Below are 114199 nucleotides of genomic sequence, written 5' to 3' on the forward strand. Positions count from 1 at the left end.
GGAGCCGGATCAGACACCGTCACCGTCTGAGCCGACGCCGACGAACTGACAAACCCAGCGCCAGCAGTGAAATCAGCGGTAACGCTCTGAGCGCCAGCAGCATCGAAGGAATGTGACAGCGTCGCGGTCCCACCGGAAACCGTCACCGGAGAACCGATCGCCGCACCGTTCGACTTGAACTGCACAGTGCCGACAGCATTCGAGGGAGCAACCGTCGCCGTCAAATCAACCGCAGTACCCGTAATCGCCGTCGCCGGAACCGACAACGACGTCGTCGTCTCCACATCCACCGGAGCCGGATCAGACACCGTCACCGTCTGAGCCGACGCCGACGAACTGACAAACCCAGCGCCAGCAGTGAAATCAGCCGTAACACTCTGAGCACCAGCAACATCGAAGGAATGCGACAGCGTCGCGGTCCCACCGGAAACCGTCACCGGGGAACCGATCGCCGTGCCGTTCGACTTGAACTGCACAGTGCCGACAGCATTCGAGGGAGCAACCGTCGCCGTCAAATCAACAGCAGTACCCGTAATCGCCGTAGCCGGAACCGACAACGACGTCGTCGTCTCCACATCCACCGGAGCCGGATCCGACACCGTCACCGTCTGCGCCGACGCCGACGAACTCACAAACCCAGCACCAGCAGTGAAATCAGCTGTAACACTCTGAGCACCAGCAACATCGAAGGAATGCGACAGAGTCGCGGTCCCACCGGAAACCGTCACCGGCGAGCCGATCGCCGCACCGTTCGACTTGAACTGCACAGTGCCCACAGCGTCGTTCGGAGCCACAGTAGCGGTCAAGTCAACAGCAGTACCCGTAATCGCCGTAGCCGGAACCGACAACGACGTCGTCGTCTCCACATCCACCGGAGCCGAAGCAATGCTGATTGTCGCGAGTGGACCTGCACCAGCGTTGAGAGCGCTACCCTTCGCATCTCGAGGCGTGCATCTGGTCGGGGCCCATTGCGTGCCGAAGAGACTCGCTTTTGCAAGCTGAGTACTGAAATTTTTGTCGTTGCCGTATGTAGCAGCGTCACCGGCAGTTCTGACCTTCGGCTGAATCACACCGGATGCGCCGGCGATCATCGTAATATCGATTGCAGGCATCCTGAACCAACTGTCACCGTTGGTGTTGGTGCTCCCGTCGAGGTTCTTTTTCGTCTTGGGTGCGCGGATACCACCCTCACTGTTCGTGCTGGTACTGGGACTGTTTCCGATCACCTCGTTGTTACCCGAGATTCGGAGATATGGACCCGCCGCGTCAGGGCTTCCGGCCTCGTTGATGCGGATGACACTGGGGGCAACGTTCTCCAAGTTGAACGAGGTTCCGGGCACGATCGCCGCGCTGACGAAGGTGGCATTTGCCGGGACATCGAAATCGTTCTTCAAGCGCGACAAATTGGTTGTTGTGGCGCCCGAATCCGAGTTCGGAAACGACTGGCCATTGGATTGCATTCGGATGGTGAAGGTTTCACCCGGAGCAACTGAGGTGGGGGCATCCACGGTGACAGAACTCGTAGTCACTTTGTCGACAGTGATGAGTGCTTTCGCCTGGCATGAGGTGGAGAAGTTGAATTGGCTTTGAACTGCCGAGGCTGGGGACCCGATCAGCAGCATTCCGGCGACCATGGCGGTTCCGGTTATGGGCACGGCGAATCGCCGCAACTGAGAGATTTGGGGCATGGGCACTTCCTTCGGAAGGGCAAACATGAGCAGTGGATTCGGACAAAACGTGTGCGCGCCGTCACAACATAGCGAAAAAACTAGTACGTGTACTACTTTTGGCAAGACACTTGTCCAATTCACCCCGGACTCACCCTCGCCCCGGCGGACACCGATTGGAAAAGCAGGGCATAGAGGCCCGATTGAACGCAAAACTATCGCCAAAGCGGTCTATCGACAACGCTTTTGGTGGTCAACTCGTCGATCGGCGGGAAAAAGTTGATATTCCGTCAGTTCGGAAAAAGTTCCAAACCTACCAGTCCGAAAGTACGAATCAGGGCCGCGACGAAGTACGTCGCGGCCCTGATTGTGTTGGTTCAGCGTGTCAGCGAAGCACATCCGTGCCGACAAACGGCACCAATGCCTCGGGCACTCGCACCGAGCCGTCGGCCTGCTGATGGTTCTCGAGAATCGACACGATCCAGCGCGTCGTAGCCAAGGTGCCGTTGAGAGTGGCAGCCGTCTGCGGCTTGCCGTTCTCGTCGCGGTACCGAACTCCGAGGCGACGAGCCTGGAAGGTCGTACAGTTGGACGTCGATGTCAGCTCGCGGTAGGTGCCCTGTGTCGGAACCCACGCTTCGCAGTCGAACTTACGCGCGGCCGAGGAACCGAGATCTCCGCCGGCGACGTCGATCACGCGGTACGGAACGTCGATGGCGGCCAACATGTCTCGCTCCCAGCCGAGGAGACGCTGGTGTTCGGCGTCGGCATCCTCGGGACGGCAGTACGTGAACATCTCGACCTTGTCGAACTGATGGACACGGATGATGCCGCGGGTGTCCTTGCCGTAGCTGCCGGCCTCGCGGCGGAAGCACGAGGACCAACCGGCGTAGCGCTTCGGGCCTTCGTTCAGTTCCAGGATCTCGCCCGAGTGGTAGCCGGCCATCGGCACCTCGGAAGTTCCGACGAGGTACAGGTCGTCATCCTGCAGGTGATAGATCTCGTCCGAGTGAGCGCCGAGGAAGCCGGTACCCGCCATGATTTCCGGGCGTACGAGTACAGGCGGAATCATCATCGTGAAGCCGTTGGCGATCGCCTTCTGCGCGGCCAACTGCAGCAGTCCGAGCTGGAGCATGGCTCCGTAGCCGGTCATGAAGTAGAAGCGCGAACCCGAAACCTTGGCGCCGCGTTCCATATCGATCAGGCCGAGCGACTCACCCAGTTCGAGGTGATCCTTCGGCTCGAAGTCGAACTTCGGAATCTCACCGACGTGTTCGAGCACGATGTAATCGTCCTCGCCACCGGCCGGCGCACCTTCTTGTACGACGTTGGAAATCGCGCGGTGTGCGGCGTCGAGCGCAGCCTGCGCCTCGTGCTGCGCGGCCTCGGCTTCCTTGACCTTTGCCGCAAGTTCCTTGGAACCCTCGAGCAGCGCGGGGCGCTCCTCCGGAGATGCCTGTCCGACCTTCTTGCCGAAGGCCTTCTGCTCTGCGCGGAGGTTGTCTCCGGTCAGGACGGCAGCGCGTCGGGACGCGTCGGCTTCGAGCAGAGCGTCGACCAGTCCTGGATCTTCTCCACGGGTGCGCTGCGACTCGCGGACGATTTCGGGGTTCTCACGGAGAAACTTGAGGTCAATCACGACTTCGAACTTTACCCACTCACCGCAGCTCGCCGACGGTCACGTCCACGTCGGAGAGGGGGAGATCACGATTCGAGCAGACTCAGGTAATCCTCGCGTCCGAACATCCGAGCCGCGTCGACGGCAGTCGGGTGTCCACCTTTCGGGTCGGCTCCCCCGTTCACCAGCGCTTTCACCACCGCATCCTCGCCCTTGAAGACGGCTCCGGCGAGTGGTGTCTGATTCTTGTCGTTGGGTCGGTTGACGTCGGCGCCGCGATCGATCAAGGCAACGACGGCGTCAGCGTGACCGTGATACGCAGCCAACATGACGAGCGTGTCGCCACTCTCGTTGGTCAGATTGACGGGAACTCCGGCATCGACGTACGACGCCAGCCCGGCTGCGTCGCCGGTTCGTGCCATGCCGAAGAGCCGGCCCGCCAGCTCGACAGCTTCGGGATCGAGTGGGGTGTTTTCGCTCATGACTACAAAATACTCACAGACGCGATTGTGAGTTTTGTAGTGAAGGTTCGATATCGCCACGGCAACAGGCATGATGGAATCGATGTCCGAAGACAAGATCGAGAAGTCGCCAGATCCGGCAGATCCCCAGGGGGCGCCGGCGAAGAAAACTGTCTCCGCGAGCCGCACCCGTCGGGTTCTGGCTGCTGTCGCGGTGGGTGCGGTGGTCGCCGCGATCGCAACGATCGCGATTTCCGGTGGATTGAACAAGGACGACTCGTCCTCGGTCAGTGTCAGTGGCGGGGGTCCAGCAGCGACGGGCTCTGCTCGCGACGACGCTTTCACCGCGGCTGCGGCCGGCGACTGCCTCAACTGGACACCCGCGACCGAGTCGGGCGGGGACCGCACGGACATGTCGAAGGTTCAGTGCGGAAGTGAGCATCGCTTCGAGGTCGCCGGTCCACTCGACCTGTCGGTGTTCCCCGGCGCCGAGTTCGGCCCCGGCTCCAGGTACCCGGGTGCCCTTCGATTCGCCGAACTCCGCGACGAGCACTGCACACCCATCGTCATGTCCTACCTCGGTTCGAAATTCGATCCCAAGGGCAAGTTCAGCGTCGGCCTGATGTTCCCGAGCGAATCTGGTTGGGCCTCGGGCGAGCGCGCACTGCGTTGCGGCTTGCAGTTCTCGACGACGACCGGCGAACTACAACCGTTCGCGGGCCGCGTGGCGGATCAGGACCAGTCGAACGTGTGGGACGTCGGCACGTGCATCGGCATCAACCAGAACCTCCCGACCGATCCGGTCGACTGTGCGAAACCGCATGCATACGAAGTTATTTCGGTGATCGACCTCGGCACTCAGTTCCCCGGCGCGATGCCGTCGGTGGAAGATCAGGACCGCTATCTCGAAGGCGTCTGCACTCAGGCATCCAACGAGTACCTGGGTTCCGCAGACGCACTTCGCGACAAGACGCTGACGCTGTTCTGGGACAACATTTCACTGGAAAGCTGGTTGGCCGGTAGTCGCCGAGTCAATTGTTCGATCGGCAAAGAGGTCGAAACCGGCGGGTTTGCCGCGATCACCGGAAGCGCCAAGGGCGAGATCCTGATCAACGGCGCCGCTCCGGTTCCGCCACCCGCTGCACCGGAAGGTCGGTCGTTGCCGACGCCGTTGCCCGGCGCAGCTCCGCCGTCGTAAGCCATGACGGTAACTATGACGCCCGACCGGTTCGAGGAACTGGTCGGCGAGGCGCTCGATCTGATTCCGCCCGAACTTGCCAAGGCAATCGACAATGTCGTGGTGCTGGTCGAAGCACGCGACGAGGAAGAACCGGGGCTGCTCGGTTTGTATCAGGGCGTCGCTCTGACCGAGCGGGATTCTCATTACGGTGGGTACCTGCCGGACACGGTCACTATTTTCCGCGATTCGATACTCGACATCTGCGCATCCGAGGACGAGGTTGTTCACGAGGTTGCCGTGACCGTCATCCACGAGATCGCGCACTACTTCGGCATCGAAGAAGACAGATTGCACGAACTCGGCTGGGGCTGAGGGCAAAGTCGTCCGATTTCGGGGGGAACCAAAAGCGGGCGGCACGCATCAAACTAGGTGCGGGGGGATTTCGACGGCTGTGCGCACGACCTCCCGACCACTTATCCGCACTGGTCAGGAAGGAGTTCGGCACTATGCACGTCGACCCTCAAGCCCTAGTTGCCGCCGCAATGGAACTCGAGTCTGCGGCGACGCGATTGCGCGGAATCGTCTCTACTGCGCAGCCGACGCTACGCGTTCTCCCAGCGGGATCCGAAGAAGTGTCCGGCAGCGCGGCAAACTATTTCAACACCATCTCTGACAGCCTTGCCTCGTCCACCGATCGGGCAATCGAGGAGCTCACCTCGGCCGCGGCAGCTCTGCGCAAGAATGCAGCTGCCTACGAGCTCGAAGACCAGCTCACAAAGACCAGTCTGGCCGCCGCACCGATCTGATCGACAGAAATCGAACGCGACAACTTCGAGCGCGACAACACAGTCACACTTCCTGGGGGGAAGAACAATGGTCGGCATCACCGGCGTCATCTGGTATCCACGGGGCGCAGCACCCAACTCCGCAGCACTGGTCGCCGGAGCCGGGCCGGTCCCTCTCGGCGTGGCGGCCGGGGCCTGGTCCACCGTGTCGTCCGGACTGACCGACACCGCTGCGTCCATCTCTCGCGTGATGGCGGATCTTCGCACCGGGTGGTCCGGAGAAGCAGCGGATGCCGCATTGAGCAAGTTCGCACCGTTCCAGGAATGGGCTGCTGCGGCCGCGTTGCTCGCGGGAGAAACCGCAGGTAAGGCCCAGGTGCAGTCCGGCTCGTACACGGTTGCCACCCTCGCCATGCCGTCCCTGGCCGAGATTGCAGCAATTCAAGCGGCCAAGGTCGCCGCGTACTCCATCGGCGGTGCCCTGGTCGGCGGTGCCGCTGCCGCCGAGGCTGCCGAAGAAGCTCTCAAAATTAGAGCGGCGGTAACGATGGAAACGTACGACGCCGCAACGGCTCATCTGGCCGTGCAGCAGAACTTCGACTCACCACCGTCCATCGCGGAACCCACAGCTGGGGCATCCGCTTCGGCCCCAGGCAGCGCCTCACGACAGTCCGTCGTGCAAGCGGCATCAACGCTCGCTGACGCAATCGCGGATCCCGTGCGCACCGCAACCGCTGCTGTCGCATCCGTAGTTTCCAACCCGGTATTTGCCGCCGCTGCCTCACAGGCCGGTGCCATCTCCGGTGGAGCTGCCACCGCAGCCGGTGCCACCACCACCGCAGTCACGAGCGCCACCAGTGCCGCATCAGCTCTCGCGACGGCAGGAGCAGGACTCGGCGGCGCAAGACTCGGCGCTTCCACACCATCAATGTTCGGCACTCCGTCGGCAAGTCGGGCACCGGCACAGGTCAGCGCAGCATCCGTGACCACCGGAGCCGGAACAAGTGCAGGCTCGTCGTCGAGCGGCCACACCGGCTGGCACGCTCTTCCTGATCCCTCCACCGGCCAGAGCACCGCACGCCAGAATCACGTGACCTCGCCGGTTCAGGGCACCGCAGATACCGTCAAAGTGGATCCGGCCCGAACCGCAGGCGGATCTGCGCCGATCGCCGGCGGCCGTCATGCCGCCCAATCTGAAGACGAGACCGAGCACGACACACCCGATTATCTGAAGCACTTCGAGCATTTCGCCGACGGTCGCACAGTCATCCCGTCCGTGATCGGTGGCGCACTCGAAACTGCAGAGCGTTGATGGTGGACCTCGGCACCTCGCCAGATGGGAGGAATTCGCCTGTCGTCGCCCTGCCACAGGACGAAATCGACTATGTACGTGAGCGACTCGGGCTCGATGCGCTTCCCGTGGTTCTCGGTGGCGCGACGGTTCACGGCAGTGCGAGCGCTCAACATACGGCGATGCAGTCCGCGGCAGATTCACTCTCCGAGCGCGATCTCCTCCCCGGCGGGGAGATCCATCACGAACTCAGTGCCCGCCTGCGCGTCCTGACTCACCCCAAGTGGGAGTTGGCGCTGCGTCGGCATGTCGGCGGAAGCATTTCACGCCTCTGCATCGCGCAGGGCGAATTCCTTTGTGTCGAAGCAACTTCAACCGAATCTTCATTCGCACTACGCAGTGTCACGTCCGAACCGGCCGTACCCGTTGTCACCGCGCTCGGCAGCGCCGAAGCAATGCCGATCGCCGTGATCAACGCACCGACAGAAATTCTGAGCCTGGCATTCGGCGCCGGCCCGGATGCAGAAAGCGTGACCTCGGCAATGATCAACGCCGGGATACCCGAAGACGGCGCGCGCCAACTGGGTAGGGCAATCGTCACCTGTACCGCCTTCGCCGAATTGGTCGGAATACCACACAGTTTGGGAGCGACGACGCTCATGGCCGGCGCAGTGACTGTGTACGACACCTTGGCGGGTCGGCTCGTGGGTTCGACCACTCGGGCTGCCGACGGCACGGAATGGACGTCCATCGGTTCCGGAACACTCCATCGCCTGCGACAAGCCGTGAACGCGCTGGTAACCGAACTCGAGGAATCGACGCCGGAGACTTCCGGGTAACCTCGGGGCGTCCCTTCAACGCCCGGAGCCTTACTTCAGCATGCAGTTCTCGCGTCAACCGTCGTCACCGGGCGAACAAGGCTCGGTCGCCACGATCGACCGGCCGAACGAAGAACGGGCAACAACACCGCACCGACAAGACCTGAACGGACTGCGTGGCCTCGCCATCGGTTTGGTGGTCGTATTCCACGTGTGGTTCGGACGGGTATCGGGCGGGGTGGACGTCTTCCTGGTTCTGTCCGGATACTTCTTCGTCGGCTCACTGGTTCGACGCGCCGAAGCCGGGGGTTCACTCAACCCGGTCCCGGCACTGCGGCGGGTGTTTCTGCGGCTGTTCCCCCTGATCGCGGTGGTCAGCATTTTGACCGCACTGGGGACCGCGTTGCTGCTGCCACGCACACGCTGGGCCGATCTGGGTGATCAACTGATCGCGGTGCTCGGGTTCTTCCAGAACTGGCAGCTCGCCAGCACCGCAAGCGACTACCTGGCCGCCGACGGCTCGGTCACTCCCCTGCAGCACCTGTGGTCGATGGCCGTGCAAGGTCAGTTCTATCTCCTGGCCATCGCACTCGTCTCCGTGATCGCTTATGTGGCTTCACGCGTGAATCCCAACTATTTCCGCCCGGCACTCGCGGTCACCCTTCTGGTTCTGACCGCAGGATCTTTTCTCTACGCACTCGCCAAATCTTCGCGTCACCAAGCCTGGGCGTACTACGACTCCGGCGCCAGGTTGTGGGAATTGGCCCTCGGTGGTCTGCTGGCCGTTCTGATGACCAGCACGCGCAGTCGGCAGATCGCATCCCTGCCGTTCTCGGTCAGAGCGACGATCGGCTGGGCGGGTCTTTCGTCGATCCTGTTGTGCGGCATAGTGCTCGACGGCGCCCAGCAGTTCCCCGGCCCGTGGGCGCTGGTACCGGTGCTGGCCACTCTTGCGTTGATACTGTCCGGAGTCGGCGACGACACACCTTGGACGTCGAAGACGCTCGCCCATCCGGCACTGACGTGGCTCGGCTCGTTCGCATTCGCGCTGTACCTGATTCACTGGCCGATTCTGGTGTTTGCACTCGTGATCTCCGGACGCCCCGAAGCCGGCCTGCTCGGCGGGGCACTGATCATCGCCCTCTCCGTCGCGGGGGCGCTCGCACTCCGACGCCTGGTCGAGGTTCCGGTGGAGCGCGGAGGCCGCTCGCGTCGATACACCGTTCTGGCTTGCGTCATCACCGCTGCCGTGGTCCTCGCTGCTTCGGTCGCGTGGCAGTCGTACGCGAGCAGCCAAACGACGGGCCAACGGGCGGTCGACTCCCTCGACCTCCCTACCCATCCCGGCGCACTCGCGCTCACGGACGGTGCCGATGTACTCAAGGCGTCGATGGTTCCCTCGATCTTCGATGCGCCGCTGGACCTTCCGGCCAGCACGCTCGACGGTTGTATCGGCGATTTTCTCGAGCGGGACGTCGTCCACTGCACCTACGGCGACGCCGATGCCGACAGAACCATCGCTCTCGCGGGCGGTTCGCACTCCGAACACTGGCTCACTGCGCTCGACGAACTCGGCAAGAGCCACGGGTTCCGCGTCGACACGTATCTGAAGATGGGCTGCCCGCTCACCATCGACTCCATGCAGACGTTGTCGGACAACGACTATCCGGATTGCGTCGACTGGTCGCGTGGAGTGCTGACCGAGTTGGCCGTCGCCTCACCCGATTTCGTGTTCACGACGGCAACCAGGCCGAGTTCCGACGGCCCTGGCGACGTGACGCCCGAGTCGTACGTGCACGTGTGGGAGGAGCTGGGACGCGACGGTATCGACGTACTCGCCATTCGCGATACCCCGTGGTTGCACCACGACGGCGTCGCCTACCGCGCGATCGACTGTCTGGCGACCACCACCTCACCCGATCACTGCGCGATGCCACGGTCGGAAATGCTCAGCGACGTCAATCCGGCGCCGTCGGCAATTGCCGATCTGACCAACGTCCGGCTACTCGACCTCAGCGACGGCGTGTGCGGACCGGAGTTGTGCCGGGTCGTGGAAGGAAATGTGTTGGTGTATCACGATTCCCACCACCTGACCGCCAGTTACGTGAGCACCCTCTCCACCGAACTCGGGCGCCAACTGAGCGTCCAGACCGGTTGGTGGTGAAGCAGGTGGTCAGCCCATCACGTCGTCGGCACCGGGGATGAGCCGATGCTCGAACGGTGGGTTCACCGTTCCCCACCGCAGGCACTCCCAGCCTCCGTCGACCGAGGGCAACAGTTCGACGGTCTCGGTGTTGGCCAGGTGGTTGTTGGCGGCGAACAGGCCGGGGACACCGGCAAGTTGAGCGGCGACAAGACGGATCGCCGCACCATGACTGACCACGACGATGTCGCCGCCGTCTCGTGAGCCTTCGAGAAATTCTTCGCGCAACGAATTGACCACGGGAACGTACCGTTCCAGGACGTCGTATCCCGTTTCACCGCCCGGGATGCGAGCGCCGAGGTTGCCGGTGTGCCAGTGATGGAACGTCTCCATGAACAGTCGGTGCGCGGCTTCGTCGGTGCGATCCTCGAGATCCCCGGCCTGCACTTCGTGCAGTCCGTCCCGCACATCCAGGGAGACGCCCGCTGCCTGCTCCACGAAACCTGCTGTCTGCCGGGCACGCAACGCCAACGACGATACGAGTGCCAGCGGCGGCGCCGAAGCCAGGCCGACGCCCAACGTTTCGGCCTGCGCCAACCCTGCCGGCGTGAGTTTTGCTCCAGGCAAGGCGGTGTCGAGACGCTTGGCGACATTCGCCTCCGTCTGACCGTGCCGAACGAGGATGAGCCTTCCGGTCATCGTTCTCCCTCTCCCCGCTTGAGCTCGTCGATCCAGTTGATTGCTTGTTCGTCCGAAGGTGGTTGCGGCCCGGTTGAATTCGCTGTTGCCCACGATCCGAGGAAGCGGACTCCGGATGTGCGATGCAGTGCACGCATCGCTTCGGCCACCAACGAGTCCTCGATGTGCCCGACGCAGTCCACGAAGAAGCGATAAGTACCCAATTCCGTTCGCATCGGCCGCGATTCGATCCGAGTCAGATCGATGCCGCGAGCTGCGAATTCGGAGAGTGCACGTACCAGGGAGCCCGGAGCGTTGTCGAGGTGAAGCACCAACGCGGTGCGATCGGCGCCGGTCCGCGGCGGAACCGGGGCCGGTTTGGTGACCAGCACGAAGCGTGTGCGGGCGCCGCCCACGTCGGCGACGTTGTCCGCCAGGCTGTCGAGTTCGAGCATCTTACCGGCCAGCGCCGTGGACACACCGGCGTCGACGGTTCCCGCCTGCACATCCAGGGCCGCACCGGCATTGGACGAGGCCAGCACCACCTCGGCCCGTGGAAGGTTCTCGGCGATCCATCCGCGGACCTGTGCGCCCGCATGTGGGTAGGCTCCGATCGTGCGGACCTGATCTGCGGTAGTCCCGGCCCGAACCAGGATGGAGAAGCTCACGTCCAGATCGGTTTCGGCCACGATCTGCAGCGGCGAACCGAGGGCCAGTGAATCGAGCGTCGGAGCTACGCCGCCTTCCACCGAGTTCTCGAAGGGAACCACGGCTCCGTCGACTGAACCGTCGCGAACCATGTCGAGCGTCGCCGGCGGACTGCCTGCCGGTACTCGCTCGACGGTTTCGCCGAACGCGCCCTCAGCCTCCAACTGAGCGAGAGCTATCTCCGTGAAGGTTCCCGACGGACCGAAATACGCGATTCTTGGCACGCCTACGAGATTACGCACCGACTCGCGCCGGTCACTGCAAACCCGCGGCACGCAGAGCGGTTTCCACCGCCTGCGGATCCGCGACCTCGATCGTGAGCAGCACCTCGCGCATCGCGGACGCGGCTTCCGGGATCAGAGCAGTGAGTTTTTCCGGCTTCGGATCGACTATCGCGGCGCGCACGTCATCGCCGCGCAGTGCGGCGACGGTGCCACACAGCAGGGCGATCACTTCGTCGGCGTCGGCTGCGCGGGCTACGAAACCGACGGACTCGTGCGCGAGTACCGCCAGGAAATCGGCCACTTCGATGGGAGTACGACCGGCGGCGAGTCCGGGGATCCGGCCACCTTCGCACAGTCGCATTGCCGTTTCAGCAGGCGTCAGATCCTCTTCACCGCCGTCGACGTACACCGCGAGCGGAGCGGGCAGACGCAGGGCGATCGCGTCGTCGATCTGGTCGGTGGTGACGTCGAGGTCGAAACGCACGGCCTCGTACGACGCACCGGTGTCCGCACGTAGTTTCTCGGGATCGATGTCGAGAAGGACGACAACCCGGCCCGCGGCTTCGGCGCCGATCAGGGCAGACGCCGGAACGACCGGGGGAAAGAGTGCTTCGAGGAGTCCGCGCGAGTTTCTCGGGGCGGGCAGCCCGAGTGAGAGAGGAATGGCCACGGACAAACCGTAACCCCGGCGAACTCGACGGATTCCACGCGAGTTGCGTAAAAGTCTTGCGATTCACACCGCAGCACCTTAGGTTAGGGTTACCTCATCATCCGATGAAGTTCGAGAGAACACCCGCCAAGGGGGCAGCATGGCAACGAAGACCAGCACCGGCCCGTCCACCGCCGAACGCGTCCGCAGCGCCTGTGTGCGCGCGCAGGATGCAGTGCTCGCCATCGAAGGCAGCGATCCCACCGTCACGTCGGTGCATCACCTGCGTTCGAACGGTGACGTCGTCGTTGCAGTCCCACATGCCTCCGCAGCTGCGGCTTTGGCCTGGAACTCCGGCAGCGGCGGCTTGCCCGCCGTCCTCGAGATCACCGATCACGCACCACTGCGACTGCGCGAGCCCGTACGTTCCCTCGTGTGGCTTCGCGGCACGTTGCACGCGGTGCCCGACTACGAGGCACGCGTCCTCGCCGACGACGTCGCATCCGAACATCCCCACCCGGGACTTCTCGACATCGGCCACACCTCGGTCCTTCTTCGCTTGAGCCTGGCCTCGGCTGTAGTCGCTGATTCGACGGGAGCAGAACCCGTCGCCGTGGACGAACTGCTGAACGCCAGCCCTGATCCCTTCTGGGAAATGGAAACGGCGTGGCTGCAGCATCTCGACGAAGACCACCGCGACCTCGTGGACCTGCTCGTGCGCAAGCTTCCCCCGTACATGCGCACCGGACGCGTTCGGCCACTCGGCATCGATCGCTACGGCCTGCGCCTGCGGGTCGAGGATCACACCGGTGACCGCGACGTGTGGATGCCGTTCGCCAACCCGGTCGACGACGCTCCCGCATTGAGCCGCGCCATCCGCATGCTGGTCGGGTGCCCTTTCCTCAACGGCCTCCGATCAGGCGGCGCCTCCAACGGCTAGCGTTGCGCGGGTGAATGCCCGCGAGACCGTCCGCACGTGGTTACGACCGCCGTCTCCCGTCCCGGCCGGCCCGGCGCTCGATCCGGCCGCCAGACGCGGAGTCTGGATCGAGATCACGATCGTCCTGCTGGTCACCTTCGGACTCAGCGGATTGTCCGGGATCCTCTCGCTCGCCGAATCCTTGGCGACGCCGGTTGCGCTCTCGGATCAGACGGTCGCACTCAATCCGTCGCGGGCCGCCATCGACTGGATCGACCTGGCGCGCCAATTACTGGGCGTCGCAAAGCTTCTCGCATGGGCAGCACTGGGGCTCTATCTACTGTGGCGTTCGGGGATCGGTCCGCGTGCTGCGGGACTGACTCCCAAACCTCGATTCCGGCGCGACATAGCCCCGGGATTCGGCTTGGCCACCGTGATCGGTCTCCCCGGCCTGCTGTTCTACCTCGTGGCTCAGGCGCTCAGCGTCAACCTCACCGTCCAGGCCAGCGCGCTCGACGACCACTGGTGGCGGGTACCGATCCTCGTACTGTCCGCAATCGCGAACTCCGGCGCCGAAGAGGTGCTGGTCGTCGCCTACCTGATCACTCGCCTGCGAACGCTGGGCTGGAGCGAGAACAAGTCACTGCTCGCATCGTCACTTCTGCGCGGCAGTTACCACCTCTATCAGGGGTTCGGCGGCGGCGTCGGAAACGTGATCATGGGGCTCGTGTTCGGCCGATACTGGCAGCGCACCGGGAAACTCTGGCCACTGGTCATCGCCCACGCTCTCATCGACATGGTGGCGTTCATCGGTTACGCCCTCCTGCGCGATCACGTCTCCTGGCTGCCGTGACCGGTACCGTGAACTGGTGACCGGCGACTCCGAATATCCTCAGCGCCCTCCGCGGCGCCAGCCGCCAGGGCCACCTCCGCGTGGACCGATGCCTCCGAGGCAGAACCCTCCACGCCAGAATCCACCCCGTCAGGGCCCACCCCCGCAGCGGCGTCCACCGATGCCGCCGGAAGGTCCGACAGTCATCCGCCGCGACGGACGCCCGCCGCAGCAGAATCCAGCCAATCAGGCCTGGTCACAGGCCCCACAACAAGCGCCGCAACAACCCAGGCGCGAGGACTGGGCACCGACCCAGCGCCCGCAGCCGTTCCAGGACGATCCCCGCCGTCAGGGTGGGCAGCGTCAGGATGCGCAGCGTCAGGCCAAGTACGCACCCGCTCCGCCGCGCCGAACCCCGCCGCGCCCTCCAGAACCTCCGAAGCAGCGACGCCCACGTAAGCGTCGTAGCTGGGGTAAACGTATCGGCATCACGTTGTTGGTGTTGCTGCTCGCATTGGCCGGTGCGGTTTATTACGTCGACAGTTCGCTCAATCGAATCGACGCGCTGCCCGACTACGCGGGACGCGTCGCCGATACGCCGGGCACGAACTGGTTGATCGTCGGCTCCGACAGTCGTGAGGGGCTCACCCCCGAGCAGGAGCAAGCTCTCGCGACGGGCGGTGACACCGGCCCTAAACGCACTGACACGGTCATCTTGGTCCACGTCCCCAAGAGCGGGAAGACGACGATGGTCAGCATCCCGCGCGATTCGTACGTTCCGATCCCCGGCTACGGCTCGGACAAGATCAACGCCGCCTTCGCCTTCGGGGGTGCTCCCTTGTTGGTGCAGACCGTCGAGGAGGCAACGGGGCTTCGCATCGACCACTACGCCGAGATCGGATTCAGCGGGTTCGCCGGCATCGTCGACGCCGTCGGTGGCGTCAACGTATGCCTCGCACAGCCGATCGACGACCCGCTGGCCGGGATCAACCTCCCAGCCGGATGTCAGGACTTGAAGGGTTCGGACGCACTCGGGTTCGTGCGAACTCGCGCGACGGCGCTCGCCGACCTCGACCGCATGAACAACCAGCGCCAGTTCATGTCGGCGTTGCTGTCGAAGGCGACCAGTCCGACCACGTTCCTCAATCCGTTCCGGTTGTGGCCACTCGTCTCCGATACCGCCAAGTCTCTACAGGTCGACGAAGGCGATCACATCTGGAATCTGGCCTCACTCGCCTGGGCGCTTCGCGGCGGGATGACCACCACGACGGTTCCGGTCGCCGGTTTCGAGGACGTGGACGGTTCGGGCAACGTGTTGTTGTGGGACAAGGCGCGCGCTTCGCAGTTCTTCGACGCCCTGGCCAACGATCAGCAGATTCCACAGGATCTGATCACCACGGGGTAATCGCCCTGAGTTCCGGTAGTACCGCGGGAGGACAGGCCCGGCGAACAAATCGCTTTCCGGCAGGACGCGGAATCGGCGGCCGAAAAATACCGTGAAGGTATGAACAAAACACACCACAGGTACCGAACTCTCGCCGTCGTTGCCGCAGCCGTCGGAGCTGCTGCACTCGTGACGTCCTGCTCCGGGACCTTCGACAAGTTCGACGACTCCAAGGCGTACAAGAAGACCGAAACCTTCTCTTTTGCACGAACATCCAACGGAATCGACACGCTGCCGAGTTGGGTACCGGCCGGCGCGACGGATATCGACGAGATCATCCGCACCACCGGCAACGAACGAATCCTGCGAATGAAAGCGAACGTCTCGGAGATCGATCACAACATCTGCACAGCACTTCCCACAGTCGAAACACGCCCGGCGTCTCTGTCCGCTCAGTGGTGGCCGGCGGGAATCGAAAAGAGCAGCTCGTTCCAGTGCGGCGACTGGTACGTCGGCGAAAAGGACTCGTTCGTCTACGGGTACCGACCGGAATCTCTCGGCTTCATCATCGATCAGCTCGACAAGAAGTAGCTCCCTCTCAGCGGCGACGACCCAGTAACCTGTTGGGATGACACAGGCGAAGAACTCGAGCGAATTCACCACTCTGCTGCGTCAGCAGATCCGTAACGAGTTCACTGCATCGCAGCAGTACATCGCGGTAGCGGTGTACTTCGATGCACACGATCTTCCGCAGATGGCCGCGCGCTTCTACAGCCAGGCCACCGAGGAACGCGGTCACGCGATGATGATGATCCAGTACCTGCTCGACAACGACCTCGACGTGGACGTACCCGGCATCGACGACGTCGTGACGAAGTTCGACAGTGTCCGGGCTCCGGTCGAATTGGCACTCGAGCAGGAGAAGACGGTCACCGAGCAGGTGACACAGCTGGCACGCACCGCGCGCGATACCGGCGACTACCTGGGCGAGCAGTTCATGCAGTGGTTCCTCAAGGAGCAGGTCGAGGAAGTAGCAAGCATGACAACACTTCTCACCATCGTCGACCGCGCCGGCGACAACCTGTTCCACCTCGAAACGTTTGTCGCACGCGAGATGAACGCCCCGGCCGCTGCCGACGCAATGGCGCCGACGCCCGCCGGCGGCGGCGTCTGAGGGCCACCGGCCTACCGAGTCTCAGGCCGCTCGGCGGCGCTCAGTGATCTGAGGAAGTTGTTGTACGCCTTCAGATCACTGTCGCCGTCGATCTCGGCGCGGCGATCCTGGGCGGCATTCATCCGTTTGTCGTCCCGGTTCCAGCGCATCGCGAAGATCACGACCACCACCAGCGCAACGGGCTCTCCGTACGACCACGCGAGGGCACCCGCCAGCTGCTGATCCTGCATCACGTCCACGCCCCACTCCGGAGGCGGATCCACGAACGTGGCCAGCAGCGGTTTTGTCGCCATCATGAGTACGACGCCGATGAACACGTGCAGCGGCATCTCCACGAACAGGTCGAAACACCGGCCGAGGTAGCTCTGTCGCACCGGCAGTGGGCCGGTGGCGAGCACCGGCATGATGAAGAGCAGACCGCTGGCGAGAAAGAAGATCTCGAGCGAGACGTGTCCAGCCGGTAACGCCGAGACGGTGTCGAAGATCGGCGACAGGTAGATCCCGTAGTAACTGAACAGAAATACCGGGATCGCGAACCCGGGGTGCAGCATCCACCGCGCCGGCAGGCTACGCAATGCCGAGAGGGCAAGCGCGAGAATGCCTTTTCCTATCCCTCGGTGCGGCGTCGAACGTAGTAGCAGCAGTCCCGGCGAGCCCAGTACCCAGAGCGGCGGGATCGCCATCGAGAGCGTCAGGTGTTGGAACATCCAGACGCTGAAGAGTTCGTAGCCGTAGCTCTCGACCTTCAGTCCGGTTACCGCGATCAGTAGCAGGCACCCACCCAGGAAGCACGCTGTCCGATGGCACGGCCATGGTCGCCCACTCGCGCGAACTCGCTGAGCGCCAGTCCAATACCAGAGTGCAAGAACAACTCCCAGCGCAGGAAGAAGCGGGAGGGATGAGGTATCCCACTCCAGCATCTGCCCGATCGACGGCGGCGGCGTGTCATTCACGAACGCTTCACCGGCGGGCCCTCCTTCGTCTCCATGCGGGTACCGTCGACTCTACACCTAACTACTATGTTGGATAGTATTTAGGAATTCGACGGAAGGTCCAGGTGCACAGCAGTGTCCAGAAGCATGAAGATATCCGCCGCCCTGATCGCGGTGTTCGCGGTAGCACTGATCACGTTCATCACCATCGATCCGATCAGGGCGGACAACGAGAGCACCGATCGGGCAGCACAATCCAGCGCCGTCCTCACCGACGACGCGTACCGATTGACCTCGGCCGCCGACGGCAAGGTGAACCTGGTCGAGTTCCTCGACTTCGAATGCGAGGCTTGCCGCGCGCTGCACCCGACGATGGAGCGAATCAGAGCCGAGTACGAGGATCGGATCACGTTCGGCATCAGATACTTTCCGATTCCGAGTCACACCAACAGCACTCTCGCGGCGCAAGTCGTCGAATCCGCATCTCGCCAGGGCAAGTTCGTCGAGATGTATCAACGGATGTACGAGACTCAGTCGCAGTGGGGTGAATCTGCCGAATCGCAGGAGGCGCTGTTCCGCTCCTACGCACAAGATCTCGGCCTGGACATGACCCGATTCGAAACCGACCTCGGCAGCCGCGGCGTCCGTGAGCGGGTCGAGCGCGACTTCGAAGAAGGTCGACGCCTCGGCGTCCAGGGCACGCCGACCCTCTTTCTGAACGATGTGAAACTGGCCCCGATGCCGACCTACGAAGATCTGAAAGCCCAGATCGACTCGGCTTTGCGAGAATGATCAGGTCAGAACAGCGCAGATACCCGCGGAGACGGCTACCGTCACGGCTGCGGCAACGGCCGTCGTGACAGCCGCCGGAACACAAGCCGCCACCGCGCAGGTCAGTCGCCGGGGCGACGCCACGTCGCCGTCGACCAGGGAACGCAATCGCACTGCGGTCGCGCCGCCGCGATCGCCCAAGCTCCAGTCCGGCTGAGGAAGCGTCGATTTCGACACCACGGCAAGAGCGGAACGCACCGCAGCCGGGCTGGTGACGCGAGCGGCGTGCCGGTCCGCCGACAGTTCCACGATCGCGCCGACGGCAGCAGGTGCCGCCGCGAACAACGGCACTCGCGGCAGAACAGCGGCCAAGACTTCGCACGCACCGACGATTCGGTGATGACCGCCGCTCAGGTGCGCACGCTCGTGCGCGAGGACCGCGTCACGCTCGCCTCCGGTAAGAGCGGATGACAAGCCTTGCGTCGCAACAACAAATCCAGGCTTTCCGGCGACGCTGTACGCCATCGGCAGCGGATGATCCACACAACACGTCGGACTCCGAGTTGTCGCGGCGCGCGACGATCGAGAGAACATCACGATGGAAATCTCGGACTCTCGCGTGCTCACGTGCCTGCTTGCGCCCAGCCAGCACGATCCGAACGGCGATCAAACCCACCGCAGCAACGGCTGTGCCGGTGATCAGTTCACCCACCCACGAACTCGTACCGTGCGCGAAGGCGCTGAAACACCGAGCGATACCGTCGACCAGCCCCTCGACCGGCGCGTGGCTCGGCCAGACCAGAACCAAGACCGCGGAGAGAGCGAGATACAGAGCCGACGCCATACTGCCGAGCCACGCCGCGAGCAGCACCGTCGGAGACAACGCCGAGGAAACAACTCGCAACACTCTCGGAACCAAGAATCCCACGAGTACCGCACCGAGAAGCATCGGCAACGCCAATGTCATTGCGCACCTTCCCCGGAAAGACCTCGGCGCAGGGCCTCGTTCTCGGCGTCCGTCATGGTCCTGGCGAAGTGCAACAGCACGGCAGCGGAATCAGAACTGCTGTCCAACAATTCGCGCAGAGCCCTGGAGGTGGCTTCTTCACGGCTGCGGCTCGGCCGATAGAAGTAGGCGCGACTCTTCTTCTCACGACTCACCCAACCCTTGTCGTAGAGATGCGTCACGACGGTCAGGATGGTGGTGTACGCGAGCTGTCGACGCTCGCCCAAGATCTCGACCAGATCCTTGACCGAGAGCGCGTCGTCGGACTGCCAGAGCACATCCATGACCTCGGCTTCGAGTCCGCCCAGCCCCTGCATTGCTCCTCCATCGCGTCGTGTCAGAACTTCAGTCGCCCGTGGTCTTCTCCCCGAACGACACGCCCCGGGCATTCAGATACGCGAGCGGATCGGTCTTCTGTCCGTCAGATTGCCACACCTCGTAGTGCAGGTGTGGTCCTGTCGATTGTCCACGATTGCCGACGGTCGCGATCAGCTCACCCGCCCGCACCTTCTGACCCGCAACCACGAGCGCCTCGTTGATGTGTCCGTAGACGCCGACGGTCCCGTCATCCTGCTGGATGCGGACCCAGAGCCCGAATCCCGCGGCGGGACCGGATTCGAGCACCACACCGTCGGTCGCCGACACAATGGGCGTACCGATCGCGTTCGCGATGTCGAGACCGTAGTGGGTGGTTCCCCACCGTGGACCGAAGTTGGACGTCATCGTCCCGCTGACAGGGGCCATCACCTGTGACTTCTCTGCCTCGTACGCCAGCGCCGCTCGTTCGGATTCGAGTTGTCGCGTCTTGCCGAGTTGTTCGGCTATTCCGGCAAGATCCGTCGTTCGAACACGGTCGAGGATCTCCGGCACCGACACCGTATTTCCCACCGCAACCGGCGGCGGCGATGCGTGCCCGATGGAAGTGCCGGACGCCAGGATTGCGCCCGTCGCCACGGAAACCGCGGCTATGCGCCCGCCGGGTCTGATCGGCTCGGCTTTTCGATGTCGTCCCACTTCTCGGTCCTCGCGTCGATGACAAATAAAGGTCTACGCCGCAACCCTACAACTATGTTGCATAGTTTTTAAGACATGCACTATTGCGCATATATGCATATCTGTCTAAGCTGACGTCGACGAAAGGATCTTCGATGTCACACGGACACGGGCACGGAATCTCCCCCGCCGAGGCTGCGACCAGCAACAGCGGCAAGCATGTCAATAAACTGTGGATCGCCGCCGGCCTCGGGTTGGTGACGTTCGTACTGCAGGTGACAGTCGGACTTTTCACCTCGTCGCTGGCACTGCTTTCGGACTCGGCACACGTGTTCACCGACATCTTCGGCATCTTCATGGCGCTCGCCGCGATCCTCGTCGCACAGCGTGCCGCCCGGCGCCCCGACCGTACTTTCGGCATGTACCGCACGGAAGTGTTTGCAGCACTGGCCAATGCGATCCTGCTCTTCGCGGTGGCCGGATGGGTGCTCTACGAGGCTGCCAGCCGATTCTCGGATCCGCCCGAGGTTCCCGGCCTCCCCGTCGCGATAGTCGCCGTCGTCGGATTGGCGATGAACGTCATCGCCTTCCTGATGCTGCGCAGCGGCGCGAAGGAAAGTATCAACATCCGCGGCGCCTACCTCGAAGTCATGGCGGACATGGTCGGGTCCATCGGCGTCCTCGTCAGCGGCTTGGTCACGCTCGCGTTCGGTTGGCGCTACGCCGACCCCGTCATCGGCGTAGCCATCGGCCTTTTCGTCTTGCCGCGCGCCTTCAACCTGGGCCGCCATGCCGTCCGCATCCTGCTCCAGCAGGCTCCCGATCGCATCGACGTCACCTCGATCATCGAGAAGATCAATACCCTCCCGGGCGTCGTCGACGCGCATGATCTACACGTCTGGACGCTCACCTCGGGGATGGAAGTTGCTTCCGTTCACGTCACCGCGGCAAGTGACGCCGATCCCACAACGGTGCTTGCGGCCACCCAAACCTTGCTTTCCGAGGCCTTCGAACTCGAGCACGCCACCGTACAGGTGGAACTACAGGGAAGTGACGGTAAATGCGCGGAACTCGCCTGGTGAAATGGACATTCCTAAATGAAACATTCGATTTCACCGGGCTCGATAACCTCACCGAATTCGAAGAAAAATTAGGTCTTCTTTAGTTTGGGAACGCTTACCACAATAAGGTCAGACTGGGATGACAGTGCCTCTGACCTGCACTATCTTGGAATTCATGACTTCTGGGGAGACTCACATGACCAAATTCCACGCACTACTCCGAGACCAGATTCGCAACGAGTTCAACGCTTCGCATCAGTACATCGCGACAGCGGTTTACTTCGACAATGCGGATCTGCCGCAGCTGGCAAAGCATTTCTACAAGCAGGCTGTGGAAGAGCGTAACCACGCCATGATGATCGTTCAGTATTTCCTCGATCGCGACATCAACGTCGAACTGACCGGCGTCGACGCTGCGAAGGCCGACTTCAAGGATGCCCGCGAGCCCATCGCTCTCGCGCTGACTCAGGAGAAGACGGTCACCGAGCAGATCGTCCAACTCGCGAGCACTGCCCGCGAAGAAGGCGACTACCTCGGCGAGCAGTTCATGCAGTGGTTCCTCAAGGAGCAGGTCGAGGAAGTGGCAAGCATGACAACACTTCTCACCATCGCGGATCGCGCGGGCGCCAACCTGTTCGACCTCGAAGACTTCGTGTCCCGCGAGATGAGCACCGTCGGTGACACCACCGGTGCACCGAACGCAGCGGGCGGAACCATCTAGCCTGCAGCACTCACAGATTTTGCCCTCGAGCCGAGCGGTTCGCTTCCTGCCAGCAGGATCGAACTGATCAGCTCGGGGGCATCTGTCATCGGTACGTGCCCCAGGCCGGGCAGAACCATCAACTTTGCCTGCGGGAACGGCTTTTTCACGCGCTGCGCCTGATACACGGGCAGGATGAGATCGCGTCGACCCCACGCAACCGTCACCGGCACAGTGGGATCCACGATGGGCGGCAGCACGAAGTCCATCTCTAGACCCAGGTCGACGAGCTCGTTGGACACGAGCGAACGGCAGTCGGCCAAGGCCGCCGCATACCCGACATGACTCGGATGAGCGAAGAACGCGGCGAGCGCCGGATAGCGAATCAGCTTGTACCGCAATGCGCGTGGCAATCCGTCGCCCATGAGCTTGGCCGTGCCGCGCAGTGCACGGAACGTATTGATCGCTCGCACCTGATCGAGGTGATTGACAAAGAACCCGGCCGGCGAAAGAGCTGTCGCCGACGCGACATCTCCGCGCGCCGCCAGCGAGAGTGCAATCCAGCCGCCGAGGGAGTTTCCGGCGACGTGGGCGCGCTCCCCTGCCGGAGTCACTTCCTTGACGAACTCGCTGACATCGTCGATCAGCTGTCCCATGACGTCCGGACCGAGTTCGGGCAACAGTGACTCTCCGTGACCCGGCAGGTCGACGGTGACGACGCGGCGGTACGGCGTCAGCTGGTCCAAAAGCGAATCCCACGCCTGCCGTCGATGGACGATGCCATGGACGAGCACAAGCGTGGGACCGCTACCGGAGATGTCATGCGACAAGGTCATGTCGCCAACATTAACCGTAACTTTGCGTAACGCCTATAGTTCGGGCGAAAAAATCAGCGCAGCGTGACCTGACGACCACGAAGTCCGTCGCGCGAGCGCAGCTCGGCCGAGGTCAGCGGAGCATCGACGGTCAGAGCCTCGGCAAGACGCTCACCGAGCTCGACGGTGGCCGCTACCCACTCGTTTGCATGCTTTTCGCGGTCGAGGTCGAAGACGGGAACCAACAGGCCGTGGGTGCGGAACGAGCCTGCGTAACGCGAGCCCTCACCCAGGTGCAGTCCACCGGTCGCGTGCACGCGCGCCAGCGCGAGCATCAGGTCGTCTTCGCTCTCGGGACGAACCCAACGCAGGTGCGCCTTCTCGCCTGCGTCGACCCACCACGCGGCAACGAGGCCGTCGCCTTCGAGGCGTGCAGAGGGCATGATCGCCGAGTTGGCGTGCTGCACGGTGGCGGCAACCTCGGGGTCGGTTTCGACGCCTTCCGGAATCCACCAGTTGAAGTCCTGGTGCACGGTGATGTCGAGCAGCGCCGACGGATCGACGACAGCGGTGACTGCGGGAGTCTCGGAATCGGGGTTCGCGGCAGAAAGCGCGTCGCCGGGGGCCGCATCCTTGATCCAGTTCACCGAAGCGGCGAGGTCTGCGCCGAGGTCGGCCGAGTGCGCCTGAACCTGGACACCGACAAATCCAGTGGCCGTCTCGCCCTCGTCGCGGACGAGTGCGGCAACAGCGCCGGGGAGGACCGTCGCCAACGTGACGGGACGGTCGGAGCCGATGACCGGCAACGGAGCCGTGGCGGACGGAACGAATTCACGCAGCGCGACCAGATCGCACTCGGCGGCAAGGCCCTCGAACGGGCGGTTCACTACGCCGGCAGCGGCTTCACGCTCTGCTTGGCGTGCCGCCAGCTTCTCTGCGCGTGCGCTGCCCTGCTTCGGTCCACTGTTTCTTTTGCTCTTCTTGGCCACGAGGGCAAAATCTACACGCTGCCCAGCCATTGCTTCGTGCGCCCGGGATGGTTGGTGGCAACCCAACTGACCCCGAGCTCACGACACAGGTCCACATCCGCCTTGTCGTCGACGGTCCAGCAGTACGTCGCGCGACCCGCCGCAGCAGCCCGATCGACCAGATCGGCATGTTCGCGCAGCGCCTTGATCGACGGCCCGATCGCCGTGGCGCCCACAGCCGTCGACGCACCACCGCCGAGGTACCGCGACGCGTCACCGAGCAGGACAGTCGGCAGCAGCGGTGCCGAACGACGCACTCTCCACACCGCACTCGCCGAGAAAGACATGACCACTGCACGCGAGTGGTCGGCCGACGGCGGCGACGCGATCCCGAAGCGGTGCAGTTCCGCCAGAAGTTTGGCCTCGACCAATCCGCCGAACCGCACGGGGTGCTTGGTCTCGATGAACAGCTTCACGGGGCGCGCAAAATCCAGGGCGAGGGTGATGAGATCGGAGAGAGTCAGAAGTTCGGCCGGTTCGCTCGTCGACCCGTAGTCCAGAGCGTTCAGCGAATCGAGAGTCATCTCGCTGACGATCCCCGTCCCGCTGGAAGTGCGGTCGACCTTGCGGTCGTGAACGCAGACCAGGTGTCCGTCGCGGGTGAGCCGAACGTCGCATTCGAGCCCGTCCGCACCCTCCTCGAGAGCTAGTTCGTAGGCGGCGAGGGTGTGCTCCGGCCGCGCAGCCGACGCACCTCGGTGCGCAACGACGAGTGGACCTCGGCGATCTGGGCTCACAGGGCTGCGGTTTCCTTCTCTTCCGACACCGAGCGCGGCACCGGCACCCACCGGGTTTCCGATTCGGGCTCGCCGCGCCAACTCTTGCGCTCGATCCGTCGGATCACGATGAGCGTCAACGCGGCGGTGACGGCAGCGATCAGCGCTATGAATGCGTTCAGCAGAACCCCGTCGGCCATTGCCTGAATCCCCGGGCGTGATCGCCAGTACGCGTTGACCACCAGTAGCAGAGCGCTGAATCCCCAGAAGCCCCACCAGATCTTGACCAGCAGGATTCCGCGCGGATCACGGCGAACCAGCTCGAAGAGATAAACAGGCGGCATCACGAGGTTGAGGATCGGCACAGCGCAGCCGACGACCACTTCCGAGGCGGTACGCGGATCGGATTCCCGGGCACGTGCGAAGTGTTCACGACGCCGACGAAGCAGCCAGCACACAGCGGCGACGGCAGCGAGGACGGAGACCAGCAGTCCACCCAACTGAGTGAAGTACACGGCGGCGTCGGAGACCGTGAGCAGCCACTGCGGGATCAGCGTGGTGCGGTTACGCACCAGGATCGCGTATCTGCCCAGTTCGGCGAACACAGCGAGTCCGTAGAGGATCGTCGCGAGTGTCAGCAACGGTCCGACTCGGTCAGCCATCCGGTCCGCTCGCGAGGGCGGCACCGGTGAGGTGTCGACGATGTCCTGGAGCCCCCACTGCGGGACGGCGTCGTAGCGCGGGGTGGCCAGGCTACGACGCACTGGTGCGTCCCCCACGCCGCGTGGGTCGGACGGTGAGCGCGCGATCCAGCGGAAGCCACGACGGCTGGGCGCTTGGTAGATCTCGGTGCGGGTGGGGATGAGGAGGACGCCGCTGCAGCGCGGGCACCACTGAGTCGGGCCGCCGACTCCGTTGCGCTGCGTTGGGCCGCCGACGACAGGCCATCGTGCGGCGCACCGGGCGCAGACCTGAACGACACTCACAACTTCGATTCTGTCACGCCGTATCGGTAACGGCAGCAAATGGATTCACTCCCGATTTGTGATCGAACCTCCACCGCGTTCACCTGCATTGTTCGAATAATGTGACCTCCGCCACTTAAAAACTCGAGTTATCCACAGTTTCCACAGGTTCATCCACAGTTCTGGATGAATGAATCGGGCTTTATCCACAGGTCACGGGCAAGACCCTGAGAATTTGCTGACAGGTGTTAGCGAACGATGCACAGGCTCGAGGATGAATTTGACACCGCAGGTCAGTGAACTTTTGGGCGTCGGCGTCATTTATCCCGGCAAAGTTCACAATCCATTCAGAAATTGCTCCCGAAAAGACAGAAAAGACCGTTATCCCCTTTTTGTGGGAAGTCGGTTTTTGACACACCTGGAAGCATGACCGTCGATGACTTCTCCACAGCCCGAGACAACTCTGACGTTCACCCCGAAACGGGTCACGCAGCTAGCGTTCGTGTTGATCGGATGTCAGCTCGTCATTCGCGCCTGGGTCGCCGCGAGCAATTACTTCTACTGGGACGACCTCATCCTGATGGGCCGCGGAGGACGCTTCCCTCTCTTCTCGAGCGAACTCCTGCTCTACGACCACGACGGTCACTTCATGCCCGCGGCTTTCTTCGTCACCGGGCTGATCACCCGCATCGCGCCGTACAACTGGGCGCTGTCGGCAACGCTGCTCGTCATCGGCCAGGCCGCTGCGTCGTTGGCGCTTCTGCGCACTCTTCGGTTGGTCCTCGGCTGGCGACCGGCGCTGTTGATTCCGCTGATCCTGTATCTCTTCGTCCCGCTGACGCTTCCGGCGTTCTCGTGGTGGGCGGCCGCGCTCAACGCCTTGCCGCTCCAGATCGCGCTGGCCTGGGCATGCGGCGACGCAATCAAGCTGTACCGCACCGGGCATGTGCGCTACGTGTTCTCGGGCACCGCGGTTTTTGTCGTCTCCTTGCTGTTCTTCGAGAAGGCGGTCCTCGTTCCGTTCGCGGCACTCGCTTTTCTGGTGCTGTACTTGCGCACACAAGGTGAGGGAACGCCGATACGAAGTGCGGTCACGAAGTGCCGACCCCTGTGGACGGCCTGCGCCGCCGTGCTCGCGATCTGGATTCCGGTGTATCTGACAACTGTCGAATCTCCGATCACCGGCTACGGCCGTTCGATGTCCACCGAACTGCTGCATCACGGCACCTCTTTGGGGATGCTTCCCACTCTTCTCGGCGGTCCCTGGCAATGGGAGCGGTGGATCCCCAGCCCCGCATGGGCCGATCCGCCGACGGTATTGGTGGTCGCGGCCTGGGCCGCACTGCTGACGACGGTCGTGATGACAGTGCGTGCCAGACGCGGCGCCGCCTGGATCTGGGCCGCCGCGGCGCTGTACTTCCTGGCCTCCGTCGTGGCGATGACCGCGACCCGATCCGACGCCGACACCACCTACGAATTGGCGCAGACCTTGCGCTACTTCACGGATTCAGCGACGGTGTTCGCCCTCGCCGCCGCCCTGATTCTCGCCTCGCCTCGGCGACGTCCGGCCCGCATGCCCGTCGCAGTCGCCGCCGGGCTGTCGATGCTCTTCGTTGTCAGTTCGCTCGTCTCGACTGTCACGTTCGTCGACATCTGGCGCGAGAACCCGACTCGCGACTACCTCGCCAACGCACGAATGTCGTTGTCCCAGAATCAGGACGCTCCACTGCTCGAGCAACCCGTCGCGATCCAGGTACTTCTTCCCGTCGCCTTTCCGAACAATTTGGCAAGCAATGTTCTCGCGCCGCTGTCTGATCGACCCGAATTCTCTTCCAGCACTCCGATTCTGCGCACGATCGATGACAGCGGACAGATTGTCGATGCCGAAGTGACCTGGACGAGAAGGATTCCCGAAGGGTCGACACCGAACTGCGGCACCCGCGCCGAAGGCCCTACCGAACTCCCACTCGACGGCCCCCTGGCCGGCTGGGAATGGACGGTTCAGCTCAATTACCTCGCGAGCACCGACGGAACGATCGACGTCGCGTTGGAGTCCGGCGACGCCGTATCAGTACCCGTGACGCAGGGTTTGCACTCGGCATTCGTGCGCCTGGTCGGCCACGGAAACAGCGTGAAGATCACGCCGACAACGCCGGGACTGACCCTGTGTTTCGGCGGTGGACAAGTCGGTGCCGTCGTCCCGACCTCCGCAAAATAGTGGCAGAGTAGAAGTCATGGAGCTGCGTATATTCACCGAACCCCAGCAGGGCGCTACCTACGAAAAACTACTGACTGTTGCCCAGACCGCCGAAAAACTCGGCTACGGCGCATTTTTCCGCTCGGACCACTATCTCGCCATGAATTCCGACGGCCTTCCCGGGCCCACCGACGCGTGGATCACGCTCGCCGGAATCGCCCGCGAAACATCCACCATCCGCCTCGGCACTCTGGTGACGTCGGCTACGTTCCGTCACGCCGGACCGCTGGCCATCTCGGTCGCACAGGTCGATCAGATGAGTGGTGGCCGCGTAGACCTCGGCATCGGCGCCGGCTGGTACGAGGAAGAGCACCAGGCGTACGGCATCCCGTTCCCGGCGCTCAAGGATCGCTTCGAACTGCTCGAGGAAACTCTCGACGTAGTGACCGGCCTGTGGCGTACGCCGGTCGGCGACACGTTCGACTACGACGGTAAGCACGTGCAGATCAAGAACTCTCCCGCGCTTCCCAAACCGCACCAGGTCGACGGTCCGCCGATCCTGATCGGTGGCACGGGCAAGAAGAAGACTCCGGCACTCGCCGCTCGGTTCGCGAACGAGTTCAACATCCCGTTCAAGTCCCTCGCGGAAACGAAGGACATCTTTGCGCGGGTTCGTCAGGCTTGCGTCGAGCACGAGCGCGATCCGAACGAATTGGTGTACTCCAACGCTCTCGTCCTGTGCTGCGGCCGCGACGAGGCGGAGATCAAGAAGCGCGCCGAAGCGATCGGACGCGACGTGGACGAGCTACGTGAGAACGGTCTGGCCGGAACACCTTCGGAGCTGGTCGACAAGATCGGCACTTTCGCCGAGGCCGGTTCACAGCGCGTGTATCTGCAGACTCTCGATCTGGCCGATCTGGATCATCTCGAACTCGTCGCAAGCGAGGTCATGCCCCAACTGCAGTGAGGAAAGGTCCGGGATCTACAGCGCGTTCGCGTCGAGGAACGCGCGTAGGTCTCGGTCCCACTGGGCCGAGCGGGAACGATCGAGAAAGACCCGCACCAGCATGAACGCGATGACCAATAGGGACATCACGCTGAACCAGGTGAAAACCCCGGTCACCACGGCTGCGACGTCGGCAGCACTCTGAGTGATCGGAGCTACGGTCTTGTCGCCGTGATCGTTGACGTAGATGGGGACCTCGGTGCCGACGGGCGTCGCCGAGTCGACAGTGACATCACCCGTGTGAACCTCACCGTTCCAGTTCCATTGCGCGCTGGCCATTTCGGTGGTCGGCGCAATGTAATCGGCTGTCGAGGCGGTGGTCTGCGTCGAGTCTGCAGTCGTCGTCGCCGAAATGCTGTGTAGTTCGGCGGATTGTTTGGCGATCAGTGCGTTCTGGCTCGAAGCCGTCGCAGCCCCTGCCCATACCGCGAGAGGCAGCAGAAGAATCGCGAAAATGATCAGACCGAAGGACATGAATCCTTCGATCCGATCACTGCGGCGAACCATCGGATCGTGGCCTACATGAATGGTGCGTCGGAGCAGCGACGCAGTTCCTCGCGTACTACCTGACATTATTAGCTCAGTTCTCTCGACGACACACTCTTACATCGAGATTCCCTTTGTTTCGATCTAGTTGCAAGTGTTAACGAGCTGAATCACATGTGTCCTCCAACACCTGTCCAGTTATTCGCTCGGCGGAAGGATGTCCGTCTGCGCCGGAACCTGATCCTGACGGAGCAATCCGACCGGGCAACTGACGCCGGTGGCATGCACCGGGCAGTAGCCGCCGGGGTTCTTCGCCAAATACTGCTGGTGGTAATCCTCCGCATAGAAGAAGTCGCGCAGCGGACCGATTTCGGTGGTGATCGCGCCGTATCCCGCTTCGGCAAGCCTTTCACCGAATGCGACGGCCGACGCATGAGCGATTTCTTCCTGCTGCGCGGACGTCGTGAAGATCGCCGAACGGTACTGCGAGCCCTGGTCGTTGCCCTGACGCATTCCCTGCGTTGGATCGTGGTTCTCCCAGAAGTGCGCCAGGACCTGCTCGTAGGAGATCACTGCGGGATCGAAGACCACCAGCACCACTTCGGTGTGACCGGTACGTCCGGAGCACGTCTCTTCGTACGTCGGGTTGGGAGTGAAGCCTCCCGCATAACCCGCAGCGGTTGTGTACACACCGGGAAGCTGCCAGAACTCCTTCTCGGCGCCCCAGAAACAACCCATCCCGACGACGACGGTCTGCAGTTCGGCCGGAAACGGCGGCGTCAACGGATGTCCGTTGACGTAGTGCGCGGTAGGTACCGGCATTTTCTGCTCTCGCCCGGGCAGGGCGTCCTCAGGCGCGATCAGCGTGGATTTTGCGGACGCTCGTCCCAGAATGTCGTCGTACCAGCTCATGCTTCGATGCTACGCGCGAGCGGCTGTTTCGCCACGCCGTGACCGCACGGGCACCCGGCAGCTCCACCCAGCGGTAGCCGATTTCTGCTACCGCGGCCGTGACCAGAAGGAACAGTGCGAAAGCCAGCGTCGGTCCGACGTACAAAACGGTGTTCTCGACAACGCGGTAGAGGATCAGGGTGTGCACGAGATAGATGATGTAACTGCGCGTCGAGAGCCATTTCACGACCGACCAGCGCGTCGGGACGCCGTCGTAGCGCCCGATGATGACAACCGCTGCGGCGACTACCGAAATGGTCCACAGGTAGTGCTCGCCGGCCCAGTACACGCGGAACTGGGTAGCCACGATGATGACGTGCATCTGGACGAGGACGGCCGCGATCAGCCAGCGGCCGGGAGCGAGCTTCGCCCACGCGAGGTACATGATCTGGCCGAGGAAGACCGCCGGCAGCGTCGCGGCGATCTTGGACAGCATCGGCACGGTGTACGGCAGCGGCGCGTAGACGTTGTAGAGCAGAACCAGTGAGCACAGCGCACCACCGGCGAGCGGCATGACGATCGGTCGAAGCCGCAGTATCGGGCGAGCCGCGACGCACGCGAGATAGAAGAGGAATTGGACGGTGAGTGTCCAGGTCACTCCGAGAACTGCCACCTCGGGCTTGAGAAAGAATCCGCCGAGAAAAAAGCTCATCAACGCTTCGGTATCGGAAATACCTTCCTGACCGCTGAACATTCCGTTGATTCCGAGGCGGACCAGAAGAATGGCGATCGCGGTCGCCACCCAGAATGCGGGCAGCAGGCGACTGAATCGGTTGGTCAAGAACTTTCCGGGGCCGTCGCGAATCGCGGACCGCGTCACCAGAGCGCCGGTAAGCATCATGAATACGGCGACACCGACAAAAGAGAGGTGCTGGTTGAGTTCGGCCGGCTCGATCAAAACGCCGTAGACGATGTCGATCACCCACCAACCCGAGCCGAGATCGTCGATGACGTAAAAAGAGATGTGGGAGTAGATCACGGCGGCAACCGCCAGGGCTCGCAGCAGGTCAGCGCCCGGAAGATTCACCCGAGGCGCGGCCGCCTCTGGTGATTCCGGGAGGAAAACTGGTGCGGGCATCGCGCAAGTTTAAGGTTCCGTTCACCTTTACGACGAATTTGCGCATATTAGCTTACCCTTAGGCCGGAGCAAGTTCGGTTTCCCAAACTTTATTCTTTGGTGATTACTACCTGAGCCGGACTGTTGCGGACGGTGTACGAATGTTATTGGGTGGAAACCCGAAGAATGATTTGCACATACGCGAGTGACGTCACGCCGTGACCGGTGATCGACGCACTCTAAAGCACCAGGGCTCACCAGCCCGCAAAGAAGGGACCCTCGTGTCTGTTTACACGCTGCCGGAACTCCCCTACGACTACGCAGCCCTCGAGCCGCACATCTCGGGCAAGATCATGGAGCTGCATCACGACAAGCACCACGCGGCTTATGTTGCCGGTGCCAACGCTGCACTCGAGAAGCTGGCCGAGGCTCGTGAGAACGACACCATCGCAGCGCAGGCCAACCTGCTCGAGAAGAACCTGGCGTTCCACCTCGGTGGCCACACCAACCACACCGTTTTCTGGAACAACCTCAGCGCTGACGGTGGCGACAAGCCCGAAGGCGAACTCGCCGCAGCGATCGACGACAACTTCGGTTCGTTCGATCTCTTCCGCGCTCACTTCTCCGCGAACGCCAACGCCATCCAGGGCTCCGGCTGGTCCATCCTCGCGTGGGACTCGATCGGACAGCGTCTGATCATCGTCCAGCTCTACGATCAGCAGGGCAACATCTCCATCGGCCTCACGCCGCTGCTGCTCCTCGACATGTGGGAGCACGCCTTCTACCTCGACTACCAGAACGTCAAGGGCGACTACGTCAAGGCATTCTGGAACATCGTCAACTGGAACGACGTTTCGGCTCGCTTCGACCGTGCACGTACCCAGACCGCAGGTCTGATCGTCTAGTCACGCTCTTCTCGCGAACGGCGGCGCCTCACCAGGGGTGCCGCCGTTCGTGTCAGCAGAGCACCACCGAGCAGGACCGTCGTAGCTCCGAAGACCAATGCCAGTGTGCGAGTTCCGGAGTCACCGCTGCTCACGGTGGTCTGATTGACGGCCACCGGATCCGACAGCACCGAGGTCAGCTGAACCTGCTGCGGAGTGGTCATCGCGGGAATACCGGATTTTGCGCCGTCGAGGCCCGTGACCAATGACTTGGCGATCCCTTGCAGCGTCGTGAATCCCTGAGTGATCTGGTCGGTCACGTCACCGAGCATCTGCGGCGCTTGATCGGCGATGGGGATGAGTCCGTCGTTCAATTGTCCGGCAGCACTGCTCAGTTGATCGCTCGCCCCTTGCAGCTGCCCGACGGCGGTGCGGACTAGATCACCGAGCTCCGTATCGGGTCCGACCGAGCCACCCAACAGCGCCGGAACGGTGCCCAATTGCGCATTCAGCGCACCGAGATCCGAACTCACACCGGCCAGTTGCGCTGTCACGTCGGGCGGGATCGGAAGGCCGTTCAACGCAGTTTGCAACGTGTCGATCCGTGTCTTCAATTCTGCGGTCGACGACGACGCCTCCCCCAGCGTCAGGCCCAGTGAGTCAGCGCGCGTGGCCAGCTCTTCCGCCGACCCCGACGCCTGATCGACCACGCCGGATACCTGGTCCGCCACGCTCATCAACTCCAACGCTCCCGAGCGTGCGGTCTCGAGATACGGCAGCAGAGTGCCTGCGCCTGCCTTCACCTGATCGATGGACTTTCCGGCCTCATTGGTGCCGGCGACCAGAATCTGTGCGGTGGTGAGGTTTTGATCGATCGAGCGCCTGGCGGCCGAAGTCTGAGCCAGCAAACCCTTGATTCCGTCCGCGCCGACCTGCGCCGATACGGCCCGAGTCAACTCGGCGGACTTCTCCGAGTCCGAGCCATTCACCGCCAGTACGACACTGGCTTGGCGGGGATCAGTGCCGAACATCGACGCGACGGTTTCGCTGAAGTCTTCCGGCACCGTCAACATCGCGAAGTAGTTCCCGCCGGGGTTGTCGACCACCTGGAAGTCGAAGTCTTCGTTCTTGCCCAACGTGTCCACCAGGGTGTCGCCGGCCCGAAGTTCCTTGCCGTCGAGCGTGGTTCCCGCGTCGGCGTTCACGATCGCGACGGTGTTCGAGGAATCGGCACCGCCCGCGAAGATCACGAACCCGATCCCCGCCACTGCAGCCGCGACAATCGCGGCCACACCACCCACTGCCAGCCGTCGACCGAGGCGTGACGGCTGGCGGTGGGAGTTCTCGGTGGTGTTCTCGGCGCTCATGGGCGAGACGATAAAGCAACAACTTGTAGAAACACTGAGAAGTTCTAGGTGGGCGCCGGGGTCGGTTTCGCTTCTTCTTTCGGGTCTTCATCCGGTTCGGTTCGAGGACCACTGATCAGGATGTCCGCCCAGCGTGTGGCCGGGTCGATGTCGAGCAGGACGGCCTTCACCAGCAACGAGAGCGGAATCGCCAGCAATGCTCCGAGTGCTCCGAGAACCCACGCCCAGAAGACAAGCGAGAGGAAGGTCATCGTCACCGACAGCCCCACGGCGTCGCCGACGAACTTGGGTTGGATGATGGACTGGATCACGAAGTTGATGACGGAGTAGACGACGATCACCCACAGCATCAGCCACGGCCCGCCCTGCAGGAGTCCCAGGAGCGCCGGTGGGATGACGCCGATGACAAACCCGATGTTGGGGATGTAGTTGGTGATGAAGGACAGCAACGCCCACAGGACGGGCAGCTGAATGCCCATCAGCCACAGCGCGCCACCGTCGAGTACCGCCACGATGAGGCCGAAGACCGTCGAGACGACCAGGTATTTGCGAGTGCCGGCGGCAAAGGTGGAGAGCGCGTAGGAGATTTCGGGACGTTGCTCCGACAGCACATTCAACCGTGAGCGGATACTCATGCCGTCGAAAGCCATGAACAGCAACAGCGCGAGGATGAACACCAGATCCGACAGAATGCCGAGCAGACCCTCCAGCCCACTTTCGAGTACGCCCACGACCTTCGTGAGATCGATACTGCTGAGTGTGCTTTGGATCTGTTCGGTGCTGACTCCGAAGTCGGCCAACTTGTCGCGGCCCTCGTTGAGGAGGTTGGTCATCTCCTCGGAGTATTGAGGCAGGATTGTCGCCAACTGGGCCGTCGACACGATCAACGACGCCGCCAACCCGAGCAGAATCAGGTACACGGTGACCAGTGAGCCGAGCATCCCGACCCACTTGGGCCACCCTCGGCGCTGTGACCAATCCTGAATGGGCTGAACGGCAATCGTCAGCACGAGGGCCAGGAATACCGGTCCGAGGATGCCGCCGAACACCTTCATTCCGCCGACGGCAACCACGGTGGCCGCAAGACCCAGCAGGACGATCAAACCGCGAGGGATCGACCAGTTCTCGCTACCGGACACCGTGGGGATCGGAGCGGGAGCCGCGACGGCCGCCTTTCCCTTCTTAGAGAACACCGACTTCCTTTGCCCGGCTCCTGATCTGGAATGCTCCCACAATCATGAAGAGGCCGAACAAGATTGCGTACCAACCCAACAACCAGATGAGGCTGATGATGCCTTCGCCGGGCGCGACGAGAAGAATGATGCCGAAGATGACAGCAAGCACCGAGGCTGCGAGCAACCATCCCCAACTGGATCCGGGCAGCGTCTTCATCTTGAAGGCGCCGACGATTCCGAAGATTCCGAACATGATGGCGTAGAAGGCAATTATGTACAGCAGCACCAGCGCCGTGATGCCTGGCCAGACCAGAGCGACCACACCGGCTCCCACCGAAACGACGCCTGTGAACACCCACCATCCCCAAGAACTCAGGTGTTCGCGGTCCCGGATGGCTCGAACGATCGTGATCAAGCCGTCGGCAATGGAGTAGACACCGAACAGGAAAACCAAGGCCACCACGGTAATTCCCGGCCACACCAGTGCGATGATTCCGAAGATCACGCCGAAGATTCCGCGGATCAGGATCATCCACCAGATCTCTTTGCCGTACTGCACGAACGGGTTCTGCGTGACCATCAGTAGCCTCCGAAGCAAGCGGGTGTCTCTGACCGATTCAACAGCTCTTCAAACAGGGCAATACCGACAGATCGTATGGCTATCGTGGCCTTTCCGCCCATCGAAACGCGCGGCTGATACCGAGTTGTGCTCTACGGGTGCGGAGCGAGGGGACCTTCAGCTTGCTTCCCGAATACTTGCTTCCCGAATACCGGGCGCGGTCCACGATCCCGAAAGCACCGCAGCCTTCGGCCAGTACAGGCGCAGAAAAACGTTGAAGTCTCCGGACGGAGTCGGCAGCCAGTTCCGCTCCTTCTCACCACCAGGGGATTCGTGCTGGAGATAGATGTCGAGGGAACCGTCGTCGGCAAACGCCAGATCGCTTCGATCGCCGATCGCGTATCGGTCGATCGGGTTGTCCACGAAGAACTGCCGCTCGTTCATCATCGTGAGCGACCAGAAGCCTTCGACCGGCGGTAGCTCGTCCTTCTCGAAGTGCAGAACGTACTTCTTCGCCCCGGTCAGCGGCTTCCCGTCGACATCCGTGGTGGCGTGCGGGTACACGGCATCGGCGTCAAGGTTCGCCCCGAAACCGAGCCAGACGATCAAAGCCCGCTGAGCGTAATGAGTTCCGTAATGCCCCAAGCCGCGGTGCATCGTCCAGCCGTTCTTCGGACTACCCTCGGCCTCTTTGGCGATCTCGCTCAGCACGTCCATTCCGGTCCGCGCAGCTCGGTCGAGGGCATCACGCACCTCTTGCGGACGCGACTTCCAGGGCAACGAGGAGCCGATTCCGATGTCGGACAGCTGTTTCATCATCTCGGTATCCTCCGGGCGGGGAGGATTGTCGTCGAGAAGTGCGTCGAGGGTGGTGAAGAAGGCCTCGCCGTCCATGGCGGCCACCTGGTCCACCGGCGGCGTCCGGGTGTCGACGGCAGCGTTCACCGGAACTTCACCGGGCGTGTAGTCCTGCGGGTCACCCGTCCACTCCGACAGTGGTGTCAGTCGCGTCCGGTCCTGCAGGGTGTGCACTTCAGCCAGGTCCGTTCCCCCCGACGTCGCATAACGCGCGACTATCCAATTCATTGCCGTCGGAGAACGCAGCAGCGTCAAACCTTTGGGTACGTTGCCTTTCCAATTCGGCCCGGCCACCAGATACGGCCCCCCGGTGCGCCCCACCGTCCGAGATCCCGGCACCGTGAAGACGTCGCTCCACGCGTCGAGGATGGGGACCAGCCAGTACCGCGTACCGAAGTCCGGCAATGAGAGCACCTGTGGTTCCGTCGACACGTCCAGCCACCCCGACGAGTAGAGAGTGTCCGCGTTGGGTGAGACGACATCGGTGAAGGTCGCGTCGGGCGTTGTACGCGCATAAGCGAACTGGTTGAGCGGGGCTTTCATCGCCACCGGGGTCGGCACCGCCGTCATGACGTCACGCGATACCGCCGCAATCAACAGTGGATATCCGAAGATCCACGCCTGCGTTGCCAGGTCTTCCAGCCGAGAACGGTTCTTCGACAGAGTCATGCCTGCGCATACCACCGCCCTCACCAGCGCAAACCTGGCTGGCACTCTCCCCGTCTTGTGTGCCAGTACCGAATGGGTGCATATTTCGATTACCCAACGAGGTGTGCCGGACCGACGCATGTGCGTCTGCCCGAGATTTGCCCCAGCACCGAGGGAGGAACAGAAATGAACAGAAACGAAGCTATAGGCATTTCTCCGTTCCAAGCCGCCGGGTCTTTGCAGGGGTTCGTCATCTCCGGGCGTTGGCCGGACACCACCCAGGAGTGGGCGCAGCTTCTCGCCCTGGCTGTCCGAGTGGCCTCGATGCCGGGTTTGTTGCCGACGACGACGGTCTTCGGGGTTCGTGAGGACGTTCCCGAGGATCCGCAGCCGGGCACTGTCGGTCTGGTGGTTGCCGAAGGTCCAGTGCTGGGCGATTTCGCCCTGACACCCGGTCGTTTCTCCGATCACCAGCCACCAGCCCTGATCATGCTGCACCCGCCGTCGGAAACCACGTCCAGCCTGCCGGAATGCGAGGGCAGCGCGTCGGGGTGCGTACTACTGCCCGGCCTTCCCTACTTGGGTTTGGAGCATCGTGCGGCTTGGGTCGAGGCAGAGCCGGACGGCACAGTCGTCTCCATGATCAGCCGTGTCGGCATCGATCCGATCAGCGATCCCGACACCGCTGTTTTGGCCATGCTCCTCGCCTCGTGACGGCCCCGGTAAGCGATAAGTTCGGACTCCCAAACTTGCTGTGCGCTTTGCCAATTCGTTTCGACCGCGCTAACGTGGGTAGCAACGAAGGGGAGTAGCCCCCAATCGCCTGTGTCGACATACTGGTTCGACGCGCCCCGTCATGTGCGGATCGCGAAGCACCCGGCCTGGCGAACCGAAGGTCCTGTGGCCTCGGTGGGCGAGACCTTCGGCCGGACATGCGCACCCGCTGCGCCTGCCCAGGCCGGAGGCTCGCATTTTTCCTCCGACCTACACCGACCGGAGGAGTAAATCTTGCTTGCCGCAATACTTTTGAGTTTCGGCGTCATCTTTGTCGCAGAACTCGGCGACAAGTCGCAACTGATGGCAATGACGTTTGCCTTGCGCTATCGCTGGTGGGTCGTTCTCGGCGGAATCACCGTCGCCACCACCCTTGTTCACCTCGTCTCTGTCGCCGTCGGCCACTACCTGGGCGTCGCACTCCCCACCGCGGCAATTTCCATCGTCGGCGGTATCGCGTTCCTGATCTTCGGCCTCTGGACCCTGCGCGGTGACGATCTCACCGACGACGAGCAGAACAAGGCCGGTCGCGTCACGCGATCCGCCTTCATCGCCGTCGCGTCGGCCTTCTTCCTGGCAGAACTCGGCGACAAGACCATGCTCGCCACCATCACCCTTGCGACAGACAACGACTGGATCGGCGTCTGGATCGGATCGACGGTAGGCATGGTGGCGGCCGACGCTCTCGCCATCATCGTCGGCTCGGTACTGGGCAAGCACCTCCCGGATGGATTCATCAAGATCGGCGCCGCGGTGCTGTTCTTCGTCTTCGGTGTCTGGCTTCTGCTCGAGGGCATCTTCCCGGACTCGTCGGCCGGCATCATCGGCGGTGGCGTTGTCCTGGCCGTGTCCGTGCTGGGCGCACTGGCTCGGATGATCTGGAAGCGCTCCCGTGCGACCGACTCCGCTACGCACCTCGTCGATGACAATCGGACGCCGATCGACTGACTTTCAGCGAACAAGGTTATCGGCGCCCCAAATCGCGACCGGCACATGACCTTCTGCCACTCCGCTTGGTCCGAGCAGCTGTCCGAATCGCTTCATCGGGTACAACGAGACACGTCGATCGAGGATCCGCACACTACCGATTCGACGTAACCGATCCTCGACGGCAAGACTCTGGGTGAGGCTACTCAGCCACACGCTGATCAACATGTTCGCCGTTCCGGTGGTCGCCACCGACAATCGGGTCTCCGGCCAACCCGACACGAGTTGGCCGAGTTCGTCGGTGGAACCGTCCACAGCGACGTCGAAGATCACTTCGAAGGGTGAACCGACAGCCTGTTGCGAAACGTCACAGCGAAAGATCAATTGCTGCGACGCAGTCAGCTGCGCCAAGCGTCGTCGAATCGCCGTCTCGTTCGTTCCACAAATCGCGGCGAGGCGCGCATAGCTGGCACGTCCGTCGCGGCCGAGCGCTTCCAACAGGGCGCTATCGGACTCGCGGAACTCTGTCGGGTCTGCCGGCGCCGCAGCGGTTGCCAGCTGAGCGCGACCTGCTTGCCCTAGAGCGCCCGGCTCCCAACTGAAGCCGTCTCGGTACACCTTCACCCCGACCCGGCTTCTGATCGACAGAATTCCAGGATCGGCGGCCAGGTGCTCACACACCAAAGCGTCCAAACTCTTCTGGTCGGCGGCCACTACACCGACGAAGTACTCGAACTCACCTTCCGTCCTGGCCAACAGATAGGTGCAGGACAGGTGACGCAGCAGTTCCCCCACGTCGGCAACCGCATCCTGTGCGGTCCTGATCATGAGATAACCGAATATGTGGGTTCGACCGATTGCGACCGCGTTGACCCACGAATGACCGTTCGAGACGAGTCGACGCCACCGGCGGGCGATCGTCGTCGAATCCATGTCGAGCACCGACGACAACTGTGTCCACGACGCGCGGGGGTTGAGTTGGAGTGCATTGATGATCTCCAGATCAGATTCCGCAATGACAAATGCGTCGGATTCCGGCTTCATCAGTCAATTATTGCCGGATTGCTGCATTCTGGCTGGCGATCACTGCAAATTTGCCAAAGATGTGTGAATCACTTCACAGTTTCACCACTTGGAGGCCCAGTGCTTCGCTCCACCAAAGTCACGGTCGCGCTGCTGTTCGTCGCCTACGCGATCGACTACATCGATCGGCTGGCGATCAACCTCGCCCTCCCCCTGCTCGGTGAGGAGTTCGATCTCGACTACTCCCAGCGTGGGTTGATCATTTCCACGTTCTTCATCGCCTACACGCTGGCCCAACTGCCTGGTGGACTGCTGGCCGATCGATACGGCGCAGTCCGGATGGCCCTCATCGGGCTGGTGGCGTGGAGTGTCTTCACCGGCCTCACTGCGCTTGCGTGGTCGTTCGGGACGCTTCTCGTTGTTCGCTTTCTCTTCGGTCTCGCGCAGGGCGTGTTTCCGGCAGCCGCAGTAAAGCTCGTCGCCGAGCGCAGCATCCCGGAGCAACGTGCCACTGCCACGGGCTGGATGAACAGCTCCAATGCCGTAGGCACGCTTCTCGCCATTGTTGTTGCGGCAGCTCTTCTCCCGTTGATCGGCTGGCGTGGGATGTTTCTGGCCGTCGCTGCGCTCGGAGTACTCTCGCTCGTCAGCATCAAGTTGTGGCTCCCTCCCGCACTTCCGGCGGAGATCGACCACGGTCCGGATTCTTCCTGGGACAACATGCGCACCGTACTTCGCTCCCGCGCAATGTGGCTCTTCGCCTTGATGTTCTTCGGATACGACTTCGTGATCTGGGGGATGTCGTCCTGGGTTCCGTCCTACCTGCATGACGAACGTGGAATCGCCCTTTCGAGTGCAAGCCTGCTTCTCATCCCGGCAACCGTGGCGGCGGCGGTGACCACCGTCATCGGCGGGCGAATCTCGGATCGACTGGCAGGCAACAGCCGTATCGTCGTGGTGCCGTCCATGCTCGCGTGCATCGTGATGCTCGTTTCCATTCCTTTCGTCTCCAACACGGCCTTGTTCGTCGTTCTCGTCACCCTCGGATCTGCCGCTGCCTCTTTCGCTTTCATGCCGTGTTTTGCACTGCCCCTGCGAGCTCTGCCTTCTTCGGTGGTCGGGGCCGCCTCGTCGATGATCATTTTCGGCGGCATGGTCGCCGGAATAGTCGCACCGCTTGTGTTCGGATTCATCGTGGACCATCTCTCCTGGTCAGCGGCGTTCGTGTCGCTCGCGCTCGGGCCCGTCGTGGCGATCGTCGCGGTAATGGCAGCACCACAAACCCGAGAAAAGATGCTGAACCTGGTGCAACTGAAAACCGCCAACTGAACGCCACCAACCGAAAGAAGATCGACCATGAACCAACTGCTTTCGAATCTTGAATTCGGAGACCCGTCACGGTTGCGAACCGTCGAGCCGCACTGGTTCGATCTGTACCGGGACCTGCACGCACACCCCGAGTTGTCCGGCGACGAAACTCGCACTGCCGCACTTGTTGCCGAAGAACTTCGGCGGATCGGCGGCTGGGACGTCACGGTCGGAGTCGGCGGTACGGGTGTCGTCGGTGTTCTCCAAGGGAGCAGCGGTCCGGTGGTCCTGCTGCGCGCCGACATGGACGCGTTGCCGGTGGCAGAAGACACCGGCCTGTCCTACGCCTCCAAAAATGACGGAGTCATGCATGCGTGTGGCCACGACGTCCACGTCACAACGCTACTTGCCACGTGCGCAGCACTTTCCGCGGATCCGACATCGATCACCGGCACTGTTGTCGCGGTCTTCCAACCTGCCGAGGAGACCGGCTCCGGCGCGCGCGCGATGGTCGACGACGGAATCCTCGACCGCTTCCCCCGACCGGACCTCTGCCTGGGACAACACGTAGGCCCGACTCCTGCTGGGATGCTGGTCAGCAAACCCGACATCTTGATGGCAGCATCCGACACGATCCGAGTGGTCTTTCACGGCCGTGGTGGACATGCGTCATCACCGTACGCATGCATCGACCCCTTGTTGATGGCAGCATCTTTCGCGCTGCGCATTCAAAGTCTGGTCGCTCACGAAGCGGCAACCCCGACAGCACCTGTGCTCACGGTGGGAGCCTTGCACGCCGGCACAGCTGCGAACATCATTGCCGACGACGCCGAACTACTACTCAGTCTGCGAACTTTCAGTGCATCGTCGCGAGAACACATGCTCGAATCTGTAGGCCGGATCGCTCGCGCAGAAGCTGATGGAGCAGGCGCCACCGACGCGCCGGACGTTCATGCGTACAACGGCTTTCCGGCCACGGTCAACACTCCGGACGCCACGTCCACGGTGATGGCCGACCTACGCCGGGCAGGATTGGGAATGCACACCCTGCCGCAACCACTTTCAGGCAGCGAGGACTTCGGCATCTTCGGCACTGCCGCCCAATGCCCCTCCGTATTCTGGCATTTCGGCGGGACCGCGCTGCAGAGTTTCGACGAAAGAGCTCTCGCCGCACTCGCCGAGGGACGGATTCCTCCCGGCACACCCTCGAATCATTCACCGCGCTTCGCCCCGGATCCGGCCGCGGCCCTACCCGAAGGTGTCACGGCCATGACCGCGGCCGCACTGGGCGCCCTTGCGCGAAGCGCGTGATTCCGAGATGTTCGAGGAGGCACTCACCGGCGCTCGGGAAGCTGAGAGCCGATATTTCGGCCACGGACCCGATCCGCGGCCGCTCGAGGGAATTCCGGTAGCTGCCAAGGAAAAACACGCTATTGCCGGAAAGTCTCTGACCGAAGGTTCGCTGGCGGCGCGCGGAAACATCGCCCGCGAGAACGCACCGGTGATCGATCGAGTTCTGGCAGCAGGCGGCCTGATTCACGCACGCACCACGACGCCGGAGTTCTGCGTTGCGGCGTTCACCCACTCTCCACTGTGGGGCGTGACTCGCAATCCCTGAACCTCGAGTACAGTCCCGGCGGCTCCTCCGGAGGAGCGGGCGCGGCACTCGCTGCCGGAGCTACCACTCTGGCAACAGCATCCGACATCGGTGGGTCGACTCGAGGCCCGGCCGGCTTTACCGGCACCGTCGGCCTCAAAGCATCGTACGGGCGTATCGCCGGGGTTACCCCGCTCTCCATGGATTCCTACCGCGGCGACGGCTCCATGGCCAGAACTGTCGACGACGCAATTCTTTTGGCCAACGTTCTGATCGGGCCGGACCCACGTGACCATGCTTCCCTGAGGCCGGCGATCACACTGCCGCACGACTACCCGTCGGTCGAGGGAATGCGCATTGCCCTGTGCCTGCGACTCGGCGACTTCCCCATCGAACCTGACATCGAGGCGAACACACGGGCGCTCGCACAGTCGTTGGTCGACGCCGGGGCAATAGTCGAGGAGATCGAACTACCGTGGACTCGTGACTCGATGGCAGCAGGGGTGAAAGTCCATTTCAGAACGATCATGGGGGCATCCGTCGCGGAAGTTGCTCGCGCCCACGGCGATCTTCTTGCCGACTACACGCTCGACAACGTCGCGATCACGTCGAAGGGCGCTGCGGAAATGTCATTTCTGGACGGCCTTCGCAAAGAAACCCAGATGCAACGAGAGCTCGCCGAGACAATGGCTCCGTTCGATGCGCTGATCTGCCCGACTTCGGGCACCATCGCCTTCCCGGCAGGCGAGTCTTTGCTCGACGGCCTCACAGTTGCGGGCCAGCACGTGAACACCACCGCCGAAGCACTTCTCACGTTGCCGTTCAACGTCGCCAATCGATGCCCCGTACTAGCGGTGCCCAGTGGACACGCACACAACGGCGTTCCCACGGGCGTCCAGATCGTCGGCCATACCTACGACGAACCGACCGTGTTCCGGATCGGCAAAGCACTGGAGAAGATCCGCCCGTGGGCATACACCGACCAGCATCAACCGAGGCTGGATGTGGTGACGCCGGCTTCCTCTTGATCGCTGAGGAGATCAGAGCTTGGTTCCGATCTCCTCAGCAATCGGCTGGAACTGCTCGAGGAACGTCAAGGCCCAACCGAACGACGCGACGCCCTCGTAGTCGAACGAGTACACCTGATCGTTCTTGACGGCGCGCAGACGCTGGAAGATGGTGTCGTTCGCCAACTTCTCGTTGATGGGACCCTTGCCACTGTTGGTGATGATGACGTCGGCCTCGTCGAGCAGCTCCAACTGCTCCTTCGGGAACCACTCGTTGCTGCCGGCGGGAATTGCGAGTGAGCGGTCGTTGAACTGGAACCCGGCCTCGCTGATGACCGTCGTCTGATACTTGGTCGGCGAGTACAGCGAGAAACCACTCTCCTCGAAGTACGTGGTGTAGACGACCTTCACCTTGCTCAACACATCAGCGTTGTCGCTGCGGAACTTCGCGATCCGCGCCTCGTATCGGTCTGCCAACTCCTGAACCTTCGCGCTCTGGTTGAGCGCGTCCGCGACTCCGAGGGCGCGCGCCTTCCACGCGTACTGCCCGTCTTCGGCAAAAACCGCGGTCGGGGCGATCGACCGGATCTGCTCGTAAAGATCCGGGTTGTTCTCCGACAGCAGGTTGGTCATCACGATCAAGTCGGGAGACAAAGCCGCAATCGCCTCGGCGTTCGGCTCGTACCAACGCCCCACCTTCGGGAGGGACCGCAGCGCAGACGCATACGGTTCCGGGACACCGTCGGCGTTCTCGTAGTCGACCGGCAGTCCGACGGGCGTGAATCCGGCGTCGAACATCGCGGGGCCCGTGTAGTAATCGGCGCTGACCACTCGCTGCGGGTTGGTGGGAACCTCCACCTGCCCCAGGGCCGTGTTGATGGTGCGCATCGAGCCCTCGGCCGATTCACTGGAGCTGGTTCCACAGGCCGTGAGCAATCCGATCCCCGCCAAGGCACCGGCCCCGAGGAAACCGCGTCGGGTCAGTGCTGCGGTGATGCGAGCGAACTCGGCATCGGTATCAGCGGTAGGCAAGAGAAGTGATGTCATGAAAGTGCCTCCAAGGCGCCGGATTCGAGTTCATTGAGCCAGTTGATTGCCGTGCCGTAGTCGGTGACCTGAGTGCTGATTCCGAACGAGCGCCCGGACGCGACCGCGGGAATGCGGCTCCACAGCGGGCTGGCGAAGACGGATTTCATTCCTGCAGAATCAGTTCCGTTCGGCTGCTTCGGGTAGATGACGACGGTGACGTCCCGCAGCATTTCGAGTTGTTCGAGTGGGAAGGCTTCGAACCCGGTGGATGGGCGCAGATCCGGGATGAACTCGCCGCGGGTCACGTTCAGGTCGGCGAGCTGCGCGGCGTAATCGGTGCGGATACGCGCCTGCATCGCTGTGTATTTTTCACGGTTCGACGTCAATGCCGAGCCTTTGTTGACCGCGTCCGCTGCGCCTTCCGACACCGAACGCCAGTCAGACCGGTTTGTGCCCGAATAGACCGCTGTCGGAGCAATTTTCGAGAGCTCGCGGAACATGTCCTCGTCAATCTCGTACACATCGCCGACGATGAGATCAGGCGCGGCAGCCACGACGGCTTCGCGGTTGACCTGGAGGAAAACCCCCACCGTAGACAAGCCTTCGATGAACTTCTGCTGCGTCGGGGTGAACTGGTCGATGTACGCGCTGTAGTCGAGCGTCGCCACGGGTTGGGCGCCGACGGCTTGCAACTGCCACGGGGTGTTGTAGGAGACGGCGACGATGCGCTGTGGATCGACGGGGACGTCCACGGACCCGTAGTGCGTCTGCACGGTCCGAGTTGCGCCGTCCGCACCGTCACCGACGTCCCCAGTACTACATCCGGCAAACTCGAGCATGGACAGTGCGGCGGCGCTTCCGCCGAGAAAGCCGCGACGAGTCAAGGCAGCAGTGATGCGAGCGAATTGTGCATCGGTGTCTGGCGTCGGCAACAGGAGAGGTGTCATGGGTTTCCTGACGGTTATCCGAATTAGGGCTACCTAAAATTACCCTCACCTGCACGGTTACGGTGAAGCGACATGGCCAACCACTGTTTCGTTCGAGCCATGGATACGCGCCCCCTCGTCCGACGGCCGGAAGCCGGTACGTTCTTGGTTCGTGACGCCATCGCGACAGGACTTCTCCGGCATCATGTTGTGGGGAGCGCCGACCCTGGAACCGGCGACGTGGAACGAGCCGGTATCCACCCCGGATCGGATCGTCGCGGAGCCATGGTCCGTCAGCACGATCCGTTTCAAGAGCACGGCAACGGGCGTCTGGGATTTCCATACTCACCACGAACATGAACTGCTGTGGTCGGCGGGTGGGACCGTCACACTCGAAGCGTCCGAACACCTCTGGATGGTTCCGCCGATGCTCGGCATCTGGATACCCGCGGGCACGCCACATCGAGTTCGCTCCGACCACGGCGCCGTCATCTTCGCGACGTACCTGAATCCGGATCATGTCGAGGCCGACTGGACGACAGTGGTCGGCATACCCATGACCGGTGCACTTCGGGAGGTGTTGTTACACAACGAGAACAACGCCATGCCCGACCCGAAGCGACTACGGCTACAGCAGGTGGCAATCGACCTCATCCATCCCGTTCAGGCCGCGAGTCTCGACATTCCGTTGCCGAGAACACCTGACCTGCTTTCGATTGCCCAGCAGATCATCGCCGATCCGGCGGACGACCGCACCACTTCCGACTGGGCTCGCACCATCGGCGTGAGTGGCCGAACCTTGATGCGCCGCTTCCAGGCCGACACCGGCACGACGCTCACTCAATGGCGAATTCTGGTGCGCGTCCGCGTTGCATTGATCGAGATTGCCGCAGGCAAACCCGTCGTCGCCGTGGCCCGCGGCCTCGGGTATGCCAACCCTGGAACGTTCATCGATCTGTTCAGGCAGGTCATCGGCCACACCCCCGCCGCGTACTTCCGCTCGTTCTCACCTGTCATGAAACCGCATCAGAATGGCACCAAACCCGCACGGGTGACACGTTAGCGTTGTTAGGCAAGGCAAACCATGTTTCCCGAACACGTTGGAGAACACCACAGATGCACCACCGCCGCCGTTTTGCCAGGTCTATCGCGCTCGCGGTCGGCGCGATCCTGATCGGCACGCTCGCCTCGTGCAGCTCGTCCGACGACCAGCCCTCGCCTTCGGCCGAGACCATCGACTACAGCTTCGCGGGGTACTCCGCCCAGATACCTGCCGACCCGCAGCGAGTAGTTGTCATCGACTCCCGGACGTCCCTCGAGTTCGCACTTCTCGCCGATTACCCGATCGTCGCCCTCGATTACGACGAGTCGAGCCATCTCGCATCCAAGGTCCCTGCCGATGCGGGGCATCTGGGCGGCAATCTCAGTAAGGAGGACGTGCTGAGCTACAACCCGGACCTGATCCTCATCTCCGTCGGCTGGTACGAGAGCTACAAGTCGCAGAACCTCACTTTCGAGGACATCGCACCGGTTCTGGTGATCCAGGACGGCAGCTCGCCCGACAAGGAGACCGAATCACTCGGCGGCCCTCTGGGATTCATGGGCGAGCAACTGGCACTACTGGGCAAGACCGACGCCGCCTCGGCAGCACAGGCGCGGTACGAAGCCGCTCTCGCCACTGCCCGCGACGACGTCGGTTCCGTCGCGCAGACCAAGACGATCGCCTTCCTATCGCTGATCGAGGACAAGTTCTTCGTGTTCAACACCCCGAACAACCTGACCGTCGACGTAGCGTCGTCACTCGGTTACACGATCTTGTCCAACGACGCGATCACCGCCGCCCAATCGGCCGCGATCGGCGGCTACAGCGCCGAATTCGGTTGGGAGAATGCGGATGTGCTCGCCGACGCCGATGTCGTCGTCGCCCAGAACCTCGACTCCTGGCCGGGCAACCCGGCGTGGGATCGTGTTCCAGCCGTGGTCGCCGGCAATGTCGCACCGCTCGACTACGACGACAAAGTCGGATTCGCACTCACCTACACGGACTTCCTGAACAAGTTGGCGGACATCACTCGCAACCTGCAGTGACGTTAACTGGTCATACCACTTGACCTCTCACCAGTTAGCGTTTACGGTCGGTACATGTTCCAACCCGTTGCACGTACCTCCGCTTCCGGCGCAGTGTTCGACCAGATTTCGGTGAAAGTGCTGGCCGGAGAGTTGGCCGTGGGTGAGGCGCTACCCAGCGAGCGCAAGCTCGCCGAGGCATTCGGCGTCTCGCGGCCCGCAGTCCGCGAGGCAATTCAGAAGCTCGCCCAGGCCGGACTCGTCGAGGTCCGCCAGGGCGAGTCCACGTCCGTGCGAGATTTCCGGCGCCAGGCCGGGCCTGAACTTCTCTCCCAGTTGCTGGTTCGAGACGGCGTCCCCGACCTGGCCGTGGTGCGCAGCGTCCTGGAAACTCGCGAGTTGATGGGACCGCAGATCGCGGTGCTGGCCGCCCGTCGCATCTCCGCGGAATCTGCCCGAGAACTCGACACGGCCGTGGATCAACTAGGCGCCACCGAAGATCCGGTAGAGCTGCAAGACCGCGCTCTGGCGTTCTGGGACGTCGTCGTCGACAGCGCGGATTCCATTGCCTTCCGTTTGATCTTCAACAGCCTGCGCGCCGCCTACGAACCGGCCACGACTGCACTTGCCTCCGTCATGGTCGCCGAAGTCGGCCAGACCGACATGTATCGAAAACTGGCCTCCGCCATCACTTCACACGACGAGTCAACTGCCGAGGCGTCAGCCGCACAGCTCCTTCACACCGGCACGACAGCAATCGGCGATGCTCTCACCTTCCTGGAAGGACTTAAACCATGAGCAAGCCTCTCACTCTGGCCGACGCAGCACGGACGTTCCGCAAGTCACCGACGCCGTGGATGATCGGCACGATGTTGGTGGTCGCCGTGGCAGCGCGCTTCACGCTGGGCAACTGGCAGATCACCGACGCCCTTGTTCCGCTCGTGATGCTTGCCGTATTTCCCTTCGTGGAGTGGATCATTCACGTCTTCGTTCTCCATTGGAAGCCGCGGACCATTGCCGGCGTCACCCTCGATTCACGCCTGGCGCGCAGCCATCGGGAGCACCATTTCGCCCCGCGAACCGTCTCACTCATCTTCATTCCGTGGCAGACGCTCCTGATCGTCATTCCGGTTCTGACGGCCGTCGCCCTCCTGACCTTTCCCCGCGTCGAACTCGGTCTGACGTTCCTGGCCTGCATTTCCATCCTCGGCCTCGGCTACGAGTGGACCCATTTCCTCATCCACAGTGACTACAAGCCGAAAACTACTCTCTACCGGTCGGTTTGGCGCAACCATCGCAACCATCACTTCAAGAACGAGCACTACTGGTTCACCGTCACCACCGCGGGAACGGCCGATCGCGTACTGGGCACGTATCCCGACCCCAAATCCGTCGAGACATCCCCGACGGCGAAGAACCTGCACGGCGCAGCGTCCAAGCTGTGAAGGTAGGCCGGTTCCTGGCCCCCAGCTGGCAATAATCTTGAACGTGACTGTGTATCAGCACTTTTCGTTGAAACTCGCCAGAACCATGCTTAGTGTCGGTGGAGTCAGAAGTTCGAAAAAACGCTGTAACCGAAGGACACAACACATGTTCAACGATGTATTCAACAACGTCATTCACCCGATGGTCACGAACTTCCAGCAGTTGGGCCCCCAGCAGTTCATCCCTCAGGGCGTGTTCCAGCAGGCGCCGCAAGCAGCCGAGCAGGCAGTGACGATCTTCGGTAGCTGATACCGCAATCCACAGATAGCGCCACTCAGGGGTCGTCCGTCCAATATGCTGGACGGACGACCTGAGTGCCTCCGCCTGACAAGGATCCCCATGACCGCGAACACCCCCGTCCACGCTTTCACCGACGACGCCCTGGGCGACCTCGACGCCACCGGCATCGCCGCCCGGATCGAATCAGGCGAGGTGACCGCACGGGAAGTCATGGAGGCGTCGATCGCGCGCGCCGAGGCAGTGCAGGGGCAATTGAACGGTCTGGCCTGCACAGATTTCGATCGCGCCCTCGCCAGGAGCAACCGGCCGGCGACGGGCGTCTTCGCCGGAGTTCCGACCGCGATCAAGGACAACACCGACAGCGCCGGCCTCCCCACCCAGCAGGGCAGCACCGCCTTCACCGCAGTCCCCGCCAAGGCTTACAGCGATTTCGCGAAGCAGTTCCTCTCCACCGGGGCCATTTCGATCGGCAAGACTCGACTACCCGAATTCGGGTTCAGTGCATCCACCGAATACATGACGGACGAACCCGTCCACAACCCGTGGAATCCGGCGTACTCGTCGGGCGCTTCCTCGGGAGGCGCGGCCGCGCTTGTTGCTGCCGGCGTACTCCCGATCGCGCACGCCAACGACGGCGGTGGATCGATTCGCATTCCCGCCGCTGCCTGCGGCCTGGTCGGACTCAAACCCACTCGCGGCCGTACCATCGCCGATCCGGCCGACAAGTCGATGCCGATCCGGCTGATCTCTCAGGGCGCCGTCACCCGCACGGTGCGTGACACCGCACGATGGATGTCAGCGGCCGAAAGTTACTACCGCAATCCACGACTCGCACCGGTTCGCCTGATCGAAGGACCCAGCTCAACCCGCCTGCGCGTCGGCGTGATCACCGATTCCGTGACGGTCACCAAGACCGACGACGAGACACGCAAGTCCGTCGAAGCTACGGCTGAACTCCTTGCCGGCCTTGGCCATCACGTCGAGGACGCGGCATTGCCCGTCGGACCGGAATTCATCGACGACTTCAGCATCTACTGGGGCTTTTTGTCGTTTGCCATCTCCACCGGTGGCAAACAGATGCTCGGGCCCGACTTCGACAAGTCCGGCACCGACAATCTCACCAAGGGCCTGTACACGCTGTACCGGAAGAACCTGGTGAAGACGCCGCGCGTGCTCTACCGCCTGCGACGGCTCCAGCAGCAGTACAGCGCCATGTTCTTGAAGTATGACGTCGTGCTCTCGCCGGCTCTGGGGCACACCACCCCTGAACTCGGATACCTCTCTCCCGCTCAGCCTTTCGAGGAACTCTTCGACAAGTTGATCGCGTACACGTCGTTCACGCCGCTGAACAACATCTCCGGTGGTCCCGCGATTTCGCTACCGATGCACCAGACCAGCAACGGTTTGCCGTTGGCTTCGCATTTCTCCGCCGATCTCGGCGACGAGCGCACACTCCTCGAATTGGCCTTCGAACTGGAAGAGGCTCAGCCCTGGAGAAGAATCCAGGACTGAGCCTCACCGGTAAATACCCTCAGTCTCGCGGCAATCCGAGCATGCGCTCACCGATCACGTTGAGCTGCACCTCGGTTGTGCCGCCGTAAATGGTGGTGGCACGGCCCGAAATGAGCTGCTCCATCGCCTTGTCGCTTGGCTGACCTGGGATGCTGACCGCTCCGGCAGCACCCAGTTCGGCGACGACGAACTCGGCGATCGACTGGCTGATCTTCATCGCCAACAGCTTGCCGACGCTCGACGTCGTACTCACGTCGATCCCCGAAAGTTGCTTGAGCACAACGCGGGAGCCGATGAGGTCGATCGCCTGACTCTCGGCAACCAGCTCGCCGACGCGGTAGCGTCCGATCGGGCTCAGGTCTGCTGACTTCGCGAACTTCAGTAGATCGGAGTCCGAGGCGTACGCCTCCATCTTCTGGCTCAGTGCGACGCGCTCGCCGGCCAGCGTCGTACGTGCGACGTTCCAGCCGTCGTTGACCTCGCCGACCACGTTCTCGTCGGGGATGAACACGTCGTCGAGGAACACCTCGTTGAACAACGCCGAACCCGTCATCTCACGCAGCGGGCGGACGGTGATGCCCGGTGTCGACATATCGAGCACGAAGTAGGTGATGCCCTGATGCTTCGGCTTGGTGGCGTCCGTACGGGCGATCAGCATTGCCCAGTCGGAGAACTGCGCAACCGTGGTCCAGATCTTCTGACCGGTGATCTTCCAACCGCCGTCGACCTTTTCGGCCTTCGTGGACAATGACGCGAGGTCGGAACCAGCACCGGGCTCACTGAAGAGCTGGCACCACACCAGCTCACCCTGCAGGGTCGGTATTGCCAATTCCTGCTTCTGCTTGTCCGAACCATGCGCTACGACGGCCTGCACGGCCCAGGTGCCCATCAGGAGCTGCGGCATCGAGATACCCGCAGCCTTGATCTCCTGGGAGATGACGATCTGCTCGAGCGGAGCGGCGCTGCGCCCGTACGGCTTCGGCAGGTGCGGCTGAACCCAGCCGCCGTCGCCGAGCGCGATCAGCTGGTCGTCCTCGTCGAGCTCGACCAACTTGGCAAGCTCGGCCGCAATGTCGCCGCGGATCTCCTCTGCCTCGGGCGGCAGTTCGAGAACCGAAGCCCGGCTGACACCGTCAAGTGCCTGCTGCGCAACACGGTTGGCACGATCCTCGCGGGTACCGAGAATGCCGCGGATCGAGAGCGCGCGCCGGTAGTACAGGTGGGCGTCGTGCTCCCACGTGAATCCGATGCCGCCGTGGACCTGCACACAATCCTGCGCTACCTGCACTGCGGCGTCCGGCACGATGACTGCGGCGATATCGGCGGCAAAATCTGCCGTGTCGTCGCCCTTGTCCAATGCGCTTGCCGCATCCCACACAACGGCGCGTGCCTGCTCGAGTGCAATGCCCATCTGCGCACACTTGTGCTTGACGCCCTGGAACTGGCCGATGGGTCGCCCGAACTGCACGCGTGTCTTGGCGTACTCCGACGCAGTGGAAACACACCAGGACATGACGCCGACGTCTTCGGCGCCGAGAACGACTGCGGCAATGGACCGTACCCGCGCCTCGGTGAGACCGTCGAGTATCCGTTCGGCGCTGATCTGAACATTGTCAGCTTCGATCCGCGCACTGCCGCGCAGCACGTCGATGCTGTCCTGCACGGTGATCGCGACTGCGCTGCTCTCGAGCACCGCGTAGCGGACACCCTCGGGCAGCTGGATCGGGACCAGCAGCACGTCGGCATGTTCACCACCGAGCACACCGTCGAGCGCGCCCGTGATCTTGTATCCGCCGTCCGACGACTCGGCCGTCAACGGTGCACCCAAGGCGACTGCTGCTGTACGACTTCCGTCGATCAGACCCGGCAGGAACTCGGGTCCCGCCTTGGAATCAGCGGCGCCGAGAACGGCGCTTGCCAATACCGTCGGAACAAACGGGCCGGGAGAGACAGTGCGGCCCAATGCTTCCAGTGCCACCGCCAAGGTCAGCAGACCGGCGCCGTGACCACCCTGTTCTTCCGGAACCGCGAGCCCGAGAAGGTCTTGCCCGGCCAGTGCCGTCCAGAACTCGGGGAACTTGTCCTCGGTCCTCGACTCCACCGCCGCGCGCACCTGCTCGGTGGTGATGGTGCGCTCGGCGAATGACCGCACCGAATCTGCGAGTGCGGTGTGCTCCTCACTCAGCCCGAGGCCGAGTTCGTATGCGTTGCGTGCCATGCGCTTACAGACGTTCTGCGAGGTCGGCGGTGGTCCAGGGACCCTCGCTCTCGATGGTGTTCACACCGTGCCAGCCGGCGAGTTCCGTGATGGCCCCACCCTGAACGGCATACACCTTGCCGGTCAGCTTGCAATCCGCTGCCGCTAGATAGGCCACCAGCGGGGAGATGTTGGACGGCGCAAACGCGTCGAACTCACCCTCGGGGACCTCGGCGGCGAACAACGCGCCCATACCGGGTGTCGCCAGCGTCAGCCGAGTACGCGCGATCGGCGCAATAGCGTTGACACGTACGCCGTATCGATCGAGCTCGTCAGCGGCCACCAGAGTCAGGGCTGCGATGCCCGCCTTGGCGGCGCCGTAGTTGCCCTGGCCCGCGTTGGGCATGAAGGTACCCGAAGCCGAAGCGGTGTTGATGACCGAAGCGTTGACGGTCTCGCCTGCCTTGCTCTGGTCCTTCCAGTACGCGGCAGCGTGGTGCAGCGTCGCCGCGTGACCCTTGAGGTGCACGGCAATGACTGCGTCCCACTGGCTCTCGTCCATACCGGCGATGAAGGCGTCACGAAGAATGCCGGCGTTGTTGACCAGTACGTCGAGTCGGCCGAACTCGCTGACGGCCTGCTTGACAAGGCCCTCGGCGCCGTCCCAGGTGGCGATGTTGTCGGTGTTGGCAACAGCCTTGCCGCCTGCAGCGACGATCTCGTCGACTACCTGCTGCGCGGGGCCGGCATCTGCACCGGAGCCGTCGTTTGCTCCGCCGAGATCGTTGACCACGACGCTCGCACCCTCACGAGCGAAGAGCAGCGCATGCTCACGGCCGATGCCGCGTCCTGCTCCGGTGATGATCGCTACGCGACCGTCGAGACTTCCCATCAGTTCAGATTCCCATCAGTTCAGTTGTCGGACATGAAGACTCATTTGTCGGCGATGACCGCCAGGCCGTCCTTGATCACGAGGTCGCCGACCGCGCTGGTTTCGTACGAGTACGACGTGGCTCCGTCTGCCGAACCCGACTTGTGGAACACCGTCTCGATGTCCTGTGTCGGGAGTACGGGTTTCGCGAATCGCACTGCGAGACGGCGCAACCGCTCGGTCTCGCCGCCTGCCAGTTCGGTCAGGGCTCCCCACGACGTGAACGCCATCGTGCACAGTCCATGGTTGATGATTCCGGGGAGACCGGACATCCGAGCGATCTCCTCGTCGAGGTGAATCGGCATCGGATCGCCGGAAGCCGGTGAGTACCGGAATGTCTGGTCCTCGTCGATGTGCTGGTTCACCACCGCTGCGGGACTACCCGCGCGAAGAGCGTCGTCGAATCGGTGTTCGGGAGCCTTCTCGCCAAGTCCGGGGCCCGCGTCGACCTTGCGGAAGAAGGCCGTCATCCACTGCTCGTTGACCAATTCACCCTTGTCGGTTTTGGTTTCGACGTAGATGACGACGGTGGATCCGTTGTCCCGGCCCTCGAATCCGATGGGCTTGGCACGAGCGACAAGGTGGTCACCGGGGTAGATCGGACGGTGGAACAGGAAGTCCTGCTCACCGTGAACGAGCTTCATCAGCAGTTCGACCGGCGCCACCGACAGCGCAGCGGGTGCCATCGACATGAAGACGGGTACCACAGCGAAGACCGGCGGAGCGATCTCGCCCTTCAGGTGTCGCTCGATGGGATCGTTGGTGGCAGCGGCATATTCGGCGATGCGCTCGGCTGTCACCTCGAAGTGCTCCGGGTCGGTCCATACGTCCAGCCCGGACGTATCGAATTCGACCGCGTTGGTCTTCGGTGTCGTCATTGAGCCGTTACCCGACCAGCTCGGCGAACTTGGCCAGCGAGGCCTCGAGATCAGCCTTGGCGTTCTTGGCAACTGCCTTGCCGATCGGCCCGACGATCATGGTGCCCTTGAAGCTGGCGTCGACGGTTGCCTTCGAACCGGCACCGTCGGCCTCGACCGAGAGAACGAATTCGACGGTGACGCCGGCCATTCCGGTACCGGCAATCTTGACCATCTTCGGAACCTCGACCTCTTCGACGGTCCACTCGATCTTGTTTGCCATACCCATCACGGAGACGACCTCGGTGAACTTGGCGCCCAACGCAACCTGGGTGGGGAGTTCACTCTTCCAGCCCTGGTGAATGGTGAGCCACTCTTCCCAGCGAGACAGGTCGGAGAGCGCATCCCAGGTCTTCTCGGGGGATGCGGGCAGTACAGCGGAGACGGAAACGGAAGCCATGATGAAACTCCTGGTGGGTAGCTAGCGGGTTGTGGGTGTGATTCAGCGTGCGTAGGGCTTGTATGCGGTCACGACAACTGCGCCGCCGAGTCCGATGTTGTGCTGGAGAGCGACCTTCGCGCCGTCGACCTGACGCTTGTCGGCGGTTCCGCGGAGCTGCCAGGTGAGTTCGGCGCACTGGGCAAGACCGGTTGCGCCGAGGGGGTGCCCCTTGGAGATGAGGCCGCCGGACGGGTTGACCACCCAGCGTCCGCCGTAGGTGGTGTCGTCGGCGTCGACGAGCTTGCCGCCGTCACCTTCGGCGCACAGTCCGAGCGCCTCGTACGTCAGCAACTCGTTGGTGGAGAAGCAGTCGTGGAGTTCGATGACGTCGACGTCGTCGGCGGTGATCCCGGCCTGCGCGTACACCTTCTCAGCGGCCTTACGGGTCATGTCGGCGCCGACGAGACTGATCGCGCTCTTGTCCTCGAAGGTGCTGTTCATGTCGGTGACCATGGCCTGTCCGACGATCTCGATCGCCTGAGCAGCGAGGCCGTGCTTCTCGACGAATGCTTCGCTGGCGATGATCGCCGCGCCGGATCCGTCCGAGGTAGGCGAGCACTGGAGCTTGGTGAGCGGCCCGTGGATCTGGCGTGCTTCGAGGATCTGCTCGAGGGTGTACTCGTCCTGGAACTGCGCGTACGGGTTGTTCAGTGAGTGCTTGTGGTTCTTGACGGCGATCTTCGCGAACTGCTCTGCAGTGGTTCCGAAGCGTTCCATGTGCTCGACGCCGGCCGCGCCGAACATGTACGGAGCGGGCGGCATCGCGAACTCCTGCAGCTCGGCGAGAGCGAGGAGGTGCCGCATGAGTGGCTGTTCACGGTCGTCGTAGGTGGATCCGAGGGACCCGGACTGCATCTTCTCGAAGCCCAGCGCCAGTGCGCAGTCGGCCTGACCGCTCTTGACTGCCTGCGTGGCGAGGTAGAGCGCGGTCGATCCCGTCGAACAGTTGTTGTTGACGTTGACGATGGGGATGCCCGTCAGACCCAGCTCGTAGACAGCCCGCTGACCTGCGGTGGACTCGCCGTAGACGTAGCCGACGTATGCCTGCTCGACCTCGGTGTAGTCGATACCCGCGTCTTCGAGCGCCTTGGTACCCGACTCGCGTGCCATGTCGGGGTAGTCCCACTCGCGGGCTCCCGGCTTCTCGAACTTCGTCATGCCGACGCCGACGACAAAAACCCTGTTACTCATTGCCACTCCTGAAGAGAACGGTATCTGTGTGTGACACGCTGTCCCACCAAAGTATGTGAGACATCTTGTCCAGTCAATGGCGGGGTGAGTATCGTTCGATTTATGACAAAAACAGCCGAGTCGGCGCAGCCCGACGGGCGCAGCACTCGCTGGAACGATCACAAGGAGCAGCGCAAAGCGCGGATCCTCGACGCAGCACTCGATGCAGTCAACGAAGGTGGCGCCGACGTCGGCGTCCAGCAGATCGCCGAGCGCGCCGACGTCCCACGTTCCGTTGTCTACCGGATTTTCAAGGATCGAGCCGACCTCGACGAGCAGCTGCGAGTTCGCATCCTCGAGATGATGATGACCGACCTGACACCCACCCTCACGCCGCAGGGTACGGTCGGCGAGGCTATCTCACGGGCAGTCGAGACCTACCTCCAGTGGATTGTGAAATACCCACGACTGCACCACTTTTTAGGCAAGGGCTCGCCGAGCACGCGGGCCACCGGTTCGAAAGTGGTGACCGGAACCAAGACGGCCATCGCCGTGCAATTGGGGAACCTGTTGGGTGCGATCCTCGCCAGCCGCGGCAAATCGTCGAAGATGGCGGAGCCCTTGGCTTTCGGCGTCATCGGATTGGTCGACGTCAGCGTCAACCGTTGGCTCAGCCAGCCGGGTTCCGATGTGACCAGTGCGGAATTGGCCGAGTTCCTGGGGCGCTCCATCTGGCAGGTTCTGGACGGCAATCTTCGGAGCATCGGCGTCGACATAACTCTGTCGACTCCGATCGCCGACCTGTGACAGTTACCGAACTACCCTGGGCACTCGACGGACGTGGACTTCAACTGAACCGGGTTCTACCACTCGCCCTACACGCGCTGGGTGAAGACAACGCTACTCTCGCAACGGAACTCGAACCCAACCTCCTGACCCCGTATCTCCTCGGCGAAGAATGCCAGGGCTTGTGGCGCTACCGGAGCACGCAGATAACCGGGAACCCACTCGACAGCGCGTGGATCACCCGCATCGCCGTCGATGCCCGCACCTCGACGCCGGTGGGGTTGGCCGGATTCCACGGTCGCCCCGATGCGCGCGGGATGGTGGAGATCGGATATCGCATCGACCCGGCATTCCGGCGACTGGGCTACGCTCGAACTGCCCTCGAGATACTTCTCGACGTCGCGAGTCGCCAATCCGAAGTGCACATCGTTCGAGCGACCATCAGCCCGGACAACATCGCATCGCGAAATCTGATCAGCCAGTACGGTTTCAACGAAGTCGGTGAGCAGTGGGACGAAGAAGACGGTTTGGAGACCATCTTCGAAGTCAGCGCTTCTCCGGAACCGTGACAGCCGTCAACCCGCTGGTTTTATCGGTCCAGTGAATGGCACGATCCACGAGCATCACCGGCGTCCACAACCTGTATGTCTTCACCTGATGGTGATGACGACACAGGCATTGGAGGTTGCTCGCAATGGTCCACCCACCGCGTCTCGGATCGGAAGGATCGAACTCGGTGATGTGGTCGAGTTGGCACCTGTTCGCGGGCACCGAACAACCAGGGAACCGGCAGTGACCGTCGACGGCCCGCACCAATGCGGCCAGAGCCGCTCCCGGAGTGTAGGTCAGCGCGCCGGGAGGTGGATCGGGCTGGGCGCCATGCCCATCCGATCTTCGAACTATGTCCGGGGCTCGCGCGACCAACCGTTGCATTGCCCGAATCCGATCTCCGCAGCCTTTCGGTTCGCGACTCAGGCGATCGCGTCGGGCGACAAGCGGCAGGACAGCCGGAGTATGTTGCCGGCGCGGTCGATTCCCGGCGGCCTGAGAGCGAAAGTCGACAAACAGTGCCTGCCAAGTGGAATCGGCGGCAAGCTCGCGAGCAAAGTCGGGATCGATTGGCCCGTACCCGTCGATACTCGCGGGATCTGACGTCAACCCGAGGAGCGTCGGCAGATCGCACACGATGTGCAGCAACGGCTTCCGACGCGAGGGCGCAGTTGATCGACTTGCTGGGGATACTGCCTCGCACGTTTCGCTGCCACACTGGCAAGTCAGCCCGTTCTCACCGTGCAGGAGAGCAACCAGCGCGTCGGCCCGGCGCGTCGAGGCATTTCGTGGATCGTGGTTGCAGACGCTTCCGGCGGCCTCGTTGATCAGGCCAAGCGCTTCGACAGCCTCGTTCGCGCTGAGTGTTGCCTGCAACTGGGCGAGTCCGTGACGGTCTGCACGCGTGCGAACATCGCGGTGTTCCAGCATTTTCCGGCGACGTTCGGCGGCAGCGTCCGGATCGTAGGCAATGAGCTGACGTTCAATGTCGCGCTCCAGTTGCCCGGGCGGAAGACGGTGCGCCGAGGCAAGTACCCGGCGCTCGAGTGCTGCGATCGCCTCGGGGTCGACCCCGGTGAGTCCGTCGACAATCTTGCGCACGCGCGCATAGTCCAGCTCGCCGGCAGCAAATGCGGCCTTGGTGAGCGGAAGGAACTCGCGCAAGGCGTCACCGATCTCGATGTGAACTTCGGCTGTGCGCCGCGAACACGTGAGCATGACCGCGATCTCGTTGCACGCGATCCGCCACGCCTTGTCGACATCACCGGACACGTCGAGTTCCGCATTGAATCTCGACTCCGACAACATGGATGCACCGAGCACCTTCTGTGCGGCCAGCATGTTCTCGCTCTGCGCCGTTGCAAAGAGCATGTCGGGCAGCACGAGTGGATCGACGACAGGACGGCCGTCATCTACAACTGCCCCCACACCGCCCGTCGATCCATTATCGAACATACATTCGAGACTAGACCTGCCCACCGACAAGAAAGCTAGAGTGCCGGTTTGTATCCCTTACCCTGCATCCAGGCGAGCACATCCAGCACCCGGATCGCCGGAACGGCATCGTCCAGTCCGGCCCGAACTCGCAAGTCGAGCAATCTCACGTGTAATTCTCCGTCGTGCAAGGCCTCTCGTACCGGTTCCAGATGGGCAGCCTTCGTTCCCAACTCCCGCCCGATGACGTCGTCGTAAATCGGGTAGAGCCGCGGACGCTTGCGTGCGATCAGTTTGGACGCCATGGTTCGCCCGACGCCGTGAATCTCTCGAAGCGCCGTCTCCAACCGCCACACCGGAGATTCCGGAGTGAAGGGATCGGGTTCGTTCGACAGATCGCGATCGGGGCCCACGGCGGCCAGGAGTCGATTCAGTTCGGCATTGTTCTCCCCGAGTAGGAAGAAGGCTCCCTGCGCCGGAACCTGAACCGACAGAAGCGTCACCGCAACAAGATCTTCCGCGGTGAAGATGTTCGCATCACGATCGCGGTTGCCACTGGGATCCCAGGAATCCCACAGCGCACCGGTACGGAGATAGCCCGTCTTCCGGAGCGGCCTCGTGAAGTATTCCTGCAGCACGTCGACCGCGCCGGCATCGTCCCCGTCTCGCAGCACACGCGGGAGGCGGATGGGCAACTGATCAACCATGGTCGAGCGACCTTTCCAGTACATATTTGGCGAACCCGGAGTTGTGATATTGCCGAAATGGGCCCTTGCCCTTGGCAACAAGATGCTCCGCGAGCGGACGAACCGTCGTCATGTCGACGGGCAGTTGAGCAAACTGTTCCAACGCATCCGAGTCCTCGAGACTGCAGTCGATCACGGTCCCGTCGCCGTCGGCGGACGCCAACTCGGTGCGTCTGATGGCGACCAGATCGTGCTTGTCATCGAGTTCTTCGATGCTGCAGCCGGTTCGCGATTCCAGTGCCGAACTGGATACGTATACGGACATGACGTGCTCGATCGGCTTACCGCCGACCAGATGGCACTCGACGCTCAGAATCTCCATCGGACCGATGTTGAGTGTGAACAAGCGATGGCGCTCCGCCGATCGATTTGTCGACGGCAGGCAACTGATCGTCCACTGTTCGATCTCGACGGCGGCCGGCGCATCGAACGCGTAGGAGAGAACCTCGGCAATCAGCTCGGCAAGATCTTCGAAGAGCGGGTCGCGCTGCAACCGCTCGAAATTCTCGACAGAAGCGGCGGGACGCACAGGCGCCTTGCTCACGCAGGTCCCCTCTCGTCCGGTGCTTTGCTCTCAGACCTCGCGTCCAAGGTACCCAGCCCTACGCGGGTCTCGCGCGTTCGCCCTCACATACACCCTCGCGTTATGGTTCTCGACACGCACCACCGCCTTACCGATCGCTAACTCGAGGAGCACACGAAGTGGAAATCAAGGGAACCGCAGCACTGGTCACCGGAGCGGCATCAGGCCTCGGCGCCGCAACAGCCAAGCGCCTCGCCGACGCCGGCGCTACCGTCTTCGGCCTGGATCTGCCCGCGTCGATCGAGCGCGCAGGCGACAACGTCCCCGCCGGCGTCACCCTCATCCCCACCGACGTGACCAGCGGCGAAGACGTCGAAGCAGCGATCAACCAGATCGTCGAGTCGGGCTCCCCGCTGCGCATCGTCGTCAACTGTGCCGGTGTCGGCTGGGCCGGACGCATCCTGTCCAAGAAGGGTCCGCACGACCTCGAGCTGTTCCGCACGGTCATCACCGTCAACCTGCTCGGCACCTTCAACGTCATGCGCCTGGCCGCCGACGCCATCTCCAAGACCGAGGCCGTCGACGACTCCGGCCAGCGTGGCGTCGTCATCAACACCGCTTCCGTTGCTGCCTTCGAAGGACAGATCGGCCAGATCGCGTACTCCGCTTCCAAGGGCGGCGTGCACGGCATGACGGTTCCGGCTGCCCGTGACCTCGCGCAGTTCGGCATCCGCGTCAACACGATCGCCCCCGGCATCATCGACACCCCGATGCTCGCAGGCGTCACCGACGAGTACCGCAAGGGCCTCGAGGCCGGCGTTCCGTTCCCGTCCCGCCTGGGCCAGCCGTCCGAGTACGCGCAGCTCGCGCAGATGATCGTCGAGCACGACTACCTCAACGGCGAGACCATCCGCATGGACGGCGCTCTCCGCATGGCGCCGCGCTAACTTCCCTGCTGTGCGCCTTTATTAACCGCCCGCGGTTAATAAAGGCGCACGGTTTGTCAGAACGAATGAAAATACCCACCGCTGGATTGGGCAGTTGCGCTGAGGTACTCGGCCACTTCCGTCGCCGGCATCGGTCGGCTGACGTAGTAACCCTGAACCAATTCGCAACCGGCGGTACGCAAGAGACTCAATTGGTCGGCCGTCTCCACGCCTTCCGCCAATGACTGCATACCGAGCGCCTTCGCCACCTCGACCACCGAAGTGACAACTGCCGAATCACCCTCGCTCAGTTCGGTGATGAACGACCGGTCGATCTTGAGAATGTCCAACGGCAGTTTCTTCAAACTCTCGAAAGACGAATAGCCAGTTCCGAAGTCGTCCAGGGCAATCGCAATTCCGGTGGCACGCAGGCGATCCAGCTCGGCGACGGCAAGCTCCTCTACCGCTCCCGTCTCTGTGATTTCCAGCTGAAGCCGTTTGCTGGACAGACCGGATGCCTCCAGCGCATCGTTGACTGCTGATCCGAAGCCGGACGACATCAGTTGCACCGGAGAGACGTTCACCGTCACGTAGGTGTCATCGGGCCACGTCGTAGCCTCGGCGCACGCCATGTGCAGTACCTGGAGCCCCAACGGGACGATCAAGCCGGTCTCCTCCGCAACATCGATGAAAATGCGCGGCGCAAGCACTCCCCGCACCGGATGGTTCCAGCGAAGCAGTGCCTCGAATCCCTCGACGCGGCCGGTGTCCGCACGAACCTGCGGTTGGTAGTACAGCTCGAACTGCCGAGACTCGATCGCAAGCCCAAGCTCTTGCAGGGCCGATGCTCGTTCCCTGGCCCGCGCCCGCAGCACCGGTGAGTATTTTCCGACCCGGTTCTTACCAGCGGATTTTGCCGCATACAGCGCCAGGTCGGCGGACATGACAAGCGTGTCCGCGTCTTCGGAATCTGCCGGCGCGCTGGCATACCCGATCGATGCACGAACCTCGATGCGATTCCCCCGCACGAAAAACGGCTCACGCAATGCACCCAGATAGCGAGCAAACACCTCGCCGCCGTCCCCTGTTCCCCGCAAGACGACGCCGAATTCGTCGCCACCGATTCGGGCGCACATGGCGCCGTCGACCACCCGATTGAGCCGTGCAGCAACGGAAATCAACAGTTTGTCGCCGACGGGGTGCCCTAACGTGTCGTTCACCGACTTGAAATTGTCCAGGTCGAGGATGCCGACAAGAACCTGCTCGCCGGTCCGGACAGCGCCGAGCGCGTCGGACAGCTCCGTGCCGAACGTCCGGCGATTCGGGAGCCCGGTCAGTCCGTCGGTTGCAGCAAGCCAAAGAATTCGCCGCTCGTAGTTGTACTTCTCGGTGACGTCCGAGCCCACGCCTCGCCAACCAACGAACTCCATGGCCTCGGAAAGCCTGGGATGACCCGACAGAGACCACCATCGGTCGACGCCGCCGACACGAACGGGAATGACGACCTCTCGAAACGGCATGAGGCGGTCGAGGTGATCTCCGATGACGTGGACCGCGGCTCGTCCACTCTTCGTCGAACCGACGTCGAGCCGATCCAACAATCCGCGCAGCGACAGCGTTCGCAGGTCGGAGACAGAGACTCCCGAGATCTGCGACAGCCGAGCGGAGGTGTGCGACAACGTCCCGGTGGTGTCGACTTCCCACAGCCAGTCGCGTGACCCGCCCTCGAAATCGTCGAGAAGCAAACTGACCATCTGGCGCTCGGCAGCAGCCTCGAACTCGGCAAGACAACGACTTCGGAACGACGCCCAGAGGTACACGACGCCGATAATCAGTGTCACCGAGTAAACGACCAACTGGAACGAGAGGACAGTGTATTCCGTGGTTCTCTTAGGCAGGATAACGACGAGCAATCCGATGCTGTGCACCAGAATCCACGCTACCGCTATCGACCGAACCGTCGACAATGCCACGGCGCCGGCGCCCATGACTCCGGCGAATGTCGCTATAAGCACAAGCTTTCGCGAGTTGTCCGTCACGGGAAGCATCGCGGCGGCGAGAACGACAAGCAGAAGCCCAAGCAGGATCACCTCGAGCATGAGCGCCCAGTAGTCGAACCTCGTCGTATGTTTGGGCGTGTACCGGCCCTTCAGGACGACTCGCGGTATCCAGACGCGCACCGAATTGAGGACAACCAAGAAGGCCGCAGAACCCCAGATCACCCGAAACTCGTTGTGACCGGGGGGTATGACGTACGCAAGCAAAGCGCACACGCTGAGTACATTGACCATGTTGGCCAGTGGCGCGACCGTCGTCACCTGCAGTATCTGGCGTGCGAAGAGGTCGCGCCGCTCGACGTCAGACAGTTCGGCGTCGCTCGCACTCGAAGTCAGCCTGCTCAGCATGCAACACCCTCCATCGTGGAGCCGACCAGATGAAGGTAGCGCGGATGCGGGCTCGGGGCACACGATGACGAGAAACTACGAATTGAAACACACTGTTAAATAGGATGTTTCAGACAATAGCGACAGAACGGATCGGCGCTACAACTCGGAAGCCAGCGGAATTTCCTTCTCCGCGCGGTCCGTCATCCACTCACGCAGAACCTTGGTGGCAATGACGTCGTCCTCGTTGTATTGCAGGATGCGTGTCCGCTGCGTCTCGTCCGGCTCACCGTCGTAGCCGACCGCCTCGCGGTACCACGCCATCGACGCTTCACCACCGGCTTCGGCGTCACGCCAGTTGAACCCGGCGACGGGGGCAATCTTCTTGAGTCCCTTGCCGTTCGGGCAGATGAACTGATCACTCACCGCTTGATAGATGTCGACCCACTGCGGACTGTCGATGAACTCGCGGATCTCGTCCTTGCTCGGAATCCCGGGCTCACCGGCAAACCTGCGCGCCGAGTCCAACAACCACTTGTCCTCGGCCGAACGCGAATAGCAGTACGCGGCAAAGGTTTTACCCGAAGCAGCGGCTGCGGCACGCTCCGCCATCAGCCAGCCCCAGAACTCCGCGAACGACCGCGCCTCGTCACGCGTCGGCAGCGGATCCCACGTCGCAAATCCTCGATACATCGAGAAGCCACCGACATTGAGCAGCGTTCCCCACAGGTAGGCGCCGTGCTCCTGATAGCTCTCCATGTCGACGTCGATCTCGATGTCCGCCCGAGTCACCGAGATCTTCTCGAACCGCCGCACCAACGGAGCATCTGCCAACCACGCCTTGGCGATCACGACTGCGTCGTCGAAATTTCCGTGCGGCCAATCCTCGAGCGGCTCACCGTCCCAGGCGGCCAGCTGATCTATCGTGTTGCAGCCGACGTCGCGCAGAAGCTCCGCGCGCGATCCGACAGCCACCAGGCTGACATCGCGGTTGCGAACCAACTCCTGCTTGCATTCGGTCCACCACGGGCACGACTTGCACTCGCTCACCTGTGACGGAGACGTCAGCACCTCACCGCGGGCAACAGCGATACGGTCGGCGAAACGCTCGTCGTAATCGTCGAGAATCGCACTGAGGTCGTGGACGAGGACGCAGTCTCCGTTGTATCCGATCGCGCCTGCCGTGAGCGACGGGCTCGCCAGCCCACGACGCTCGAGCATCCGATAGACCTGCGCGACGCGCATCTGATCGCGGACCTGGCTGCGGACCTTGCGCTTGGGATCGACCGCGGGCTCCCATTCGAGGAGCCCCGAGGTGATCGCGCCCTGGCCGGGATCGGTCACCTTGTGATTGACGACAATGACGGGGATGTACCCGCCGCCCTCGTCGTCACGGATGAGCATTTCGCAGCGGCCCTTGCGTCCGGTGTCGCGCTCGACGGGCAAGACCGCGCCCCAGATCCGGTCCGCGCCGGCCTCACAGGCAGCAAGAGTGTCACGAGCCTGAGCCGACGCCGATTGATCGGGGTTGATCTTCACCCAACGCTCGGGAGCAGCACCGATCACCAGTTCGGCGATCTCCGCGCGCTTCGCGATCGCGGCATCCTGGCGCTGCTTGACGCCGGTGTCGACGGGTTCCGAAGCCGATTTCCCGGGAAACAACCCGTCCAGACGCACCCGATGACGGCATCGGGTCAACGCCCCCGAATCGATGATCGGGAGCTGGGGCGCGGGGTTGTTAACGGAACACACGATGACGAAGATTATGTGCTCCCCTAGGCTGAAGCCGAAGCGCAGGTACCTGGCAACACACAAACACCTGGAAACGGGGTCCTTTTCGATGGGGTTGTTCAAGAAGCGAAAGTCTCGTGCCACCCGCAAGGCGGAGGCAAAGGCTCTCAAGCACAAGGCTGAGGTCGAGGCGAAGCTCAACGCCAAGAGCCAGCGTAAGCGCGACAAGGTCGAGACCAAGTCGCTCAAGAAGCTGGAGAAAGCCGAGATCGAGTCACAGCACAAGATCGAAAAGGCGCAGATCGCGACCCTGAAGGCGCAGGAGAAAGCCGCTGCGAATCAGGGCCTGACTGTCGCCAAGGTGCGTAAGTACCTGGGTGTGGCACGTCTGCTTGCCCCCGTTCTCCTGCCGATCGCCTACCGCGCTGCCACGGCTGTGCGCGCCCAGCTCGACACCACGCGTGCACAGAAGATGGGCATCGCCGTCGACCAGCTCGGTGACTACACCGGTCACGGCGCGAAGTTGAGCGCTCGTATCGCCGGCGCCGAGAGCTCGGTCACCGAGATCCTCAGCCGCAAGCCCGACGATGCGGAGACGCAGCGTTTTGCCGCCGCCATCCGTGAGCGCCTCGGCGATCTCAGCACGGCAGTTCGCGCTGCCGAGCAGATGCCGCAGGCTCGCCGTAAGGCAGCTCACCAGGCAATTTCTTCCGAACTCGACGGCGTCGAAGCAGATCTGCTCGCACGTCTCGGCGTGCGCTAGACCTGAGAACGCCAGTGAGAGCAGCCGAGCAGACCGCGACCCTCCGGGGGATATCTGTCGGTTCCGCTTCGGCTGCTCTCGCTGTCGCTGCGCACGGGATCGGCGGAGGCGAGCTGCCACAGTCGTCGTCGCTGACCCTGCTACTCGCCGTCTGCGCAACCGTCGGCGCCGTGACGGCCACCCTTCCCGCCCTCTCCCGGGGGCCCGCTGCCCTGATCGTGGCTCTTGGCTTGGGTCAGCTCGCCGCGCACACCACCATGACGCTCTCCGAGCACGCTCATTCGCCCGCTCCGGGATTGGTGATGCTCGGTGCTCACGCCGGTGCCACCGTCGCCTGTGCGGTGGCGGTCCTGGCCGCCGAGCGCCTCTACCGCGTTGTCACCCACGCTCTCCACGTCGTCCTGGCGTCCCTGGCTCCCGCCGCCGTCACTTCCCGCGGCCACACCGTCTCGACCGGAATCCATCACGGACCTGTCGACGCTCTGCTTCGCGCCAGCATCTCGCGGCGCGGTCCTCCTGCCCTGGTCTGAAGATTCGTAGAACTCCCCACCCCTTCACCAGACCAAGAGGACACTTCCCGACATGAAGAACACCCTGATTTCGCGTGCGGTTGTCACGACCGTCGCTACCGGCAGCGCCGTGCTGCTGGCCGCCGGAATTGCTTCAGCACACGTCAGCGTCGTCGCACCAGGAGCTACTCAGGGCGGATATTCCGTTCTCACGTTCCGCGTGCCCACCGAATCCGACACCGCTTCGACCACCAAGCTGACGGTGGCGCTTCCCGACCTCAAGTCGGCACGTACCGAACCGATGCCCGGCTGGACCGCTGTCGTGGAGAAGGACCCCACCTCGCTGGTCGCGAAGTCCGTGACCTGGACGGCCGATCCCGGCGTCGGCATCGCCCCCGGCCAGTTCCAGCAGTTCGTCCTTTCTGCCGGCCCGCTGCCGGAGCAGGAAGAGGTCGAGTTCAAGGCCGTCCAGACGTACAGCGACGGCAACGTCGTCAACTGGGATCAGGAAGAGCTTGCCGACGGCAGTGAGCCGGACAAGCCCGCCCCGACGCTGACTCTCGCCGCGTCCACCGGTGACGCCCACGGAGCGCCTGCTGCCGAGACGTCCGCTGCATCCGAATCTTCTTCGTCGGACAACACCGCCCGCTGGCTCGGCGGCATCGGCCTGGTGCTCGGCGCGTTGGGCGCTGCACTCGGCCTCGGCGCGCTGGTCAGGAGCAAGCGCTGATGAGTACCCGGATCAAGGTCATCGCCGTCGGCATGCTCGCGATGCTGGCCACGATGCTCGGAATGGGCACGGCCAGCGCGCACTCCGCGGTGGTCGGTTCCAACCCCGAAAACGGTGCGTCCATTCAGGTTGCGCCTGACAAGGTTTCGGTCACGTTCAACGAGGCCCTGCAGGCGCAGTTCGCGGCACTGACCGTCACCGGTCCCGACGGCAACCTCTGGACCAAGAGCGATCCGTCCGTCGAAGGACCCACTGTCAGTGCAGACCTCGGCGATCTCGGGCCGACCGGCGTCTACACCATCGCGTACCGCGTCACTTCCGCCGACGGCCACCCCGTCAATGGAACCCTGACCTTCACCCTCACCGAGGCGGGGTCGGGCACTCCCGGCGCTGCCGCTGCGTCGAGTACGGGTGAGTCGGAGTCCGGCAGCATGCCGGTGTGGATCTTCATCGTCGCCGGCGTCGTCGTGTTCGGCGGTGCGCTGTTCTTCGTGCTGCGTAAGCCGAAGTCGAGCTGATCGCGTGACGGGTACGGCAAACAGGTGGTGGTTGCTGTTTGCCGTACCCACAGCTCTGCTGGGAGTCCTCATCGCCTGGGGCCTCGCGAGTCCGTCGGGACCCGAATCGTCGAGCACTGTCCGCGTTCTCGCGATCGGATGCGGCTCGTTGACGCTCGGCATCGCGACGCTTGCCTGGATGGGCCGCAGTGAACGCCGCCCGGCGACAACCCCCGCGATCATGTGGACTCAGCTCACCGCGACGGCAGCGGTTTGGCTCGTCGCCGAGATCACGCTCCTCGTGCTCAATGCCGCAGCCGCAGACGGCGCCCCGGTCACCTCACTGACCATCGGGCACTTCGGCGCATTCGTCTCCGAGGTCAACGTCGGCCGCGTCGGTGTCGCGATCATCGCGTGCGCGTTTGCCGTGGTCTGTTACGGCATCTACGGGTTCACCAATCCCGAGACGGTGCCCGTCGCACCGGCATTGGTCGTCTCCGCGTTGGCGCTCGCTGCCCGCCCGATCACCGGGCACATGGCGCAGCAGAGCTTCGGATCGATCCTCGACGCCGTTCACGTCCTCGCTGCGGCCTTGTGGTTCGGCGTGCTCGCCGCACTCGCGCTTGCCGTACCGTCGCGCGGTGCCTGGGCGATCTGGTTGCCCAGGTACTCCGCCCTCGCCTGGCGATGTGTCCTCGCGTTGGTCGTCACCGGTATCGTCAACGCCGTCGTGCGACTCGACTCGCTCTCCGCCTTCTACGACACCGCTTACGGCCGGGTGATCCTCGCCAAGATCGTGGCGATCGCAATGCTCGTCGCACTGGGATGGTGGTGGCGCCGGACATGGGTGGTCGCAAGTGCTGCACACCGCATGAGTTCGGACGGATCCCTGCGCCGCGCCATCGGTGAAGTTGTCTTCATGGCCATCGCATTCGGGCTCGCCGCGGCCCTTGCGACAACTGCGTAAGACGTGCCTCAGCACAAGATTTCGTGACCCGCACATTTAACGTTTCACGTCGAGATTTAACCTCTACGTGAGTTTATTTTCCCAGCTTGCGGCGGTTTCCGGCCACCCTTAGCGTTGCTCGCATGACGGAGGCCCAACGCTCGTTTCTCGTCTGCGCTTCGCAGCGCAGTGGCAGTACTTTGCTGGTCGAATCCCTGCGAGCAACAGGGGTCGCGGGTGAGCCGGAAGAGTTCTTCCAGTACCTCCCCGAGACCTCGCGTTCGCCGCAACCGAGGCAGTGGTTCGAAGACGTCACGGACGAGTCCGTCCTGGGGCTGCTCGCCCCGTTCCACCCGGGTACGCCGGACACCCGCACCTCCGAGCAGTGGCGCACACAACTTCTCGAACTCGGCCGAACACCCAACGGAGTCTGGGGCGGCAAGCTGATGTGGAATCAGACACCGCTCCTGCTCGATCGCGCAGCCGGATTGCCGTGGCGCAGTGGGACAGATCTACGTTCCGCACTCCACGACACTCTCGATCACGACCTGCAGTTCATCCACGTCTATCGAGAAGATGTTGTCGCTCAGGCTGTATCGATGTGGCGAGCCGTGCAGACGCAGGTCTGGCGCGACGACGCGACCCCACCGAATCTCTCGGACGGTGCGCAGTACAACGCGCTCGGAATCGCACACCTGGTGACGATTCTCGGTGAGCAGGAACGACAGTGGAAGCGCTGGTTCGAGGAAGAGGACATCTCCCCCATCGAGATCGGGTTCCGCGATCTCACCGAAGACCCGCAGTCCGTGGTCGCAAAAACCCTCATTTCCCTCGGTCTCGACGGACAACTGGCCCCACCACCGCCGCTGCGTCGTCAGAGCGACGGACGCTCCCGCGAGTGGGTGCAGCGCTACCGCATCGACGCCGAACAGAACGGATACCCCGTCACATGAGCACCGTCACCGATGTCGTCGACGAACTCCGAGTTCTCGAATCCGAAGCGGTTCACATCATTCGAGAGGTGGTGGCAGAACTCGAAAGACCGGTACTGCTCTTCTCGGCCGGCAAGGACTCGATAGTCCTGCTTCGACTCGCCGAGAAGGCGTTTCGACCCTCCCCACTCCCTTTCCCCGTCCTACACGTCGACACCGGTCACAATTTCGAGGAAGTCATCGAATTTCGCGACCGCCGAATCAAGGAGGGCGGGCACACACTTCTGGTTGCTTCCGTTCAGGATTCGATCGACCAGGGTCGAGTGCAGGAGTCGACCGAGACCAGCGGATCGCGAAACCGCCTGCAGACCAGAACTCTGCTCGACGCTCTCGAAGGCGGGCGATTCGACGCCGCATTCGGCGGCGCCCGCCGGGACGAGGAACGCGCGCGAGCCAAGGAACGAGTCCTGAGCTTCCGTGACGAGTTCGGCCAGTGGGACCCTCGGGCGCAACGGGCCGAACCGTGGTCGCTCTACAACGGTCGGATCAGACGCGGAGAGTCCGTTCGTGTCTTCCCGCTGAGCAACTGGACAGAACTCGACATCTGGCGCTACATAGCCCAGGAGGAACTGGAACTGCCGCCCATCTATTTCGCGCACGAACGGCGGGTATTCGAGCGCGACGGAATGCTCCTCGCTGCTTCGGAATTCAGCACCGACGCCGAGAACGCCGCGGCAACGACCGAGTGGGTGCGATATCGAACCGTCGGCGATCTGACCATCACCGGCGCCGTTCGATCGCACGCCACCACCATCGACGACGTCGTCACCGAGATCTCGGCCGCGACGGTTTCCGAACGAGGCGAGACTCGCGCAGACGACCGAACCTCGGTCGCCGCGATGGAAGACCGAAAGCGTGAGGGCTACTTCTGATGACCACCACCATCACTCGCCAACTCCTTCGGCTGGCCACGGCGGGTAGCGTCGACGACGGCAAGAGCACGCTGATCGGCCGACTGTTGCACGACACCGACAGTCTGCCTACCGATCACCTCGATTCCGTGACCGACGAGCACGGTGTCGCCGACCTGGCTGCACTCTCCGACGGATTGCGCGCCGAGCGTGAACAGGGCATCACGATCGACGTCGCGTACCGATTCTTCTCCACTCCGACCAGAAGTTACGTACTCGCCGACACCCCGGGACACGAGCGCTACACGCGCAACATGTTCACCGGAGCATCCAACGCCCACGTAGCGGTCCTGCTGGTCGACGCGAGGACCGGCGTGCTGCGTCAGACGCGTCGACACGCCAGAATCGCAGCGCTACTGGGTGTTCCGAACCTTGTGGCCGTGGTGAACAAGATCGATCTGGTGGGCTTCGACGAAGCGAGATTCGCGCAGGTACAGGAAGAATTGCGGGTATTGGCACGCCAGCTCGGGCGAGGCGACGTACTTGCCATACCCGTCTCCGCGAAAGCCGGCGACAATGTCGTGACCCGCTCGGAGAACACCGAGTGGTACAACGGGCCGACACTTCTCGAATACCTCGAAGGCGTCGAACTCCATGCGCCCGCAACGCACATCGAGGAACTTCGGCTTCCCGTGCAGTGGGTTTCGCGCCCCGATCCGCAGAATCGGCGCCGGTACACCGGCCGAATTTCGGCGGGCACACTGAGCGTCGGGGACGAGGTAGTGGTGCTGCCGTCCGGATCGAAGAGCACCGTGATCAGCCTGGACACCCTCGACGACAACCGCAGTACTGCTGTTGCACCACTGTCGGTTTCGGTGGAACTGGCCGACGACATCGACGTCGGACGTGGCGACGTTCTGGTCAGCGGCGGTGCGCAGGCCCATTTGCCGGTTCTGGCCCGAGAACTCGAAGCCACGATCTGCTGGTTGTCGAACACTCCATTGCGAGCCGGCGATCGGATAGCGCTCAAACATACGTCCCGGACCGTGCGCGCGACGGTTCAAGAACTGCACACCCGACTCGACCCCGAGACGCTCGACGAGCAGGACAGCCCAGTCGAACTGGGGCTCAACGACATCGGAACGGTCACGCTCCGAACCAGTTCCGTGGTGGTCGCCGACACCTACGACCACAATCGGGACTCCGGCGCTTTCATTCTGATCGACGAGCAGAGCAACGACACCGTCGGCGCCGGCACCATTCTCGAGCCACGCGTTGTCGTTCCCGGTAAGCAGACCCGCAACGACATCAAGTGGCATCCGTCTTCACTCGAACGTCAGCGGCGGTGGGCGTCGACGACCCAGAAGGGCGCGACGATCTGGTTGACCGGCCTGCCTGCCTCCGGAAAATCCACCGTCGCCGTGGCTGTCGAACGTGCGCTGGTCGACGCGGGACGCACCGCGTATCTCCTGGACGGTGACAACGTCCGCCACGGTATCTCCGACGATCTCGGGTTCTCGCCGGGAGACCGGGCCGAGAACATCCGGCGCGTCGGGCATCTCACTCGGCTGTTCGCCGATGCCGGCGTCGTGGCCATCGCGTCGATGGTCTCACCGCTGCGTTCGGATCGAGCAATTGCGCGTGCTCTCAACGAAGCTGCCGGGCTCACCTTCCTCGAAGTTGCCGTCACCACTCCCGTCGAAGAATGCGAACGCCGAGATCCCAAGGGCCTGTACGCGCGTGCGCGGGCCGGTGAACTGAAGGGGCTCACCGGAATCGACGCACCGTACGAGACTCCGGAGGACCCGGACCTGGCTTTCGACACGACAGGCGCTGACATCAACGAACTGGTCGGGCGGGTCATCGCATTGTTGGAGGAGCGCGAAACCGGTAGGCCCTAGGGGTTTTCGGTGTCCGACTCGAGGTAACCGCGGTCCGCACTGTAGGCGGACCGCACGTTGGGTCGGACACCGATCTTCTCGAGGTACGCCGCCATGCGATGCACCGCCATCGCGCTTCCCAATGCCTCGTCCGGGAGACGATCATCCGTTTCGGCGCGCCACGTGTGAAGCTGCGAGGACAATTCCGCCTGTATTGCCGAGACTTCCGGTCGATCGATCAGATTGATCTTCTCGTCGGGGTCGGCACGGAGGTCGTACAGCTCCCGGGGTGCGCGTACCGCCAGATGCTCGGTGCCGAGCGCCTTTCCGGAAAGACTGTCCTCGATGTCGAGCGGTAGATCCAGAGCGGGGCGGACGGCGTAGTTCTCGATGTAGCTGTAGTCCTTGGTACGCACCGCGCGAATGGGATCGAAACTGTCGTGAAAGGTCTTCTCCGTGAACAAGGAGGTTCGGACAGGTTCGGACGGCTCGGTTCCACGATCGACGAGGGCATCGGCGTGCGAGCGCCCTTCCACCTCGGTGGGGACATCGATACCGAGGAGATCGAGAATGGTCGGAACAAGATCCACACCGCTGAACAGTGTCTCGTATTCCTTTCCGCCACTGCGATACCGAGCCGGAGGCCGAGCGATCAACGCAATCCCGGTGCCCGGTGCGTAGAGCGTCGACTTGGCACGTGGGAACGCGGCGCCGTGATCGGTGAGGAAGAAGACCCACGTGTTCTCGTCGAGCCCCTCTTCCTCGAGCGTCCCGAGCAGATCACCCACCGCGGCGTCGGCTACCTCTACGCTGCCGTGGAATTCGGCCAGGTCCTCGCGTACCTGCGGCACGTCGGGAAGATATCCGGGCACCTCCAGCGCTGCGGTGTCCGCCGGGGTATAGCGATCGGCCGGGTACGGCCGATGCGTTTCGAAGAACCCCGTGGTGAGAAGGAAAGGCTCGGGCGGGAAGCGTCGTAGCCAGTTCTGGGCGCGCGGAACCACGTAGTCGCAGAACGAGTTCGTGACGTCGTACTCGTGATAGCCAAGCCGCTTCGGGTACGCAGTCTCGTGCTGCATGCCGAAGAGCGAGGTGTACCAACCGTTGTCGGAGAGGATCTGCGGAAGCGTCTGCACCTCAGCGTGGTACTCCCAGCCGTGGTGCGCCAACCCGATCAGACCGTTGTTGTGCGGATACCTGCCCGAGAAGAGAGAACCGCGCGAAGGTGAGCACAGCGGCGCCGTCGCGTGTGCGTCGGTGAACCGGATGCCCTCTGCCGCCAGCCGGTCCAGGTTGGGGCTGTTGACCCCGGCGACACCGTAACTCGCGAGGTGTCGGCCCAGGTCGTGCCAATGAATGATCAGGACGTTATCTCGCGCAGCCGACACGTGGGCAAGGCTAGTTGCCCTGCCCACGTGCGGCAACAGCTCGAATCAGCAGGATCTCAACTGTTTCTGCCGAGCTGCCTGATCCAGGCGCGGGTGTCGGCGGGATCGATGACATCGTCCAGTTCGAACGTGGTCGCCGCCATCAGCGCCTTGCCCTGTGCGTAGGCCAGTTCCACGAACTGACCGAACAGAGTTTCCCGAGCCTCCGGGTCTTCGACGGATTCGAGTTCCTTACGGAAACCGAGGCGCACGGCACCTTCCAGACCCATCGGCCCGATCTCGCCGGTCGGCCACGCCACCGTGAACTCGGGTGCGTGGAAGGAACCACCGGCCATCGCCATGGCGCCCAACCCGTAACCCTTGCGCAGGATGATCGTTCCGAACGGCACCGTGAGGCGAGCACCGGCAACGAAGAATCTGCCGAACCTTCGGACCGTCGCCTCCTCCTCCGAGTCCGGACCCACCATGAATCCCGGTGTGTCGCAAAGGGTCACCAGAGGAATGCGGTGCGCTTCCAGCAGTTCCAGGAAATCCGAAGCCTTGTCCGAGGCTTCCGCGTCGATCGCTCCGCCGAGATGCTCACTGCTGTTCGCCAGCACACCGTACGGAACTCCTTCGACACGAACGAGTGCCGTCACTACACCGCGACCGTAATCTCGACGCAGTTCCAGGACGCTGTCGACGTCCGCGATCGCCTCGATCGCTCCACGAACGTCGTACGAGCGCAGACGATTCTCCGGGACCACGTGCCGGGAGAGCCGCGGATCCGGAGCCGTCCACGCCTGGCTCGCGCCCTGGAAGTAGCCGAGGTACTGCTTGGCCAGCGCCACCGCATGAGCGTCGTCGTCAGCCACCAGGTGTACGACGCCGTTACGGCGCTGCACGTCGATGGGGCCGATGTCCTCGGGGCGGAAGTTTCCGAGCCCGCCGCCCTCGACCATGGCAGGGCCGCCCATGCCGATGTTGGCGTCGGGCGTCGCGATCAGCACGTCGCAGGCACCGGCCAGGGCCGCGTTGCCCGCGAAACAACGACCGGACACGACAGCGACCATGGGCACCCGCCCGCTCAGCGCCGCCATCGCGCGGAAGGTCCCCAGTTCCAGGCCCGCTCCCGCCCCTGCATCGGTGTCACCGGGGCGACCGCCGCCACCTTCCGCGAACAGCACTACCGGAACCCGCTTGCGATCGGCGATCTCGAGCAGGCGGTCGGTCTTGGCGTGATTGCGCATGCCCTGGGTACCGGCCAGCACCGAGTAGTCGTACGAGATCACGACGCTCTCGCCGCCGCTGATGGTCGCCACTCCGCCGATCAGACCGTCAGCAGGAGTGTTGGCGATCAAGTCTTCCTCGCTTCGCCGACTGCGCTGCGCAGCCAGTGCGAGAGCGCCGTACTCGACCAGGCTGTCGTCGTCGACCAGGTCGTAGACGTTCTCGCGAGCAGTCCGCCGCCCCAGCTTGTGGCGCTTCGCCACTGCCGCGGGCCGCGCCGCATCCAGGGTCACCTCGTGGCGAGCGATGATCTCCGCCAGATCGGGACGTACGTCGTCGAGGTCCACCTCGTCGACCTCGGCGAGCTTCGATCCCGCGCTTGCGCTACGGACGACGAGCAACGGTTCGCCCGCACTCACCGATCTCCCCGGTGACGACAGGATCCGGACCACTTCGAGGTCACCGGGCGCCGAGAGAACATGCTGCATTTTCATCGCTTCGAGGACGGCAACCTGGCCACCCGCATGGACGCCGTCACCGACTGCGGCAAGTTCGACGACGATTCCCGCCATCTGTGCACGGACCACGTCCTCGTCCGGCGCGATGTCCACACTCGCGGAGGGAGCTTGTGGGCCCGCTTCGGGAACGAGGTCCGCCAATCGAGAACCCAACCAGTCGACGTCGACCAGGCCGTCGCGGAAGTCCTTGTCCGACAGTAGTGCCTGCAGGAATTCGAGGTTGGTCGCCACGCCGTCGATGGTGAACTCACTCAAAGCAGCAATCGACTTGCGCACAGCGGCAGGGAAATCCGATCGACGCGTGTGGGTGACGACCTTCGCCAGCAGCGAATCGTAACGCGCACTCGGCGAGAGTCCGACCGTACCGAAGGTGTCCACTCGCACGCCGGGCCCGCCCGGAGGACTGAAGTTTTCGAGCGTGCCGGACGACGGCAGCGCATTGCCGTCCGGCGTCATGGTTTCCATGTTGACGCGGGCCTGTATCGCGATCCCCGACGCCGACGCCACGGATCCGACTGTCTCCGATACCTTCTCGACGGCGGTAATTCCGGTTGGCAGGTCCAGGTCCTCGAACTGAACCCCGTCCGCGATCGCGAGTTGCACGGCGACGAGGTCGATTCCGGTGACCTCCTCGGTCACCGTGTGCTCCACCTGAATTCGGGGATTGACTTCGAGGAAGACGAACCCGCGTTCCTCGACCAGGAACTCGACCGTCGCGATGCCTCGATAGCCGACCTCGGCGCACAGCCTTGCGGCCGCAGCGTGAAGACGCTCGCGCAGGGCCCCCGACAGCCCCTGCGCGGGCGCAACCTCGATCAACTTCTGATGCCGACGTTGGACGCTGCAATCACGGTCACCCAGAGCGAGCGCGTGGGTTCCGCCTTGCCCCGGCGCCGCCACGATCTGCACTTCGATGTGCCGAGCGTGCTCACTGAGTACCTCGGCGAACAGTGCCGAACTGCCGAATCCCGACTGGGCTTCGGTCGCACACACACGGTACGCGTCGTCGAGCGCTTTCGGGTCGCGCACCGCACGCATGCCGCGGCCACCGCCGCCGCTGAGCGCCTTGATCATGATGCCGCGGGAGTTGCGCTCGAAGAATTCACGCACCTCGTCGAGGTCGGCGTTCGCCGATGTCGACGGTAGGACCGGTACGCCGGAGTCGACAGCCGCAGTGCGAGCACTGGCCTTGTCGCCGAAAGTCCGGAGAACCTGGGCGTCCGGGCCGACGAAGACGATGCCCGCCTCGGTGCACGCCTGCGCGAATTCGGCATTCTCACTGAGGAATCCGTAGCCCGGGTGCACGTGCGTGGCGCCCGTTTCGGCCGCGATCTTCAGCAATGTGCTCTGATCCAGGTACGCGGATGCGCCCGACGCTCCGAGCGGCACCGACTCCGTGGCCGCCGCGACGTGCGGACTGGACGCGTCGTCCTCGGCGTAAACCGACACCGTTTCGATCCCGAGTTCACGGGCAGTTCGAATGATCCGCAGCGCAATTTCGCCGCGGTTCGCAATCAGCAGTCTCACTTGTCCCCCTGAGTGCGCTCGAACAGATCGCCCTTGCGCACCTTTCCTGTTGCAGTCATCGGAAGCGCCTCGAGCACTTCCACTTCGGGCACCTTGTACGTAGCCATGTTCTCCTTGGCCCACGAGACGATCTCGTCGGCCGCGGTGTCGGAACCCTCGACCAGCTGGACAAACGCAAAAGCCACCTGCCCCTTGTCCTGGTCCGGTTTCGGTACCACCGCAGCCTTTTCGATCGCGGGATGCAGCATCAGCAGCGCTTCCACCTCGGAGGGGAAGACACTCATGCCGTTGGTCTTGATCATTTCCTTGTTTCGCGCCAGGTAGTGCAAACCACCACGCTCACTGAACTTTCCGACATCGCCGGTCTGCAACCAGCCGTCACGAATGGCGTCGGCGGTGGCAGCCTCGTTGCGGTAGTACGCGGAAAGGATCGACGGACTGCGCACGATGATCTGTCCGTGCTCGCCGACGGGAACCGGCCTGCCGTCGTGATCGACGATCAGAACGTCGGTACCGGGCACCGGAATTCCGCAGAACACCGGCTCGCTTTTCAAGTCGTAGTCGCCGTCCTGGAAACCGAGAGTGATCGTGTCCGCGGTGTGGGTTTCGGTCATGCCGTAGCTCGCTTCGCGCAGAACACCGCCGGTAGCCTCGCGCCACCGCTGGCGCGTGGCCGGATCGAGTTTGAGAACAAACGAGACTGCCATGGCGTTCTGGAGTGTCGAGAGATTTCGCTCCGAGAACCCTGATGTGTCCATCAGTTCGACGTAATTGTCGACGGTTCCGACCAGCGAGGTCACACCGTAGGTCTCGACCGCGTCGAGCGTGGTCTCCGCATCCCAACGATTCAGCAGGACAACGGTTCCGCCGTTGACGAGCGGAACCAGAATGCCGAAGTCCTCACCCGCGATCCAGAAGATCGGCAGAAACACCAGCGATACCGGCGGATTGGCACCCACCTGGTCACCACCGGCAAGGGTCGCGGTGGCCGCGGTGTAAACCATGTGGCGCTGAGTGTGCTCACAGCCCTTGGGCATTCCCGTCGTTCCGCCCGTGTAGTTCAGGGCGGCGAGGGAATCGAGTTCGGTGGCAACGGGAGTCGCCCGCTCACTGGTGATGATCGACTGCCAGTCGCTCAGGCGCGGATCGTCGACCTCGAAGGGCAGTTCGACGGTGGGGATCGCAGTCAGCATGTCCGATACTGCGGTCTTCGCGACGTGTTCGAGTGAAGTCTGCGAGCGAACCTTCTTCACCAGCTTCGAGAAAGTGTTCTGCGTGAGAAGGACCGTCACGCCCGCATCGTTGAGTTCGTGAATCAATTCGTGTTCACGGAAGAGGGGATTGATCGGCACGTGAACCGCACCGACCTTCAGAATGCCGAGCATCGCGATGTGGAACTGCGGGCAGTTGACCAGGTGAACGCCGACGCGATCGCCGCGTTTGACGCCCAGCGAAAGCAGCCATCCGGCAAAACGATCCGAAAGCTCGTCGTACTCGGCGTACGTGATGACGCGGCCGTAGAAGACGATTGCGGGAGTATCCGGCCGCTCGAGCGCCCAATGCCGCAAGTAGTCGACAAGTCCCCCGCCTTCGAGCGGATACTCGACGGAGCGGGGAATCCCGGCGGGCCAATGCGCCTGCTGCAGCGCAGTGATTTCCGCCAGAGCCGCTTCGAGCACGTCTTGTTCTGCCACCGATCACTCCATTCGTAAAAGAAATCTATTTCGACTCTTCGAACCCGATCAACCGTTCGGACATCGTCGTCATATTTGCAATGAACTGGTTCTGCTCTTCGACACTCGCCTTACTCAGTCGTGCTCCACCGGCCATCTGTGCGTCCGAGATCATCTGAACGAGCACCGGGGGCGAAACGCAGGGATCTACATCGTGAACCTGTCGAATACGTTCGACGAAGCGTACGTAGCGGCTCACGAGCTTTTCGCGAACTGCTGACCAACTGCGCTCGACCTCGGAATCCACCCGCGCCCGGTGCTCGATCACCGCGAGCAGGTCCCCGTAGGTGTACACGGCCGTGATGAACGCCGACGTGGTCGTTCTGAGAACTTCGCGTAGATCCTCGGCCGCTGGCCCCTCCATGTGCTGGGCGTCGAGAAACCGTCGGCACATCATTTCGGCGACGGCACGAAAGACCTCGTCCTTCGACGAGAAGTACGCGTAGAAGGTCGCTCGGGACACATCAGCCCTGGTGGTGATGGTCTCGACGGTCACGGCGTCGTATCCGAGTTCGCCGAAACAGAAAGCAGCGGTGTCGAGCAGGCCGGCCCGACGTGGACCGTCCCCGAGCTTGCGGGCTGTCCGCGCTCGCTCCTGCGTTTCGCTGGTGGTCACCGTCACAGTGTGTGTTGACGTTGACGTCAATGTCAAGAATTGCGGCATCCTCGCCGCCGTTCTCGTCGGCTCAGTCGCGAAGATGGGCGAGAAGAAAATCGTCTCCCGGATCACCCGTGGGGCCGGCGACATGGTCGGCCCGGCGATCGTCGTCGTGGTGATCGGTGCGGCAGCGGTATTCGAGTAGTTCAGGCGTGGTGGGCCTCGCGTGCCGCCGTCTCCAGACGGTCGTTGTACTCGGCCCACCACGCCTCATCACCGGGAGCCAGGTTGTTGGCGCCCGCTTTCATCCCCGCGGCGCCGTCGATCAGCTCCCGCACGATGTCCGCGTGGCCGGCGTGCCGATGAAGCTCGGCGACAACGTGAACGAGTATCTGATGCAACGTGACGTCCCGCCGATTCTCCGGCCAGGGCTTCACGAAGCCGGGGGCATCCAGATCGTTCTCTTCGATCGTGACATCGGCGAAAGCCCAGGTGCGGCGATAGGTTTCGACGATGTCGGCACTGGACTCATCGGCGCGGGCCCACATGTCGACGTTGAGTTCCTCCGAACGCAACCACGCCGGTAGATCGGGAACCCGACGGCCGAACGTCGGACCGAAATACCCGAGCTCGACGCCGATCATGTGTTTGACCAGTCCCAACAAGTTGGTCCCTGTCCGGGTCATCGGACGCCGAATGTCATACTCCGACAGCCCGTCGAGCTTCCAGACGAGCGCGTCACGTGCTGCCTGCAGGTACCGCTGAAGATCTTCCTTTTCCGAGTTGGTGGTCATGAAACCAACCTAAACCGAGTGGAGCAGACATTGACAGCGGTGGAGGATCTGACCGAGGTTGCATCCCGGGCCGTCGCCGCCGAGCGTGATGCCCGGTCGGTGCGCTGGCACAACCCGGCAGCCGTCCGCAAGGCTGCCGCGTCCGTGCGTGATTCGCTCGACGACGAACGATCAGCGCTGAGCCGACCGTCGTACAGCGGTTTGTCGCCGTCGCCGCACATGGCTCGCCAACTCGAACTGATCACGACGTTGCAGCCGCCGCTGCCCGCCGACGCCGGCATCAGCACCGCCGCGCAGGCCGAGGCCGACGCCGTTGCCGCGGTGACCACCGCACGGATAGCCTTGCGCGCCGCCCACCTTGCGGTTCTCGAAGCACGCGTCGCCGCGCTCGATGCCGGAGACACCGATACCATCGCCGCCGCGATCCGCGGTTACGTCCCGCTGAACTCGGGCAACCCCGTCGTCCGGCATGTGCAGGACCTCGGCTCCCGGATACGTGAGGAAGCACGGCACGTCGTGGGTGGCAAGCCTCGGTCGATCGCGTTTCGGCTGGGGCTGAGCCTCGGAATGGGCTTGGCGTACCTGGCATTCATTCGCCTCTTCCAGTGGGACGCCAAGGAAGATCGACTGCCTTACCTTGCGCTGTACGCACTCTCGGGTGTGGTCGGAAGCGTCGTGTGCACCAATGCGCTCAGCTTCGACGCCGGCCGCGTCCGTGCTGCTTTGTCCGGCGGAACCAGGCTCTGGCACGTCCTCGTCGCGAAGAATGCGATGATGCTGCTTCTCGTCGGCAGCGCCGGGTTCCTGCTCAGTGCCATCCTCGCGTGGCGCTCCGGAAGCAGTGCTGATCTGGTGAAGGCGTGCGGTCAGGTACTGACCATGATCCTGCTGTGGCTCGGCGTCGCCAACGTGATGTCCGTGGCCTTGCCGCTGCGGGCCGAACCGATGACGGCGAGGCGCCACGACGGCACGTGGAAGCAGTTCCTGCTGTCCTTCGTCATCTCGTACGGTGTCGGACTGATCGTCAATCTGATGCTCTACTGGCGAGTCTGGGCGAAGACGACGCTGCTCGAGCAGATGGGCGGTCCGTGGATTCCGGTCCTGTTGCTCCTCGCGAGCGCGGCCGCGACGTGGCTGTTGCTGACCGTCCTGGCCGTACTCCTGGCCGAGCAACCACGCTTCCGGCGAGCCTTACAACGGGAGATGGTGGTTTACCGCGAAGAAACCAACCACTTGCAGGCGACCATTCAGCACAATTCCGGCTAATGTAACCGTGCGTGGCTGATCCGGGCACGCCGCGAGTACACGCAGTGTCGAGGAAGGCGTGACCCATGATGTCCGTAAAGCCTGGCGCAGCCGATACGTCGGCCGCCGTAACCACCGCCTCCTGGCTACCACTGATCGTGGTGGTCCTCACGCAGATTCAGGCGTCGTTCGCCGTCAATGCGCTGACCGTCTCGATGGCCGGCATCACCACCGATCTCGACACTCCTGCAACAAGTGTCGGCACCGCGATCACCGCAGGCACCTTTGCCATGGCTGCCTTCATTCTGCTGGGCGCCAAGATCGGCGCCCGCTACGGGACGCGTTTGGTCTTCCAGATTGCCGTCGCGATTCACGGTCTCGCGATGGCTGCGGTCGCTCTGAGCCAGAGCCCGGCAATGCTGTTCGTGGCGCAAGCCGCGTCCGGCGCCGTGATCGCTCTCATCGCCCCCGCGTTGACGGTTTTCATCGCCACGAACTTCAATGGCGATCAGCAGGCAAAGGCCATCGGTTACCTGGCAGCAGCAATCCCCGCAGCCGGTGTGCTGGCACTACTCATCGCCGGTTCCTTCGCGACGACCATCGGGTGGCGTTACTCCTTCGCCCTCGTCGTGGCGCTCGCCGTGGTCAACCTGGTCCTGAGCTTCCGTGTCAAACCTGTTCCCCCGCAGAAGGACATCACCATCGATTGGGCCGGCGCCGCACTGGCTGCCGTTGCCGTCATCCTGCTCAGCTTCGGTTTCAGCGGCCTGAACTCGTGGGGCGTCATCCTGGCCACCGACGCTGCGCCGTTCTCGGTCATCGGTGTTTCACCCGCGGCCATCCTGATAGTCCTCGGCACCATCTGCGCGCAGGGATTCTTCCAGTGGACGCGAAGTCGCAAGGCGCAGAACAAGCCTCAGCTCTTCAATCTCGACGTCCTCAAGACCGGCGCCGAGCGCGCCACCACGATTTGCATGGCGACGATGATGTTCGTGGGAACCGCGGCCAACTTCCTCATTCCGCTGTACATGCAGATCATCCAGGGCCGCAGCAGCTTGCAGACGTCGTTCTCGATCATCCCGTACACACTCTCGATCTTCATCGCGAGCACCGTCGTCGCGCGCCTGTACAAGACGTACTCCCCGCGTCTGATCGCACGAGCCGGGTTCGTCGTTGTTGCCGCTGGACTCATCCTGTTGGCCTTCACCATTCGTGGTGACTGGCATCAGATCTTTGTTGTCATCGGCCTGATCACCCTCGGCCTCGGGCAGGGCGCCATCGTTGCGCTGGTGTTCAACACCCTCCTCACCGCAGCTCCCAAGGAACTGGCCGGTGACGTCGGTGCCTGGCGAGGACTGGTACACAACATGTCCGGCAGCGTCGGCATCGCGGTGGCCAGCGTGTTCGCCGTCGGAATCCTGGGTACCCTCGTCAGCTCGCAGCTGATCGACAACCCCATCATCCCGGCATCCCTCAAGGTCGAGTCAGGGATCAATCTCGACCAGGTCAACTTCGTCCCCAACGATCAACTCGTCGTGACGCTCGAAAACACCTCCGCGACACAGGCACAGATCGACGAAGCCATCCGGATCAACACCGAAGCGCGCCTGCGCGCACTGCGAACCTCGCTGCTCGTACTCGCCGGGCTCTCTCTGCTCGCCATCATTCCGGCCGGGCGCATGCCCAACGAAGTACCTGCTCTGGAAGAACCGCAACCCACGAAGGGCAAGAAGTAACCGATGTCCAACCAAGACCAATTCGGTCCGATCGAGTACGTTGCCGTCGAGTTTCCCGGCGGTGCACCGACCTCCGCGGGATTCGAGCAGCTGCTCGCTCTCGTCGACTCCGGAGTGATCCGCATCCTCGACCTCGAGTTCGTCACCAAAGCCGCCGACGGATCGGTATCCGTCGTACCCGCGTCCACCTTCGAACTCGCAGATTTCGATTTGGCGCAGTTCGACGGCGCTGCCTCCGGACTGCTCGACGCCGGCGACATCGCTGCCGTTGGTGAAGAGTTGGCTGCCGGAAGTGTTGCCGCCGTACTCGTCTACGAGGAACTGGCAATACTGCCGGTCATCGAGGCCTGGACCCGCAGCGGCGCAAAGGTTGTCACCGAAGGTCACCTGAGCGTGGACGAACTAGCTGCTGCACTGGACAACACCGCACCGGATACCACGGAGAAGGACGCATGAGTTTCTTGAGGCGAGCCGGCCGGGTAGCCGTCGCAAGCTCCATTCACGGCAATGTTCAGCGCCGTCAGCGGACCCGTTGGGCTGCCGAAGATCAGGCCCGCGCAGCGCAGGTCCAGCCGGTGCCGCCGATTCCCGATCTACCGCCCCTCCCGCCGCAGGCAGCTCCGGCAGAATCGGAAATGTCGATGGACGCGAAGCTCGAACAGCTCACCAAGCTGGGCGAACTCAAGAATGCCGGCGTATTGACGGAGGCCGAGTTCGAGACCCAGAAGGCGCGCATCCTCGGCTGAACTAGCTGGGCCGCCCGAGTGCAAAAGCCATGACGGGAAGCTGCGTCGTCGCGAGATTCAACAGAGATACCACTCGCGCATCCGTGAATCCTGCGATGGCGCAGCCCACAAGTCTCATCGCCTCGGTCACAAGGTACAGATTCTGAACCAGCACACCGGCATCCACGTGCATCGTGCGGTAGTGCCGCATCGCGTACTTCTCGAGCGGCGCTTCCACGTTCGCGACGACAAACAGAAGAACCGGGAACACGTCGACGAACTCGGGCTGGAGAAGGCTCGCTCGAAGGTTTCCTTGTACGTCACCCGGCCGGACGGCCTCAGCACGGCCTTCCTGGATGTACCGGTACACCCCGGCTCCAAGCGAGTGTCCGGGTTGGCTGACAACAAACGACAGCGTCAGTTCGCGCATCCCACCGGCCGTCGGGCTGCTGACCAGACTGTGGTGCAGCACATTTGAAAGTTCATCGATTCCCAAAGCATCTTGCGCTGGGTTGTAGTGGCTCCGTCGTGCCTGCAAGATATCCGGAAAGTCCCGGGCCGGCAGTGGCGTCGGCGCCGGTAATTCAACGAACTCAGACGTCACCGGGGGCAGTGCGCCCTCGTCGAACGGTAGCTCCGACGGAGCCACCGTCCGGTCAAGCGCAGCATGCAGCGATACGACGGCCTCGACCCGCTCGAGGGCGGTCAAGACCTCACGAACCCGGGTGCAGCAGGCGAGATACCTCGGCAGCTCCGTCGATCGACACCAATTCACCGGCGAACCACGCCTCCGGAACGGCAAAGATCGCATTCGACGTCGCGGCAGGCGTCCCGGCAAATGCCGTGCGGGCAGCCTCGAGTGTGGATTCCCGAGCCGACTCGGTGGAGTAAACGACAAGAATTGCCTGCGGCGACTTCGCGAGTATCGATTCGGTGGCTACCTGGCCGAAGTACTTCCCATCCGGAAGGTCGCTCTCGTAGAGGTTCTTTCCCCCGGCCGCCTCGAGCACGCTGCTGTAGAGGCCCCTCGCCAGAGCGTAGGACTGCCCCTCCGAAACCTGAACCATCACAGTGGCAACCGGCTCCTTCCCGGCCGCGGATGCCTCGGTTTCTGCGAGCGACTTCTTGCCATCTGCCAGGAGAATTGCTGCTTCGTCACTTGTTCCGGTCAGGGCACCGAGACCGTCGATGTCGGACCAGACGTCGTCGATCCGCCCCTCGGTGACCGCCTTGTGGCAGTAGCCGCTGTTCACGAAGATCGGGATGCCGAGGTCACGCAATTCGTCCATGCTCTGCAGTCGGTCACCGTCGAACCAGTATTCCCCGTCGGAGACGATCAGATCCGGACGGGCGTCGAGCAATGCTTCTTTCGCGGGAACTCCGGTGCTCAGTACCGGCACGGCCGCGAACTGATCCGCGAGTTCGGGGCTGGGAGGAGAGAGATCGGTATTCGATTGTCCGACAATGCGGTCGGCGGCACCAAGTTGAATCAGAAGCTCTGTCATCGACGGATACAGCGAGACAATCCGCTCCGCCGTCTTGGGCAACGTGACCTCGCGGTCACAATTGGTGACGGAAATCTTCTCGGACGACGACGTCGCCGAATCCGCCGTGGAGTTTCCGCATGCGGTCAGTACTGCAGTGGCGGTAACGGCCGAGCACAACAGCGCGGCAGTACGTATCGAGGATTTCAAGACACTGCTTCTTTCGTGTGTAGGAGCGGAGGGGCGAACGAGAGCAAGGGACGCCCGGTCAAGGGGTGAGTGCCGAGATGCACCTGAACCCCGAATACTTCGGACAGCAGGTCCTCGGTGAGGACCTCGGCCGTTGGTCCTGTCGCGACAACTACCCCGCCGGAGAGCAGACAGACGTAGTCGCAATACGCTGCGGCCAAAGCGAGTTCATGGATCGCGACAATCGTCGTAGTACCGAGTTCGGCGACCAATTCCATCAGTTCGAGTTGAGCTCGGATGTCGAGGTGGTTGGTGGGCTCGTCCAAGACCAGCACCGACGGTTGTTGAGCGATCGCCCGGGCCAACATCACACGCTGCTTTTCTCCGCCGGACAGTTCGGCGAAGAGTCGTGATCCGAAGCCGTGCATACCGGTTCGCGCCAGTGCGGCACTGACGATGTCCCGGTCGATTTCACCGAGTCGAGAGAATGCGCTGTGATGCGGCGTCCGGCCCGTCGCCACCACCTCGCGGACGCTGAACGAGAAGTCGGATGAATGCTCCTGCCCCACAACACCGATGATGCGCGCTGCGGATCGTGGCGAGAGATCGTCCCACACGTTCACTTCGTCGACCTTCACGATTCCGCTTCTCGGCTTCATCGAGCGGTACAACGCGCGCAGGAGGGAGGACTTTCCACTGCCGTTCGGCCCGACGAGTCCGACCACGCTCCCCTCGGGCGCTTCGAGATTTACGCCGGAAACCACCAGACGCCCACCTCGAACGACGTGAATCCCGCTGGCCGACAATCTCATGACTGCGCACCTCCGTCGCGTCGAAGTAACCAGAGGAAGAACGGAGCACCCAATCCGGCGGTGATGATTCCGAGCGGCAATTCGTTGGGCGCATCCAACATCCGAGCCGCAAGATCGACGATCACCAGGAAGGTTGCACCGACCAGCGCGGTTGCCGGCAGCAGCTTGCGGTGGTCGGATCCGACCAGGAGTCGTACAGCGTGCGGCACGAGTAGCCCCACGAAACCGATTCCGCCGGCAACGGATACAACAACCGCGGTCAGCAACGACGCGATCACCAGTAGTAGCAACCTGGTACGGCGCACGTCGACGCCGACCGATTGCGCGCTCTCGTCTCCCATAGCCAGCGCGTTGAGTTGGCGAGACTGCGTCAACAGCACTGCCGCACAGACGGTGATCACCGCGGCGGGCACACCGAGATCCGACCAACCTGCCCCGCTCACCGAACCGAGTAACCAGAAGAGCACTCCCGAAAGCTGACTCGGATCGGCGCGCAACTGCACGAAACTTGTTGCGGCCGAGAGCAGATAGCCGATGGCAACTCCGGCCAAGACCATGCGCAGCGGGACAAGCATTCCCTCGCGCCGACCCAGTACGAGAACCGCGATCAGGGAAACCATGGCCCCCAGGAAGGCTGCCACCGGAACACCGATCGACAGGCCGGTTCCGATGCCCGTCGTCATGATCAGCACTGCGCCGAAGGACGCTCCCGAACCGACACCCAAGATGTACGGATCGGCAATCGGATTGCGCACCAACGCTTGCAGTACCGCGCCGGCCAGTGATAACCCGGCACCTGCCAGTGCCGCGATCAGAATGCGCGGGACCCGCAGTCCCCACACGATCCGGTCGAGCAGCGGGTCGACCGGCGGCCCACCGACGTGCGCGTACAACACCGCAAATACGTCGGCGAAGGACAGCGACGCAGCGCCCGACCACACCGCGACGGTAGAGACGGTGGCAAGGACCACGGCCGTGGCCAACAGAAACGGGACGTATCCGCGGTCGCCGACGGGATGCGCACGCGACGGGGCATCAGGTACTGCTTCGCTGGTCAGCGTCATCGCACTCCTGAATAGGTGGGGTTCACAGGGATGAACAGGTGGATCTAACCATAACGACAGTCGTTTTCATTAATAGTGACATGCTCATCTGTGCGGACAAGGATCGGTCCGCAGGGCGCTCACCCACGCGAAGAGTGCCCCGACCAGCGCAAAGCTGCACGCAACGAGGTAGGCGGTGCCGATATCCCAACGTCCTGCAATTGCCCCGGCAATCAAGGCACCCACCGGCGAACCACCCCAGGCGACCATCCTCGCCGTGGTGTTCACGCGCCCCTGTAGACGATCCGGAGTCAGACGCTGACGTGCACCGATGCCGTTGAGGATGGTGACGGTCGCACAGCCGGAGTAGACAGTCAGAGCGGTGATCGCTGCGGCGGTGTTGCTGGTTGTCGCAACGACGAACAGCACCACCGGGGCGATGGTCAACGCACCGACAGTGATCGCGCCGACCGGCCATTGCGCCGGTAGGCGTGGGAGCAAGACTGCGCCGACCACGCCACCCACGGAGACTGCTGTCCACACGGCCCCGATCATCGGACTCGACGTCGAAATCCCCAGCCTCTCGGTCGCGTACACCACCAGGAGCGCCGTGACAGCACCCTGCGTCAGCGAATTGACGAAGCCGACGCCGGTTAAGGCTCGCAGGAGCGGAGACTGCCAGAGGAAGCTGAGGCCTTCGCGTATGTCACGCGCAATTCCGGGTTCCGACTTCTTCGGCGCCGCAGGAGTACTCGAGAACGAGGCTCCGATCGACGCCATGGCCAGCCCGGCCAATACGTAGGCCAGTGCATCAGCACCCAATGCGTAGGCCGGGCCGATCGATGCCACGAGCACTCCGGCAATAGCCGGAAAGGCAACATCGACGAGCGTGCTGGAAGTCCACAGCGCACTGTTGGCGGCCGGTATTCTCTGCCGACCGACCAGCGCAGGCAAGGCTCCGAAAGCTGCAGCATCGAACCACACGAAACACGTTCCGATGCACATCGATACGCCGACCGCGTGCCATGCCGTCAACACACCGAGCGCCTGAGCCGCCGGAATGCTCGCCAAGGCAAGAGCAGCGACGGCCTGCGCACACAGGATGACTGTCCGCCGGTTGACTCGGTCTGCCACGGCGCCCGCGAACAAGCCGAACACGAGGTACGGCAGAACCGTCCCCGCAGCCGCGAGCGAGGTGAGAAACGGAGACCGGCTGATGTCGAACACCAGGATCGGCATTGCCACTCCGGTGACGGCCGCACCGGCCACGGCAATCGTGCGAGCCGTGAAGAAGAATCGAAACGATCTGTCCCGAAACACATGTGGTTGCGCTTCGGCGGATCCCGTCGTCGAGGCCTCGCTCATGTATGCACTCTCTTGTACCTGTTGCTCTCCGTGGCGATCTTTCGTACGGTGGCATCGTAATGGAAATGGTTTCCATTACGGAAGGGATGACAATGAGCAACATTTCGTTCGACAGCGTCTCCAACTCGGCTCCGGCCAATGCACTCCAGGGCGTCGGCACCAATGCCCTCGTCGACAACCCGTTCACCTTCGAGCCGGTTGCCGAGGCGACGTCCGCACATGCTCTGCAGGGTGTGGGCACCAACGCCCTCGTCGACAACCCGTTCAGCTTCCAGAGCTGAAACCTTCCCTGATCCGGACCGTTTCGACGGTCTGATCTGCCGATGACCCCGCCCGCATCCGACTCGTCGGGTGCGGGCACCGACAAGGAGATCCGTGTACGCCCTCGCCGACGGACACCAGCTGTATCCGACACCGGACGGTACTTGGCATTACCTGACACCGGACGAGAACGCGGTCACGATCGGTGCGCCGGCCGAAGACCTCGCGGAACTCGACAACTTTCTCAGGCGCTCTGGTTCGGTGCTCGGCCCGGGAGCGATCGAGATCGCCGACGCTCTCGTCTCTCGCGGCGTGCTGGCTGTTCCAGGTCAAGTGCCAGAGATTCCGGGTCCACAGCGTGTGCTGATGGACGGGGTCGGACCCGTTGCCGATGCCTGCATCGCTCTGCTCTCCAAGGCTCTTCCGGACCTCGACGTCGTATCCACCACTGCGCCAATCGAAGACGACGTTGCGTCTTCGGACCTCGTACTGTCGGTTGCCGACGCTCCTCCTCACGACGCGTGGTCGGAACTCGATACCTGGTGCCGCCGCAGCCGAACTCCGTGGCAACGCGTCCACAAAGAGCTGGGTGAGATCTGCATCGGTCCCTTCTTCGACGGCATCGACAGCGCGAGATACCGGGACGTCTGCGGTCGGCGACTAGCCGCGTCACGTGTACCGGATCACCTGCTGGCGCTGTGGAACCACCTCGCCGACAGCGAACGTCGTCCGCTTGGACTTTCACCCACCGCAGCCGCAATGGTCAGTGCACTTGCATGTTCGGACGTCGTGGCTGGTGCCCATGGCGCACCGCAATCACACCTTCACTACCAGATCCGGATGAATCCACGAACCCTCATGATGACTCGCCATCCCGTGCTACCACTGCCTGGCGGCGTTCTCGAACCTTCGCCGACGCTCCGGTGATCTCACTCGGAGTGAAGATCCCAGCGGCAGACGGCTCTTCGCTGGCTACGGATGTGCTTCTCCCACCAGATTCTTCACCTCGGGGACTGATCGTGATCCGCACCCCGTACGGACGCGGGTGGCATCTGGCCGAGGGGCTCGAATGGCGATCGCGAGGAATTGCATTCATCTGTCAGGACGTACGTGGACGGCACGATTCCACCGGATCTTGGGAACCGTACCTCCACGAGCGCGAGGACGGCGCCGCCCTTGCCGAGTGGCTGCAGGATCAGCCGTGGACACCGGAGTGCGTCATCGCAAGCGGGGCTTCGTATGCGGCCGGAACTGCGTGGGCGTTTACTGCCGAGACCAACGGCGCCGATCGGGCATTTCGTGCTCGCGGCGTCGTCTCCAAAGTGCCGACCATCGGAAGCGACCGCGTCAAACGTGATCCCTCGGGGATACTTCTCCTCGCCGAGCATCTGGCGTGGTGGGGCGAGCACGGAGATTCGTCTTCCTCTCGTGAGGGTTTCATCCCTGCCCTGATGCGCTCGGATTCGTCTTTGCTGGAACATCTCCCGGTGCAGTCGATGATCGAGGAGGTTGGCCTGACCTCCGATTCACCGGGCTGGTTGACGCCGATCCGTCGCGCTCGTGAGCGCGAAGACTTCGGTGGCGATGATCTGGTGTCCGCGGACGAACTCTCCGAACTCGACGTCGCCGGGCTGCACATCGGCGGTTGGGACGATGCGATGATTCGGGAGACACTGCGGCACTTCGCATCCGTGTGGCGCGGGCCGCAGAGTTTGATCGTGGGCCCCTGGGCGCACGACCTCCGCCCGGGAAGGGTCGGCGAGACAAGTTTCGGCCGCCTTCAGGTCGAGTGGATGGAATCGATATTCTCGGCGCGGCCCGTGACCATCAATCGGGTATTCGACCGGGGTGCCGGCGATTGGTCGACCGAACCGTATGTCACGGGTGCGAATCGCGTTCGTCTCGAACCAGACCCGAGGACGGCGCCTTTCAACTTCACGCACCACGCAGACGAGGGCCGAAACGACTGTGTTGTCTGGACTTTCGACATGGAGGTCGAGTGTGTGCTGTCGGGAATGCCTTCGGTGGAGTTGACAGTGCATTCGCCCGAGGGCGAAGCTGACTGGATCGTCGAGCTGAGCGTCGTCGATCCCACTGGAGTCACGAGATCGATCGCTCGTGGCGCGGGTGTCAGCCTTCGACCCGGCACGCTGACTATCGATCTCGATCCTGTACTCCACACCCTGCACCCTGGTGACGTTCTGACGCTGCGGATCGCCGGCTCGGACTTCCCACGGCTCGCACGCAATCTCGGAGACGGTGATCGCTATCGAGGAACACGCAGTACCGCACTGCACCAATCATTTTCCGGGTCGTTGACCCTGCCGATACTCGGAGGAACTGACGGTGGATGACTTGCTGGTCGACGCCCGAAGCGGCGTGCTGACCTCACTGGAACCACACATTCGCTCGGACATGCCGACGGGCTGGGTCGGTTGGGCCGCGAGGGTGGCCGACACCAGAAACTTCGGCGGCAGCGGTTCACTGTTTCGCGCGGACCCTTACGGATTCGGGGCTTCGATACGCGACGACGCAGCAGCTCGCGGTGCTGCAACCGGTGAGGCTGTCGAAAGATATTGCGGCAACGTAGTCCCTGAAGATCTGATCCGCAGCAGTGCGTCAGCGCTGGAACTGGCAGGCTCACGGGTCGTCGACCCGGCGAAATTTGCGTTGTACAGCGAGGATCAGTACCGCCTTCCCGGATTCCCCTTTGCTCCCTTCACATCGGCTCTGGAAATCCGCTGGGCGCTGGGTCACACCATGGACGAAAAAGTGCCCACCTATGTGCCGGCCGCCTTGACCTATCTCGGGTACTACACCGGCACCCGTCGCGGCGAACCACCGATCGCGTCGTTGCAGTACGCCGGAATCGCCGCGGGACGCTCACGCGACGAGGCCGAGATGTCAGCTCTGCTGGAACTTCTCGAACGCGATGCCACCGCGCTGTGGTGGTGCGGGGACCGGCCACAGCCGGCAATCGAGCTCGCCGATTGGGAGCGGTTACCTGTGCACCGCCAACTCGGGGATCTGGAGAGCGACACTCGGAGCGTTCGAGTGCTTCTGCTTCCCTCCCCCTTCGGCATTCCCGTCGCCGCAGTGTGGATCCGGGATGACCGACGTGGATTGGTCGCGCTGGGCACAGCTTGTCGACCAATGGTGGAGGCGGCAGTCTCGAAGGCCCTTGTCGAGGCGTACGCCGTACTTGCCATCACGATCGACCTCGCCGACCCCGACGGGCCGACCTGGCGCAGCGTGGTGGACGGAACGCTGCCGGCGCACCTGTACAAACCCTTTCGGGCCGACCGTCGTTACCGGGACGAGTTCGATCCGCAATGGAAAGACGTCGTCGATCTGCCGACCGTCGCCCAACTTTACCTCGATCCCGTGATGGCGCACCTTGCGGAAGAGCACCTGTTCGATTACACCGAAACACGCTCGGTATCAGAGATTCCCGACGAAGATCCTGTGAATCTTGCTTCTCTGGTAGCCCTTCTGACGTCTCGAGGGTACCAACCGATTTCCGTCGATCTCACCACCCGCGACATCTCGATTGCCGGGTTGCACGTCGTCCGCGTCCTGTCTCCCGGCCTCTACAACAATGCGCCGGCAGCTTTTCCCCTTCTTGGAGGTAGCAGATTGACCAGCGCATCGACCACCCATCTGCATCTGCCGGTTCCTCTCGCATGAGAACTTTGCTCGTCGACCGCCGAACTGGGATCATTCGAGAGTTGGTCGACGCCGTTGTTCCCCAGCACTTTCCGCCGGAGTTCAAGCTGATTCACTCGCATGCCTCCGACTCGGCACGCTTCTCACCCTGGTCCAGCGACTCGGCGGGTGCCGGATACTGCTTCGATCTGGGTGACCGTGCGCGGCCTACCGCTGCCGCGATAGGTGAAGCGGTGGAACGATATTGCGGGAACATCGTCGCCAAACCGATCGTCCGCGGGTCGGCCGATGCATTGATCGGAGCAAGCATCGACCTGTCACAACTCGCGCGTTTCGACGCCGCCCAGTACGCACGGCCACAGTTCCCGTTCGTCGAACCAACCGACGATCTCGAGTTGGACTGGACTCGCGGAGTCGACCTGATCACGGGTTCGGATATCTGGGTACCGGCCGAACTCGTCTGGGGTTCGTATCCTCATTTCGTCGCCCGGACGGGTCCGGCGATCTCTCCAGTAGCGCAGGCGGGTCTCGCCGCCGGTCCCACGACGGAATTCGCGATACGGAATGCATTGCGCGAGATAGTCGAGCGCGACGCGATGACGCTTTCCTGGACCGGAAGACGCGGCGTTCGGATAGTCACCGGCATCCCCGAGGTGCTTCGCCGCCTGGGCAATCACGGCAGCCTCTCGACCAGGTGGTTGTCATTCGACAGCGATTTCGGCATCCCGGTGCTCGGCGCCCTCGTCCACGACCGACTCACCGGATACTCGACCATGGGTACCGCCTGCCACGAAGAAGCGCAGACGGCTGCTTTCAAGTCGCTCGGCGAAGCGCTTCAGCTGCAACTGCTTTCCGCCGACTACGACGACCCGGAGAGCGGCATCGGTCGAGCCGCGGCCTCCCCGACCAGCCCGCTTGCGCCTTGGCGAGCTGACCGAAGCTATGCAGGCGCCTACCGATCGGACTTTGCCGACGTGATGGATTACGGGTGCCACTTGCAGCTCCACCTGGACCCGGAGATCCAAGCACGATTCGAGAGTGAGCTGGCAGGTGCCGTCGTCGGCGAGGTGGACCTCGACTCTCTGACGTCACCCATCGATACCGAAAGCGCACTGACAGGCTCGGGTTTCAGGCCGGCATGGGTCGACCTCACCACTGCTGATGTTCTCAGTACTGGCCTGCATGTCGTCCGCGTCGTCGTACCCGGTTGTCTCACCAATGCGGCCGCCGGATTACCGTTTCTCGGCTCGCCCCGACTAGTCGACAGTCTTGCCGGACATCCGTCTCGCACCATCCCATTGCCGCACTGACAGTTCGGGAACTGCCAGTTGTAACGACTCTGCGGTCTCCACCGCGTGAAACCACGTCGGCTTCGAGATTGCACGGTCTCGAATCACCTGCACGGCACGCGCCGCGATGGTTGCCGTCGCGGCGGACTGGCTACGCCCCGAAACCCACAGCGCCGGAGCGGTATCCGTTCGTGCCATCGCAACCCAACGATCCGAGCCCCACAGCTTCTTCGGCACTACCTTCTGGAGGGCGGGCGCCCACGTCATGGCCGCAAGCCCGAGCGTCGCGGTGGACGTGTCCAATCGCAAGTACGTCCTGACCGGGACACCAAGGTCGCGCGTCAGGGCATGTTGGTCCGAAAAATCGGCCCGCACAGCAGGACCGGATCGGTACCCGGTCGCGTCCGCCGGTATCCGAAACGTCTTCATCCCGGTGTAGTTCCGGATCGATCGCCCGTCAGGATCGGGAAACCTCGTCCCCAACATCCCGTACGTCCACGCCGTCGCGGCCGGTCCGTGTAGTTCTCCGCCGCCGAGGCCGATCACGATGTCCACGGGTCCGTCGCCGAGTCGATGCGCCTCGGCGGCAAGGACACTGGTCAATCCCGGTGCCAATCCGACGCCCATCAGAACTGGGCCGTCGACCGCTTCCAATTCTTCGCAGTAGCTCGAGGTCGCCGTGATGTCGACGAATGCCGCCCCACCGCGTACCGCTTCTTCTGCCAGGCGAACATCCTCGAAACCCGACGCATTCACCACGACATCGAAGTCTCGAACCACAGCCGCGTACGCGCCTGGTTCTTTAAGATCAACGACGACGTCCGCGCGGGCACGATCGCGCCCGGCGGAGTACGCGGAGATTTCGGGGACCTTCGCGAGTTGTTTCATCAGGGGAATCCCGACGGCACCGTAGCCACCGAGTACAAGAACCTTCGTCATTATTTCGCCTCCCGAGTCGCTAGAGTTCGACTCTAGAGTTAAACTCTAATCATGACTGAGGTTCTTCGGGAAGACACGTCGGCGCGGCGCAAGATCATCGAGGCAGCGCGGGAAGTTTTTGTCGATCCCGGCTACGCGGCCGCCACGATCAAACAGCTTGCCGCGGCGGCGGGCGTGTCGGTGCAGAGTGTCTATTTTGTGTTCGGCAACAAGCCGAGCGTGCTGTCAGCACTGCTCGACGTGGCCGTTGCGGGCGACGAGGAAAAGACGGCAACTCTCGACCGTCCGTGGGTGGCGGCAGCGCTCGGCGCCCCACATCCACTCGGGCAACTCCGGATTCAGGTTCACCACGGACGGCTCATTCTGGAGCGCACCGCGGACATCCTGTTGGCACTGCGGGCTGCCGCTTCCGCCGACGAGGACGCCGCCCGCCTGTGGCAAATCAACCGCACTCAGCGACGCACGGTGCAGGAACATCTGATGGTCGGCATCGTCGAAAAAGCGCCAACCGTCGACCTCGAAACAGCCGTGAACGTCGCACTCACGCTGCTCAGCCCCGAGACGTACACAGACCTCGTGGTCGGCGCGGGTTGGACCGGCCAAAAGTACGAAGAATGGGTGGTCAACACCCTTGCCGCCACCCTCGGCCTGGACCGAACCGTCAAATCCCGGAAGTAGCTGGGACTACTTGGTGGGCTTGTCGTCGATGTGCCGTGGGTTGTTCCACAGGCGTTCCGTCAGATCGTGAAGGACGGCGAGGGTGATCGTGTCGTCGTCCCGTCGGAGCAGAGACTGACTGACCGTCGCGCGCACCAATGTGCTGTCCGAGTGCACGAACTCCTTGACCGAGCCCGGCTCGGAGCTCAGTTCACGATGAGCCTGCTCGGCACTGACGTCGTCGGCATCCTTGTCGTAGAGAATGTCCTGCAAACGCAACGCCGAGACGGCCTTCTTGGGATATCCCAGCATGTCAGCGAAGGACGGGTTGGCAAAAACGATGCTGCCGTCGCGGTGAACGGCCATGACCGGCACCGGAAGCCTGTCGAGGAGAATCAGAGCAGGCATCTGCTCCAGATCCGCAATCGGCGATTGTGGCGGCTGCGCAACATTGCGGCGGCGTTCCATAACACGTCCTCTCAAGTTGCCCGAGTCGACAACAGTCTAACTGCCCAGCAAATCGCGGGTTGACTTCCCGCCCGGATGCAGTGACGAATGCCCGAATCGTGCCCGCCTGAGTTACGCCGCGAGCGCCTCCTGGTCCTCCGCCAAGGAACCGTCAACAACACGATAGACAGTATCCATCCGAGACAGGTGACTTCGGTCGTGTGTCACGAGAAGGGTTGCCGCCTCGTGTTCCCGCACCACCCCGATGATCAGATCCATGACAGCGGCACCGCGCTCCTGATCGAGCGCGCTGGTGGGCTCGTCGACCACCAGAAGCTGCGGATCGTTCATCAATGCTCGCGCGAGATTGACGCGCTGTCGCTGCCCACCCGACAGCTGAGACGGCCGTTTTCCGCTCTGATCCGCGAGCCCGACAGCGTCCAGCAAATCCATCGCTTTTGATTTCACGGCTTTGCGACGGGTCCGTGACGTGAAAACGGACTGCCCCAGATGCGCCATCACCTCGAGCTGTTCCAGAGCCGTCAGCGACGACACGAGGTTGGACTGCTGGAAGACGATTCCGATCGACGAGCGTCGCAGCTCCGACGCCGCCCGCCGACTCAGCGCCGCAATGTCGGTGCTGCCTTCCGGCGTCCGGAGATAGACGTGCCCGGAATCCGGACGGATCAGGGTCGACGCCACCGCCAACAGGCTGGACTTGCCTGAACCCGAAGGTCCGGTGATCGCGGCGATCTCGCCGCGGTGCAGTCGCAGAGACACGTCGTCCAGCGCCGTCACCCGCGATTGCCCGTCGGGAAACGTCAGATCGACGTTCTGGATGTCGAGAACTGTGGTGCCGGTTGTCATGGTCATCGTGCGCTCCCCAATGCTGTGAGTGGATCAGTGGTCGAGAGGAATCGAAGTGCAAAGGCCGCGCCGAGCAGGCCGAGTCCGATCAATGCCACGGCAGGTACGACGGTCGTGGATGCGTCCAGGACAAACGGCATGGCGTCTCCGATCAGCGAACCGGCTACGGCCGTCAGCCCGATTCCGACGGTGACGCCGGCAATCAGGACGATGAGGGCCTGACCCAGTGCGTCGCGCACCAGAGAACCGGTGGTTGCGCCGAGCGCTTTCAACGTCGCGATGTCCGGGGTTCGCTGGATCGTCCACACCGTGAAGAACGCACCGATCACCAGGGCCGAGATCGCGAACAACATGAGCGTCATCAGGGTCAACGACCCGTTCTCCGATTTGTACGAACCGATCGCGTCGAGCGAACCGCTGACCGTCGTCGACGTCGTCGCGGCTGACTTGTCCGTTGCGGAAGCGTCAGAGGCTCCGGTGACAGCCAGTACTGTCGCAACGCCGCCGCGTGGATTGGCCGCCTGCCAGTCACCGAGCGTCATCCAGACGACGGGCGAATGGCTGTACCAGTCGTCACCGCGAACGTCGCTGACGGTGAACTGCTGCGTACCGACGCTCACCTGATCGCCGGCGCCCGCCCCCAGATCGCGGGCGGCACCTTCGCTCAACACCACCGTGCCTGACGCCGACGGCGTCACGTCACCGAAACCGCCGTCAGCACCGAACAGGGCCACCGACTTCTGATTTCCGTCGGCCAATCCTGCCTTCCCGCGGCCGATTCCGATGGGATCGACATCCTTCGCGGCCCCGGCCCAGGCGTTGACCTGGTCCTGTGTGAGCGCCGACTCGTCGAACGACGCCCCAGCTCCGGTGTCTGCAAACACCACCGTGTCGGCATTCATGGCCTCGATGGCCGACACGTTCTGATGGCGAAGTCCTGCAGTCAACCCGCTGAGAAAACTGACCAGAAGTGCAACCAACAGAACCACGACGGAGATCAGCGCGAAACGACCTCGCGCTGCCCGTAAGTCCCTCATTGCGACAAACACTGTGAATTCCTTTCCTGTGCTTGCCTCTACGCTCTCGCGGATGCAGACTCTTTCCATCGCACCTCGGATCGACATTCCAGCGCTCGAAAGAACCATCCCGGTTTACAACTTTTGATGGATGAACCAGGCCCGAACCTCGCTAAGCTGGGCGAGATGCACCGATCTCCGCTCACGCCTGTCTTCGCCGGCCTACAACTGGGCCTGCATGTCCTTGTCATGGCGCTGGCCGGTGTGGTGTTTCTTCGAGCGCTGATCGACGAATCCGACCTGACCGCAACAATCATCGCGTTGGCCGTGATCTTTGTTGCCGTCTATCTTTTCGGGGTTGCCAAAAGGCTGCGCGGCAACGCTGCCCGCTGGTGGCTGGCCGTGCTGACCCTCGTCTGGATCGCGACGATGGCGGTATCCGCCGACGCCGCCTACCTCGCGTTCGGACTCTTCTTCCTCTATCTCCATATTCTGCGGCGCCCCTGGAGCCTGCTGGCCGTCACCGCGGCGACGGCCGTCGCCGTGATCGGCACCGGATTGCATCGTGGGTGGACGGTGGCCGGCGCCGTCGGTCCGATCATCGGCGCCGCCGTAGCCGTTGCTATCGGTCTCGGATATCAGGCGCTGTACCGGGAGGCAGCCGAGCGCGGTCGTCTCATCGACGAATTGATGAACACCCGTGAAGAATTGGCGTCGACGTCTCGCGATGCCGGAAAATTCGCCGAACGTGAAAGGCTCGCGGCCGAGATCCACGACACCGTGGCCCAAGGACTTTCGAGCATCCAGATGCTCCTCCACGCTGCCGAACGCGCCGATCCGGAGAGCCCGGCCATCCGGCAGATCAGCCTCGCACGGGAAACTGCAGCGGACAGTCTTGCCGAAACCCGCCAACTCATCGCCGAATTGACACCGGCGGCCCTGGACGGTCAGTCGCTCGCCGATGCGCTTCGTCGAATCTGTGAACGCGCGAGCAGTCCTGAACTGGAAGCGCGATCCGTGGTCGAAGGTGAGGCAATCCGGCTGCCGATGCCTCTCGAAGCAACACTGGTGCGCATCGCCCAGGGTGCGGTGTCCAATGTTCTCCGCCACGCGGATGCAACCAGAATGGCTGTGACACTGACGTATTCCGACAACACCGTCAGCCTCGACGTGGTCGACAACGGCCGCGGCTTCGACGTGAAAGTTCTCGAACGTGGACCGGCGGAATCTTTTGGCCTCAATGCAATTCGACGACGCGTCGAACTGCAGGGCGGAACGTTCTCCATCGAGTCGGAGCCGGGACACACGGCCGTCGCGGTGACGTTTCCCCTCGATGTCGGTGAACAGTGATCCGCCTGCTGCTCGCCGACGATCACGCGATCGTGCGCGCCGGGCTGCGAGCGCTGCTCGAAAGCGAATCCGACATCGAGGTGGTCGGCGAAGCAGGGACCGCCGAGGAAGCCATAGCCTTCTGCGCCACCTCGCCGGTCGACCTCGTGCTCATGGACCTGCGGTTCGGGCCAGGCAAGACGGGGGTCGACGCCACCCGCGCGGTATGCGCGCTGCCGAATCCGCCGCACGTACTCGTTGTGACCAACTACGACACGGACGCGGATATCTTGAGCGCCGTCGAAGCCGGAGCCAGCGGCTATCTGCTCAAGGACACACCCCCGGTCGAGTTGCTGTCGGCCGTCCGCGCCGCTGCGAGCGGGGACAGCGTTCTCTCCCCTGCCATCGCGTCGAAGCTCATGACTCGGGTACGCAAACCCGAAACCAGCCTTAGTCCAAGGGAAATCGAAGTGCTGAAGTTGGTGGCGGCGGGTCGATCCAACCGAGAGATCGGTAAAGAACTTTTCCTGAGCGAGACCACGGTCAAATCGCATCTGGTCCACATCTTCGGCAAGTTGGGCGTGAAGTCGCGGACGTCGGCGGTAGCTCGTGCGCGGGAGCTGGGTTCGATCTGACGTTTGTCCGAATTGTCGAAAGTAGCTGGACAGCAGTAATTTTCGCTTGTAATTCTCTTGTGTTCGAAACTCTGTTCGAATATGATTGCTTCATGAACAGTCGGGATGCGTGGCAACTGGATGGTGAGGACCTCAAGAGTGAGGTTCTCGATCTGGTTGGTGCCCGGCACGAGTTGCAGTCGCGGTTGGTGCTGCTGATCGTGGAGATGTTTTCCCGAGAGGTTCTCGGTGGGAAGGGTTTTCGGGCGATCGCGCAGTGGTTGCATGGTTCGACGAATCTGGAGATCGGTGAGTGCAGTCTGCTGGTCGGGTTGGCGCGGTTGTTGATGCTCGAACCTGTTGTGGGCGATGCGTTTCATCGTGGTGATGTGGATGCGTTGAAGGCGCGTCAGGTGGCGTCGTTTTGTCAGCATCCGCCGAAGAACATGACCCTGGCGGATGTGGACAAGGCTCGCGGGATCTTGTTGGGGTTGGCGTCGAAGAACATCGCGGATTGTGATGCGGTGCGGGCGGCGATTCGGCGGATCGAGAAGCAGTATGGCAAGCGTGAGGACGGTGTTCCGGTCGGGGAGGATTCGGAGCGTAACGAGTTCTACGCCTCGAAAGGCTTGTACGGCAGAGTGACTGTGAAGGGCGACTTGGATGCTGTGAACGGGGCCCGTCTGATCACGTTGCTGTCGAGCCTGTCGGCGCCGGAGAAGGACGGCGTGAAGGACACGCGTACTCCGGCGCTACGGCGGGCGGATGAGTTTTGCGAGTTGTTGCGCCGGTACGAGCGGGCGGGGTTGGGTCCGATCGAGGGCGGGGTGAAACCGCACATCACGGTGACCGCGTCCGCGAAAGACATGACGGACCTTAAAGTTCTGAAAGACCTGTTGCCGTCCACCGAGGAGCTGGGATTTGCGTGGACGGATTGGGTGGGCCCGATCAGTATCGATACCGCCCGGATGCTGGCGTGCGACTGCACCGTCACCCGAATTTTGTTGGATGAGAATGGTGTTCCGCTCGAGTGTGGGAAGGAAGCGAGAACGGCGACGGTTCCGCAGCGGCGGGCGTTGGCGGTTCGGGATGGTGGGTGTGCGTTTCCGGGGTGTGGGACTCCGTCGGGGTGGTGCGATGCTCATCATATTGTTCACTGGGGTGATGGTGGCCCAACAGATCTCGACAATCTGATCTTGTTGTGCGGTCATCATCATCGGACGCTGCATCATACGGAGTGGCGGGTCGAGATCGGTCCGGATCGGAAGTCGGTGTTCTATCCGCCGATGTCCGTTGATCCGTATCAGCAGCCGATCGGCGGGAACAGCCCGCCGACAGCCGCCTGAACGGCCATAACTGAAAATGCCAGCGTATGCACCGGGGAAGAATCATTCCCCGGGGCATACGCTGGCATTTTCGGTTGCGCGCGATGTCCGTCTTGCGACAGCATCTGTCTCCACTTCGACACGCAGGACCAATAGGGTCGAGGAATGTCTTTCTGCGAACCCGCCCGCGTTGTCACCGTCACGTCCCTGACCCCGCACATGCGGCGAATCAGCATCGAGGCAGAAGGTGACTGGCACTGGCCGACCGGCGGACAAGGCGACGAGCGCATCGATATTGCGTTCCCGAAACCCGGTGAAACAGAAGCAGATTACGACTACTTCAACAATCCCGACTACGGCAAGGCCGATCTCGGAACCGAGCCACCGTGGCGGCATTACACCGTGCGCAAGGTGCACGACGGCGGCCGACGTCTGGACATCGACTTCGTCGTGCACCCTGGCGGTATTGCAGCGGATTGGGCCCTGCGGGCCGAACCAGGTCACCTACTCGGCGTCTTCTGGTCGGACAGTTCTCGTTCCCACTACCAGGCTCCGGCGGGTCCTCGCTGGCAGCTGCTGGTCGCAGACGCCACGGGTCTCCCCGGACTGGGCAGGATTGTCGAAGAACTTCGAGAGGGCGATGTCGTACAGGCGATCATCGAGGTCGAAACCGAAGAGGATCGACAGGAGTTTGTCACTCGCGGCGACGTCACATACACGTGGCTCGTGGGGAGTGGCCTCGGAAAGGCGCCGAGCGCGCTGTTCGAGGCTGTGGAGAAGGTCGAGTTTCCCGAATCCGAATCGGCCGACGTCTACGCGTGGGTGGCGTGCGAAAGCGCAACCAGCCGTCGTATTCGTAAGCATCTGAGGGAAGTTCGAGGAATTGCTCGCGACAAGCACAATGTTGTCGGGTACTGGCGAGAGGGCGCCGACGGCCACGTTTCCGGCATGAACAGCGAGGAAGTCACCGTCGGCGCCTGAGCGCCGTGATCACTCTGCCGGCAGTGTGTCGGTAGATTCTGCGGCTGTAGCTTCTGCGTCAGTCGGTTCTACATCGGCCGGCTTTTCCGCCAGCATCTCGAACAGTGCTCGGCGTGCCTCGGCAAGGATTGCCTCTGCCTTGGCTACCTGCTCAGCGCTCCCACCTGCGGCTACCGCGACGGCAGCTCCGCGGAGTAGACCCATCGCAGGACGGAGAATTGCGCCGGCTTCACCGAAGTGAGGGCGGCCGAATCCGCGCTGGTCGGGCCGGCCGAATCCGCGCTGACCTCCGCGACTGCGTCGGCCTTCGGAGCGTCCTTCTGCTCGGTCTTCGAAGCGACCCTCGGGCCTCTCTCCCTCGAATCCTCGACGGAAACCATGTCCACGATGCGGACCTCGACGGCCGTGCTCGCGACGTTCTTGCATTTCTGGGTTGTTGTGGGGGGCGTACATGTTGTCCTCCTGGACTGCCTGTGTTTGTTTGACGTATCGACGATATATCGACAATAGATCGAACGCAAGGGTCCGGAGAATAATTCCCGCCCCCTCATCCGGATACGCTGAATCCGTGAACACGGATCTACAAGCCCAGGCCGCCGACGTCCTACGCCGCCTCGCACTCGACGAATCCCTGAAAGAACGCACCATGGCGGACGCTGCGACGGCAGCACTCGCACGGAAAGTCGCCGCTCGCTACATCGGCGGCGAAACCATCGACGACGCTTTCGACCGCCTCCCCTCGATCTTCGCGCGAGGACACCAGGCGAGCATCGAATACACCGGGGAAAGCGTCCGGGATCCCGAGCTCGCGAACGCCGAAACCGATGTTTTCGTGGAACTCGCGGAACGAATCGGCACGTCGGGTGTCGAGAGCACCGTGTCGTTCGACCTCTCGCACATCGGCTTGGTAATCGATCCGGAGCAGTGCTTTCGCAATGTCGTGCGCCTGGCCGAGGCCACGGAACGCGCAGGTGCCGAGCTGATCATCTCCGCCGAAGCGTCCGATCGCACCGACCTGGTCCTCGACATGCACGCGCGGCTGGCCGAGCGCTTCACTCACGTGGGGATCACCATTCAGGCCCGACTGCACCGGACCGCAAAGGATCTCGCCGCTCTGCTGGACCGACCCGGCCGCATCCGTCTCGTGAAGGGCGCCTTCCTCGAAGCCGAATCCGTCGCCTACCCGCGCGGTAGTGCCGAGCTGCGACGCGCGTATCTCGACTACGCAGCCCGAATTGTCGAATCGGGTCACCAGGTTTCCATCGCGACGCATGACCGCGACATCCTCGAAGCATTACGCGCCGAGCATGATTCGAAGCTCAGAGGCGAGCACATCGAGTTCGAGATGCTGCTTGGTCTCGGTACCGAGCAACTGGACGCACTCCGAGCCGCGGGCTTCACCACACGCGAATACGTCATCTTCGGAACACAGTGGTGGCTGTACGTACTCAATCGCATCGCCGAAGAACCGGAGCGTGTCTACACCGCGCTCGTCGACGCCGCGCTTGTCACCACTGCAAACTGATCCGCAGCAACACAAGTGGGGCTGCACTCGAATCGAGTGCAGCCCCACTTGTGTAAGTTTCTAGCTCTCCAGAAACGCCTTGATGCGCGCCAGAGTGGTTTCCATTCCGGTCTGCATCAGCTGATCTCGACCCCGACCGAGCAGGCCGCTACCCGACATCATGCGGACGTAAAGCGCAGGCGTGGCATAGATTTCACGAGTCTCGGTAAGCACAGTGCCCGTTCCCGAAGGCTCGAGCACGTACGTCCACCGCGCTTTCGGCTCGTCCGATTCGAAGGAGAACTTCCGGCAGTCGACCACGTCGACCACCGTGCAGTGCGTGCTCCACCGAATCAGGCCGTGCTTGTTGGTGCCCTTGAACTTTGCACCCACGGCGCCCGGGGTTCCGGAAGTCCATGCTCCGCCGGTGTTTTCAGGACTGAAGCGACCCATACCCTCGATGTCGCTGACAACCTTCCACACCGATACCGGCGTTGCCTCGATGTACGCGCTGGCGGTTACCACCCGTTACCGGCCCGGAACCCAGGACATGATCTTGATGGCGTGAGGCATGAGCTTTGCCCACACCTTGGCCGGAAGTCCGCGCGGTCCACCGAGATTCATGACGCGAGTGGTAGCAACGGTCTGCGGTTCGGTGTACTTGATCAGACCCTCGGCGCCGTGACGACGACCGACGCCCGAGACACCCATGCCGCCCATCGGTGCAGCGGTGCTGCCCCAGGTGGGAGCGTAACCCTCGTCGACGTTGACGGTGCCGGCGTGGATACGCGCTGCGATAGCTTCACCGGCGGCCTTGCTTCCCGCCCATACACTGGCGTTGAGGCCGTATTCGGTGTCGTTGGCCTGAGCGATGGCCTCCTCAACGTCCTTGACCGGGTAGATCGAGACGAGCGGCCCGAAGGTCTCGTCGCGGTAGCACTCGGCGTCCTCGGGAACCCCGGTCAGCAGGGTGGGCTCGTAGAACAGCGGTCCGATGTCCGGGCGGGCCTTGCCGCCAGCAATGACGGTGGCGCCCTTGACGACTGCGTCGTCGACATGAGCGGAGATTGCCTTGACCTGCGCCTCGGAGACGAGACTGCCCATCTCGATTCCGAATTCGTAACCGGCGGCGAGGTTCATCTTCTTGACCCGATCACCGAACATGCGGATGAACTCGGGAGCGATGGACTCTTCGACGTAGATGCGCTCGATGGAGATGCACAGCTGACCGGAGTTGGAGAAGCACGCACGCACAGCGGCGTCGGTGACCTCGCGCAGGTCTGCGCCGGCCGCGACGATCATCGGGTTCTTGCCACCGAGTTCGGCGGAGAAGCCGATCAGTCGACGGCCTGCCTGCTCTGCGAGGAGCTGACCAGTCGCGGTGGAACCGGTGAACATGAGGTAATCGGTGTTCTCGACCAGGGCGGTGCCGACGACGGAGCCCGGTCCGGGAACCACGGCGAAGAGGTCGCGAGGCAGACCCGCCTTGTAGAGCAGTTCGACGCAGGCGAGCGCGCAGTACGGCGTCTGGCTGTCCGGCTTGAGGACAACAGCGTTACCGGCGAGCAGCGCGGCGATGGCGTCGGACACGGCCAGCGTCATCGGGTAGTTCCACGGCGAGATGACGCCGACGACACCCTTGGGCTGGTATCGGACGACGGTCTTCGTCAGGCCCGGAAGCATGCCGGAGACACGACGCGGACGCAGCATCTTGGGCGCCACGCGTGCGTAATGACGCGACGTCATCGAGATGTCGAGGACTTCTTCCTGAGCTGCGGTACGCGACTTTCCGGTCTCGGCCTGAGCCATGTCCATGAGTGCGTCGCGGTTCTCGAGGATGAGGTCGCGGTAGCGGTGGAAGACGGCAGCGCGATCGAGGACGGAGCGCTTGGCCCATTCCTTCTGGGCGACGCGCGCACGGGCGATGGCCGCAAGTGCGTCGTCGGCGGTGCCGACGGGGATGGTCGCCAGCTCCTTGCCGGTGAACACCTCGGTGATGGACTTCGTCGGGCGATCGGCAACATTGTCGATGGCGATCAGATCGGCGAGCCGCGAGAAGGTCGCAGCGGACGGAGCAGGCATTTCAGTACCCCTACTGGTGAGTAGTTCTTGGAGTTACACACAACTTACCCCGTCGGTGGTACCGATCACAGTGCCGAATCAGACAGAGTCAACCAATACTGCCTCTTTCGGACGCTTTGCGATCAACAACGACATGACTGCAGCGATCGCGCAGAGCGCGCCGGCCACGAAGAACGCGGCGTCGTACGAGCCGATCTGATCACGAACGAGGCCGGCCAAGAAGGCCACCAGACCCGCACCGATCTGATGCGATGCCAGCACCCAACCGAACACGATGGGAGCATCGGCGCCGAAGTGCTGACGGCACAGCGCGACGGTCGGTGGAACCGTCGCCACCCAATCGAGCCCGTAGAAGATGACAAACGCGATCATCGGCGGATTAACGGTGTTGGCGAGCAACAACGGCAGAAACAGCAGTGAGATTCCGCGGAACAGGTAGTAGATGCCGAGAAGTTTTCGCGAGTCCATGCGGTCGGTGAACCAACCCGAAGCGATGGTGCCGACCATGTCGAGGATTCCGATCAACGCCAACAGTGACGCGGCCGTGGTGATCGGCATTCCGTGATCGTGCGACGCCGGGACGAAGTGCGTTCCGATCAGTCCGTTGGTGCTCGCGCCGCAGATCGCGAAGGTACCGGCGAGAAGCCAGAACACCTTGGTCTTCGACGCCATCACCAGCACCGAGATCGCCCGGCCTCCGGCACCGCCGCGCTGGTAGGCAGGCTTGGCGGGTGGGGCGTAGTCGGCGGGGGCGCCGTACGGCGTCGTACCCACGTCTGACGGATAGTTACGCAGGAACAGCAGAACGAACGGCACGACGGCCAGTGCGGCGAACGAGACCGTGAATGCGACGCTCTTCCAGTCGTAGGTTTCCGCGATCCTCGCCAGGACAGGCAGGAACACCAACTGACCGGCCGCACCACCGGCCGTCAGGATGCCGGTCACGAGACCACGCTTCTCGACGAACCAACGATCGACGACGGTGGCGACAAACGCCAGCGCCATCGAACCGGTACCGAGGCCGACGAACACGCCCCACAGCAGGATGAGCTGCCAACTCGAGGTCATGAAGATCGTGAGACCACTGCCGAGCGAGATGAGCGCCAACGCCGAAGTGACGACCGCCCGGATACCGAACCTTTCCATCAGGGCAGCAGCGAACGGCGAGGTCAGCCCGTACAGAATCAGGTTGACCGAGACTGCGGCCGAGATGCTGGCGCGGGACCAACCGAAATCCTCGTGCAGCGGATCGATCAGGACGGACGGGGCGGCGCGGAAGCTCGCCGCTCCGACCAACGCCAGAAATGCCACGATCGCGACGGACCAGGCGCGGTGAAAGCGCGGCGGGCTTACCTGCTGTGGGCCCGATTCGGGGAGAGCGGTCTCAGAAGTCACAGAGAAGATTCTTCAGTTCGGATTCGATCGAGAACAGTGGCCGGATTGCCAATATATGAAAGAATCGAGCCATGTCTGGTCCGCATCGCGTCGTCGTACTGGCGCTGAACGGAGTCATCCCCTTCGAACTCGGGATCCCCGCGCGCATCTTCGGGCGCGCCCTCGACGTCGAGGATCGGCCGCTGTACGAGATCCTGACGTGCACCGTCGACGGCAATCCCGTGCAGACAGACGCAGACTTCAGCATCTCGGTCGACCACGGGAAGGAGCTGCTCGCCACCGCCGACACCGTCGTCATCCCCGCGTCATACGAACTAGGCCCGGCGTACGAAGACGGCTACCTCTCCCCCGAGTTGGCCGCAGCGTTCCAACACATCCGCCCGGGCACTCGACTGGTCTCGATCTGCACCGGTTCGTACATCCTCGCCGCGGCGGGTTTGCTCGACGGACTCCGCGCCACCACGCACTGGCGCAACACCGACCATTTCCAGCGCATCTACCCCAAAGTGAACGTGGACCCCGACGTGCTGTTCGTCGACGAAGGCCACATCCTGACCTCGGCCGGGGTGGCGTCAGGGGTCGACCTCTGCCTGCACATCGTCAGGCGCGACCACGGCATGGAAGTGGCGAACACCGTCGCGAGGCGTTGCGTCGTACCGCCGTGGCGCGACGGTGGCCAAGCGCAGTACATCCGCCGCCCACTGGCCGACAAGCCTTCGGAATCGACTGCCGACGCTCGGCACTGGGCCCTCGAACATCTCGACGACCCGATCACGCTGGCGGACCTGGCGGCGTGCGCCAACATGAGTGTCCGTACGTTCAGCCGTCGATTCCGCGACGAAGTCGGAACGACGCCGAACCGCTGGTTGACCAGCAGACGCGTCGATCGGGCGCGGGAACTCCTGGAGGAATCCGACCTGTCGATCGATGCGATTGCTGCTCGAACCGGCTTCGGGACTGCGACATCCATGCGTCAACACATGAACGAGGCCCTCGGCGTTTCACCGAGCGCCTACCGACGCACATTCAAGGCACCGGTGTAAGCGGCAGTACCAGGCACTATCCTGGAGGCCATGGCCGAACAGACTCGCCCGAACTTTCCCCAGTACTGCGGATACCTCCTGGGAAAGACACTCCCCGACCGGTACCAGGACTGGGTGCGAAACGATCTGGTCGGACCGGGCGCGCAGGCTCGCTACATCATTCGTTTCACCGTGCCGGCCACGCTGATCCTGCTCTTGTTCCTGTTGATTCCGGGACCGATCTGGATTCCCTTGGCCATGATGGCCTTGTTGCTCATCCCGCTCGCGTACTTCGTCGTGGCGCTCGGCACCATCTACCGCCGCCACCGCCTGCTGAGCCACGGACTCGATCCCGAACTGCTCGACGAGAAGGCCCAGCGCCGCGCCGATCGCACTCGCGAGGACTACGAGAAGCGGCACGGTCGCTGAGCACCCCTCAGCGGAACGTCGTCACTGCGGCCTTGGCGAGAACCTTCGGGTCCTTCTCGTAGTGATGCATCTTGGTGAGCTTGTCTTCCGGAATCCCCAGGAACTTGTAAACGGCCACCTGAGCACAGCGCACCGAGTGCTGCTCGGTGAACACCATGTCGAACGGCAGCTCCGCGAACTGACTGATGAACGCCAGGCGTAAGGCATGTGGCTGGGAATCGAATTGACGACGCTGTCCATGATCTCTTGTCTGCGCGTGGTAGTGCGGCTGATGGTGGACCACGATCGACAGAAGCACGTTCGAGTCCACGAACTTGTTGAGCGCATTTCCGGGGAGCTGCTTGGTGATTCGGGACATCTCGTTGATGAGCTCGTGTGACGACGTGGTGACAGTGAAGCTGGTCCACTCACTCTGCGCCCGGTCCCCGACGAACTTGTCAGGATTCCCGAGATCGTGGAAATGCTCGGTGGCCTGCTTCCACAGCAGCGCACTCGGTGGGTTTCTCATGTCTTCTGCGATCGGGGTGTACTGGTTGTACGCGGACCTGGTGATACCCGCGAGAGTCTGAATGCGACTGAACTCGAGAATCATTCGGTTCATGTGCCGGCGAAGCTCATCAGCTTCGCCAACAGGTATCGATCGTTGTTGTCGAATTGCATGTGCTTGTAATCGTTCTCGCCGGGACGGAACCACACTCAGCACGTCCCGGAGGTTCTCGTAGGACTCCTCGTTGAGCATGCGACCACCACGGTTGACGAAGCCCGCGTCGTCGCCTAGCTCGCGATCGCCGTACTGACGCTGGGCGGTAGCGGCAGATTCGCCGCCATTCTCTCCATGCATGTCCAGGTCCATGATGGTGATGCCGGCACCGATCACGTAGGCCTTGTGAGACAGCTTGGAAGACATCGCGTTTCGTTCCTTACTCGAACGGATGACGTCCGTCACGGTCGATCGCAGCGCACCAGATCGAGCGCAAAACGCGCATAGTCGCGTGCAATTTCCTCGGGCGTTTGCGGTCCGCTCGGCCGATACCATTGCGCAACAGAGACACACATCACGACGATTGCACGCGCAGCCTGTCGCGGTCGATCCGTCCCGAACACACCCGCGGCAATTCCGTCGTCGACTTGCTTCGTCATCAACCATTGCTGGTAGTTGCGTGATTCCGTGATGCGCAATCTGTTCTCGTCTGTGAGACTGCGCATTTCGCTGGCACCGAGGAATCCTTGATCGCGGCGATAGATATGGAACAAGGTCACACATTCGACAAGGAAAGCCAGCCTTTCGTCGGGACTTCCACCCTCGTCGATAGCCGCCAACGATCTCGTGTTGAGCTCGGCCATGGTGAGCTCGAGAATCTCGGCCAACATCTGTTGCTTACTCGAATAGTGGTGATACAGACCCGGAACACTCATCTGCGCACGTTTGGCGATCTCACGCATCGCAGCGCCGTGATACCCGGTCTTCACCATCTCCGCGAGCGCCGCCGCCAACACCGGATCGAACGAACTCGGGCCGAACCTTCGCCACTCGTTCGGGCGAAAATGTGCATCCGGGTCGGCGTCGTCGCCTCCCCATCGCGGCTGCTCTGCGGGGCGCACTATCGCAGCCGGAAGCAGAGCGTCGAAACGCACTCCCAGGATCCCTCCGATTGCCGCCAACCTGTCGACGCTGACTCTGGTCTTTCCGGTCTCGACAGCACTGAGCGTCGCCGGGCTGACATCGAGACGCCTGGCCAATTCGCGCAGCGAGAGCCCGCTGTGACGCCGCGCTTGCCGGATCGACGCCCCGATCAGGACGGCGTTCTCGAATTCGGTCATAGTGTTCAGTATTCCCGAACATAGGATTTCCAACAATGCGATGACCACGGCAATCGTCGATCCTGTTGACTACTGATTATCGGCCTGAACATGATGTCAATCACAAAAACCCAGGTCCGCCCGAGCGATCGTTCGGTGTCGGTAGCGAGAGGATCGAATCACCATGACCGAGGCGCCATATCTTGGAGAACTCCTGCGCGACGCACCCAGCAACTGGGGCAAGTGGGGAGAGTCCGACGAGGTCGGTTCACTGAACTACCTCGACGCCGGACAGGTTCTTCGTGGCGTCGGAACCATCAAGCAGGGTTCCGTGTTCACACTCCAACGTCTTATCGGCGATCCCAAGGGTGATCCGGTGTGGCCGGGACGCAGCCCCGCCGAGCGCACACAGATCTTCGACGAGAGCAGCTGGGACGGCGACGACGCCCCCAACTTCCCCGGCGGTCTGCATTACGCGGACGACAAGATCGATGCGTTCCTGCAGGGCTCGACGCAGTACGACGCACTCGGCCACGTCTGGTACGACGGTGCCCTGTGGAACGGATACTCGGCTGATACCACTGTCGGCGGCCTGGAGAAGGCCAGCGTCGAACCGATTGCCGACCGCGGCGTCGTCGGGCGGGCGGTACTGCTCGACATGGCGAAGTTCCGCGGCAAGGAAAACCTCGACAAGGCCGAAACCTTCACGCACCATGACCTTTTGGCGTGCGCAAAGTCGCAGGGCGTGACTATCGAGAAGCGTGACATCCTCGTCATACGTACCAACTTCCTCAAGCTGTTCTTCGACCAGGGCGAAGCCTTCTACGAGGGCTTCTGCGAGCCCGGCTTGATCTACAGCCCCGAACTCGTCCAGTGGTTCCAAGACATGGAGATTCCGAACCTGGTCACCGACACCATTGCCAACGAGGTCACCACCGACCCCGAAAACGGTGTGGCACTGGTTCTCCACAACGCATTGATGCGCAATCTCGGCGTGGTTTTCACCGAGATCTGCGATCTGGAGAAGCTGGCTGCAGACTGCGCATCCGACGGCCAATACACGTTCTTGTACGTCGCCGCACCGCTCAAGGTTGCCAAGGCCAGCGGCTCTCCCGTGAATCCGGTTGCCATCAAATGACATACGAAGATCGCCCTTGGTTGGCGTTGTACCGCAACGACGTTCCCCCCGACATCGACGTCGAACATCCCACAATGCTCGAAATGTTGGCGGCCACGGTTCGCTTTGATCCGGACGCCACGGCCGTGAAGTACTTCGACGGTCAACTCAGTTTCGCCGAACTGGATCAGCAGAGTGACGCCCTGGCCCGCGCACTCCGAGCAGGTGGCCTGGCGAAGGGAGACCGTGTCGCGCTCTTCCTGCAGAACGTTCCGCAATTCGTACTCGCCCTCGCCGGGATCTGGAAAGCCGGCGGCGTCGCAGTCTCGATCAATCCCATGAGCCGTGAACGAGAACTGGGATACCAACTCGAAGATTCCGGAGCAGCGGTTCTGATCGCTCTCGAGGGGCTCTACGAGTCCGTCGGCCGCAATGTCGTCGCCGACTCGCCGGTCAGGCGAGTCATCACCACCTCGGAACTCGAGTACCAAAGTCGCAACGATCCGAGGATTTTCGACGGAATCGTGAAGAAGGATCTCGGTACCGACGATCTCGCGACACTGATCGACGAGCACCGTCTCGGCGATCCGATCACTACCGACGCTGCACCGGAAGACATTGCGGTACTGACATATACGTCGGGAACCACAGGTCCGCCGAAGGGAGCGATGACCTCTCATGCGAACATGACTTTCAACGCCCAGGTCTACCGTGACTGGCTAGGGCTCACCCCGAAAGACACGGTTCTCGGCGTCGCACCGCTCTTCCACATCACTGGGTTGATCGGTCACATCGCGGTGTCGGTGCTGGCGAGAATGCCGCTGGTGCTGGCCTACCGCTTCCAGCCCGAGGTAATGCTCGACGCGATTCGTGAGCACCGCCCGACATTCACAGTCGGCGCGATCACCGCGTTCACCGCACTGCTCAACACTCCGGGTTGCGCGCCGGAAGACTTCACCTCCATGCGGTTGCTGTATTCCGGCGGCGCACCCATCTCGCCGACAGCCGCTGAGGCCGTCCGAGCCATGACCGGTGCTGCGCTGCACAACATCTACGGGCTGACCGAGACGACGTCGCCGACCCATGCCGTTCCCGTCGGCGCGGATACTCCGGTCGATCCCACGTCCGGCGCACTGTCCGTCGGCGTTCCGGTGCCGAACACCGTCGTCCGCATCGAAGACGAGGGCGGTGCGGTCCTGCCGATCGGAGAGATCGGCGAACTGGTCGTCCGTGGTCCACAGGTTGTGCGCGGTTACTGGAACAAGCCGGAGGAGAGTGCGTCGGCCATTCGCGACGGGTGGTTCCACACCGGCGACGTTGGGTTCATGGACGAAGCGGGTTGGTTCTACGTCGTCGACCGTAAGAAGGACATGATCATCGCGTCCGGCTACAAGGTGTGGCCACGCGAGGTCGAGGACGTCCTTGCCGAGCACCCCGCAGTCCGGGAGGCGGCCGTCGTCGGGATCGCCGACGAATACCGCGGTGAGACCGTGAAGGCGTTCGTCAGCCTCGTCGCGGAGGCCTCGGTGACGCCGGACGAACTGATCGATCACTGCAAGCAACGGATGGCGGCGTACAAATACCCACGATCCGTGGTGCTCGTGGAGGAACTGCCTAAGACCGTCACCGGCAAGATCCTGCGACGGGAATTGCGCACGACCTCCTGATCGACAACGGCAGGCGGGCCTCTTTCGGTCCGCCTGCTGTCTGATCGCGCACAGTTCCCGGTCGACCGCGCCATCGGGGTAATGGAACAGTAATATGTGCTGAGTACCCACGGAGAAACGGGAGACATCAGTGAGCAAGTTCGGACGTAAGAAGCAGCCGACGCCCAAGAGCTACCAGTGGCTGGCCATGACACTCATCGCGTTGTCGCTGTCCGTGTCGATCGGGATTGCTGCCAAACCTTCCTGAGCTCCTCGGATCCGAAACTTGTAACCCCGCGTCCATCCACACATGGGCAAAGGCAAATAGGTGCAATTCGGACGCTTAGCTGTTCTAACTTTCCTTCCGTCGTGCCACCTCGGCACCGATGGAGAGAACTCACACACCATGCGAAGCTCACGCTTCGGTTTGCTGGCGGCTGCCGGCGCGCTCGGACTCGTGCTTGTCACCTGTGGCGCTCAGTCCATCGCCACGGCGTCACCCTTGGGCTCGCTCGACGCTGGTTCGAGTTCCGGCTCGGCCGAGACTCCGGCGTCGACCGACGGCGGCTTCACGTCCAAGACGCCGTACTCCCCCGGCCAACGCGTCGCCGACTATCAGGCCCCGCCGACGGGATACTCCCCGGTGTACACGGAAAGCGTTGCACGCCAAGGTTCCCGGGCACTGTCGAGCCTGAAGTACGACGACCTGAGCCTGCAGCTGTGGGAAATCGCAGAAGCCGAGAACGCATTGACTCCCGTCGGCAAGGAGTTCGGTCCGGCGCTTCGTGATCTCATGGCCGCCAACAAAAAGCTCGGATACGGCAACCTCAGCGGGCTCGGGGTCACCGAACACCGGCAGCTCGGGGCGCGGGTCACCGAACGCCTCCCCCAACTGTTCGACGCCATCGCAGCGCAACAGGGAGCCATCACGTTGACCTCGTC

112 protein-coding genes and 2 pseudogenes (1 of these 114 cut by a window edge) are annotated in these 114199 nt (G+C 62.8%); 60 read left to right on the top strand and 54 right to left on the bottom strand.

From position 1 onward, the window contains the following. From R4P65_RS12250 to R4P65_RS12260, 3 genes are all read right to left on the bottom strand, one after another. Positions 1-1688 (bottom strand): Ig-like domain-containing protein (locus tag R4P65_RS12250; RefSeq protein WP_317826679.1); only part of this gene is annotated, 1688 nt, incomplete at its 3' end. Positions 1689-2052: 364 nt separating this feature from the next. Next, a complete protein-coding gene (gene serS / locus R4P65_RS12255) occupies positions 2053-3306 on the bottom strand; it encodes a serine--tRNA ligase (protein ID WP_007736032.1) in 1254 nt (417 codons plus the stop codon). A gap of 65 nt (positions 3307-3371) precedes the next feature. Beyond that, positions 3372-3767 carry an ankyrin repeat domain-containing protein gene (locus tag R4P65_RS12260; protein WP_317826680.1) on the bottom strand — a complete coding sequence of 132 codons (396 nt, stop codon included), beginning with the start codon at positions 3765-3767 and terminating at the stop codon, positions 3372-3374. Between the two features lie 70 nt (positions 3768-3837). Between R4P65_RS12260 and R4P65_RS12265 the strand changes: the two genes are divergently transcribed. The 6 genes from R4P65_RS12265 to R4P65_RS12290 all read left to right on the top strand — a co-directional run bounded on the left by R4P65_RS12265 (position 3838) and on the right by R4P65_RS12290 (position 9984). Further along, positions 3838-4944: a septum formation family protein gene (locus R4P65_RS12265; RefSeq protein ID WP_081557200.1), complete on the top strand. Its 1107-nt coding sequence runs from the start codon at positions 3838-3840 to the stop codon at positions 4942-4944. Positions 4945-4947: 3 nt separating this feature from the next. Beyond that, on the top strand, positions 4948-5298 hold the full coding sequence (locus R4P65_RS12270) for a metallopeptidase family protein (RefSeq protein WP_007736028.1): 351 nt from the start codon (positions 4948-4950) through the stop codon (positions 5296-5298). Positions 5299-5432: 134 nt separating this feature from the next. Beyond that, complete coding sequence (locus R4P65_RS12275; RefSeq protein ID WP_317826681.1) at positions 5433-5732, top strand: PE family protein; 300 nt, start codon at positions 5433-5435, stop codon at positions 5730-5732. Positions 5733-5799: 67 nt separating this feature from the next. After that, entirely contained in the window at positions 5800-7023 is a 1224-nt protein-coding gene (locus tag R4P65_RS12280; protein WP_317826682.1) for a PPE domain-containing protein, read from the top strand. Further along, the gene (locus R4P65_RS12285) at positions 7023-7841 is read left to right on the top strand and encodes an ESX secretion-associated protein EspG (RefSeq protein ID WP_317826683.1); all 819 of its coding nucleotides are present in this window, start codon (positions 7023-7025) and stop codon (positions 7839-7841) included. The genes R4P65_RS12280 and R4P65_RS12285 overlap by 1 nt, the downstream gene beginning before the upstream one ends. A gap of 40 nt (positions 7842-7881) precedes the next feature. Then, entirely contained in the window at positions 7882-9984 is a 2103-nt protein-coding gene (locus R4P65_RS12290; RefSeq protein WP_317826684.1) for an acyltransferase family protein, read from the top strand. 9 nt (positions 9985-9993) lie between these two features. Here the strand turns inward: R4P65_RS12290 and R4P65_RS12295 are convergent, their stop codons facing one another. From R4P65_RS12295 to R4P65_RS12305, 3 genes are read right to left on the bottom strand one after another with little or no spacing between them, the layout of a single operon-like run. Continuing rightward, positions 9994-10662 (bottom strand): histidine phosphatase family protein, encoded by a 669-nt coding sequence (locus tag R4P65_RS12295; RefSeq protein ID WP_317826685.1) that lies wholly within the window; start codon positions 10660-10662, stop codon positions 9994-9996. Further along, positions 10659-11573, bottom strand: a complete 915-nt coding sequence (gene pheA / locus R4P65_RS12300; protein ID WP_317826686.1) for a prephenate dehydratase — start codon at positions 11571-11573, stop codon at positions 10659-10661. The genes R4P65_RS12295 and pheA overlap by 4 nt, the downstream gene beginning before the upstream one ends. Positions 11574-11604: 31 nt before the next feature. Next, a complete protein-coding gene (locus tag R4P65_RS12305; protein ID WP_317826687.1) occupies positions 11605-12243 on the bottom strand; it encodes a hypothetical protein in 639 nt (212 codons plus the stop codon). Between the two features lie 139 nt (positions 12244-12382). On the opposite strand from R4P65_RS12305, the gene R4P65_RS12310 reads away from it, so the two are divergent. The 5 genes from R4P65_RS12310 (at position 12383) to R4P65_RS12330 (ending at position 16531) form a co-directional block, all read left to right on the top strand. Beyond that, on the top strand, positions 12383-13162 hold the full coding sequence (locus R4P65_RS12310; protein WP_317826688.1) for a DUF2470 domain-containing protein: 780 nt from the start codon (positions 12383-12385) through the stop codon (positions 13160-13162). Between the two features lie 10 nt (positions 13163-13172). After that, a complete protein-coding gene (locus R4P65_RS12315) occupies positions 13173-13994 on the top strand; it encodes a CPBP family intramembrane glutamic endopeptidase (RefSeq protein ID WP_230816049.1) in 822 nt (273 codons plus the stop codon). A gap of 160 nt (positions 13995-14154) precedes the next feature. After that, positions 14155-15378, top strand: coding sequence for an LCP family protein (locus R4P65_RS12320; RefSeq protein WP_317826689.1), 1224 nt, complete (start codon positions 14155-14157; stop codon positions 15376-15378). A 99-nt stretch (positions 15379-15477) separates the two neighbouring features. After that, the gene (locus R4P65_RS12325) at positions 15478-15948 is read left to right on the top strand and encodes a hypothetical protein (protein ID WP_317826690.1); all 471 of its coding nucleotides are present in this window, start codon (positions 15478-15480) and stop codon (positions 15946-15948) included. 37 nt (positions 15949-15985) lie between these two features. Continuing rightward, positions 15986-16531, top strand: coding sequence for a ferritin (locus R4P65_RS12330; RefSeq protein WP_317826691.1), 546 nt, complete (start codon positions 15986-15988; stop codon positions 16529-16531). A gap of 11 nt (positions 16532-16542) precedes the next feature. Here R4P65_RS12330 and R4P65_RS12335 read toward each other — a convergent pair whose 3' ends face one another. Then, a complete protein-coding gene (locus R4P65_RS12335) occupies positions 16543-17484 on the bottom strand; it encodes a cytochrome c oxidase assembly protein (RefSeq protein ID WP_317826692.1) in 942 nt (313 codons plus the stop codon). Positions 17485-17610: 126 nt separating this feature from the next. Here R4P65_RS12335 and R4P65_RS12340 point away from each other — a divergent pair, with 126 nt between their 5' ends. After that, complete coding sequence (locus R4P65_RS12340) at positions 17611-18255, top strand: DsbA family protein (RefSeq protein WP_317826693.1); 645 nt, start codon at positions 17611-17613, stop codon at positions 18253-18255. Here the strand turns inward: R4P65_RS12340 and R4P65_RS33150 are convergent. The 3 genes and pseudogenes from R4P65_RS33150 to R4P65_RS12360 all read right to left on the bottom strand — a co-directional run bounded on the left by R4P65_RS33150 (position 18256) and on the right by R4P65_RS12360 (position 20209). Next, a pseudogene (locus tag R4P65_RS33150) lies at positions 18256-19201 on the bottom strand (M56 family metallopeptidase). Next, the gene (locus R4P65_RS12355; RefSeq protein WP_230816056.1) at positions 19198-19557 is read right to left on the bottom strand and encodes a BlaI/MecI/CopY family transcriptional regulator; all 360 of its coding nucleotides are present in this window, start codon (positions 19555-19557) and stop codon (positions 19198-19200) included. The pseudogene R4P65_RS33150 and the gene R4P65_RS12355 overlap by 4 nt, the downstream one beginning before the upstream one ends. Positions 19558-19585: 28 nt before the next feature. Next, entirely contained in the window at positions 19586-20209 is a 624-nt protein-coding gene (locus R4P65_RS12360) for a M23 family metallopeptidase (RefSeq protein WP_317826813.1), read from the bottom strand. Between the two features lie 179 nt (positions 20210-20388). On the opposite strand from R4P65_RS12360, the gene R4P65_RS12365 reads away from it, so the two are divergent. Together R4P65_RS12365 and R4P65_RS12370 are read left to right on the top strand one after the other, a co-directional pair. Continuing rightward, entirely contained in the window at positions 20389-21315 is a 927-nt protein-coding gene (locus R4P65_RS12365) for a cation diffusion facilitator family transporter (protein WP_317826695.1), read from the top strand. Positions 21316-21469: 154 nt separating this feature from the next. Further along, entirely contained in the window at positions 21470-22015 is a 546-nt protein-coding gene (locus R4P65_RS12370; protein ID WP_024487904.1) for a ferritin, read from the top strand. Here the strand turns inward: R4P65_RS12370 and R4P65_RS12375 are convergent. From R4P65_RS12375 to R4P65_RS12390, 4 genes are read right to left on the bottom strand one after another with little or no spacing between them, the layout of a single operon-like run. Further along, on the bottom strand, positions 22012-22830 hold the full coding sequence (locus R4P65_RS12375; protein ID WP_230816059.1) for an alpha/beta fold hydrolase: 819 nt from the start codon (positions 22828-22830) through the stop codon (positions 22012-22014). The two genes, R4P65_RS12370 and R4P65_RS12375, sit on opposite strands and share 4 nt — an antisense overlap. 53 nt (positions 22831-22883) lie before the next feature. Further along, the gene (locus R4P65_RS12380; protein WP_317553666.1) at positions 22884-23798 is read right to left on the bottom strand and encodes a DUF5926 family protein; all 915 of its coding nucleotides are present in this window, start codon (positions 23796-23798) and stop codon (positions 22884-22886) included. A gap of 11 nt (positions 23799-23809) precedes the next feature. Next, entirely contained in the window at positions 23810-24574 is a 765-nt protein-coding gene (locus R4P65_RS12385) for a glycerophosphodiester phosphodiesterase (protein ID WP_230816061.1), read from the bottom strand. Beyond that, positions 24571-25539 (bottom strand): DUF4328 domain-containing protein, encoded by a 969-nt coding sequence (locus R4P65_RS12390; protein WP_317826696.1) that lies wholly within the window; start codon positions 25537-25539, stop codon positions 24571-24573. Before R4P65_RS12390 ends, R4P65_RS12385 begins: the two co-directional genes overlap by 4 nt. A 415-nt stretch (positions 25540-25954) precedes the next feature. Here R4P65_RS12390 and R4P65_RS12395 point away from each other — a divergent pair, with 415 nt between their 5' ends. Both R4P65_RS12395 and R4P65_RS12400 read left to right on the top strand, forming a co-directional pair. Beyond that, positions 25955-27736: a hypothetical protein gene (locus R4P65_RS12395; RefSeq protein ID WP_317826697.1), complete on the top strand. Its 1782-nt coding sequence runs from the start codon at positions 25955-25957 to the stop codon at positions 27734-27736. A 16-nt stretch (positions 27737-27752) separates the two neighbouring features. Beyond that, the gene (locus tag R4P65_RS12400; RefSeq protein WP_317826698.1) at positions 27753-28682 is read left to right on the top strand and encodes an LLM class F420-dependent oxidoreductase; all 930 of its coding nucleotides are present in this window, start codon (positions 27753-27755) and stop codon (positions 28680-28682) included. Between the two features lie 15 nt (positions 28683-28697). On the opposite strand, the gene R4P65_RS12405 is transcribed toward R4P65_RS12400, so the two are convergent. From R4P65_RS12405 to R4P65_RS12415, 3 genes are all read right to left on the bottom strand, one after another. After that, the gene (locus R4P65_RS12405; RefSeq protein ID WP_020905734.1) at positions 28698-29294 is read right to left on the bottom strand and encodes a hypothetical protein; all 597 of its coding nucleotides are present in this window, start codon (positions 29292-29294) and stop codon (positions 28698-28700) included. 111 nt (positions 29295-29405) lie between these two features. Then, a complete protein-coding gene (gene msrA / locus R4P65_RS12410) occupies positions 29406-30119 on the bottom strand; it encodes a peptide-methionine (S)-S-oxide reductase MsrA (RefSeq protein ID WP_317826699.1) in 714 nt (237 codons plus the stop codon). After that, positions 30058-31236 (bottom strand): acyltransferase, encoded by a 1179-nt coding sequence (locus R4P65_RS12415; protein ID WP_317826700.1) that lies wholly within the window; start codon positions 31234-31236, stop codon positions 30058-30060. Before R4P65_RS12415 ends, msrA begins: the two co-directional genes overlap by 62 nt. A gap of 260 nt (positions 31237-31496) precedes the next feature. On the opposite strand from R4P65_RS12415, the gene R4P65_RS12420 reads away from it, so the two are divergent. Further along, positions 31497-32120, top strand: coding sequence for a superoxide dismutase (locus tag R4P65_RS12420; RefSeq protein ID WP_003944189.1), 624 nt, complete (start codon positions 31497-31499; stop codon positions 32118-32120). Here R4P65_RS12420 and R4P65_RS12425 read toward each other — a convergent pair. From R4P65_RS12425 to R4P65_RS12440, 4 genes are all read right to left on the bottom strand, one after another. Further along, positions 32117-33466, bottom strand: a complete 1350-nt coding sequence (locus tag R4P65_RS12425) for a hypothetical protein (RefSeq protein ID WP_317826701.1) — start codon at positions 33464-33466, stop codon at positions 32117-32119. The genes R4P65_RS12420 and R4P65_RS12425 overlap by 4 nt on opposite strands. A gap of 44 nt (positions 33467-33510) precedes the next feature. Then, the gene (locus tag R4P65_RS12430; protein ID WP_317826703.1) at positions 33511-34659 is read right to left on the bottom strand and encodes an AI-2E family transporter; all 1149 of its coding nucleotides are present in this window, start codon (positions 34657-34659) and stop codon (positions 33511-33513) included. Then, complete coding sequence (locus R4P65_RS12435; RefSeq protein WP_317826704.1) at positions 34649-35221, bottom strand: HdeD family acid-resistance protein; 573 nt, start codon at positions 35219-35221, stop codon at positions 34649-34651. The genes R4P65_RS12430 and R4P65_RS12435 overlap by 11 nt, the downstream gene beginning before the upstream one ends. Before the next feature lie 156 nt (positions 35222-35377). Beyond that, positions 35378-36727: a DUF1254 domain-containing protein gene (locus tag R4P65_RS12440; protein ID WP_317826705.1), complete on the bottom strand. Its 1350-nt coding sequence runs from the start codon at positions 36725-36727 to the stop codon at positions 35378-35380. A gap of 165 nt (positions 36728-36892) precedes the next feature. On the opposite strand from R4P65_RS12440, the gene R4P65_RS12445 reads away from it, so the two are divergent. Further along, a complete protein-coding gene (locus R4P65_RS12445) occupies positions 36893-37420 on the top strand; it encodes a peptidase (RefSeq protein ID WP_230816072.1) in 528 nt (175 codons plus the stop codon). A gap of 294 nt (positions 37421-37714) precedes the next feature. Beyond that, a complete protein-coding gene (locus R4P65_RS12450) occupies positions 37715-38428 on the top strand; it encodes a TMEM165/GDT1 family protein (RefSeq protein WP_058227350.1) in 714 nt (237 codons plus the stop codon). Positions 38429-38431: 3 nt separating this feature from the next. Here R4P65_RS12450 and R4P65_RS12455 read toward each other — a convergent pair whose 3' ends face one another. Further along, entirely contained in the window at positions 38432-39451 is a 1020-nt protein-coding gene (locus R4P65_RS12455) for an Lrp/AsnC family transcriptional regulator (protein ID WP_317826706.1), read from the bottom strand. Between the two features lie 99 nt (positions 39452-39550). Here R4P65_RS12455 and R4P65_RS12460 point away from each other — a divergent pair, with 99 nt between their 5' ends. The 3 genes and pseudogenes from R4P65_RS12460 (at position 39551) to R4P65_RS12470 (ending at position 43363) form a co-directional block, all read left to right on the top strand. Continuing rightward, positions 39551-40759 (top strand): MFS transporter, encoded by a 1209-nt coding sequence (locus R4P65_RS12460; protein WP_317826707.1) that lies wholly within the window; start codon positions 39551-39553, stop codon positions 40757-40759. A 27-nt stretch (positions 40760-40786) separates the two neighbouring features. Next, complete coding sequence (locus tag R4P65_RS12465; protein ID WP_317826708.1) at positions 40787-42049, top strand: amidohydrolase; 1263 nt, start codon at positions 40787-40789, stop codon at positions 42047-42049. 7 nt (positions 42050-42056) lie between these two features. Beyond that, positions 42057-43363: pseudogene (locus tag R4P65_RS12470) on the top strand (amidase). Between the two features lie 12 nt (positions 43364-43375). On the opposite strand, the gene R4P65_RS12475 reads toward R4P65_RS12470, so the two are convergent. Then, positions 43376-44389 (bottom strand): ABC transporter substrate-binding protein, encoded by a 1014-nt coding sequence (locus R4P65_RS12475; RefSeq protein ID WP_317826709.1) that lies wholly within the window; start codon positions 44387-44389, stop codon positions 43376-43378. After that, on the bottom strand, positions 44386-45318 hold the full coding sequence (locus tag R4P65_RS12480) for an ABC transporter substrate-binding protein (RefSeq protein ID WP_317826710.1): 933 nt from the start codon (positions 45316-45318) through the stop codon (positions 44386-44388). Before R4P65_RS12480 ends, R4P65_RS12475 begins: the two co-directional genes overlap by 4 nt. 151 nt (positions 45319-45469) lie before the next feature. On the opposite strand from R4P65_RS12480, the gene R4P65_RS12485 reads away from it, so the two are divergent. The 6 genes from R4P65_RS12485 to R4P65_RS12510 all read left to right on the top strand — a co-directional run bounded on the left by R4P65_RS12485 (position 45470) and on the right by R4P65_RS12510 (position 50601). Continuing rightward, positions 45470-46360 carry an AraC family transcriptional regulator gene (locus R4P65_RS12485; protein ID WP_317826711.1) on the top strand — a complete coding sequence of 297 codons (891 nt, stop codon included), beginning with the start codon at positions 45470-45472 and terminating at the stop codon, positions 46358-46360. A gap of 53 nt (positions 46361-46413) precedes the next feature. Further along, the gene (locus R4P65_RS12490; protein WP_317826712.1) at positions 46414-47385 is read left to right on the top strand and encodes an ABC transporter substrate-binding protein; all 972 of its coding nucleotides are present in this window, start codon (positions 46414-46416) and stop codon (positions 47383-47385) included. Between the two features lie 54 nt (positions 47386-47439). Next, positions 47440-48162, top strand: coding sequence for a FadR/GntR family transcriptional regulator (locus R4P65_RS12495; RefSeq protein WP_317826713.1), 723 nt, complete (start codon positions 47440-47442; stop codon positions 48160-48162). Next, positions 48159-48809 carry a sterol desaturase family protein gene (locus R4P65_RS12500; protein WP_317826714.1) on the top strand — a complete coding sequence of 217 codons (651 nt, stop codon included), beginning with the start codon at positions 48159-48161 and terminating at the stop codon, positions 48807-48809. Before R4P65_RS12495 ends, R4P65_RS12500 begins: the two co-directional genes overlap by 4 nt. Before the next feature lie 145 nt (positions 48810-48954). Next, positions 48955-49098 carry a hypothetical protein gene (locus tag R4P65_RS12505; protein WP_317826715.1) on the top strand — a complete coding sequence of 48 codons (144 nt, stop codon included), beginning with the start codon at positions 48955-48957 and terminating at the stop codon, positions 49096-49098. Between the two features lie 90 nt (positions 49099-49188). Then, the gene (locus R4P65_RS12510) at positions 49189-50601 is read left to right on the top strand and encodes an amidase (RefSeq protein WP_317826716.1); all 1413 of its coding nucleotides are present in this window, start codon (positions 49189-49191) and stop codon (positions 50599-50601) included. A gap of 19 nt (positions 50602-50620) precedes the next feature. Here the strand turns inward: R4P65_RS12510 and R4P65_RS12515 are convergent, their stop codons facing one another. Genes R4P65_RS12515 through R4P65_RS12535 form a run of 5 tightly spaced genes read right to left on the bottom strand, consistent with a single transcriptional unit; the run spans position 50621 to position 56279 of the window. Further along, positions 50621-52819, bottom strand: coding sequence for an acyl-CoA dehydrogenase (locus R4P65_RS12515; RefSeq protein ID WP_317826717.1), 2199 nt, complete (start codon positions 52817-52819; stop codon positions 50621-50623). A 4-nt stretch (positions 52820-52823) separates the two neighbouring features. Continuing rightward, a complete protein-coding gene (locus tag R4P65_RS12520; protein WP_007735961.1) occupies positions 52824-53690 on the bottom strand; it encodes an SDR family oxidoreductase in 867 nt (288 codons plus the stop codon). A 41-nt stretch (positions 53691-53731) separates the two neighbouring features. Beyond that, complete coding sequence (locus R4P65_RS12525; protein ID WP_021342394.1) at positions 53732-54607, bottom strand: MaoC/PaaZ C-terminal domain-containing protein; 876 nt, start codon at positions 54605-54607, stop codon at positions 53732-53734. A 7-nt stretch (positions 54608-54614) separates the two neighbouring features. Further along, positions 54615-55046: an SRPBCC family protein gene (locus R4P65_RS12530; protein WP_019746343.1), complete on the bottom strand. Its 432-nt coding sequence runs from the start codon at positions 55044-55046 to the stop codon at positions 54615-54617. A gap of 42 nt (positions 55047-55088) precedes the next feature. Continuing rightward, positions 55089-56279: a lipid-transfer protein gene (locus R4P65_RS12535; RefSeq protein ID WP_007735955.1), complete on the bottom strand. Its 1191-nt coding sequence runs from the start codon at positions 56277-56279 to the stop codon at positions 55089-55091. A gap of 102 nt (positions 56280-56381) precedes the next feature. Here R4P65_RS12535 and R4P65_RS12540 point away from each other — a divergent pair, with 102 nt between their 5' ends. After that, on the top strand, positions 56382-57065 hold the full coding sequence (locus R4P65_RS12540) for a TetR/AcrR family transcriptional regulator (RefSeq protein WP_020905717.1): 684 nt from the start codon (positions 56382-56384) through the stop codon (positions 57063-57065). Next, positions 57062-57613 (top strand): GNAT family N-acetyltransferase, encoded by a 552-nt coding sequence (locus R4P65_RS12545; protein ID WP_317826718.1) that lies wholly within the window; start codon positions 57062-57064, stop codon positions 57611-57613. The genes R4P65_RS12540 and R4P65_RS12545 overlap by 4 nt, the downstream gene beginning before the upstream one ends. On the opposite strand, the gene R4P65_RS12550 is transcribed toward R4P65_RS12545, so the two are convergent. The 3 genes from R4P65_RS12550 to R4P65_RS12560 are packed head-to-tail and all read right to left on the bottom strand — an operon-like array spanning position 57591 to position 60317. Beyond that, positions 57591-59048, bottom strand: coding sequence for an HNH endonuclease signature motif containing protein (locus tag R4P65_RS12550; protein WP_317826719.1), 1458 nt, complete (start codon positions 59046-59048; stop codon positions 57591-57593). The two genes, R4P65_RS12545 and R4P65_RS12550, sit on opposite strands and share 23 nt — an antisense overlap. Positions 59049-59083: 35 nt before the next feature. Then, entirely contained in the window at positions 59084-59734 is a 651-nt protein-coding gene (locus R4P65_RS12555) for a DUF6308 family protein (RefSeq protein WP_029254164.1), read from the bottom strand. Continuing rightward, the gene (locus R4P65_RS12560) at positions 59727-60317 is read right to left on the bottom strand and encodes a hypothetical protein (RefSeq protein WP_070796739.1); all 591 of its coding nucleotides are present in this window, start codon (positions 60315-60317) and stop codon (positions 59727-59729) included. The genes R4P65_RS12555 and R4P65_RS12560 overlap by 8 nt, the downstream gene beginning before the upstream one ends. A 158-nt stretch (positions 60318-60475) precedes the next feature. On the opposite strand from R4P65_RS12560, the gene R4P65_RS12565 reads away from it, so the two are divergent. Then, positions 60476-61243 (top strand): SDR family NAD(P)-dependent oxidoreductase, encoded by a 768-nt coding sequence (locus R4P65_RS12565; protein WP_317826720.1) that lies wholly within the window; start codon positions 60476-60478, stop codon positions 61241-61243. Between the two features lie 56 nt (positions 61244-61299). Here R4P65_RS12565 and R4P65_RS12570 read toward each other — a convergent pair whose 3' ends face one another. Both R4P65_RS12570 and R4P65_RS12575 read right to left on the bottom strand, forming a co-directional pair. Then, complete coding sequence (locus R4P65_RS12570; RefSeq protein ID WP_317826721.1) at positions 61300-63627, bottom strand: bifunctional diguanylate cyclase/phosphodiesterase; 2328 nt, start codon at positions 63625-63627, stop codon at positions 61300-61302. 138 nt (positions 63628-63765) lie between these two features. Then, positions 63766-65322, bottom strand: a complete 1557-nt coding sequence (locus R4P65_RS12575; protein WP_317826814.1) for a TM0106 family RecB-like putative nuclease — start codon at positions 65320-65322, stop codon at positions 63766-63768. A 124-nt stretch (positions 65323-65446) separates the two neighbouring features. On the opposite strand from R4P65_RS12575, the gene R4P65_RS12580 reads away from it, so the two are divergent. The 8 genes from R4P65_RS12580 to cysC all read left to right on the top strand — a co-directional run bounded on the left by R4P65_RS12580 (position 65447) and on the right by cysC (position 72526). Further along, positions 65447-66100, top strand: a complete 654-nt coding sequence (locus R4P65_RS12580; RefSeq protein WP_003944178.1) for a DUF6474 family protein — start codon at positions 65447-65449, stop codon at positions 66098-66100. A 14-nt stretch (positions 66101-66114) separates the two neighbouring features. Beyond that, positions 66115-66630: a hypothetical protein gene (locus tag R4P65_RS12585; RefSeq protein WP_019746333.1), complete on the top strand. Its 516-nt coding sequence runs from the start codon at positions 66115-66117 to the stop codon at positions 66628-66630. A gap of 52 nt (positions 66631-66682) precedes the next feature. Beyond that, entirely contained in the window at positions 66683-67339 is a 657-nt protein-coding gene (locus tag R4P65_RS12590) for a YcnI family protein (protein WP_317826722.1), read from the top strand. Further along, positions 67339-67857, top strand: a complete 519-nt coding sequence (locus R4P65_RS12595) for a copper resistance protein CopC (protein WP_020905707.1) — start codon at positions 67339-67341, stop codon at positions 67855-67857. Before R4P65_RS12590 ends, R4P65_RS12595 begins: the two co-directional genes overlap by 1 nt. A gap of 4 nt (positions 67858-67861) precedes the next feature. Next, positions 67862-68803: a copper resistance D family protein gene (locus tag R4P65_RS12600; RefSeq protein ID WP_317826723.1), complete on the top strand. Its 942-nt coding sequence runs from the start codon at positions 67862-67864 to the stop codon at positions 68801-68803. Positions 68804-68925: 122 nt separating this feature from the next. Next, the gene (stf0, locus tag R4P65_RS12605) at positions 68926-69735 is read left to right on the top strand and encodes a trehalose 2-sulfotransferase (protein ID WP_019746329.1); all 810 of its coding nucleotides are present in this window, start codon (positions 68926-68928) and stop codon (positions 69733-69735) included. Next, the gene (cysD, locus tag R4P65_RS12610) at positions 69732-70646 is read left to right on the top strand and encodes a sulfate adenylyltransferase subunit CysD (protein WP_019746328.1); all 915 of its coding nucleotides are present in this window, start codon (positions 69732-69734) and stop codon (positions 70644-70646) included. The genes stf0 and cysD overlap by 4 nt, the downstream gene beginning before the upstream one ends. Then, positions 70646-72526 carry an adenylyl-sulfate kinase gene (gene cysC / locus R4P65_RS12615; protein ID WP_134998616.1) on the top strand — a complete coding sequence of 627 codons (1881 nt, stop codon included), beginning with the start codon at positions 70646-70648 and terminating at the stop codon, positions 72524-72526. The genes cysD and cysC overlap by 1 nt, the downstream gene beginning before the upstream one ends. Here cysC and R4P65_RS12620 read toward each other — a convergent pair. From R4P65_RS12620 to R4P65_RS12635, 4 genes are read right to left on the bottom strand one after another with little or no spacing between them, the layout of a single operon-like run. Continuing rightward, positions 72523-73893: a sulfatase gene (locus R4P65_RS12620; RefSeq protein WP_020905704.1), complete on the bottom strand. Its 1371-nt coding sequence runs from the start codon at positions 73891-73893 to the stop codon at positions 72523-72525. The two genes, cysC and R4P65_RS12620, sit on opposite strands and share 4 nt — an antisense overlap. A 56-nt stretch (positions 73894-73949) precedes the next feature. Beyond that, positions 73950-77147 carry a carboxyl transferase domain-containing protein gene (locus R4P65_RS12625; protein WP_317826724.1) on the bottom strand — a complete coding sequence of 1066 codons (3198 nt, stop codon included), beginning with the start codon at positions 77145-77147 and terminating at the stop codon, positions 73950-73952. Next, a complete protein-coding gene (locus tag R4P65_RS12630; protein WP_317826725.1) occupies positions 77144-78841 on the bottom strand; it encodes an AMP-binding protein in 1698 nt (565 codons plus the stop codon). The genes R4P65_RS12625 and R4P65_RS12630 overlap by 4 nt, the downstream gene beginning before the upstream one ends. 25 nt (positions 78842-78866) lie before the next feature. Then, positions 78867-79502: a helix-turn-helix domain-containing protein gene (locus R4P65_RS12635; protein WP_317826726.1), complete on the bottom strand. Its 636-nt coding sequence runs from the start codon at positions 79500-79502 to the stop codon at positions 78867-78869. Between the two features lies 1 nt (position 79503). On the opposite strand from R4P65_RS12635, the gene R4P65_RS12640 reads away from it, so the two are divergent. Further along, positions 79504-79683 carry a hypothetical protein gene (locus R4P65_RS12640; RefSeq protein WP_060938715.1) on the top strand — a complete coding sequence of 60 codons (180 nt, stop codon included), beginning with the start codon at positions 79504-79506 and terminating at the stop codon, positions 79681-79683. 1 nt (position 79684) lies between these two features. Here the strand turns inward: R4P65_RS12640 and R4P65_RS12645 are convergent, their stop codons facing one another. Beyond that, positions 79685-80272 (bottom strand): DinB family protein, encoded by a 588-nt coding sequence (locus R4P65_RS12645; RefSeq protein ID WP_317826727.1) that lies wholly within the window; start codon positions 80270-80272, stop codon positions 79685-79687. An 18-nt stretch (positions 80273-80290) separates the two neighbouring features. Here R4P65_RS12645 and R4P65_RS12650 point away from each other — a divergent pair, with 18 nt between their 5' ends. The 4 genes from R4P65_RS12650 (at position 80291) to R4P65_RS12665 (ending at position 83999) form a co-directional block, all read left to right on the top strand. Next, positions 80291-81538 carry a hypothetical protein gene (locus R4P65_RS12650; protein WP_317558968.1) on the top strand — a complete coding sequence of 416 codons (1248 nt, stop codon included), beginning with the start codon at positions 80291-80293 and terminating at the stop codon, positions 81536-81538. Positions 81539-81603: 65 nt separating this feature from the next. Beyond that, positions 81604-83253: an MFS transporter gene (locus R4P65_RS12655; protein WP_317826728.1), complete on the top strand. Its 1650-nt coding sequence runs from the start codon at positions 81604-81606 to the stop codon at positions 83251-83253. A 3-nt stretch (positions 83254-83256) separates the two neighbouring features. Next, complete coding sequence (locus R4P65_RS12660) at positions 83257-83709, top strand: DUF6325 family protein (protein WP_021342374.1); 453 nt, start codon at positions 83257-83259, stop codon at positions 83707-83709. Then, the gene (locus R4P65_RS12665; protein ID WP_019746316.1) at positions 83706-83999 is read left to right on the top strand and encodes an SHOCT domain-containing protein; all 294 of its coding nucleotides are present in this window, start codon (positions 83706-83708) and stop codon (positions 83997-83999) included. The genes R4P65_RS12660 and R4P65_RS12665 overlap by 4 nt, the downstream gene beginning before the upstream one ends. A 1-nt stretch (position 84000) precedes the next feature. On the opposite strand, the gene R4P65_RS12670 is transcribed toward R4P65_RS12665, so the two are convergent. The 5 genes from R4P65_RS12670 to R4P65_RS12690 all read right to left on the bottom strand — a co-directional run bounded on the left by R4P65_RS12670 (position 84001) and on the right by R4P65_RS12690 (position 88871). Further along, positions 84001-84687 (bottom strand): SagB family peptide dehydrogenase, encoded by a 687-nt coding sequence (locus R4P65_RS12670; RefSeq protein ID WP_317826729.1) that lies wholly within the window; start codon positions 84685-84687, stop codon positions 84001-84003. Positions 84688-84691: 4 nt separating this feature from the next. After that, complete coding sequence (locus R4P65_RS12675) at positions 84692-85672, bottom strand: ABC transporter substrate-binding protein (RefSeq protein ID WP_317826730.1); 981 nt, start codon at positions 85670-85672, stop codon at positions 84692-84694. Further along, positions 85669-86463 carry an ABC transporter ATP-binding protein gene (locus R4P65_RS12680; RefSeq protein ID WP_020905693.1) on the bottom strand — a complete coding sequence of 265 codons (795 nt, stop codon included), beginning with the start codon at positions 86461-86463 and terminating at the stop codon, positions 85669-85671. The genes R4P65_RS12675 and R4P65_RS12680 overlap by 4 nt, the downstream gene beginning before the upstream one ends. Then, positions 86460-87527 (bottom strand): FecCD family ABC transporter permease, encoded by a 1068-nt coding sequence (locus R4P65_RS12685; RefSeq protein WP_019746312.1) that lies wholly within the window; start codon positions 87525-87527, stop codon positions 86460-86462. The genes R4P65_RS12680 and R4P65_RS12685 overlap by 4 nt, the downstream gene beginning before the upstream one ends. An 84-nt stretch (positions 87528-87611) precedes the next feature. Continuing rightward, positions 87612-88871: an MFS transporter gene (locus R4P65_RS12690; RefSeq protein WP_317826731.1), complete on the bottom strand. Its 1260-nt coding sequence runs from the start codon at positions 88869-88871 to the stop codon at positions 87612-87614. A gap of 92 nt (positions 88872-88963) precedes the next feature. On the opposite strand from R4P65_RS12690, the gene R4P65_RS12695 reads away from it, so the two are divergent. The 5 genes from R4P65_RS12695 (at position 88964) to R4P65_RS12715 (ending at position 94108) form a co-directional block, all read left to right on the top strand. Further along, positions 88964-89152: a streptamidine-related RiPP repeat protein gene (locus tag R4P65_RS12695; protein WP_003943543.1), complete on the top strand. Its 189-nt coding sequence runs from the start codon at positions 88964-88966 to the stop codon at positions 89150-89152. Between the two features lie 94 nt (positions 89153-89246). Further along, the gene (locus R4P65_RS12700) at positions 89247-90059 is read left to right on the top strand and encodes a hypothetical protein (protein WP_317826732.1); all 813 of its coding nucleotides are present in this window, start codon (positions 89247-89249) and stop codon (positions 90057-90059) included. Next, the gene (locus tag R4P65_RS12705) at positions 90056-91486 is read left to right on the top strand and encodes a CocE/NonD family hydrolase (RefSeq protein WP_317826733.1); all 1431 of its coding nucleotides are present in this window, start codon (positions 90056-90058) and stop codon (positions 91484-91486) included. Before R4P65_RS12700 ends, R4P65_RS12705 begins: the two co-directional genes overlap by 4 nt. After that, positions 91479-92819, top strand: coding sequence for a YcaO-like family protein (locus R4P65_RS12710; RefSeq protein ID WP_317826734.1), 1341 nt, complete (start codon positions 91479-91481; stop codon positions 92817-92819). The genes R4P65_RS12705 and R4P65_RS12710 overlap by 8 nt, the downstream gene beginning before the upstream one ends. Further along, positions 92816-94108: a YcaO-like family protein gene (locus R4P65_RS12715; RefSeq protein ID WP_317826735.1), complete on the top strand. Its 1293-nt coding sequence runs from the start codon at positions 92816-92818 to the stop codon at positions 94106-94108. Before R4P65_RS12710 ends, R4P65_RS12715 begins: the two co-directional genes overlap by 4 nt. Here the strand turns inward: R4P65_RS12715 and R4P65_RS12720 are convergent. Next, positions 94055-95026 (bottom strand): hypothetical protein, encoded by a 972-nt coding sequence (locus tag R4P65_RS12720; RefSeq protein WP_317826736.1) that lies wholly within the window; start codon positions 95024-95026, stop codon positions 94055-94057. The genes R4P65_RS12715 and R4P65_RS12720 overlap by 54 nt on opposite strands. Positions 95027-95077: 51 nt before the next feature. Here R4P65_RS12720 and R4P65_RS12725 point away from each other — a divergent pair, with 51 nt between their 5' ends. After that, entirely contained in the window at positions 95078-95704 is a 627-nt protein-coding gene (locus R4P65_RS12725; RefSeq protein WP_019746303.1) for a TetR/AcrR family transcriptional regulator, read from the top strand. Positions 95705-95710: 6 nt separating this feature from the next. Here the strand turns inward: R4P65_RS12725 and R4P65_RS12730 are convergent, their stop codons facing one another. From R4P65_RS12730 to R4P65_RS12740, 3 genes are all read right to left on the bottom strand, one after another. Then, positions 95711-96151: a PAS domain S-box protein gene (locus R4P65_RS12730; protein WP_003943598.1), complete on the bottom strand. Its 441-nt coding sequence runs from the start codon at positions 96149-96151 to the stop codon at positions 95711-95713. A gap of 111 nt (positions 96152-96262) precedes the next feature. Further along, the gene (locus tag R4P65_RS12735) at positions 96263-97003 is read right to left on the bottom strand and encodes an ABC transporter ATP-binding protein (RefSeq protein ID WP_020968047.1); all 741 of its coding nucleotides are present in this window, start codon (positions 97001-97003) and stop codon (positions 96263-96265) included. Further along, on the bottom strand, positions 97000-98046 hold the full coding sequence (locus tag R4P65_RS12740) for an ABC transporter permease (RefSeq protein WP_060938783.1): 1047 nt from the start codon (positions 98044-98046) through the stop codon (positions 97000-97002). Before R4P65_RS12740 ends, R4P65_RS12735 begins: the two co-directional genes overlap by 4 nt. A 114-nt stretch (positions 98047-98160) precedes the next feature. Between R4P65_RS12740 and R4P65_RS12745 the strand changes: the two genes are divergently transcribed. The 4 genes from R4P65_RS12745 to R4P65_RS12760 all read left to right on the top strand — a co-directional run bounded on the left by R4P65_RS12745 (position 98161) and on the right by R4P65_RS12760 (position 102262). Next, complete coding sequence (locus R4P65_RS12745) at positions 98161-99363, top strand: sensor histidine kinase (protein WP_153213366.1); 1203 nt, start codon at positions 98161-98163, stop codon at positions 99361-99363. Next, a complete protein-coding gene (locus R4P65_RS12750; protein WP_205907232.1) occupies positions 99360-99977 on the top strand; it encodes a response regulator in 618 nt (205 codons plus the stop codon). The genes R4P65_RS12745 and R4P65_RS12750 overlap by 4 nt, the downstream gene beginning before the upstream one ends. Before the next feature lie 92 nt (positions 99978-100069). Next, complete coding sequence (locus R4P65_RS12755) at positions 100070-101302, top strand: HNH endonuclease signature motif containing protein (protein WP_317826737.1); 1233 nt, start codon at positions 100070-100072, stop codon at positions 101300-101302. Between the two features lie 144 nt (positions 101303-101446). After that, positions 101447-102262: a siderophore-interacting protein gene (locus R4P65_RS12760; protein ID WP_317826738.1), complete on the top strand. Its 816-nt coding sequence runs from the start codon at positions 101447-101449 to the stop codon at positions 102260-102262. Between the two features lie 9 nt (positions 102263-102271). On the opposite strand, the gene R4P65_RS12765 is transcribed toward R4P65_RS12760, so the two are convergent. Then, a complete protein-coding gene (locus tag R4P65_RS12765; RefSeq protein ID WP_317826739.1) occupies positions 102272-102715 on the bottom strand; it encodes a hypothetical protein in 444 nt (147 codons plus the stop codon). Positions 102716-102830: 115 nt separating this feature from the next. Between R4P65_RS12765 and R4P65_RS12770 the strand changes: the two genes are divergently transcribed. Then, positions 102831-103787 carry a proline dehydrogenase family protein gene (locus tag R4P65_RS12770; protein ID WP_317826740.1) on the top strand — a complete coding sequence of 319 codons (957 nt, stop codon included), beginning with the start codon at positions 102831-102833 and terminating at the stop codon, positions 103785-103787. Between the two features lie 60 nt (positions 103788-103847). Here R4P65_RS12770 and R4P65_RS12775 read toward each other — a convergent pair whose 3' ends face one another. The 3 genes from R4P65_RS12775 to R4P65_RS12785 form a co-directional block, all read right to left on the bottom strand. Further along, on the bottom strand, positions 103848-104291 hold the full coding sequence (locus R4P65_RS12775) for an SRPBCC family protein (RefSeq protein ID WP_317826741.1): 444 nt from the start codon (positions 104289-104291) through the stop codon (positions 103848-103850). Between the two features lie 3 nt (positions 104292-104294). Beyond that, the gene (locus tag R4P65_RS12780) at positions 104295-105848 is read right to left on the bottom strand and encodes a succinic semialdehyde dehydrogenase (RefSeq protein ID WP_317826742.1); all 1554 of its coding nucleotides are present in this window, start codon (positions 105846-105848) and stop codon (positions 104295-104297) included. Between the two features lie 78 nt (positions 105849-105926). Continuing rightward, complete coding sequence (locus tag R4P65_RS12785) at positions 105927-107243, bottom strand: MFS transporter (RefSeq protein ID WP_317826743.1); 1317 nt, start codon at positions 107241-107243, stop codon at positions 105927-105929. A 71-nt stretch (positions 107244-107314) separates the two neighbouring features. On the opposite strand from R4P65_RS12785, the gene R4P65_RS12790 reads away from it, so the two are divergent. Together R4P65_RS12790 and R4P65_RS12795 are read left to right on the top strand one after the other, a co-directional pair. Beyond that, positions 107315-108286: a GlxA family transcriptional regulator gene (locus tag R4P65_RS12790; protein ID WP_317826744.1), complete on the top strand. Its 972-nt coding sequence runs from the start codon at positions 107315-107317 to the stop codon at positions 108284-108286. 30 nt (positions 108287-108316) lie between these two features. Beyond that, positions 108317-108694, top strand: coding sequence for a DUF5313 family protein (locus R4P65_RS12795; RefSeq protein ID WP_003943558.1), 378 nt, complete (start codon positions 108317-108319; stop codon positions 108692-108694). 7 nt (positions 108695-108701) lie between these two features. Here R4P65_RS12795 and R4P65_RS12800 read toward each other — a convergent pair whose 3' ends face one another. Beyond that, positions 108702-109601 (bottom strand): oleate hydratase, encoded by a 900-nt coding sequence (locus tag R4P65_RS12800; protein WP_317826745.1) that lies wholly within the window; start codon positions 109599-109601, stop codon positions 108702-108704. A gap of 35 nt (positions 109602-109636) precedes the next feature. Next, a complete protein-coding gene (locus tag R4P65_RS12805; protein ID WP_317826746.1) occupies positions 109637-110515 on the bottom strand; it encodes a TetR family transcriptional regulator in 879 nt (292 codons plus the stop codon). A 163-nt stretch (positions 110516-110678) separates the two neighbouring features. Between R4P65_RS12805 and R4P65_RS12810 the strand changes: the two genes are divergently transcribed. From R4P65_RS12810 to R4P65_RS12820, 3 genes are all read left to right on the top strand, one after another. Then, the gene (locus tag R4P65_RS12810; protein ID WP_230816131.1) at positions 110679-111632 is read left to right on the top strand and encodes a cyclase family protein; all 954 of its coding nucleotides are present in this window, start codon (positions 110679-110681) and stop codon (positions 111630-111632) included. Next, positions 111629-113278, top strand: a complete 1650-nt coding sequence (locus R4P65_RS12815; protein WP_317826747.1) for a long-chain fatty acid--CoA ligase — start codon at positions 111629-111631, stop codon at positions 113276-113278. Before R4P65_RS12810 ends, R4P65_RS12815 begins: the two co-directional genes overlap by 4 nt. Before the next feature lie 385 nt (positions 113279-113663). Continuing rightward, positions 113664-114199, top strand: the 5' portion of a protein-coding gene (locus tag R4P65_RS12820; RefSeq protein ID WP_317826748.1) for a histidine-type phosphatase. It continues 163 nt past the right edge of the window; 536 of the gene's 699 nt are visible here — the first part of the coding sequence; the start codon lies at positions 113664-113666; its stop codon lies beyond the right edge, outside the window.

The sequence above is a fragment of the Rhodococcus sp. IEGM 1318 genome (genome assembly GCF_033142465.1).
Taxonomy (GTDB): Bacteria; Actinomycetota; Actinomycetes; order Mycobacteriales; family Mycobacteriaceae; genus Rhodococcus_F; species Rhodococcus_F qingshengii_B.

What these genes read in the sequence shown, in the direction of transcription:
- R4P65_RS12260 (WP_317826680.1), bottom strand. Translation starts at nt 3,767, where the DNA reads ATGAGCGAAAACACCCCACTCGATCCCGAAGCTGTCGAGCTGGCGGGC.
- R4P65_RS12265 (WP_081557200.1), top strand. Translation starts at nt 3,838, where the DNA reads ATGATGGAATCGATGTCCGAAGACAAGATCGAGAAGTCGCCAGATCCG.
- R4P65_RS12270 (WP_007736028.1), top strand. Translation starts at nt 4,948, where the DNA reads ATGACGGTAACTATGACGCCCGACCGGTTCGAGGAACTGGTCGGCGAG.
- R4P65_RS12275 (WP_317826681.1), top strand. Translation starts at nt 5,433, where the DNA reads ATGCACGTCGACCCTCAAGCCCTAGTTGCCGCCGCAATGGAACTCGAG.
- R4P65_RS12280 (WP_317826682.1), top strand. Translation starts at nt 5,800, where the DNA reads ATGGTCGGCATCACCGGCGTCATCTGGTATCCACGGGGCGCAGCACCC.
- R4P65_RS12285 (WP_317826683.1), top strand. Translation starts at nt 7,023, where the DNA reads ATGGTGGACCTCGGCACCTCGCCAGATGGGAGGAATTCGCCTGTCGTC.
- R4P65_RS12290 (WP_317826684.1), top strand. Translation starts at nt 7,882, where the DNA reads ATGCAGTTCTCGCGTCAACCGTCGTCACCGGGCGAACAAGGCTCGGTC.
- R4P65_RS12295 (WP_317826685.1), bottom strand. Translation starts at nt 10,662, where the DNA reads ATGACCGGAAGGCTCATCCTCGTTCGGCACGGTCAGACGGAGGCGAAT.
- R4P65_RS12310 (WP_317826688.1), top strand. Translation starts at nt 12,383, where the DNA reads ATGGCAACGAAGACCAGCACCGGCCCGTCCACCGCCGAACGCGTCCGC.
- R4P65_RS12320 (WP_317826689.1), top strand. Translation starts at nt 14,155, where the DNA reads ATGCCGCCGGAAGGTCCGACAGTCATCCGCCGCGACGGACGCCCGCCG.
- R4P65_RS12325 (WP_317826690.1), top strand. Translation starts at nt 15,478, where the DNA reads ATGAACAAAACACACCACAGGTACCGAACTCTCGCCGTCGTTGCCGCA.
- R4P65_RS12330 (WP_317826691.1), top strand. Translation starts at nt 15,986, where the DNA reads ATGACACAGGCGAAGAACTCGAGCGAATTCACCACTCTGCTGCGTCAG.
- R4P65_RS12340 (WP_317826693.1), top strand. Translation starts at nt 17,611, where the DNA reads ATGAAGATATCCGCCGCCCTGATCGCGGTGTTCGCGGTAGCACTGATC.
- R4P65_RS12355 (WP_230816056.1), bottom strand. Translation starts at nt 19,557, where the DNA reads ATGCAGGGGCTGGGCGGACTCGAAGCCGAGGTCATGGATGTGCTCTGG.
- R4P65_RS12365 (WP_317826695.1), top strand. Translation starts at nt 20,389, where the DNA reads ATGTCACACGGACACGGGCACGGAATCTCCCCCGCCGAGGCTGCGACC.
- R4P65_RS12370 (WP_024487904.1), top strand. Translation starts at nt 21,470, where the DNA reads ATGACTTCTGGGGAGACTCACATGACCAAATTCCACGCACTACTCCGA.
- R4P65_RS12375 (WP_230816059.1), bottom strand. Translation starts at nt 22,830, where the DNA reads ATGACCTTGTCGCATGACATCTCCGGTAGCGGTCCCACGCTTGTGCTC.
- R4P65_RS12395 (WP_317826697.1), top strand. Translation starts at nt 25,955, where the DNA reads ATGACTTCTCCACAGCCCGAGACAACTCTGACGTTCACCCCGAAACGG.
- R4P65_RS12400 (WP_317826698.1), top strand. Translation starts at nt 27,753, where the DNA reads ATGGAGCTGCGTATATTCACCGAACCCCAGCAGGGCGCTACCTACGAA.
- R4P65_RS12405 (WP_020905734.1), bottom strand. Translation starts at nt 29,294, where the DNA reads ATGTCAGGTAGTACGCGAGGAACTGCGTCGCTGCTCCGACGCACCATT.
- msrA (WP_317826699.1), bottom strand. Translation starts at nt 30,119, where the DNA reads ATGAGCTGGTACGACGACATTCTGGGACGAGCGTCCGCAAAATCCACG.
- R4P65_RS12415 (WP_317826700.1), bottom strand. Translation starts at nt 31,236, where the DNA reads ATGCCCGCACCAGTTTTCCTCCCGGAATCACCAGAGGCGGCCGCGCCT.
- R4P65_RS12425 (WP_317826701.1), bottom strand. Translation starts at nt 33,466, where the DNA reads ATGAGCGCCGAGAACACCACCGAGAACTCCCACCGCCAGCCGTCACGC.
- R4P65_RS12435 (WP_317826704.1), bottom strand. Translation starts at nt 35,221, where the DNA reads ATGGTCACGCAGAACCCGTTCGTGCAGTACGGCAAAGAGATCTGGTGG.
- R4P65_RS12440 (WP_317826705.1), bottom strand. Translation starts at nt 36,727, where the DNA reads ATGACTCTGTCGAAGAACCGTTCTCGGCTGGAAGACCTGGCAACGCAG.
- R4P65_RS12445 (WP_230816072.1), top strand. Translation starts at nt 36,893, where the DNA reads ATGAACAGAAACGAAGCTATAGGCATTTCTCCGTTCCAAGCCGCCGGG.
- R4P65_RS12455 (WP_317826706.1), bottom strand. Translation starts at nt 39,451, where the DNA reads ATGAAGCCGGAATCCGACGCATTTGTCATTGCGGAATCTGATCTGGAG.
- R4P65_RS12465 (WP_317826708.1), top strand. Translation starts at nt 40,787, where the DNA reads ATGAACCAACTGCTTTCGAATCTTGAATTCGGAGACCCGTCACGGTTG.
- R4P65_RS12475 (WP_317826709.1), bottom strand. Translation starts at nt 44,389, where the DNA reads ATGACATCACTTCTCTTGCCTACCGCTGATACCGATGCCGAGTTCGCT.
- R4P65_RS12480 (WP_317826710.1), bottom strand. Translation starts at nt 45,318, where the DNA reads ATGACACCTCTCCTGTTGCCGACGCCAGACACCGATGCACAATTCGCT.
- R4P65_RS12490 (WP_317826712.1), top strand. Translation starts at nt 46,414, where the DNA reads ATGCACCACCGCCGCCGTTTTGCCAGGTCTATCGCGCTCGCGGTCGGC.
- R4P65_RS12495 (WP_317826713.1), top strand. Translation starts at nt 47,440, where the DNA reads ATGTTCCAACCCGTTGCACGTACCTCCGCTTCCGGCGCAGTGTTCGAC.
- R4P65_RS12500 (WP_317826714.1), top strand. Translation starts at nt 48,159, where the DNA reads ATGAGCAAGCCTCTCACTCTGGCCGACGCAGCACGGACGTTCCGCAAG.
- R4P65_RS12505 (WP_317826715.1), top strand. Translation starts at nt 48,955, where the DNA reads ATGTTCAACGATGTATTCAACAACGTCATTCACCCGATGGTCACGAAC.
- R4P65_RS12510 (WP_317826716.1), top strand. Translation starts at nt 49,189, where the DNA reads ATGACCGCGAACACCCCCGTCCACGCTTTCACCGACGACGCCCTGGGC.
- R4P65_RS12515 (WP_317826717.1), bottom strand. Translation starts at nt 52,819, where the DNA reads ATGGCACGCAACGCATACGAACTCGGCCTCGGGCTGAGTGAGGAGCAC.
- R4P65_RS12520 (WP_007735961.1), bottom strand. Translation starts at nt 53,690, where the DNA reads ATGGGAAGTCTCGACGGTCGCGTAGCGATCATCACCGGAGCAGGACGC.
- R4P65_RS12525 (WP_021342394.1), bottom strand. Translation starts at nt 54,607, where the DNA reads ATGACGACACCGAAGACCAACGCGGTCGAATTCGATACGTCCGGGCTG.
- R4P65_RS12530 (WP_019746343.1), bottom strand. Translation starts at nt 55,046, where the DNA reads ATGGCTTCCGTTTCCGTCTCCGCTGTACTGCCCGCATCCCCCGAGAAG.
- R4P65_RS12535 (WP_007735955.1), bottom strand. Translation starts at nt 56,279, where the DNA reads ATGAGTAACAGGGTTTTTGTCGTCGGCGTCGGCATGACGAAGTTCGAG.
- R4P65_RS12540 (WP_020905717.1), top strand. Translation starts at nt 56,382, where the DNA reads ATGACAAAAACAGCCGAGTCGGCGCAGCCCGACGGGCGCAGCACTCGC.
- R4P65_RS12550 (WP_317826719.1), bottom strand. Translation starts at nt 59,048, where the DNA reads ATGTTCGATAATGGATCGACGGGCGGTGTGGGGGCAGTTGTAGATGAC.
- R4P65_RS12555 (WP_029254164.1), bottom strand. Translation starts at nt 59,734, where the DNA reads ATGGTTGATCAGTTGCCCATCCGCCTCCCGCGTGTGCTGCGAGACGGG.
- R4P65_RS12570 (WP_317826721.1), bottom strand. Translation starts at nt 63,627, where the DNA reads ATGCTGAGCAGGCTGACTTCGAGTGCGAGCGACGCCGAACTGTCTGAC.
- R4P65_RS12580 (WP_003944178.1), top strand. Translation starts at nt 65,447, where the DNA reads ATGGGGTTGTTCAAGAAGCGAAAGTCTCGTGCCACCCGCAAGGCGGAG.
- R4P65_RS12590 (WP_317826722.1), top strand. Translation starts at nt 66,683, where the DNA reads ATGAAGAACACCCTGATTTCGCGTGCGGTTGTCACGACCGTCGCTACC.
- R4P65_RS12595 (WP_020905707.1), top strand. Translation starts at nt 67,339, where the DNA reads ATGAGTACCCGGATCAAGGTCATCGCCGTCGGCATGCTCGCGATGCTG.
- stf0 (WP_019746329.1), top strand. Translation starts at nt 68,926, where the DNA reads ATGACGGAGGCCCAACGCTCGTTTCTCGTCTGCGCTTCGCAGCGCAGT.
- cysD (WP_019746328.1), top strand. Translation starts at nt 69,732, where the DNA reads ATGAGCACCGTCACCGATGTCGTCGACGAACTCCGAGTTCTCGAATCC.
- cysC (WP_134998616.1), top strand. Translation starts at nt 70,646, where the DNA reads ATGACCACCACCATCACTCGCCAACTCCTTCGGCTGGCCACGGCGGGT.
- R4P65_RS12645 (WP_317826727.1), bottom strand. Translation starts at nt 80,272, where the DNA reads ATGACCACCAACTCGGAAAAGGAAGATCTTCAGCGGTACCTGCAGGCA.
- R4P65_RS12655 (WP_317826728.1), top strand. Translation starts at nt 81,604, where the DNA reads ATGATGTCCGTAAAGCCTGGCGCAGCCGATACGTCGGCCGCCGTAACC.
- R4P65_RS12660 (WP_021342374.1), top strand. Translation starts at nt 83,257, where the DNA reads ATGTCCAACCAAGACCAATTCGGTCCGATCGAGTACGTTGCCGTCGAG.
- R4P65_RS12665 (WP_019746316.1), top strand. Translation starts at nt 83,706, where the DNA reads ATGAGTTTCTTGAGGCGAGCCGGCCGGGTAGCCGTCGCAAGCTCCATT.
- R4P65_RS12680 (WP_020905693.1), bottom strand. Translation starts at nt 86,463, where the DNA reads ATGAGATTGTCGGCCAGCGGGATTCACGTCGTTCGAGGTGGGCGTCTG.
- R4P65_RS12685 (WP_019746312.1), bottom strand. Translation starts at nt 87,527, where the DNA reads ATGACGCTGACCAGCGAAGCAGTACCTGATGCCCCGTCGCGTGCGCAT.
- R4P65_RS12690 (WP_317826731.1), bottom strand. Translation starts at nt 88,871, where the DNA reads ATGAGCGAGGCCTCGACGACGGGATCCGCCGAAGCGCAACCACATGTG.
- R4P65_RS12695 (WP_003943543.1), top strand. Translation starts at nt 88,964, where the DNA reads ATGAGCAACATTTCGTTCGACAGCGTCTCCAACTCGGCTCCGGCCAAT.
- R4P65_RS12715 (WP_317826735.1), top strand. Translation starts at nt 92,816, where the DNA reads ATGAGAACTTTGCTCGTCGACCGCCGAACTGGGATCATTCGAGAGTTG.
- R4P65_RS12720 (WP_317826736.1), bottom strand. Translation starts at nt 95,026, where the DNA reads ATGACGAAGGTTCTTGTACTCGGTGGCTACGGTGCCGTCGGGATTCCC.
- R4P65_RS12725 (WP_019746303.1), top strand. Translation starts at nt 95,078, where the DNA reads ATGACTGAGGTTCTTCGGGAAGACACGTCGGCGCGGCGCAAGATCATC.
- R4P65_RS12730 (WP_003943598.1), bottom strand. Translation starts at nt 96,151, where the DNA reads ATGGAACGCCGCCGCAATGTTGCGCAGCCGCCACAATCGCCGATTGCG.
- R4P65_RS12735 (WP_020968047.1), bottom strand. Translation starts at nt 97,003, where the DNA reads ATGACCATGACAACCGGCACCACAGTTCTCGACATCCAGAACGTCGAT.
- R4P65_RS12745 (WP_153213366.1), top strand. Translation starts at nt 98,161, where the DNA reads ATGGATGAACCAGGCCCGAACCTCGCTAAGCTGGGCGAGATGCACCGA.
- R4P65_RS12755 (WP_317826737.1), top strand. Translation starts at nt 100,070, where the DNA reads ATGAACAGTCGGGATGCGTGGCAACTGGATGGTGAGGACCTCAAGAGT.
- R4P65_RS12760 (WP_317826738.1), top strand. Translation starts at nt 101,447, where the DNA reads ATGTCTTTCTGCGAACCCGCCCGCGTTGTCACCGTCACGTCCCTGACC.
- R4P65_RS12765 (WP_317826739.1), bottom strand. Translation starts at nt 102,715, where the DNA reads ATGTACGCCCCCCACAACAACCCAGAAATGCAAGAACGTCGCGAGCAC.
- R4P65_RS12780 (WP_317826742.1), bottom strand. Translation starts at nt 105,848, where the DNA reads ATGCCTGCTCCGTCCGCTGCGACCTTCTCGCGGCTCGCCGATCTGATC.
- R4P65_RS12790 (WP_317826744.1), top strand. Translation starts at nt 107,315, where the DNA reads ATGTCTGGTCCGCATCGCGTCGTCGTACTGGCGCTGAACGGAGTCATC.
- R4P65_RS12795 (WP_003943558.1), top strand. Translation starts at nt 108,317, where the DNA reads ATGGCCGAACAGACTCGCCCGAACTTTCCCCAGTACTGCGGATACCTC.
- R4P65_RS12800 (WP_317826745.1), bottom strand. Translation starts at nt 109,601, where the DNA reads ATGTCTTCCAAGCTGTCTCACAAGGCCTACGTGATCGGTGCCGGCATC.
- R4P65_RS12805 (WP_317826746.1), bottom strand. Translation starts at nt 110,515, where the DNA reads ATGACCGAATTCGAGAACGCCGTCCTGATCGGGGCGTCGATCCGGCAA.
- R4P65_RS12810 (WP_230816131.1), top strand. Translation starts at nt 110,679, where the DNA reads ATGACCGAGGCGCCATATCTTGGAGAACTCCTGCGCGACGCACCCAGC.
- R4P65_RS12815 (WP_317826747.1), top strand. Translation starts at nt 111,629, where the DNA reads ATGACATACGAAGATCGCCCTTGGTTGGCGTTGTACCGCAACGACGTT.